General features: G+C 33.8%; 100 protein-coding genes and 1 tRNA gene (1 of these 101 running past the window's edge). 31 read left to right on the forward strand and 70 right to left on the reverse strand.

Going from position 1 to position 115343, the window contains the following annotated elements; all coding sequences use genetic code 11:
* Positions 1 to 283: 283 nt before the first annotated feature.
* The 4 genes from DFQ02_RS10295 to DFQ02_RS10310 all read right to left on the reverse strand — a co-directional run bounded on the left by DFQ02_RS10295 (position 284) and on the right by DFQ02_RS10310 (position 7517).
* Positions 284 to 2839, reverse strand: coding sequence for an adenosylcobalamin-dependent ribonucleoside-diphosphate reductase (locus DFQ02_RS10295; protein ID WP_116524357.1), 2556 nt, complete (start codon positions 2837 to 2839; stop codon positions 284 to 286).
* 195 nt (positions 2840 to 3034) lie between these two features.
* Positions 3035 to 3994 (reverse strand): DUF3078 domain-containing protein, encoded by a 960-nt coding sequence (locus DFQ02_RS10300; protein ID WP_116524358.1) that lies wholly within the window; start codon positions 3992 to 3994, stop codon positions 3035 to 3037.
* 75 nt (positions 3995 to 4069) lie between these two features.
* Positions 4070 to 5248 carry an AIR synthase related protein gene (locus tag DFQ02_RS10305; RefSeq protein ID WP_116524359.1) on the reverse strand — a complete coding sequence of 393 codons (1179 nt, stop codon included), beginning with the start codon at positions 5246 to 5248 and terminating at the stop codon, positions 4070 to 4072.
* An 82-nt stretch (positions 5249 to 5330) separates the two neighbouring features.
* Positions 5331 to 7517: a glutamine synthetase III family protein gene (locus DFQ02_RS10310; protein ID WP_116524360.1), complete on the reverse strand. Its 2187-nt coding sequence runs from the start codon at positions 7515 to 7517 to the stop codon at positions 5331 to 5333.
* 252 nt (positions 7518 to 7769) lie between these two features.
* Here DFQ02_RS10310 and DFQ02_RS10315 point away from each other — a divergent pair, with 252 nt between their 5' ends.
* Positions 7770 to 8792: a glutamine synthetase beta-grasp domain-containing protein gene (locus tag DFQ02_RS10315; RefSeq protein WP_116524361.1), complete on the forward strand. Its 1023-nt coding sequence runs from the start codon at positions 7770 to 7772 to the stop codon at positions 8790 to 8792.
* 77 nt (positions 8793 to 8869) lie between these two features.
* Here the strand turns inward: DFQ02_RS10315 and DFQ02_RS10320 are convergent, their stop codons facing one another.
* A complete protein-coding gene (locus tag DFQ02_RS10320) occupies positions 8870 to 9814 on the reverse strand; it encodes a calcium/sodium antiporter (protein WP_116524362.1) in 945 nt (314 codons plus the stop codon).
* A 150-nt stretch (positions 9815 to 9964) separates the two neighbouring features.
* On the opposite strand from DFQ02_RS10320, the gene DFQ02_RS10325 reads away from it, so the two are divergent.
* The 3 genes from DFQ02_RS10325 (at position 9965) to DFQ02_RS10335 (ending at position 13089) form a co-directional block, all read left to right on the forward strand.
* Positions 9965 to 10324, forward strand: a complete 360-nt coding sequence (locus DFQ02_RS10325; RefSeq protein WP_116524363.1) for a BlaI/MecI/CopY family transcriptional regulator — start codon at positions 9965 to 9967, stop codon at positions 10322 to 10324.
* Between the two features lie 2 nt (positions 10325 to 10326).
* Entirely contained in the window at positions 10327 to 12393 is a 2067-nt protein-coding gene (locus tag DFQ02_RS10330) for a M56 family metallopeptidase (protein ID WP_116524364.1), read from the forward strand.
* 543 nt (positions 12394 to 12936) lie between these two features.
* The gene (locus DFQ02_RS10335) at positions 12937 to 13089 is read left to right on the forward strand and encodes an SsrA-binding protein (RefSeq protein WP_116524365.1); all 153 of its coding nucleotides are present in this window, start codon (positions 12937 to 12939) and stop codon (positions 13087 to 13089) included.
* Here DFQ02_RS10335 and DFQ02_RS10340 read toward each other — a convergent pair whose 3' ends face one another.
* From DFQ02_RS10340 to sqr, 5 genes are all read right to left on the reverse strand, one after another.
* Positions 13090 to 13683, reverse strand: a complete 594-nt coding sequence (locus DFQ02_RS10340) for a nucleotidyltransferase family protein (protein ID WP_116524366.1) — start codon at positions 13681 to 13683, stop codon at positions 13090 to 13092.
* On the reverse strand, positions 13684 to 14706 hold the full coding sequence (locus DFQ02_RS10345) for an XdhC family protein (RefSeq protein ID WP_116524367.1): 1023 nt from the start codon (positions 14704 to 14706) through the stop codon (positions 13684 to 13686).
* Between the two features lie 190 nt (positions 14707 to 14896).
* Complete coding sequence (locus DFQ02_RS10350) at positions 14897 to 15370, reverse strand: DsrE/DsrF/DrsH-like family protein (RefSeq protein ID WP_116524368.1); 474 nt, start codon at positions 15368 to 15370, stop codon at positions 14897 to 14899.
* Positions 15371 to 15391: 21 nt separating this feature from the next.
* Positions 15392 to 15700, reverse strand: a complete 309-nt coding sequence (locus DFQ02_RS10355) for a TusE/DsrC/DsvC family sulfur relay protein (RefSeq protein WP_116524369.1) — start codon at positions 15698 to 15700, stop codon at positions 15392 to 15394.
* A gap of 12 nt (positions 15701 to 15712) precedes the next feature.
* Entirely contained in the window at positions 15713 to 16945 is a 1233-nt protein-coding gene (gene sqr / locus DFQ02_RS10360; RefSeq protein WP_116524370.1) for a type III sulfide quinone reductase, selenoprotein subtype, read from the reverse strand.
* Positions 16946 to 17235: 290 nt separating this feature from the next.
* On the opposite strand from sqr, the gene DFQ02_RS10365 reads away from it, so the two are divergent.
* A complete protein-coding gene (locus DFQ02_RS10365) occupies positions 17236 to 18579 on the forward strand; it encodes an OmpP1/FadL family transporter (protein WP_116524371.1) in 1344 nt (447 codons plus the stop codon).
* An 89-nt stretch (positions 18580 to 18668) separates the two neighbouring features.
* Here the strand turns inward: DFQ02_RS10365 and DFQ02_RS10370 are convergent, their stop codons facing one another.
* From DFQ02_RS10370 to DFQ02_RS10400, 8 genes are all read right to left on the reverse strand, one after another.
* Positions 18669 to 18857, reverse strand: coding sequence for a YgaP family membrane protein (locus tag DFQ02_RS10370; protein ID WP_181896402.1), 189 nt, complete (start codon positions 18855 to 18857; stop codon positions 18669 to 18671).
* 7 nt (positions 18858 to 18864) lie between these two features.
* Positions 18865 to 22056 carry an efflux RND transporter permease subunit gene (locus DFQ02_RS10375; RefSeq protein ID WP_116524372.1) on the reverse strand — a complete coding sequence of 1064 codons (3192 nt, stop codon included), beginning with the start codon at positions 22054 to 22056 and terminating at the stop codon, positions 18865 to 18867.
* Positions 22057 to 22063: 7 nt separating this feature from the next.
* Positions 22064 to 23140: an efflux RND transporter periplasmic adaptor subunit gene (locus DFQ02_RS10380; protein ID WP_116524373.1), complete on the reverse strand. Its 1077-nt coding sequence runs from the start codon at positions 23138 to 23140 to the stop codon at positions 22064 to 22066.
* 6 nt (positions 23141 to 23146) lie between these two features.
* A complete protein-coding gene (locus DFQ02_RS10385; RefSeq protein WP_116524374.1) occupies positions 23147 to 24454 on the reverse strand; it encodes a TolC family protein in 1308 nt (435 codons plus the stop codon).
* Positions 24455 to 24637: 183 nt separating this feature from the next.
* Complete coding sequence (locus DFQ02_RS10390; protein ID WP_262510829.1) at positions 24638 to 24994, reverse strand: DUF2202 domain-containing protein; 357 nt, start codon at positions 24992 to 24994, stop codon at positions 24638 to 24640.
* Positions 24995 to 25010: 16 nt separating this feature from the next.
* Positions 25011 to 25289, reverse strand: coding sequence for a DUF2202 domain-containing protein (locus DFQ02_RS15385; RefSeq protein WP_262510830.1), 279 nt, complete (start codon positions 25287 to 25289; stop codon positions 25011 to 25013).
* Positions 25290 to 25564: 275 nt separating this feature from the next.
* Positions 25565 to 26032, reverse strand: coding sequence for a hypothetical protein (locus tag DFQ02_RS10395; RefSeq protein ID WP_116524375.1), 468 nt, complete (start codon positions 26030 to 26032; stop codon positions 25565 to 25567).
* A 110-nt stretch (positions 26033 to 26142) separates the two neighbouring features.
* Positions 26143 to 26219: transfer RNA gene (locus DFQ02_RS10400), tRNA-Arg, on the reverse strand.
* 82 nt (positions 26220 to 26301) lie between these two features.
* Between DFQ02_RS10400 and DFQ02_RS10405 the strand changes: the two genes are divergently transcribed.
* The 6 genes from DFQ02_RS10405 to DFQ02_RS10430 all read left to right on the forward strand — a co-directional run bounded on the left by DFQ02_RS10405 (position 26302) and on the right by DFQ02_RS10430 (position 30517).
* Positions 26302 to 26937 (forward strand): Crp/Fnr family transcriptional regulator, encoded by a 636-nt coding sequence (locus tag DFQ02_RS10405; RefSeq protein WP_116524376.1) that lies wholly within the window; start codon positions 26302 to 26304, stop codon positions 26935 to 26937.
* Positions 26938 to 26996: 59 nt separating this feature from the next.
* Positions 26997 to 27560 carry a YeeE/YedE family protein gene (locus DFQ02_RS10410; RefSeq protein WP_116524377.1) on the forward strand — a complete coding sequence of 188 codons (564 nt, stop codon included), beginning with the start codon at positions 26997 to 26999 and terminating at the stop codon, positions 27558 to 27560.
* Positions 27557 to 27970, forward strand: coding sequence for a DUF6691 family protein (locus DFQ02_RS10415; RefSeq protein WP_116524378.1), 414 nt, complete (start codon positions 27557 to 27559; stop codon positions 27968 to 27970). Before DFQ02_RS10410 ends, DFQ02_RS10415 begins: the two co-directional genes overlap by 4 nt.
* Positions 27971 to 28765, forward strand: a complete 795-nt coding sequence (locus DFQ02_RS10420; protein ID WP_116524379.1) for a sulfite exporter TauE/SafE family protein — start codon at positions 27971 to 27973, stop codon at positions 28763 to 28765. It abuts the gene before it with no gap.
* Between the two features lie 71 nt (positions 28766 to 28836).
* Positions 28837 to 30246 (forward strand): MBL fold metallo-hydrolase, encoded by a 1410-nt coding sequence (locus DFQ02_RS10425; protein ID WP_116524380.1) that lies wholly within the window; start codon positions 28837 to 28839, stop codon positions 30244 to 30246.
* 1 nt (position 30247) lies between these two features.
* The gene (locus DFQ02_RS10430; protein ID WP_116524381.1) at positions 30248 to 30517 is read left to right on the forward strand and encodes a heavy-metal-associated domain-containing protein; all 270 of its coding nucleotides are present in this window, start codon (positions 30248 to 30250) and stop codon (positions 30515 to 30517) included.
* 1 nt (position 30518) lies between these two features.
* On the opposite strand, the gene DFQ02_RS10435 is transcribed toward DFQ02_RS10430, so the two are convergent.
* From DFQ02_RS10435 to DFQ02_RS10465, 7 genes are all read right to left on the reverse strand, one after another.
* A complete protein-coding gene (locus tag DFQ02_RS10435) occupies positions 30519 to 30794 on the reverse strand; it encodes an ATP-dependent Clp protease adaptor ClpS (protein ID WP_116524598.1) in 276 nt (91 codons plus the stop codon).
* 66 nt (positions 30795 to 30860) lie between these two features.
* A complete protein-coding gene (gene prmA / locus DFQ02_RS10440; protein WP_116524599.1) occupies positions 30861 to 31694 on the reverse strand; it encodes a 50S ribosomal protein L11 methyltransferase in 834 nt (277 codons plus the stop codon).
* A gap of 175 nt (positions 31695 to 31869) precedes the next feature.
* Complete coding sequence (gene tpiA / locus DFQ02_RS10445) at positions 31870 to 32619, reverse strand: triose-phosphate isomerase (protein WP_116524382.1); 750 nt, start codon at positions 32617 to 32619, stop codon at positions 31870 to 31872.
* Between the two features lie 50 nt (positions 32620 to 32669).
* The gene (locus DFQ02_RS10450; protein ID WP_116524600.1) at positions 32670 to 33152 is read right to left on the reverse strand and encodes a TlpA family protein disulfide reductase; all 483 of its coding nucleotides are present in this window, start codon (positions 33150 to 33152) and stop codon (positions 32670 to 32672) included.
* A 55-nt stretch (positions 33153 to 33207) separates the two neighbouring features.
* Positions 33208 to 34284, reverse strand: coding sequence for an ABC transporter permease (locus tag DFQ02_RS10455; RefSeq protein WP_116524383.1), 1077 nt, complete (start codon positions 34282 to 34284; stop codon positions 33208 to 33210).
* A 59-nt stretch (positions 34285 to 34343) separates the two neighbouring features.
* Complete coding sequence (locus DFQ02_RS10460; protein ID WP_116524384.1) at positions 34344 to 35441, reverse strand: BT_3928 family protein; 1098 nt, start codon at positions 35439 to 35441, stop codon at positions 34344 to 34346.
* Positions 35442 to 35443: 2 nt separating this feature from the next.
* On the reverse strand, positions 35444 to 35983 hold the full coding sequence (locus DFQ02_RS10465) for a DUF1599 domain-containing protein (protein WP_116524385.1): 540 nt from the start codon (positions 35981 to 35983) through the stop codon (positions 35444 to 35446).
* 129 nt (positions 35984 to 36112) lie between these two features.
* On the opposite strand from DFQ02_RS10465, the gene folP reads away from it, so the two are divergent.
* Genes folP through DFQ02_RS10490 form a run of 5 tightly spaced genes read left to right on the forward strand, consistent with a single transcriptional unit; the run spans position 36113 to position 39012 of the window.
* On the forward strand, positions 36113 to 36937 hold the full coding sequence (gene folP / locus DFQ02_RS10470) for a dihydropteroate synthase (protein WP_116524386.1): 825 nt from the start codon (positions 36113 to 36115) through the stop codon (positions 36935 to 36937).
* A 21-nt stretch (positions 36938 to 36958) separates the two neighbouring features.
* Entirely contained in the window at positions 36959 to 37639 is a 681-nt protein-coding gene (locus tag DFQ02_RS10475) for a hypothetical protein (RefSeq protein ID WP_147297759.1), read from the forward strand.
* A 35-nt stretch (positions 37640 to 37674) separates the two neighbouring features.
* The gene (locus DFQ02_RS10480; protein WP_116524388.1) at positions 37675 to 38460 is read left to right on the forward strand and encodes a diadenylate cyclase; all 786 of its coding nucleotides are present in this window, start codon (positions 37675 to 37677) and stop codon (positions 38458 to 38460) included.
* The gene (locus tag DFQ02_RS15445) at positions 38460 to 38699 is read left to right on the forward strand and encodes a DUF3667 domain-containing protein (RefSeq protein WP_116524389.1); all 240 of its coding nucleotides are present in this window, start codon (positions 38460 to 38462) and stop codon (positions 38697 to 38699) included. Before DFQ02_RS10480 ends, DFQ02_RS15445 begins: the two co-directional genes overlap by 1 nt.
* A gap of 1 nt (position 38700) precedes the next feature.
* Positions 38701 to 39012, forward strand: coding sequence for a hypothetical protein (locus tag DFQ02_RS10490; protein ID WP_116524390.1), 312 nt, complete (start codon positions 38701 to 38703; stop codon positions 39010 to 39012).
* A 231-nt stretch (positions 39013 to 39243) separates the two neighbouring features.
* Here DFQ02_RS10490 and DFQ02_RS10500 read toward each other — a convergent pair whose 3' ends face one another.
* The gene (locus tag DFQ02_RS10500; protein ID WP_116524392.1) at positions 39244 to 41010 is read right to left on the reverse strand and encodes an ABC transporter ATP-binding protein; all 1767 of its coding nucleotides are present in this window, start codon (positions 41008 to 41010) and stop codon (positions 39244 to 39246) included.
* Positions 41003 to 41752, reverse strand: coding sequence for a tRNA pseudouridine(38-40) synthase TruA (gene truA, locus DFQ02_RS10505; RefSeq protein WP_116524393.1), 750 nt, complete (start codon positions 41750 to 41752; stop codon positions 41003 to 41005). The genes DFQ02_RS10500 and truA overlap by 8 nt, the downstream gene beginning before the upstream one ends.
* Positions 41753 to 41845: 93 nt before the next feature.
* Between truA and DFQ02_RS10510 the strand changes: the two genes are divergently transcribed.
* Positions 41846 to 42340 carry a metallophosphoesterase family protein gene (locus DFQ02_RS10510; RefSeq protein WP_116524394.1) on the forward strand — a complete coding sequence of 165 codons (495 nt, stop codon included), beginning with the start codon at positions 41846 to 41848 and terminating at the stop codon, positions 42338 to 42340.
* A gap of 128 nt (positions 42341 to 42468) precedes the next feature.
* On the opposite strand, the gene DFQ02_RS10515 is transcribed toward DFQ02_RS10510, so the two are convergent.
* A complete protein-coding gene (locus DFQ02_RS10515) occupies positions 42469 to 42879 on the reverse strand; it encodes a DUF4293 domain-containing protein (RefSeq protein ID WP_116524395.1) in 411 nt (136 codons plus the stop codon).
* A gap of 198 nt (positions 42880 to 43077) precedes the next feature.
* Between DFQ02_RS10515 and rho the strand changes: the two genes are divergently transcribed.
* The gene (gene rho / locus DFQ02_RS10520; protein WP_116524396.1) at positions 43078 to 44622 is read left to right on the forward strand and encodes a transcription termination factor Rho; all 1545 of its coding nucleotides are present in this window, start codon (positions 43078 to 43080) and stop codon (positions 44620 to 44622) included.
* Between the two features lie 164 nt (positions 44623 to 44786).
* Here the strand turns inward: rho and DFQ02_RS10525 are convergent, their stop codons facing one another.
* From DFQ02_RS10525 to DFQ02_RS10550, 6 genes are all read right to left on the reverse strand, one after another.
* Positions 44787 to 45542 (reverse strand): LytR/AlgR family response regulator transcription factor, encoded by a 756-nt coding sequence (locus DFQ02_RS10525; protein ID WP_116524397.1) that lies wholly within the window; start codon positions 45540 to 45542, stop codon positions 44787 to 44789.
* Positions 45543 to 45573: 31 nt separating this feature from the next.
* Positions 45574 to 45912: a 2TM domain-containing protein gene (locus tag DFQ02_RS10530; protein ID WP_116524601.1), complete on the reverse strand. Its 339-nt coding sequence runs from the start codon at positions 45910 to 45912 to the stop codon at positions 45574 to 45576.
* A gap of 11 nt (positions 45913 to 45923) precedes the next feature.
* Complete coding sequence (locus DFQ02_RS10535) at positions 45924 to 47267, reverse strand: histidine kinase (RefSeq protein WP_116524398.1); 1344 nt, start codon at positions 47265 to 47267, stop codon at positions 45924 to 45926.
* A gap of 19 nt (positions 47268 to 47286) precedes the next feature.
* Positions 47287 to 47910 carry a hypothetical protein gene (locus tag DFQ02_RS10540; protein WP_116524399.1) on the reverse strand — a complete coding sequence of 208 codons (624 nt, stop codon included), beginning with the start codon at positions 47908 to 47910 and terminating at the stop codon, positions 47287 to 47289.
* Between the two features lie 229 nt (positions 47911 to 48139).
* Entirely contained in the window at positions 48140 to 48871 is a 732-nt protein-coding gene (locus tag DFQ02_RS10545) for an energy transducer TonB (protein WP_116524400.1), read from the reverse strand.
* Between the two features lie 128 nt (positions 48872 to 48999).
* A complete protein-coding gene (locus DFQ02_RS10550) occupies positions 49000 to 50004 on the reverse strand; it encodes a sugar kinase (RefSeq protein ID WP_116524401.1) in 1005 nt (334 codons plus the stop codon).
* Positions 50005 to 50569: 565 nt separating this feature from the next.
* Here DFQ02_RS10550 and DFQ02_RS10555 point away from each other — a divergent pair.
* Both DFQ02_RS10555 and DFQ02_RS10560 read left to right on the forward strand, forming a co-directional pair.
* On the forward strand, positions 50570 to 51064 hold the full coding sequence (locus DFQ02_RS10555; RefSeq protein ID WP_116524402.1) for an RNA polymerase sigma factor: 495 nt from the start codon (positions 50570 to 50572) through the stop codon (positions 51062 to 51064).
* Between the two features lie 3 nt (positions 51065 to 51067).
* Entirely contained in the window at positions 51068 to 51697 is a 630-nt protein-coding gene (locus DFQ02_RS10560; protein WP_116524403.1) for a hypothetical protein, read from the forward strand.
* 105 nt (positions 51698 to 51802) lie between these two features.
* On the opposite strand, the gene DFQ02_RS10565 is transcribed toward DFQ02_RS10560, so the two are convergent.
* The 5 genes from DFQ02_RS10565 to DFQ02_RS10585 all read right to left on the reverse strand — a co-directional run bounded on the left by DFQ02_RS10565 (position 51803) and on the right by DFQ02_RS10585 (position 56514).
* On the reverse strand, positions 51803 to 52390 hold the full coding sequence (locus tag DFQ02_RS10565; RefSeq protein WP_116524404.1) for a pseudouridine synthase: 588 nt from the start codon (positions 52388 to 52390) through the stop codon (positions 51803 to 51805).
* Complete coding sequence (locus DFQ02_RS10570) at positions 52377 to 54668, reverse strand: type IA DNA topoisomerase (protein WP_116524405.1); 2292 nt, start codon at positions 54666 to 54668, stop codon at positions 52377 to 52379. Before DFQ02_RS10570 ends, DFQ02_RS10565 begins: the two co-directional genes overlap by 14 nt.
* Positions 54669 to 54755: 87 nt before the next feature.
* Complete coding sequence (locus DFQ02_RS10575; protein WP_116524406.1) at positions 54756 to 54992, reverse strand: hypothetical protein; 237 nt, start codon at positions 54990 to 54992, stop codon at positions 54756 to 54758.
* A 29-nt stretch (positions 54993 to 55021) separates the two neighbouring features.
* Positions 55022 to 55819, reverse strand: a complete 798-nt coding sequence (locus tag DFQ02_RS10580) for a lysophospholipid acyltransferase family protein (protein ID WP_116524407.1) — start codon at positions 55817 to 55819, stop codon at positions 55022 to 55024.
* A 53-nt stretch (positions 55820 to 55872) separates the two neighbouring features.
* Positions 55873 to 56514 carry an NUDIX hydrolase gene (locus DFQ02_RS10585; RefSeq protein ID WP_116524408.1) on the reverse strand — a complete coding sequence of 214 codons (642 nt, stop codon included), beginning with the start codon at positions 56512 to 56514 and terminating at the stop codon, positions 55873 to 55875.
* 5 nt (positions 56515 to 56519) lie between these two features.
* On the opposite strand from DFQ02_RS10585, the gene DFQ02_RS10590 reads away from it, so the two are divergent.
* Positions 56520 to 57224: a peptidylprolyl isomerase gene (locus tag DFQ02_RS10590; protein ID WP_116524409.1), complete on the forward strand. Its 705-nt coding sequence runs from the start codon at positions 56520 to 56522 to the stop codon at positions 57222 to 57224.
* 53 nt (positions 57225 to 57277) lie between these two features.
* Here the strand turns inward: DFQ02_RS10590 and DFQ02_RS10595 are convergent, their stop codons facing one another.
* A complete protein-coding gene (locus DFQ02_RS10595; protein ID WP_116524410.1) occupies positions 57278 to 57997 on the reverse strand; it encodes an RDD family protein in 720 nt (239 codons plus the stop codon).
* A 24-nt stretch (positions 57998 to 58021) separates the two neighbouring features.
* Here DFQ02_RS10595 and DFQ02_RS10600 point away from each other — a divergent pair, with 24 nt between their 5' ends.
* The 6 genes from DFQ02_RS10600 (at position 58022) to DFQ02_RS10625 (ending at position 64502) form a co-directional block, all read left to right on the forward strand.
* The gene (locus DFQ02_RS10600; RefSeq protein WP_116524411.1) at positions 58022 to 59011 is read left to right on the forward strand and encodes a stage II sporulation protein M; all 990 of its coding nucleotides are present in this window, start codon (positions 58022 to 58024) and stop codon (positions 59009 to 59011) included.
* The gene (locus DFQ02_RS10605) at positions 59008 to 59733 is read left to right on the forward strand and encodes a hypothetical protein (RefSeq protein WP_116524412.1); all 726 of its coding nucleotides are present in this window, start codon (positions 59008 to 59010) and stop codon (positions 59731 to 59733) included. Before DFQ02_RS10600 ends, DFQ02_RS10605 begins: the two co-directional genes overlap by 4 nt.
* Positions 59733 to 60938 carry a DUF4350 domain-containing protein gene (locus DFQ02_RS10610; RefSeq protein ID WP_116524413.1) on the forward strand — a complete coding sequence of 402 codons (1206 nt, stop codon included), beginning with the start codon at positions 59733 to 59735 and terminating at the stop codon, positions 60936 to 60938. The genes DFQ02_RS10605 and DFQ02_RS10610 overlap by 1 nt, the downstream gene beginning before the upstream one ends.
* Positions 60939 to 60944: 6 nt before the next feature.
* Positions 60945 to 62012: an AAA family ATPase gene (locus DFQ02_RS10615; protein ID WP_116524414.1), complete on the forward strand. Its 1068-nt coding sequence runs from the start codon at positions 60945 to 60947 to the stop codon at positions 62010 to 62012.
* A gap of 46 nt (positions 62013 to 62058) precedes the next feature.
* A complete protein-coding gene (locus DFQ02_RS10620; RefSeq protein ID WP_116524415.1) occupies positions 62059 to 63390 on the forward strand; it encodes a DUF58 domain-containing protein in 1332 nt (443 codons plus the stop codon).
* A gap of 170 nt (positions 63391 to 63560) precedes the next feature.
* Positions 63561 to 64502, forward strand: coding sequence for a hydrogen peroxide-inducible genes activator (locus tag DFQ02_RS10625; RefSeq protein ID WP_116524416.1), 942 nt, complete (start codon positions 63561 to 63563; stop codon positions 64500 to 64502).
* 35 nt (positions 64503 to 64537) lie between these two features.
* Here the strand turns inward: DFQ02_RS10625 and DFQ02_RS10630 are convergent, their stop codons facing one another.
* The 3 genes from DFQ02_RS10630 to DFQ02_RS10640 all read right to left on the reverse strand — a co-directional run bounded on the left by DFQ02_RS10630 (position 64538) and on the right by DFQ02_RS10640 (position 66175).
* Positions 64538 to 64735 carry a hypothetical protein gene (locus DFQ02_RS10630; RefSeq protein WP_116524417.1) on the reverse strand — a complete coding sequence of 66 codons (198 nt, stop codon included), beginning with the start codon at positions 64733 to 64735 and terminating at the stop codon, positions 64538 to 64540.
* 125 nt (positions 64736 to 64860) lie between these two features.
* Positions 64861 to 65661: a TIGR00266 family protein gene (locus tag DFQ02_RS10635; protein ID WP_116524418.1), complete on the reverse strand. Its 801-nt coding sequence runs from the start codon at positions 65659 to 65661 to the stop codon at positions 64861 to 64863.
* Positions 65662 to 65719: 58 nt separating this feature from the next.
* Positions 65720 to 66175 carry a DUF4442 domain-containing protein gene (locus DFQ02_RS10640; RefSeq protein ID WP_116524419.1) on the reverse strand — a complete coding sequence of 152 codons (456 nt, stop codon included), beginning with the start codon at positions 66173 to 66175 and terminating at the stop codon, positions 65720 to 65722.
* Positions 66176 to 66334: 159 nt separating this feature from the next.
* Here DFQ02_RS10640 and DFQ02_RS10645 point away from each other — a divergent pair, with 159 nt between their 5' ends.
* From DFQ02_RS10645 to DFQ02_RS10660, 4 genes are all read left to right on the forward strand, one after another.
* Positions 66335 to 66781, forward strand: coding sequence for a DUF4870 domain-containing protein (locus DFQ02_RS10645; RefSeq protein ID WP_116524420.1), 447 nt, complete (start codon positions 66335 to 66337; stop codon positions 66779 to 66781).
* Positions 66782 to 66949: 168 nt separating this feature from the next.
* Positions 66950 to 67291, forward strand: a complete 342-nt coding sequence (locus DFQ02_RS10650; protein ID WP_116524421.1) for a PadR family transcriptional regulator — start codon at positions 66950 to 66952, stop codon at positions 67289 to 67291.
* Entirely contained in the window at positions 67288 to 69117 is a 1830-nt protein-coding gene (locus DFQ02_RS10655; RefSeq protein ID WP_116524422.1) for a PspC domain-containing protein, read from the forward strand. Before DFQ02_RS10650 ends, DFQ02_RS10655 begins: the two co-directional genes overlap by 4 nt.
* 109 nt (positions 69118 to 69226) lie before the next feature.
* Entirely contained in the window at positions 69227 to 69958 is a 732-nt protein-coding gene (locus tag DFQ02_RS10660; protein WP_116524423.1) for a head GIN domain-containing protein, read from the forward strand.
* A 352-nt stretch (positions 69959 to 70310) separates the two neighbouring features.
* On the opposite strand, the gene DFQ02_RS10665 is transcribed toward DFQ02_RS10660, so the two are convergent.
* The 27 genes from DFQ02_RS10665 to DFQ02_RS10795 all read right to left on the reverse strand — a co-directional run.
* A complete protein-coding gene (locus DFQ02_RS10665; protein WP_116524424.1) occupies positions 70311 to 71891 on the reverse strand; it encodes a M81 family metallopeptidase in 1581 nt (526 codons plus the stop codon).
* Between the two features lie 18 nt (positions 71892 to 71909).
* Positions 71910 to 72548 (reverse strand): copper homeostasis protein CutC, encoded by a 639-nt coding sequence (locus DFQ02_RS10670; RefSeq protein ID WP_116524425.1) that lies wholly within the window; start codon positions 72546 to 72548, stop codon positions 71910 to 71912.
* A 4-nt stretch (positions 72549 to 72552) separates the two neighbouring features.
* Positions 72553 to 74484: an endo-beta-N-acetylglucosaminidase gene (locus DFQ02_RS10675; protein WP_116524426.1), complete on the reverse strand. Its 1932-nt coding sequence runs from the start codon at positions 74482 to 74484 to the stop codon at positions 72553 to 72555.
* Positions 74485 to 74510: 26 nt separating this feature from the next.
* Positions 74511 to 75914: a glycoside hydrolase family 76 protein gene (locus DFQ02_RS10680; RefSeq protein ID WP_116524427.1), complete on the reverse strand. Its 1404-nt coding sequence runs from the start codon at positions 75912 to 75914 to the stop codon at positions 74511 to 74513.
* Positions 75915 to 76032: 118 nt separating this feature from the next.
* Complete coding sequence (locus DFQ02_RS10685; protein WP_116524428.1) at positions 76033 to 77118, reverse strand: mannonate dehydratase; 1086 nt, start codon at positions 77116 to 77118, stop codon at positions 76033 to 76035.
* Between the two features lie 12 nt (positions 77119 to 77130).
* Positions 77131 to 78318, reverse strand: a complete 1188-nt coding sequence (locus tag DFQ02_RS10690) for a CaiB/BaiF CoA transferase family protein (RefSeq protein WP_116524429.1) — start codon at positions 78316 to 78318, stop codon at positions 77131 to 77133.
* 2 nt (positions 78319 to 78320) lie between these two features.
* Positions 78321 to 79091, reverse strand: a complete 771-nt coding sequence (locus DFQ02_RS10695; protein WP_116524430.1) for an enoyl-CoA hydratase/isomerase family protein — start codon at positions 79089 to 79091, stop codon at positions 78321 to 78323.
* Positions 79088 to 80233: an ABC transporter substrate-binding protein gene (locus tag DFQ02_RS10700; RefSeq protein WP_116524431.1), complete on the reverse strand. Its 1146-nt coding sequence runs from the start codon at positions 80231 to 80233 to the stop codon at positions 79088 to 79090. The genes DFQ02_RS10695 and DFQ02_RS10700 overlap by 4 nt, the downstream gene beginning before the upstream one ends.
* Before the next feature lie 15 nt (positions 80234 to 80248).
* The gene (locus tag DFQ02_RS10705) at positions 80249 to 81301 is read right to left on the reverse strand and encodes a lactonase family protein (protein WP_116524432.1); all 1053 of its coding nucleotides are present in this window, start codon (positions 81299 to 81301) and stop codon (positions 80249 to 80251) included.
* A gap of 43 nt (positions 81302 to 81344) precedes the next feature.
* Entirely contained in the window at positions 81345 to 82142 is a 798-nt protein-coding gene (locus DFQ02_RS10710) for an SDR family NAD(P)-dependent oxidoreductase (RefSeq protein WP_116524433.1), read from the reverse strand.
* Positions 82143 to 82148: 6 nt separating this feature from the next.
* Positions 82149 to 82583 (reverse strand): cupin domain-containing protein, encoded by a 435-nt coding sequence (locus DFQ02_RS10715; protein ID WP_116524434.1) that lies wholly within the window; start codon positions 82581 to 82583, stop codon positions 82149 to 82151.
* 6 nt (positions 82584 to 82589) lie between these two features.
* Positions 82590 to 84041 carry a sugar porter family MFS transporter gene (locus DFQ02_RS10720; protein ID WP_116524435.1) on the reverse strand — a complete coding sequence of 484 codons (1452 nt, stop codon included), beginning with the start codon at positions 84039 to 84041 and terminating at the stop codon, positions 82590 to 82592.
* A 26-nt stretch (positions 84042 to 84067) separates the two neighbouring features.
* Positions 84068 to 84772 carry an RraA family protein gene (locus DFQ02_RS10725; RefSeq protein WP_116524436.1) on the reverse strand — a complete coding sequence of 235 codons (705 nt, stop codon included), beginning with the start codon at positions 84770 to 84772 and terminating at the stop codon, positions 84068 to 84070.
* Between the two features lie 28 nt (positions 84773 to 84800).
* Entirely contained in the window at positions 84801 to 87653 is a 2853-nt protein-coding gene (locus tag DFQ02_RS10730; RefSeq protein ID WP_116524437.1) for a glycoside hydrolase family 38 N-terminal domain-containing protein, read from the reverse strand.
* Between the two features lie 62 nt (positions 87654 to 87715).
* Complete coding sequence (locus DFQ02_RS10735; RefSeq protein ID WP_116524438.1) at positions 87716 to 88747, reverse strand: LacI family DNA-binding transcriptional regulator; 1032 nt, start codon at positions 88745 to 88747, stop codon at positions 87716 to 87718.
* 221 nt (positions 88748 to 88968) lie between these two features.
* On the reverse strand, positions 88969 to 92373 hold the full coding sequence (locus DFQ02_RS10740) for a glycoside hydrolase family 38 N-terminal domain-containing protein (protein WP_181896403.1): 3405 nt from the start codon (positions 92371 to 92373) through the stop codon (positions 88969 to 88971).
* Positions 92374 to 92491: 118 nt separating this feature from the next.
* Entirely contained in the window at positions 92492 to 93796 is a 1305-nt protein-coding gene (gene fucP, locus DFQ02_RS10745) for an L-fucose:H+ symporter permease (protein ID WP_116524440.1), read from the reverse strand.
* A gap of 141 nt (positions 93797 to 93937) precedes the next feature.
* Positions 93938 to 97945, reverse strand: a complete 4008-nt coding sequence (locus tag DFQ02_RS10750) for a hybrid sensor histidine kinase/response regulator transcription factor (RefSeq protein WP_116524441.1) — start codon at positions 97943 to 97945, stop codon at positions 93938 to 93940.
* A gap of 35 nt (positions 97946 to 97980) precedes the next feature.
* The gene (locus DFQ02_RS10755) at positions 97981 to 99765 is read right to left on the reverse strand and encodes a metallophosphoesterase family protein (RefSeq protein ID WP_116524442.1); all 1785 of its coding nucleotides are present in this window, start codon (positions 99763 to 99765) and stop codon (positions 97981 to 97983) included.
* A gap of 7 nt (positions 99766 to 99772) precedes the next feature.
* Complete coding sequence (locus DFQ02_RS10760) at positions 99773 to 102724, reverse strand: glycosyl hydrolase 115 family protein (RefSeq protein WP_116524443.1); 2952 nt, start codon at positions 102722 to 102724, stop codon at positions 99773 to 99775.
* Positions 102717 to 103781, reverse strand: a complete 1065-nt coding sequence (locus tag DFQ02_RS10765) for a phosphatidylinositol-specific phospholipase C1-like protein (RefSeq protein WP_116524444.1) — start codon at positions 103779 to 103781, stop codon at positions 102717 to 102719. Before DFQ02_RS10765 ends, DFQ02_RS10760 begins: the two co-directional genes overlap by 8 nt.
* A 2-nt stretch (positions 103782 to 103783) precedes the next feature.
* A complete protein-coding gene (locus tag DFQ02_RS10770) occupies positions 103784 to 105223 on the reverse strand; it encodes a glycoside hydrolase family 125 protein (RefSeq protein ID WP_116524445.1) in 1440 nt (479 codons plus the stop codon).
* Positions 105224 to 105266: 43 nt separating this feature from the next.
* Positions 105267 to 107564 carry a GH92 family glycosyl hydrolase gene (locus DFQ02_RS10775; RefSeq protein WP_116524446.1) on the reverse strand — a complete coding sequence of 766 codons (2298 nt, stop codon included), beginning with the start codon at positions 107562 to 107564 and terminating at the stop codon, positions 105267 to 105269.
* Positions 107565 to 107568: 4 nt separating this feature from the next.
* Positions 107569 to 109197, reverse strand: coding sequence for a glycoside hydrolase family 28 protein (locus DFQ02_RS10780; protein WP_245940252.1), 1629 nt, complete (start codon positions 109195 to 109197; stop codon positions 107569 to 107571).
* Positions 109198 to 109199: 2 nt separating this feature from the next.
* Positions 109200 to 111278 carry a GH92 family glycosyl hydrolase gene (locus tag DFQ02_RS10785; RefSeq protein WP_181896404.1) on the reverse strand — a complete coding sequence of 693 codons (2079 nt, stop codon included), beginning with the start codon at positions 111276 to 111278 and terminating at the stop codon, positions 109200 to 109202.
* Between the two features lie 113 nt (positions 111279 to 111391).
* Positions 111392 to 113050: a RagB/SusD family nutrient uptake outer membrane protein gene (locus DFQ02_RS10790; protein WP_116524448.1), complete on the reverse strand. Its 1659-nt coding sequence runs from the start codon at positions 113048 to 113050 to the stop codon at positions 111392 to 111394.
* Positions 113051 to 113068: 18 nt separating this feature from the next.
* Positions 113069 to 115343, reverse strand: partial view of a SusC/RagA family TonB-linked outer membrane protein gene (locus tag DFQ02_RS10795; protein ID WP_116524449.1) — the 3' portion only. Its footprint extends 779 nt past the window's final position; the window shows 2275 of its 3054 coding nt (coding positions 780-3054); the start codon falls outside the window, past its right edge — the gene reads right to left on this strand; the stop codon is at positions 113069 to 113071.

The raw sequence follows: 115343 nt of genomic DNA on the forward strand, positions 1-115343 counted from the left end.
ACGGAATCGCAAGTTCCTACGGCTATATTAATCTTACTCCTCTCTTTTGTTCTTTCTGATTTATAATCTAAAATTAAGAGATTGTAAACTTAAGACGGCTATAATTCATTGCTTCCGACTTTCCTCACGGAAATTCCTCGCAAATTTGCTATCTTCGGTTTTCGGCGGAAAATTCGCGAGAACTTCCCGTAACAAGCCATTCACAAAACCAGTGAACAAAATCCAAAAATTGAATAAAAAAAGGAAGTCGTTTGACTTCCTTTTTTCTTTAGGTCATTGATTGCTAACCACACTTGGAAGAACCACAGTCCTTACAAGTTAAACAACCTTCTTGGTAGATTAAATTATCTGAATTACAATTGGCACAGGTTTGTCCTTTGGCTTTTGTACCATCGGCAACATAACGTTTTAGTGCTCTACCTACACCATTTTTCCAGGTATTTATAGATTCTGTATCTAACTGTAAACTGTTTATTAAATCAACAATTTTATCAATAGGCATACCATGGCGCAGGGTACTGGAAATTAGTTTGGCATAGTTCCAATATTCTGGATTGAATTTATAGGATAATCCTTCAATGGTAATTTTATAGCCTCGTTTGTCTTTAAACTGAAAATCGTATCTAGAGGTACCATCTTCATTTCTATTTTTAATTATTAACCCATTATTCACCCATCTTGGGATTAAAATCCCATCTTCATCATCAATTAAACCAGTAAATATCTCATACGGTTTATCATCAATCAAACCTATAAAAGCAATCCACTTATCCTTGTTATTTTGAAATCGAACTACATCTGCTTCTAATATTTGAGGTCGCTTAATGGGGAATGGCGTTAAGGTGTTACTAGCTTCTTCTTCTTTTTTATCGTCGTTTGAAATGAGTACTCCAGAGCGAGATCCATCTCTGTAAACGGTGACACCTTTACAACCCACTTCCCAAGCTTTCAAGTATAATTCACCAACTAATGCTTCGGAGACATCATTTGGCAAATTAATAGTAACGCTAATAGAATGATCTACCCATTTTTGAATGGCTCCTTGCATACTTACTTTGCTTAACCAATCTACATCATTTGAAGTTGCCTTGTAGTAAGGTGATTTTTTGACCAATTCATCTAATTCTTCATGAGAGAAGTTTTGGGTGGTATCAATACCATTCACTTCCATCCATTGCTTGAATTTATGGTGAAAAACAACATATTCTTCCCAAGAATCACCTACTTCGTCAACAAAATCTACGCGCACATCCTTATCACCCGGATTTACTTTTCTTCTACGTTTGTATACTGGTAAAAACACAGGCTCAATACCAGATGTTGTTTGTGTCATTAAGCTCGTAGTACCGGTTGGTGCAATGGTAAGTAACGCAATATTACGACGCCCATACTCCAACATTTCATAATACAACTTACTGTCGGCTTCTTTTAAACGTTTTATAAACGGATTTTCCTTTTCTCTATCGGCATCAAAAATAGTAAACGCTCCACGTTCTTTTGCTAAATGTACAGATGCTCTGTAGGCCTCAATAGCAATAGTTTTGTGTACTTCCAATGAAAAGGCATTCCCCGCTTCACTTCCATATTGAATACCTAAGGCTGCCAGCATATCGCCTTCGGCAGTAATGCCTATTCCTGTTCTTCTTCCCTCCTCTGCTTTTCTTTTAATATTATTCCATAAGTTGCGCTCTACAGCCTTTACTTCATCTAATTCTGGATCGGCATCTATTTTCTGAAGAATGGCATCAATCTTTTCAAGTTCTAAATCAATGATGTTATCCATTATTCTCTGTGCATAAGCAACATGCTTTTTGAATAAATCAAAATTAAACGTTGCCTTTTCGGTAAATGGATTTTCAACATAAGAAAATAAATTAATGGCTAATAATCTACATGAATCATACGGACATAATGGAATCTCACCACAAGGGTTTGTAGAAACTGTTTTATAACCTAAATCGGCATAACAATCTGGCACAGATTCGTTAATAATGGTATCCCAAAATAAAATTCCGGGTTCTGCAGATTTCCAAGCATTATGAACAATTTTATTCCATAAATCTTTTGCTTGAATGGTTTTTGAAGTTTTTGGATTACTACTAAAAATAGGATATTTTTGAGTGTAATCGGTTTCATTTTTAACTGCTCTCATAAACGCATCATCAATACGTACAGATACATTGGCTCCAGTTACCTTTCCTTGCTCTAACTTGGCATTTATGAAATCTTCAGAATCTGGATGATTAATGGAAACGGACAGCATTAAAGCACCTCTTCTTCCATCTTGCGCCACCTCTCTGGTAGAGTTTGAATAACGCTCCATAAAAGGCACGATACCAGTTGATGTTAACGCTGAATTTTTAACTCCAGAACCTTTAGGCCTAATATGAGACAAATCATGACCAACACCACCACGTCTTTTCATAAGCTGTACCTGCTCCTGATCAATTTTCATAATACCCCCGTAAGAATCTGAATCTCCAGAGTTTCCTATTACAAAACAATTTGAAAGTGAGGCAATTTGATACGGATTTCCTATGCCTGCCATTGGACTCCCTTGAGGTACGATGTATTTAAAATTTTTGATTAAATCAAAGACCTCCTCTTCACTCATAGGATTCGCATATTTTTGCTCAACTCTGGCAATTTCTTTTGCTATTCTACGATGCATATCGTTAGGTGTAAGCTCATAAATATTACCTTCTGAATCTTTTAAGGCATATTTATTTAACCACACACGTGCCGCTAAATCATCATTTTTAAAGTACTCTAAAGAAGCATTAAAAGCTTGATCTTGGGTATAAGTTTTTGGTAAGGCTTTGGTTAAATTGTTTTTCATGAGGTTAGTTAAAGTTTAAATCAAAATGGATTATTAAAAATTTAACCGTGAAGATACTTAAACTTATCAACTTACAACATGACAAATATCATAAAGTTTACACAAAAAACAACATATTTATTTGATTATCAGATATATAAAAATTTATCAACATTAAAAAGTTAACAAATTTTAAAAAAATAAATTGAAGATATTTTAGAAATCTACTGCAAAACCAACACCTAAAAATTGTTTCCACTGTACTTTGGCTCCAGCTTCGTCAAACTCACCTTCAATGTTAGTTTCTTTCTGGGTTTTTACATCATCATCGTATCTAATATGAGAGCCAAATCTAGCGCGAACATAGTTGTTTACTTTAAAATCGAAATCGAGTCTCCAGTCAATATCTATGTTTCCAAAATTGTTTATATAATCTGTATACAGACTTATATTATTGACCATATTGATATTTTCTGCAACCTCCATTTCATAACTGTTTGTCACCAGAATACCTAATTCTCTTCTCACACGCTTGCCAGGAATTAAAATATTTCCCTCATCATCTAGTACAGCACCTTCAACCCCAAAAGCACCAGAATTAGCTAAATCTTCATCCAATACAAATGTGGCTTTTAATGTTACTGGTGAAAAATAAACAGACACTTTATCAATATGTCTTCCATATTCCATACCACCTCCAAAAAACAAATAACCAGGAGCCATTAACCTTGAAATTGGGTCATCTGTGTTTGGATATTGATATCCATTAGCAAATTGTGTTCTAAAATTTAACCGAGCAGAATAAAACCAATTAGACAAACTATCTGGTTTGTAGCCCATGATAGAATTTATCTCTATTAAATCGTCTGTTTTCCTTAACTCCTTAGATTGTTGCTTATTCAAACCATACCTCATAACCAAGTTATTCCGCCAAGTAAAATATTTATCTGAATAGTTTCTAGAGGATTCTAATCCAACAAGCCCAGAAATAGAGTTAACACCACCTGCATTCCAGTTAACAAATGCTACCTCACTAAGATCTATAGAAGCTTTGTTTTTTACTTTCCATTGAGGACCATCATATTTTTTTGGTTTTTCTTTTAAATAAAGAGAATCGGGTTGTGCGTTAGAAAAAAGAAACGAGAAGCAAACTAATACTAATAGTAGGTATCGCATGATAATATGTTAGGTTATTCTTAAATTCACCACTTATCAATAATCATTCCATTTTCAACAATCAATAATAAAATTCTAATAGCTAAACTCACCAAACTCACTTTTTATTGTAAGTTTCTTCTCTTTTGACGCTTCAACCCTACCAATAATTTGAGCATCAACATTAAAGGATTTTGAAATTTTAATAATATCGTTTGCAATGTCTGGACTTACATACAACTCCATTCTGTGTCCGCAATTAAATACCTGATACATTTCTTTCCAATCGGTTTTTGATTGTTCTTGAATTAATCTAAAAAGCGGTGGAATTGGAAATAAATTATCCTTTATAATGTGATGTTGGTCAATAAAATGCAGTATTTTGGTTTGCGCTCCTCCAGAGCAATGCACCATACCATGAACAGAATCACTATTGTAATTCGAAAGTATCTTTTTGATAATTGGCGCGTAGGTTCGGGTTGGCGACAATACCAATTTACCTGCATCAATTGGCGAATTTTCAACAGCATCAGTTAATTTTACATTTCCAGAATATACTAATTCTGAAGGAACAGCAGCATCAAAACTTTCTGGAAATTTTTCAGCTAAATAATTATTAAACACATCATGACGTGCTGAAGTTAATCCGTTACTTCCCATACCGCCATTATATTCCTTTTCATAAGTTGCTTGTCCAAACGATGCCAAACCCACAATAGCGTCACCTGGTTTAATATTAGCATTATCAATAACATTACTACGCTTCATTCTAGCAGTAACCGTTGAATCTACAATAATGGTTCTTACCAAATCACCAACATCGGCTGTTTCACCACCCGTGGAGTGAATGGTAACACCATGTGCTTTTAAATCTTTTAGAAGTTCTTCGGTTCCATTTATAATCGCTGAAATGACCTCACCTGGAATTAAATTTTTATTTCTACCAATAGTTGAAGATAACATGATATTATCGGTTGCCCCAACACATAACAAATCATCAATATTCATAATGAGTGCATCTTGAGCAATACCTTTCCATACCGATACATCACCAGTTTCCTTCCAATACATATAAGCCAGAGAAGACTTTGTGCCTGCCCCATCAGCATGCATAATCAAGCAATAATCCTCGTCATTTGTTAAATAATCAGGTACTATTTTACAAAAGGCTTTGGGAAATAACCCTTTGTCTATATTTTTTATAGCATTGTGAACATCTTCTTTTGAGGCCGATACCCCACGTTGTGCATATCGTTTAGAAACTTCTTGACTCATAATATTATAATGTGCTGCAAAGGTAGTTTTTTGAATTAAAAAATCCTGCCTTTTAAAGGCAGGATTTAATAGGTTATAAACATCAACGTGTAAACAACAATTCCCTGTATTTTGTTAGTGGCCAAATCTCATCATCAACCAATAATTCAAGTTTATCACAATGATAACGGATATCATTGAATAAAGGCCTAACATTATCACTGTAAGCTGTCGCACGTTTTTCTAAGTCATCTAGCTTATTGGCTTTTCTGCGCTCGTCGATTATTTTAGTAACATTAGCATTTATACTCTCAATATGTTTTGATATTTCTTCTATTAAACTAATTTGTTCTTTTGAAACCGATTTGAAACTTGCTCCAAAAATCTCTTTTAGTCCTTTCACATTTTCAACCAAAACATTTTGATATTTAACCGCTGTAGGCACAATATGATTTCGAGCTATATCTCCTAAAACCCTCCCTTCAATTTGAATATGTTTAATATAGGCCTCTACAGCAATTTCATAACGTGCACGTACTTCAACCTCACTCATTACTTCCATTTCTTCAAAAAGCTTTATACTCTGCTTTGAAACTCTTGCTTTTAATGCCTCTGGAGTGGTTTTATTATTACTCAAACCTCGTTTTGTCGCTTCTTTTTCCCAAGCTTCGTCATAGCCATTACCTTCAAATAAAATGGGTTTACAAGACTTAATATATTCTCGAAGTACGTTAAATACCGACTCATCTTTCTTCAATCCTTTCCCATCAATTAGCTTATCAACTTCTTGTTTAAATTCTATGAGTTGTTTCGCTACAATAGTATTTAAAACCGTCATTGGGTCTGCACAATTGGCAGTAGACCCCACAGCTCTAAACTCAAACTTATTACCCGTAAACGCAAATGGCGACGTTCTATTTCTATCGGTATTATCTAGAAGAACATCAGGTATTTTACCTACTACATTTAGTTTAAGTTCAGTTTTTTCTTGAGGAGATAACTTACCTTTAGTTACTCCTTCTAATTCTTCTAAAACCTTAGTTAGTTGCTCTCCTATAAAAATAGACATTATTGCTGGAGGTGCCTCATTAGCACCCAACCTATGCTCATTACTTGCCGAAGCTACCGAAGCTCTTAAAAGCGCTTCATGCTTGTAAACCGCTTTAATAGTATTTATAAAAAAGGTTAAAAACTGCAGGTTACTCATTGGGGTTTTTCCTGGAGATAATAAGTTAACACCCGTGTCTGTAGACAATGACCAATTATTATGCTTACCAGACCCATTCATACCTGCAAAAGGTTTTTCATGAAGAAGAACCTTAAAGTTATGGCGTGAGGCAACCCTCCCCATAATATCCATTAGTAAAGAATTGTGATCTACTGACAAATTAGCCTCCTCAAAAATAGGCGCTAATTCAAACTGATTTGGAGCTACTTCATTGTGTCTTGTTTTAGCAGGGATACCCAAAAGCATACACTCATTTTCCAAATCTCTCATAAAGTTATATGCTCTGGTAGGAATGGCTCCAAAATAATGGTCATCAAGTTGTTGCCCTTTTGCAGAAGAATGCCCCAATAAGGTTCTTCCTGTTAAGGTAATATCTGGTCTGCTGGCAGCAAGTGTTTTATCTATTAAAAAATACTCCTGTTCCCAACCTAAAGATGATGACACCTTTTTTACATTTTTATCAAAATATTTACACACATCGGTAGCAGCTGTATCAATAGCGTGAAGTGATCTTAAAAGTGGTGTTTTATAATCTAAAGCCTCACCCGTATAGGCCACAAAAATAGTTGGAATACATAAGGTAGAACCATAAATAAAGGCAGGTGATGACGGATCCCATGCCGTATAACCACGCGCTTCAAATGTGTTTCTAATGCCTCCACTAGGAAAACTAGAAGCATCTGGCTCCTGTTGTACTAATTGACCACCATCAAATTTTTCAATGGCAAATCCTTCACTAACAGTTTCAAAAAAAGCATCATGCTTTTCTGCTGTTGCCCCAGTTAGTGGTTGAAACCAATGTGTGTAATGCGTTACCCCTTTAGACAATGCCCAATCTTTCATAGACACAGCAACTTGGTCTGCTATTGCTCTTCCTATTTTATCCCCATGCTCTATTGCGCTCTTGACACTGATAAAGGCATCTTTAGTTAAATATTGACGCATGGTAACTTCATTAAAGACATTTTCTCCAAAAATCTCAGATCGCTTTTTGGTTTCCTCAAAAATTATTGGTTTATGTGCTAACGATTCTTTTACAGCGTGAAAACGTAATGTAGGCATTGACTTATTAATTTGATTTATTAGTGGTTGCAAAATTAATTATAGTGATTTAATCACAAAATAACCCGTTAACAATTTTTCAATATTTATATAAAAAACTATACTTTTTATAATAGATACCCTAAAAAAATAGGGTATAAACAAAAATAACATGACCAAATATTAAAAGACCCCTCAAAAATTTAAAGTATTTACATAAAAATATATATTTGTGCTGATTAGAAAATAAGATTTAAAATTAAAATATCCATTATGGCAAAAATTAAATTAGAGTACATTTGGTTAGATGGTTACAAACCTACTCAGAACATGAGAAGTAAAACCAAAGTAGAAGAGCACGAAAACTTTCAAGGAACTTTAGAAGAAATTGGTAACTGGTCTTTTGACGGGTCATCCACAAGACAAGCCGAAGGTGGATCCTCAGACTGTATTCTAAAACCTGTAGCTATTTATCCAGACCCAGATCGTCATAACGGATATTTAGTTATGAGTGAGGTTTTAAATGCAGATGGAACACCACACGAATCTAATGGTAGAGCTACAATTGATGATGATGATAATGATTTCTGGTTTGGTTTTGAGCAAGAGTACTTTATAATGGATACTGAAACTGGATTACCTTTAGGATTCCCTGTTGGAGGCTACCCTGCACCACAAGGAATGTATTACTGTTCTGTAGGTGGTAAAAATACGCATGGTAGAGATTTAGTTGAAGAGCATGCTGATTTATGTATTGCTGCTGGATTGAACTTTGAAGGTATTAACCAAGAGGTTGCTTGTGGACAGTGGGAATTTCAGTTATTTGCTAAAGGTGCAAAAAAAGCAGGAGATGAGATTTGGGTTGCTAGATACTTACTAGACAGATTAACTGAAAAGTACGGATATTACATTGAATACCACCCTAAACCATTAGGAAAGGATATGGACTGGAATGGTTCTGGTATGCACGCTAACTTCTCTAACACAACGTTAAGAACTTGTGGAGACAAAGCAGTATATGAAGCTATTTGTGAAGCCTTCCGCCCAGTAGTAGCTGAACATATTGCAGTTTACGGTGAGTTTAATGACCAACGTTTAACTGGTTTACACGAAACCGCTGCCATCACTGATTTCTCTTATGGAGTTTCTGACCGTGGAGCATCAATTCGTATTCCAGTAGCTACTGTTGAAAAAGGCTGGAAAGGTTGGTTAGAAGATAGAAGACCAGCTGCAAATGGTGACCCATATAAGATTGCAGGTAGAATTATTAAAACTGTTAAATCTGCTAAGATTTAATTTCACAATAGATTTTGTTCATAAAAGAAAACGCTTACCAATTGGTAAGCGTTTTCTTTTGTATAAATAGTTTTACTTTAGCCTCGTGTAAAAATAAAAAACATCAAAATGCCATAGGCTGCGACCAAAACCATACCTTTCATTCTACTAATTTGCATACGTGTTGGCAAAAGTATGAGCGGTATTAAAATAGCTGCAAAACCTAACATCCAAAAAATATCGTTATTTAAAATTGAGGCTTCGGTTACCGGAATAGGTTTTATGATTGCGGTAAGCCCTAAAACTGAAGCAATATTAAAGATGTTTGACCCAATTAAGTTCCCTAACGAAATAGCTTTTTCTTGTTTTGCTGCTGCAATTACAGAAGCTGCTAATTCTGGTACACTAGTACCTATAGCTATTAATGACAACCCAATCACACCTTTGCTTACTCCTAAGGCTAAAGCCACTTCTTCGGCTCCCTTAACCAACCATTCACTTCCAAAATAAAGAGCTGCTGCACCTATGAGTAACCAAAGTGTCATTTTAAAATTAGACACACTGGCTAGGGCATCATCAACTTCTTCAACTATTTTACTTTTTTTAGAACTCTTTACCAAAATATAAAGAAACAGTATTAATCCAATAAATAAAATAGCGCCTTCTAAAGTTGACAGTGTATTATCATTTTTTAAGAAGAAATAAAGTGCCATAGAGAAAATCATCATCACAGGCCAATTAAGCTTGTAAAACATCTTATCTACTGCTATGACACCAACCATAGCTGTTACCCCTAGCACCAACCCAATATTAGCAATATTAGAACCTACTACATTATTAATAGCGATAGCAGGTGACCCCGATAATGCAGCATTTAAGCTTACTAGTAGTTCTGGTGCAGATGTGGCAAAAGATACTACTGTCATACCTATAACCATCTTAGATATGCTAAACTTAAATGATAATGCTACTGAAGAACGTACTAAAAACTCACCACCTATAACTAGTAAAATAAAACCAAGGATGACCCAAAGTATACTCATATAACTTTTTTTTACGAAGATATGTTAAAGAGAAAAGTTATAGTACGAAAAGTAAAAAGATTTTTTAACTACATAATTCGTTATTTAACTATTAAAATAGTTGTATAACTATAAATATAGTTATATGTTTGTAGAGGTTAAAATATTATTATGGAAAAACTCACAAACAAAGAAGAAGAAATCATGCACATTCTGTGGAATCTTGAAAAAGCATTTGTAAAGGATGTTCTTAACGAAATTAAAGATGACAAACCACATTATAACACCCTTTCCACAATCATTAGAAACTTAGAAGATAAGGGTTATGTTGCACACAATGCCTATGGTAAAACCCACCAATACTTCCCTACTGTAAAAAAAGAAGATTACAGAAAAAGGTTTATGAATACTGCCATTAACAACTATTTTAATAATTCTTATAAAAATGTAGTATCATTTTTTGCTAAAGAAGAAAAGATAAGCGTTGAGGAACTTAAAGAAATTATTGAACTCATTGAAAAGAACAACTAATCATGGAGTATTTATTAAAAGCCAGTGCCATAATTGCCATTTTTTATGCTTGTTACAAATCGTTCTTACAACGTGATACTTTTTTTCAATCTAATAGAGGCTTTTTGATAATTGGCTTATCCTCTGCTTTTTTGGTTCCTTTAATTATAATTCCTGTTTATATTGAACATACTCCTGTTTTATTAGATAATTTTGTTTTTGATACCTCCATTCCAGTTACTCAACAAATTGTAGAGGAGTCCATAAACCTTATAGATATAATTACTTACTTATATTTTGCAGGCATTGCTTTCTTTCTGGGCAGGTTTTTGTTTCAATTATCATCTTTAATAGTTCTTTTACTGAAGTATAAAAGGACTAGGGAGGAAGAATTTATTCTTGTAAAAACAAATTCCACTACTACACCCTTTTCTTTTTTTAAATGGATTGTTTACAACCCAGAATTATTCACTCAAACTGAATTGCATCAAATTTTAATTCATGAAAAGGTTCATGTACGTCAATACCATTCAATAGATATTCTTTTGTCTCAGTTAGCTAGTATTGTGCTTTGGTTTAATCCTTTTATCTGGTTATATAGTAAAGACTTAAAACAAAATCTGGAGTTTATTGCTGATAATGAAGCTCAAAAAAAAGTAGACTGTAAAAAAAGCTATCAAAATATATTACTTAAAACATGTATGCCAACTCATCAATTGGCATTAACCAATAATTTTTATAATTCATTAATCAAAAAACGAATCGTTATGTTACACAAATCGAAATCAAAATCAATCAATTTACTAAAGTACCTTTTTATATTTCCTGCTTTAAGCTGGTTTTTGATGAGTTTTAACACTAAAGAAGTTTTTGTTAGTAAAGATGAAAACATTTTGTTTAAAGAAAATAAACAAGAATTAACAAACAACACAATAGAAATTAAAATACATAAAGACCTTTCAAAAAAAGCACTCAAGGAAATAGAAAGCATATTAATAATGGATGGTATCATATTTACCTATACTAGTTTAGAAAGGAATGATAAAAATGAAATAACCTACATTAAGACAAAATTTGAAGTGCAAAATGGTGGTCATTGTACATTTAACGCTATAAATAATAATGGACCAATACAACCTTTCTACTTTTACAAAACCAAGGAAAAGTTTGGTGTTCGAGCCCATTCAAGAGAAAATCAAGAAAGCAATAAATTTGTTATTTATAATAACTTCTCAGATTATCAACTAGAAAATTTTAAAAACAAGCTAAGTCTTAAAGGATTTAAATTTAATTTAAAAGAGATTAGTAGAGATGATGGGAATTTTATTACTTCCATATATTTTACGGTTACTAAGAATGGCATAGAAGATTCTTATAGAATGATTTCTCCTCACCCCTTAAAGACTATTCTAATACAGTATAACAAAGAGAAGAATCATTTTAATATTAACACAGCTGATTTCGTTGAATATCTCAAGACAATTGAAAACGAAGCTAATCTAATTAAAATATTCATTAACCCAAGGACAACCTTAGAAAGCTTAACAGAACAACAAAAACTGTTAAAAGAGAAATATGATATTGATTTTACTTTTAAAATATTTGAATCTGAACGCAGTGAAAGCAATTTAATGACTTTTAGTATTGGAAAAGGTAAAAACTCCAGAAAAATTACCACTTCATCTAATAATACCCAAGTAATTATATATGACCCAAAAACAAATGCTGCGGCTTCTTATTCCTTGGATGAAAATAGTACTCCAAAGTATGGTAGAATTTATCATCTATATGACTCTGGTGCTTATAGTTATATAGTTAATAAAGATATTTCTGACTCTGGATTAAACAGGTGGGTGAAAGAAATGCAAGAAAAAGGAATTACAGTTAAATTTGAAGATGTTGAAAGAAATGAAAAAGGAGAGATTACTAAGATTAAGATAACTATTGAAAATAAAATTAACAAAGTTAGTGAGACTTGGGAAACTGGAGGTCAGCCAATACCTCAAATAAGTGTTGGAAATGATAACAGCGGACAGGTTTTTGCTAGAACTTCAAATCTCTTATACCAAAAAAAAGCTTCAAAAGATTAAGTCAAAATCTAATTAATTTCGAAAAGTCCCAAAAAGTTAGTAGAAATAATGTTTGAAAAGACAAGCAAATACTGTGTTTCTTTTTTTTGTAAAAATATTTATCAAAAAGATAAAACCCATAAAATTCATCACTTTTTAAATGAAATCCCCCTTGGTTTTTAAAATTAGCTCTCAAAAGCCTCTAAAATTATTTTAAATTAAAACAAAAAACAATCTTAAAAGTTTAAAATAAAAATTTCTTAGAAGCAAAAAACTTTCATTCCGAAACACTAATCATTTTTTTTATTACAATTTAATATTCAATTTCATCGATTTTTATAAAAACGTTTGGAGGACATATTCTAAATTATATATCTTAAAAAAACATTGATATAAAAAACTGTTTACTAACCCTTTAAACCTAAAAACATGATGACACTTGCCAAAATTATAGTGGACGTAATTCTTATAATTTTATCACTGTTCTAAATGCTTAAAAAAAGTAAAACTTAGTTCTAGAATAAGTTTTACTATTTTTACACTTTAAAGTAAGTACTACAAGAGATGCGAAAGCAACTATTTAAAATTTTAGCAAAAATTAATAAAGTGGTTCTACCCAGTTATACTAAAAGAGGTTTAGACATTGCTAAAGCCTCAAAACTGCAACTAGCTATTATTGGGTGGCGGTGGTACGTTACTAAAAATGCTTTGGGTTAACTAACCTTGTAAAAGCTTATCATAATCTTCTGGTAAATCAATATCTACAAGTGTTTTTTCACTTTTAGAAAACACAGTCACAACATTTAGTTTCTTATTATTTAATAGAGATCTGGCTCCCTTATCTCCCTTTAATTCTAAAAGAGTCTGATAGAATTCCTTTGGAAAAATAGCAGGAATTCCTTTATTATACTTGTATTGAGACGCTACAATAGTATTGGTTTTTTCAAAAAAAGTTGCAATAATTAAATCTATGTATTTGGAGTCTACAAAAGGTTGATCTGCTAACATGACCAAAACAGCATCTGGAATACTTTCTAGTGATTGAACATAATTTATTCCTGAAATAATACTAGTGCTAAGACCTTGTTTCCAGTCTGGATTATAAATAAAATCTACTTTGCTTTTACCTACATGATTTATTATAACATTGGCATGAGCGCCTAAAACACAAAATACATTATCAGCCTTAGACGCCAAAGCATTGTGAATGGCATGCTCTAAAAGTGAGGTGTTCTTAAATGGTAACAACTGCTTAGCCTTTCCCATTCGGGATGCATTACCTGCCGCCAAAATAAGTACAGAAACTTTCACTTAACAGTGTAATTTACCGTTAACCACCTTTAAAGAAAAAGGCTCTTTATTTCTGGTCACCGCTAAAATTTCTGAAAGTATAGACAAAGCAATTTCTTCTGGAGTAATAGCTCCAATATTTAAACCAGCCGGACTATGAATGCTTTCTATAAAATTTTCATCTAGATCCTCTACATATTCAAATAATTCGTTTTGAAGTTGATGCCTTCTTTTTACTGAGCCCAATATACCAATATATGAGAGGCTATATTCTTTTAACTTTAATAAATATCTTAAATCCTGAGCATAATTGTGGGTCATTAGTACTACCGCACATTCATCATCAATATTTTTACCTGTAAAAGTTTCTGGTGTACAGGCAATGACTGATTTTGCACCAGGAAAATCCTTTAATCCCTTGGGGTCACTCATTGAGGTAATAACTTCTACTTCCCACCCTAACAAAGCAGCCATGTTGCAGAGTTTTACTGCATCATGCTCCCCTCCTATAATTAACAACTTAAAACAAGGAGGTAAAATTTGGGTAAAGATTTTAATGCCTACCTCCAATTTGTCTGGACAAAAGCTATCTGAAAATGTATATGATTCATTGTTCTTAAATGAAATTACTGAACCAAAATTACCAACGCAATCATCGTCTTTTTTAAAAAATGACTTAATTGTAAAAGTGTTTCGGTTTTTAATATTTTCAAATAAAGTTTCTTTTAAAATATCTGAGACAAAAATTGGTTCTATTAAAATATACAAGGACCCTTCGCAACCTAATCGGTAACGTCCATCATAAACCATCACCTTAGACGTTCCTGTTGTAAAAACAGATTGTGCTCTTTTAATAATTTCTTTTTCAACACAACCACCACTCACGGCTCCTACCATGGAACCATGATTAGTCAACAACATTCTAACCCCTGGTTTTCGATATGAAGATCCCTCTAAATCTACTACAGTTACCAGAACACACTTCATGCCTTTTTCTTGATATTGAATAACAGATTCAATTATATTAAGCAACTCATGAGTCATAAACCAAAGATTAGAAATTAAATATAAGGAATATTGAGCTCAATAAGCGTAAAACGTTTTTTTTAAAATAAGTTTAACTTATTTTAAACTATCAATTAAAGAGTAGAAAAAACTAAGGATATTGAGTGTGATAAATTAAAAAAGCAAGCTTGTTAAGCTTGCCTTTATCTTGATTTGTGTGGATACGCGATTAAATAAAAACTATCTGACAACCATCTTGATCTGCTCTATTATAAAAATCACCAACGGTTAAAATACCATCTAGCTCATCAACTAAATCTTCTTCTTTTAAATGGAACATTTCATAAGCCAGTTTACATGCCCAAAGCTTGCACCCTGAATCTGATAAAATCTCAATAAACTCACTTACAGGTGGCATATCAAGTTTTTCCATTTCTTTTTTCATCATTTTAGTAGCCAGTGCTTCCATGCCTGGTAACCCCCCAATCATGGTAGGCATATGCATTGCTGGATTACCAACTGTTGCCACATGTAAATGATCCATCTTCTTTTTTTGGATAGCTTCTAATCCAAAAAAAGTAAAAAATATTTCGGCTTCAATACCCTCCATTCTTGCGCCATTTGCCATTATAAAAGCAGCATATGCATTATCAATGTTAGCTTTAGACAAAATGAACATCATTTTTTTTACTTTAGTTCCCATGACTTATCTTTTTAATTTTAATTAAATACAACTTTTAGGCTTTGGTACACCAGCTATTTTAGTTGAAACTTTTAACGGACCACCAGGGAATAAAGCATAAAATTGCTTTATGTCTATAACGCCACTTTTCTTAATTCCTCTTATTGACAAAGCGACTCCTTCATTCACTTTTTCTTGAATCCAATCTATAACTTGCCAATGACTATCGGTCATTTCAATATTATGCTCCTTGGCTATTTCTGTACCAATTTCTTTAGTCCACTGAGAGAAGTCTGTTAAATACCCTTCCTCATTAACATCAATTTCCGTTTGTGCTATTACTTTTTTCATTTTTATATAATTTTAATCTATATTTTTTCCTTTAAGACTCATATTTCTTGAAACAAATGGTATGGGAATACCTTTAAGCAACATATTCCAATAAATCCATCTAAAAGCCAATTTTCCCCAATGATTAAAAACACTTTCCTTAAGCAGTCTTAGTGGCCCTATTCCAGCAAATGGAAATGTGCCTTCAACAGGTTCTTGTTCGTAGTTAAAATCTATTAAAAGAGCCTTATTATCTCCTGTTTCAATAAAACAATTGGCATGACCATCAAACTCTTCTTTTAATGGTTTCCCTTCTACATAAAGCAGTATATTATCTGTAAGTGTTTCTGCTTGGAAATGTGCTACAGATCCTGCTTTTGAAGCTGGTACATTAGTAGCATCACCTATTACAAATATATTTTCGTGTGCAAGAGACTGTAAAGTATTATGGTGGGTAGGCACAAAGTTTAAATCGTCTCCCAAACCAGAACGCTCAATAACCTCATCACCCATATTTGTTGGTACGGTAACCAATAAATCAAAATCGATTGCTTTATCTGCATAGTCAATAATTTTATTGTTATCATTATTAACATGTTCAATAGCAAAATCAATTTCTAAATTGATGTTTTTTTCTTTTAGTAAATATCCCAAAGACTTAGAACATTTCTCCTTTGTGAAAGCACCTGATAAAGGCGTTACATATGTTATTTCAACCTTATCTCTGATTCCCTTTTTCTTAAAATAAGAATCTGCTAAAAAAGCAAATTCTAGAGGTGCTACAGGACATTTAATGGGCATTTCTGTAATATGTATCACTAATTTACCTCCTTCCCATTCTCTCAATTTATTTCTTAATGCTAAAGCACCTTCGTAAGTATAAAAGTCGAAAATAGACTTATACCAATTATCTCCCAACATGCCTTCTACCTCATCTGGAGCAGTTTTAGACCCTGTTGCGATAATTAAAACATCATAGTCTAGAATATCATCCTCCAAATTGATTTTGTTCTCTTCTGGAAGAATTCTGTCAATCTTCTTTTGAATATAATTTACACCCCTAGGAATAAATTTCTTACCGTCTTTTTTTACTTGCTTTTCGGTATAAATATCAAATGGTAAAAACAAGAAACCAGGTTGATAATAATGAGTTTTATATTGATCAACTATCGTTATTGTCCATTCTTTTTTAGGAAGCTTTGAAACCAAATGATTGGCCATCATAGTTCCAGCTGTTCCCGCTCCTAAAATCACTAAATTTTTCATTTCTTTTTTTGATTTTGTTATGATTAAATTTGAAAAAAAATAACTTTTTAATCTTGGGTAAAATTACACCTAAACATTATTATAAAAAATGACAAAAGTCATGTAAACCCTTATGTAACAAAGGTTACACAAGGATTCTAGTTTTTATTTCAAGTCAAGAATATGACAAAAATCATAGAAAAAAACATGCTGTTTAGATTAACTTTGAAACTATATTTTTTACTTAAACAAACATGAACCTTAAGTGCTATTTTAATTTCATTTAGTTCGTGTCCTAAATACTTTCAATTATGAAAACTAATTTTTTAAATTATCTGTTATTAATGTTTACAACAGCCGTTTTCTCTCAGGCAGGTCATATCATGCAAGGTGTAGGGGCCGTAAACATGTCTATGGGAGGCGCTTCTACGGCACAACCGCTAGATATTTCTGGTGCCATACAATGGAACCCTGCGACTTTATCAACATTTGATGGTAAGATTATCAAACTAGATATAGGTTTATTCTTTTCATCACCAGAATTATCTTCTTCTTTACCACCAGGAATGTTAGGCGCTGGAGCACCTGCAGTAAGTGGAACAACGCAAGATGACAGAGGCATGTCTCCTATGCCTGCATTAGCCATGGTTTGGGGTAATGAGTCTAGTAAACACACGTTTGGTGTTTCTGCTTTTGGTATTAGTGGTTTTGGGGTTACTTTTCCAGAAGAAGTAAATAATCCGTTAAGTTCAAGCTTTAACCCAATGGTAAATTCAAATCCAATTAATTACCCTCAACAAGCAAGAGGATTTGGCCATATAGAATCTGATTATATTCTATTGCAGGTGGGCTTATCATATGCTTATGAGATTACAGATAAACTTTCTATTGGGATACAACCAAATATAGATTATGCTTCCTTAGAATTAATGCCTAATCCTACTGCAAACCCAAATAATTCTGGATACCCTTCTACAAATAAAGCATCAGCTATAGGTTTTGGAGCTCAATTTGGATTGTTTTACGATTCAGGGATAGGACTTAAACTAGGTGCTTCTTATAAAACAACACAAAAATTTAGCGATTTTGAATTTGAAAACACCTATATAGACAATTCTACAATTACTAGTGAGTTTGCTATGGATTATCCTGCCATTATTTCTTTAGGTGTAGGTTATTCTAAAGGAGATATTGATTTGGCTCTTGATTTTAGACGTGTAGATTATGAAAATACCGATGGTTTCTCTATAACAGGATGGACTCAAACGGGTTCAGTAGCTGGATTTGGATGGGAGAATATCTCCATTCTTTCAGCAGGTATTCAATATAAAGGTATCAGCAAGTTACCCATAAGATTAGGTTATACCTACAGTTCAAATCCAATACCAGAAGAAGTAACTTTTTTTAATGTACCAGCTACAGCTATCATAAAAGATGCTTTCCAGTTTGGTTTGGGATACAAACTGAGTGAAAACTGGAATCTTGACGCCGTATTTCATTATGGTGATAGTGGAGACGCAACATCAGGACAGATGCTAAACCCAATGTTAGCATCTCCTTCAAACCCATTTGGAGCCATTCCTGGGTCATCTGTTTCATATGATATGACAACCTCTATGATTCAGTTTGGTATTAGCTATACATTTAACAAATAAATCATTTTATATATCTAATAAAAAAGCAAGCTGAATTAGCTTGCTTTTTTGTGGTCAACTAAGACCTCTAAACTAATTATAAGGAATAACTAATCCTTTACTTTAAATACTTTTTTTAAAATGGTTTCCATAAGGCACCATTTAGTAATTCCTGATTGTAACAGGTTTACTCCCACAAAAGCAGTAAACCACAACCAATTGATGTTTACTTTTACAGCGAGAATCACACTTATTAAAACAAATGTTCCTGCAATAATTCTTATTAATCTATTTATCATAATGTTATTATTTATAATTTTTACGCTCAATTAAATAGTATACCAAAGGTACTACTAACAAGGTTAAAATAGTAGCTGTTATGGTACCTCCCATTAAAGAAATAGCCAGTCCTTGAAAAATTGGATCAAATAATATTACAAAGGCGCCAATTACAACGGTACCTGCGGTAAGTAATATAGGTGTTGTTCTAACTGCCCCTGCCTCGATAACTGCTTGTTTTAAAGGCGCACCTTCTGCCAACCTTAGATTTATGAAATCAATAAGTAAGACCGAATTCCGTACCATAATTCCCGCCAATGCAATCATTCCAATAAAGGAAGTAGCTGTAAAAAAAGCTCCCAACATCCAATGTCCTAATACAATACCTACCATTGATAAAGGAATAGCTACCATCATTACAACAGGTGCTTTAAAGTTTTGAAACCATCCTACAATGAGCATATAAATAATGATGATAACCCCTAAGAAAGCCACACCTAAGTCCCTAAATACCTCAAGCGTAATCTGCCATTCGCCATCCCATTTAACCGTATAATCATCTTCAAAATCAGGTTGTTTCATGTAAAGCTCATCTATTTTATAGCCTTCAGGAAGATTAATTGCTTTTAACTTATCTGCCATTCCTAAAATGGCATACGCTGGACTCTCAAGTTCACCAGCCATATCTGCCATAACATAGACTACCCGTTTTTGATTTTTACGGTAAATACTCTTAACTCTTACTTGTTCTTTAATACTTACTAAATCGCCAACACTCATCATATTACCGTATTTAGTTTTTATTTGAAGTTGTGATAAATCTGTTAAAGTTGATTTATCCTTTTCATCTAATGCCAATACAATTCCTACTTGTTCTGATGCTGTTTCTTTATATAATGTTGAAACTACATTATCACCCATAGCCAAGTTCATGGTGTATACTATTTGTTCTGGAGACACTCCATACAACACAGCCTTTTCTTTATCTACCACAAACTCATATTCTGTTTGATTATCCTCAACCATCCAGTCAATATCCACAACATCTTGGGTGTTTCTTAAAATATCTTGAACTTCATTAGCAACTTCAATTTGTTTATCATAATCCGGTCCATAAATCTCAGCCACTATGGTTGATAAAACTGGTGGTCCTGGCGGCACTTCAACAATTTTCACATTAGCATTAAACTTTGAGGCTATCTTTTGAATATCAGGACGCACTGATTTGGCTATATCATGGCTTTGTTCAGATCTATCATGCTTATCGATTAAATTCACTTGAATATCGGCCATGTTACTACCTCCTCGTAAATCATAATGACGAACCAAACCGTTAAATGTTATTGGAGCCGAAGTCCCAACATAGGTCTGATAATTCACAACCTCTGGTCTTGTAGATATATACTGGGCTATTTCTTGAGTAACAACTGCAGTGCGCTCTAAAGTAGTGCCTTCTGGCATATCAATTACCACCTGAAATTCATTCTTATTATCAAACGGTAGCATTTTTACAGCAACCGATTTAGTAAAAAACATAGATAACGACCCCAATAATAAGACAATGGTTATGCCTAAAAATACCCATCGCTTTGTTTTGCTTTCAATTAGCGGACGCTCAAATTTTTCATATATTTTATAAATGAAAGAGTCCTCCATCTTCTTTTCAATGGACTCTTTTCCTTTTTTTTCTTTTTCTCTCAAAAATAAGACTCCTAGATACGGTGTAATGGTTAAAGCTACAAATAATGATAATAACATAGCTATAGAAGCCCCTATTGGCATTGGGCTCATGTAAGGCCCCATTAACCCAGACACAAATGCCATTGGTAACACAGAGGCTATCACAGTAAATGTTGCCAAAATAGTTGGATTACCTACCTCATTAATAGCATACAATGCAGCCTCTTTAAAGGGTAGCTTTTTCATTTTAAAATGACGATGCATATTCTCTGCTATAATAATGGAATCATCAACCACTATACCTGTAACAAATACTAAAGCAAATAAGGTTATTCTATTTAATGTGTAATCTAACATGTAATAGCTTAACAAGGTCAAAGCAAATGTAATAGGTACAGATAAAAACACTACCAAACCACCTCGCCACCCCATGGCTAGCATTACCACAAAAGTCACCGCTATAATTGCCCCAATAAGGTGCATTAAGAGTTCAGATACTTTTTGTGAAGCTGTTTCACCATAATTTCGAGTAACCTCTACGTGAACATCGTCAGGAATTAACGTCTGTTTTAAATACGCTACTTTATCTAAAATAATATCGGATATTTTCATAGCATCGGCACCTTTTCGCTTTGCTATTGAAATAGTAACTGCAGGATATTCTGATTGATAAGCACCTGATTTTTCACTTGCTTGCCCAAACCCAAGAGACACATAACTTTTGGGTAATTCTGGACCATTAATTATGTTAGCTACCTGTTTGAGGTAAATAGGTTGGTTTTGCTGTATTCCAACCACTAAATTTTCTACATCTTCAATAGTTTCTAAAAACCTACCCGTAGTTACAAGAAATTCGGTATCTGCCCTATTAAATTTACCAGAACTTAGCTGTTGATTGTTAGTTTGAATCATTTTAGACACCGATAAAAAATCCAATCCGCTAGCCGCCAATTTATCTTTATCAATTACTACGCGTAATTGACGGTCTCTACCTCCTATTTTTTGAGTAATGGAAACATCATTGATTTTTTTTATTTCATTGTTTAGTTCATTAGCTATTTGTTTTAGCTGAAAATCATCATAATTCTCACTCCACAACGTTAAACCTAACATGGGTACATCATCAATGGCTCTAGATTTTATTAAAGGCATGGTAACACCTTTTGGCATGATATCCATGTGCCGATTAATTTCATTGTAAAGCTTTACAAATGAACGCTCAATATCTTCGCCAACATAAAATTGAACAATTACCATTCCTTGTTCTTTCATAGAGGTTGAGTAAACATACTCTACACCTTTTATGTTAGATAGTAACTTTTCTAGTGGCTTTATTACTCTACTCTCAACCTCGGTAGGACTCGCTCCTGGATATCCTACAAAAATGTCTGCCATGGGCACATTTATTTGAGGCTCCTCCTCTCTAGGGATTAAAAACGAACTATACACCCCAATGACCATAAAAACAATCATAAGAAGTACCGTAAGCTTTGAATTTATAAAGCCCTTGGCTATTTTTCCTGCTAATCCTTCTTTCATAATACAGTTATTGGATGGTTACTTTAGCGCCATTAAATAGTTTGGTTTCAGATGAAATAATGTAACTTTCCTCAGCGTTCAAACCAGATAAAACCTCTACTTTATCTCCATAAATTCTACCTAGCCTTAGCCAACGTAATAATGCAGTATTGCTTTGACTTACAGAATAAATACCAGACAACTCACCTTTTGTTACAAGGGCTGATATTGGAATTAAAATTGAATTAGAACTATCTGAGGCGTTGACAGGAAACTGAACTGTTGCAAACATTCCTGAAAGTAAATTAAGGTTTGTTTTTTCTAACATGACCTTGACTAAGTATTGTCCTCCAGTATTTTTAGCAGATGTACTTACTTCAACTACCTTTCCATTTATTAACGCATTTAAAGATTTTATTTGAACAACCACTTTAGTTTCATTCTTAATTTGAGAAATTTCGGTTTCAGGAACCATGGCAGCAACCTGAAATTCTCCCGGAGTTTCAATCTCTAACAACGGTATCCCTGGATTTGCAATATCACCTTCATTAATAAATTTATTGCTTACCACCCCGTTAAAAGGCGCTCTAATGTTAACGTAGCTAAACTGAGCCTCTATCTCCTTTTTCATTTGGTTTGCGGCCTCCAATCGTGCTTTAGCCATATTGTAGTGCGCTGTGATATCATCTAATTCTTTTTGAGAGGCGCTATTGTTTTTAAACAAGTTAACAAACCTATGATAGTCTTTCTCTGTATTAGTGTAAGCTGCCTTAGCTTCAATAATACTTGCCTTTGCCTGTGCTAATTTTGCAGATAGATCATTGTTATTAATACTTAATAGTAATTGATCTTTAGTAACTTTATCACCTATATTAATATGAATTTTACTTACATGTCCCATCATTCTAGTACTTAGGTTTGAACTCTTCAGGGCTTGTACTTTACCACTTACTGCTAGAAATTGATTATCAATATTATCAACAACCTGTGCTACTTTAACCTTTATAGCTCTATCGTTACTTTTATTTTCTTGTTTATCGCTCCCACAACTTGATAAAATTAAACCTGTTGCAATTAATGAAAGCCGAAATATATACTTCTTCATAGTGTTTTATTCTTTTGTTAAAAATTTCAAATAGGCTTGAGCATAGTTATACTCAAAAATAGTTTGGTAGTATTCTAATTGTTTCTGTGCATATTTAGTTTCTGCCATTAACAAATCGGATGTTTTCTCAAGCCCTTCTTTAAATCTGTTTGTGAAAATTCTTAAAGATTCTTTAGATTGTTTTAAGGCCAATGCTGTTAAATCTAATGTGTTTTGAGCATCAGTTAACATGCGGTTTGCTTTGTTTAACTCTAAATTACTTTGTGATACATATTGAGAATATTCCAGTCTAGACTTTTCAAATTCTGCTCTACTTTTTTGTGATTTAGCAATGCGTTTAGAACCCTGAAAAATGTCCCAGCTTAATTGAGCTCCAAACAAATAGCCATTAGCATCAGCTTGAAAAATTTGATCGTCATATAACTCATAACTCCCAAAAGCATTGAGCCTTGGTAGAAAAGCCATTTTATCTGCTTTGTAATTTGCTTGATAAGCTTCAGAAGCTAATCCCATAGCTTTAATATCAGATCGGTTTTCAGAAACGCGTTTATTTATTGTTGTCACACCAGACACTAACAAGCTATCAGTGGGTTTATAAATGGTATATGTATTGTCATTCATTAAAAACGAAAGGTAATTGGATGCATTTTCAACATTACTTTTAGCAGTCTGTAATTGGTTTTTAACTTCTGCTACCCTTACCTCAACATTTAAAACATCGGCTCTTTGTAAATAGCCTTGCTTAAAATTATCATCGGCTGTTTTTTTATTAGTCATAGCAGCTTCTAAAGCTTTTTCAAGTACTTCAACACCTTTATAAGCCAACTGTAATTGCATGTATGCTTTTTCTACTTCAAATTCTAAATATTGGGTAGTTCTTTCCTTTTTTAGAATCATAGCCTCCATTTTAGATTTAGCCGCTTTACGCTGATAAAACCCATCAACATTAATTAAAGGTTGTTTTATCTCTAATCGTGTTGCGAAATTTTCAATCTGTGATGGATCATTTAACAATGCTGGACTGAAATCGTTTTGTGTTAAAATTTCCTGATTTAATTTTGAACCAAAGGCCATTAAAGGATTTGTAGTGGCTATTCCCGTATGACTTGCCGTAATACTTGGAAGAAATACTGCGTTGGTTTGTCTAAAATCTGCTCTTGCTTGATTAAATTCTTCATTAGAAATTTTAATAGATAAATTACTATCTGAGACTTTAGATAAGACGTTTGCTTTAGTTATTAAAACTACTTCCTGAGCTTGTAGCAAGGGACTGCCAATAAATGACATCGTTAAAAAGATTATTATCTTTTTCATGTGTTTATTTCTTATTTTAAAATATTTGGATGTAACCCCTTATAAATAAAAGAAGCATAGTTTTATTGAGCTTCTTTTAATTATGTTGACTGTGTTAAACTCAAATTTATTGGTGCAAAAATAGAGTAGTCTTTTGGGTAAGTTTGTAACATAGGTTACAGCAATAAACACGTATTGAATGTTCTATTGACCACACTTTTCTTGACTACCGTTAATGATGCTGGAATATTCAGTAATACTTAAATATTGAGGAGTGTAAGTATCTCCGCTCGTTTCTATAGCTTTCACAAAACTTCTCAAATGGTTTCTGGATCCACATTGCAAATTTTTAAACACAGAGACTATGGATGAATTAGACATTTTATCTATAAAATTTTGAAGGTCAATAATGTCTAGATCTTCTATTGTCGCCCCAATCTGTAGCGCTTTTGATTTACTAGTGGTGCCATTAGTTTTAAATTCATCATATAAAGCTTGAAGTTCTTGATTATTAAATTCACCATAAGGTAAAATGGTGTACTCAATATCATTGTTTTCCAATAAACTTACAATGCATTCATATGCGTTTGCTCACTTTGTTTATATTATTAAATTGATTTATAGACCATAAATCACCTAAAAACGAGTAAGTATCTCTCGCTAATTTTTCTTCTTCAAGCATAAAGAGGAGAGCATCTTTATCTTCATTACTAAAAGTGTCATCTTGTTTAGTAATATCTTCTTGAATAATGTCATCTTGAAGAATATTCTGATCATCAGAACCGCTACTACAGCTTAGAATAGAAAGTGTTAGTATTATTATTAATAAGCTACTAGGTATAAATGAGTTTTTCATTCTATTAAGGTTTTAAATTATAAAGTAAAGGTATGCTATCACTCAACAATGGGTAGTAACCAATGTTACATAAACAAAGAGTTCGCAAAGAAAAAAGCACCTGTAAATAGGTGCTTTTAACTATCAACCAAAAACCAAACATCTTTACCTTATTGGCTAGCCTATAAGGCCTCCTTTAAATAATAAAATATGTAAAGATAACTTACAGGTTTGTAAACCCCTCAAGTAAAAATGCTATTAATTAGTTCAGGGGGGTTGCCTTAAGAATGAACTATCTAAATTTGTTTTCCGTTTCGCATTGGAAATCCTTTTCTTTTTTCTTCATTGTAATGTTCATCAAACCATACTGGTTTTTCTATATCATAATCGAAAATATAATCTGAAATTTGTTTTAAATCTTCTTTTGAAACCAATAGTTTAGGCATAACACCAAACCTTCTTACTGCCCCATACATTCTTGCATTATCTTCAGTTTGATTATCAAACCAATTCTGTATATCTTCCACAAACTCCGCTTTGTTAGTATGAGCTGCTACATAATGTTTTTTTACGGCAATCATGGGAGGTGCTAACCTTTGTTCATGACTAGCAGTAGGACTATGACAAACATTGCATTGACGTTCCATTAAAACTTTACCCGGGTGCTCCTCTTGATAAGTACTTTCAATGGCATAGGATGATTTTTTTGAATCTTGACAGCCAATAAGAAATGCTAATAAAATTAATGGAACTAAAGGCTTCATAAGTTAAATTTCAAAGGCAAATGTAACTTTATGAGATACTAAAACATGTAACAAATGTTACAATAACTAAACACAAAAAAACCCACAAACTTTTTAGTTTATGGGTTTTATGGTGACCACGGCAGGATTCAAACCTGCAACCTCTTGAGCCGTAATCAAGTGCGCTATTCAGTTGCGCCACGTGGCCTTTTTTGTGCGTGCAAATATACTATTTATTAAAACTATACCAAACTATTTATTTCAAATTTATAAATGCTTATTTTTGAAACATGACAAAAGAAATACTTTACCAAAAATTTGGCTACGTACTCGATGATAGCTTAATAAATGAAATTATAAATGTTGGAGTTTTTAAATCTTTTTCTAAAGATGATATCATAATTGATATTAATCAACCTATGCTCTATATTCCCCTATTGTTAAAAGGACATATCAAGATTTTAAGAGAAGACAATGAAGGTAATGAACTACTTATCTATTTTTTAGAAGCTGGTGAAACCTGTACCATGTCTCTTACCTGTTGCATGGGTAAATCAAAAAGTAAAATAAGAGCTGTAGCAGAACAAGATTCTGATTTAATAATGATTCCTGTTCAAAAAATGAAAGAATGGTTTCACGGGAATGAGAGTTGGCGGAACTTTATTATTGAAAGCTATCAAATACGTTTTGATGAAATGTTAGATGCAATAGATAGTATTGCTTTTTTAAAAATGGATGAACGGTTATACAAATATCTAGTTAACAAGTCAATGCTAAATGAATCTGCAACTCTGTTGATAAAACATCAAGAAATTGCCGAAGATCTACATACCTCTCGTGTAGTAATATCAAGGCTCTTAAAACAGCTTGAAAATGAGAAGAAAATAACACTTGGAAGAAACAAAATTGAAGTTATTTCTAATTAGGTAACATTTGTTACATAACAGATTTAACAGCGTTATACTTTTACAAAAATTAAGAAAAAATGGAATTTATTTTAAACCCATGGCCATGGTACATATCAGGGCCACTAATAGCATTTGTAATGGCTATTTTGCTTTACTTTGGCAAAACGTTTGGTATGTCATCTAGCTTAAAAACTATGTGTTCAGCTCTAGGCGCCAACAAAATCTCAGATTTTTTTAAGTTTAATTGGAAAGACCAAAGGTGGAATCTCACTATCGTTTTAGGTGCGATTATTGGTGGGTTCATTGCCTCTCAATACCTTTCAAATGATATCCCAACAGATTTAAATCCAACCACTATAACAGAATTACAACAAATGGGATTTGAAAATCCAGGAGCTACTTTAGTACCTAATGAAATATTTAGTTTAGAGAGTTTAACCTCAATAAAACCCATTATACTACTTATTATTGGCGGTTTATTAGTAGGCTTTGGAACGCGCTACGCAAGCGGCTGTACCTCTGGTCATGCCATTACTGGACTTAGTAGTTTACAAAAGCAGTCATTAATTGCTGTCATAGGATTTTTTATTGGCGGGTTGATTATGACTAACTTTATTTTACCATTAATCTTCAAAACATGAAATATTTAAAATTTTTATTGGTTGGCATTTTCTTCGGAATAGTTTTAGTAAAATCAGAAGCTGTTTCATGGTTTCGGATTTATGAAATGTTTAGATTTCAATCATTTCATATGTATGGTATCATAGGTACAGCCATAGCAACAGGGTTATTATTTTTACAAATTTCAAAAAGAAAACATCTAAAAAATATTATAGGTGAACAAATAGATGCCCCAAAAAAAGAAGAGGGATTTATAAGGTTTATAGTTGGGGGTTCTATTTTTGGCTTGGGTTGGGCCCTTATTGGAGCGTGTCCAGGACCTATGTATATCTTGTTAGGAACAGGTATTTACAGCATGATTATTGTTATTATTGCTGCTTTATTAGGTACATTCATCTATGGGATTTTAAAAAGTAAGTTACCCCATTAAATGGATAACACCCAAATATTAGGATATTTAGGAGCTTTAGTTGTTGGGCTGGTATTAGGTCTTATAGGTGGTGGTGGGTCTATACTAACGGTACCCTTATTAGTGTATCTTCTAGGATACAATCCCATAGTAGCGACGGCGTATTCTTTATTTGTAGTTGGCACGACATCATTAGTAGGAACCTTTCAAAAATATAGGGAAGGCCTTGTAGATATTAAGACTGGTTTAGCTTTTTCATTTCCTTCATTTGTCGCAGTTTATTTATCGCGAAGGTATTTAGTTCCCAGTATTCCCAACACCTTATTAAGCACCAGTGGCTTTACACTTACCAAAGAAATGGGCATCATGGTATTCTTTTCTATTATCATGCTTTTGGCAGCCGTTTCAATGATAAAAAACAAAAACGACAATAGTGTACCAACAAGTAAACAAGCTTATTATAAAACATTCATTCAAGGACTGACTATTGGAACTATAACTGGAATTATTGGTGCAGGTGGTGGGTTTCTTTATGTTCCTGCTTTAGTACTGTGGGCAAATATACCAATGAAAAAAGCTGTGGGTACCTCATTAATTATAGTAACTATTAATTCCCTCATTGGATTTACAGGAGATGTGCAAACTTTGGATATTGAGTGGACTTTTCTGATACTATTCTCATTGATATCAGTATTGGGTATTTTGATTGGAGTCTATCTTTCAAAATTTATAAGTGGTGAAAAATTAAAAAAAAGCTTTGGGGTTTTCACGCTCATAATGGCTATATACATTGTTTACCGAGAAATAAGTACGTAACTATGTGACAAATATCACATTACATATCTATAAGGTTTAGTAATTTTGCAAAAAATCAAAAAAAATTAGACATGAAAATAGAACAAATATATACAGGGTGTTTAGCACAAGGGGCTTATTATATTGAATCTAATGGTGAAGTAGCAATTATCGATCCGTTGCGCGAAACACAGCAGTATATTGATAAAGCAACTAATGAGAATGCTAAAATTAAGTACATCTTTGAAACACATTTTCACGCCGATTTTGTTTCTGGCCACCTAGATCTGGCAAAAAAAACAGGAGCTACTATTATATTTGGTCCGGGGGCTAAAACAGATTATGAGGCTTATATTGCCAAAGATAATGAAGTATTTAATTTAGGAAATATCACTATAAAAGTACTACACACGCCGGGACATACTTTAGAATCTTCTACATTTCTTTTGATTGATAAAAATGGAAAAGACCACGCTATTTTTTCGGGAGACACTTTATTTTTAGGAGATGTTGGCAGACCAGATTTAGCAATTAAGTCAGACTTAACAAAAGAAGATTTAGCAGGTATGCTTTATGATTCTTTACGAAACAAAATTATGCCACTAGCTGATGATGTTATTGTTTATCCTGCTCACGGAGCAGGTTCTGCTTGCGGAAAAAATTTAAGCAAAGAAACTGTGGGTGTTTTGGGCGAACAAAAAGCAACCAATTATGCTCTAAGAGCTGATATGACCAAAGAAGAATTCATAAAAGAAGTCCTTGATGGCATTTTACCGCCACCACAGTACTTTGCTAAAAATGCCATGATGAATAAATCTGGTTATACCAATTTTGATACCGTTCTTGAAAAGGGAGATGTAGCTTTAACCCCTGGAGAATTTGAAAGTATTGCTAATCATGAAGGCGCTCTAGTACTAGATGTAAGAACAGAACAGGAGTTTGTAAAAGCACATATTCCCAACTCTATTTTTATTGGTATTCATGGTGGGTTTGCTCCCTGGGTTGGTGCTTTAATAACAGATTTACAGCAACCCATTTTACTGGTGGTTCCCGAAGGAAGAGAACAAGAAACTGTCACTCGATTATCAAGAGTAGGCTATGATAATACTTTAGGCTATTTAAAAGGAGGTATTGAAGCCTGGAAAAACGCTGGTAAAGACATTGAATCTATTGAATCTATTTCTGCGGAAGAATTGGCTGATAGATTTAAAAAATTTAGCATCGAAATTCTGGACGTTAGAAAGGATGGCGAGTACAAATCAGAACATTTAGAAGGTGATAACGTACATCATTTTGCATTAGATTATATAAATGACAACATGAAAAATATAAACCCCAAAAAAACCTATCATCTATACTGTGCTGGTGGTTATAGGTCCGTTATTGCCGCCTCTATTCTGAAAGCTAGAGGTTTTGATGTGATTGATATTGCAGGTGGTTTTGCTGCTCTAAAAAAAACCAACTTACCCAAAACCAATTATGTTTGTCCTACAACGCTATAAAATGAAAACAACAATAGAAATACAAAACTTAAAGTGTGGTGGATGTGCTAATACCATTATCACTAAATTATCCGAATTAGAATTTGTTGATAACGTAGAAGTTGATAACAACGACAATACAGTTACATTCTCCTATGAAAAGGAAGTCACACTTAACACTGTAAAAAAATTACTTGCAAAATTGGGTTACCCCGAAGTTGGAGATAAAAACGCTTTATCCACAAAAGCAAAATCTTTTGTGAGTTGTGCTATTGGAAGGATGAACAAATAGCTTAAACTATCTCTGCACTTAAACCTGCGTTTAGCAACATGGTGCAACGCGGTTCTAAGTCATTATACTCACCTGTTTTAACAGTACATTTACCTTTATAATGCACAATGATTGAGCATTGTTCGGCTTGTTCAGGCGTATGATCACAGGCATTAATAAGTGTTTCTATAACATGGTCAAATGTATTCACATCATCGTTATACAAAACAATTTCGTTAAGATTAGCTTCTTGCTCTAAAACACTAAAGGCTTCTTGTATTTTTTCTTTTGTATTCATCATAGCATTACTTCAAAATTATAAAAAATTGTATTACAAAGTCTTAAGTAAATGCAAATATTTAATTTAAGCATACTTTAAAGCAACCCAATTGTTGCGTTCTAAATTGTCTTGAATTTTAAACCCATATTTAGAAACCTCTTCATCAATAGTAGGTATATCGTTATTATAAAATCCACTTAAAAACAACACACCACCTTTATTTAGACTTGTCGCATATGTTGCCATGTCCTGAAGTAAAATATTTCGGTTGATGTTAGCGATGATAACATCATACGATTTACCAATTAATAATGAGGCATCTCCTTCAAAAACATTAATATTTTGACAACTATTGCGCTCTATATTTTCTAAACTGTTTAGATAACACCAGTTGTCAATATCAATGGCATCAATGGTTTTAGCGCCTTTTAATTCAGCTAAAACAGCCAAAACTCCTGTACCACAACCCATGTCTAAAACCGACTTGCCTTTGAAATCATTTTTTAAAATATGCTGTATCATCATGTGTGTGGTTTCATGATGTCCAGTTCCAAAACTCATTTTAGGCTCTATAACAATATCATATTCTGTGTTAAAATTTTTGTGAAATGGCGCGCGTACTGCACAAATATTATCCACTACAATTGGGTTAAAATTCTTCTCCCATTCTGCATTCCAGTTAGTTTGTTCTATCTCTGAAAAAGTATAGCTTATTTCAAATTCATCCGAATTTAGCACATGAATGTCATCTAAAATTGCCCCATACCATTCTTCTTTTTGAATATATGCTGTAACACCAGTTTCGTTTTCAATAAAACTCTCGAAACCGGCATAACCTAATTCAGCTATTAGAATTTCAACCGCTGGCTGTATAGGTGTTACGTTAAACTCATAACCTATGTAAATAATATTGGACATTCTGTATTTGTTTAGATTCCCATCTTCATAGGATTGATCACTTAGATGATGACTCAACCATGATGAGGAGTTTTATTTAAAATTAAAAACCTCGCAAAGTTAACAATTTGCGAGGTTTTTTATGAGTTGTTTATGAGATACTGAGACAAGTTCAGTATGACTTTGGATTTATACTTTAAAATGCATTTACAATAGCAAAGAAATCTTCTGCTTTTAGAGAAGCGCCTCCAATTAAACCACCATCTACATCTGGCTTAGAGAAAATCTCTTGAGCATTAGCTGGTTTTACACTTCCTCCATAAAGAATAGACACAGAATCTGCAATGTCTGTACCATATTTATCTGCTAATGTTTTCCTTATAAAAGCGTGCATATCTTGAGCTTGCTCTGGGCTTGCTGTTTCGCCAGTACCAATGGCCCAAACAGGTTCGTATGCTAAAATGATGTTTTCAAATGCCGATGGTTCTAAATGAAATAAAGCATTTTTTATTTGACTTTCAACAACAGCTTCCTCGTTACCGGATTTTCTGTCTGCTAATTCTTCACCAAAACAAAAGATTACACGCATATCATTTGCTAAAGCAGCATCTACTTTTTTAGCTAGAAGTTCGTCTGTTTCATTAAAGTATTCTCTACGTTCACTATGCCCTAAGATTACAGTTTGTACACCTACACTTTTTAATATGCTTGCACTCACTTCACCTGTATAAGCTCCATTTTCAGCAAAGTGCATATTTTGAGCTATTACTTCTATTCCTGTATTTTTTAATACATTAAAAGCTTGATACAAATTAGGGAATGTTGGCGCCACCATGACCTCTGCATTAGAGGTTTTTGTTTGGTTTGTTAAAGCTGATAACAACGCTTCGGTTTGTGATAAGTCGTTATTCATCTTCCAGTTTCCTGCAACGATATTCTTTCTCATAAAATGATATATTTATGGTTTTTTGATTTTTGTAAACGCTGCTAAAGTACTTATTTTTTTAGAGCCTTAATAAGTTTTTTGTCATTAGCTTCAATAACTTTATATACAACGATTTCGCTAGCTTCATTTACCACCAAATATCTAGGAATCCAATCTAAATTCAGGAAATTACCAAAAGGGCCTTTCCAACCAGATTGCATAAAGTAGTGATCTCCCTGTACATTGTACTTTTCAATACCTCTTTTCCAAGATTCTCGCCCTCTATCTAGTGACAAAAACACATAAACCACATCCTTATATTTGGCCTGTAATTCTTTAACTTTAGGCATGCCTCGTAAGCAATCACCACACCATGATGCCCAAACATCAATAACGATTGTTTTGCCTTTATGTTTTTCCAAAATTAAATCAAAGGACACTTCATCTCCCCCTAAAGTGATGAATGTATCATTTAAAGCTTCTTCACTAAACCGTGTAGGCTTCTCTACATTACAGCTAAAAAAATTTATCAATAAAACTAGTAGATAATTCATTTTGTTCATTTATTATTTTAATTTATTGGGGTTTTCACCTATGTGAAAATAAAACTTAACTAAGTTTTACTTTTGGATCCAACCATACATATATTAGGTCGACAAAAATATTAATCATTACAAACATGGTGGCTATGACCAATACAGACCCCATAATTACAGGTAAATCTAAAGTATTCAGCGAATTAACTATTTCTTTTCCCAGACCGTTCCAACCAAAAATATATTCTACAAAAACGGCACCAGCCAACATAGAGGCAAACCAACCAGAAATTGCTGTAACCACTGGATTCATAGCATTTTTAATAGCATGATTTTTTATAATTTGAAACTCACTCAAACCTTTGGCTCTAGCTGTTCTAATGTAGTCTTGATTGAAAACTTCCAATAATGAATTTCGCATCAGTTGAATAACCACCGCCAAAGGGCGAATACCTAATACCACTGCTGGCAATATTAAATTCTTCCATTTAATATGCATAGCTTCTCCAAAATCGTCCAATTCATAAAGGCTTCCTGTCATTTCTAGATTGGTGTATTTATGAAGTACAAAACCAAATAACCAAGCAAATAAAATAGCACTAAAAAATGAAGGCACACTCATACCCAAAGTACTTACTACTTGAATGACCTTATCTAACCACATATCTTTATAAAGCGCCGATATAATTCCTAAAACAATCCCAAGCAAAATGGCTATTAATATGGCAGATACTGCTAACACAAAGGTATTTGGTAACGTTTCACCCAAAACTTCTGTAACGCGTTTTCCCTGTTTCGTAAAAGATTCTCGTAAATACGGAAACTTTAAAACGGTGGTTGTATTGCCAATGGAAAATAGTTTTGAAAAAGAATATTTTTGACTATCCAAAGATGTATAATCATTTTTTGTATTAGAATGAAACGAAATGGGTAACAAATCATTTAAATAATATAAATACTGAGTGGAAATAGGTTTATCAAAACCATATTTCTGTTTAACCAAAGCCAGTTGTTCGCTGTCCTCATTCTGACCAAGCATCATTTGAGCAGGGTCTCCTGGAAGTACATTAAATAAAAAGAATATTACTGTAACTACTCCGAATAACGTGAGAAAAGCATAAGTGATTTTATTTAACAGGTATCTAAGCAATAAGTTTTATTTGTTGATGGTTTGTTTATTTAAGTGAAATCTATTTCTCTACCAAGGGCTTACAAGAACTCCAAATCCTCAATATCATTCCAATGTACTTTTTGCATCACCGTACCTTTGTCTAACTCTAAAATACCTGGATTGGAACGCACCACTGTTTTTAGTGCTTTTTCATCACATAAGTACCAATCAAAATTTAATCCATAGGTTCTATTAACGTATTGTTTGGCTTCTTTGCCTGAGGCGGTTAAACCAACCACAGTATACCCCTTTTTAATAGCTATTTCTGACAGTACTTTTAGTTTTTTAGCACCTTCGTTTTCAATCTTTTCAAGACTGTAAGACACAATAACTATGACATTGTCTTTACTTAAAAAATATTCGGTTAAATCTTCTTCTTCACTTTCAATTGAAAAATCAACTACAGGTGGGGTATAACCTTCATCAAGAACTTTAGTTTCAACACTTATAAACTCACCATCTATAGTAGGGTAAGAACCATCTGTTACAATAATATTTTCTTCACCATTAACATTGAATTTCCAGCTATATTCTAAAACTGGTTTTGGTGCATTTTCAGGAATGGTCATTCCTTCTGCAATATTATTTCCAATTTTATAAGCTCTAAAATCAATAACAGGTAAATGCATAAGTACGTGGTAACCAAACCATAAACTAACTACAAAGCTCATTAAAGCCAAAATTGTAGTTGGTAACTTTCTAAAAATTGGTTTGATATGTTCAAGTCCATATAAAAGAATTAATATAAAGAACAGTAATACCACATCTTTGGTGAAACTTTCCCAAGGCGTAAGCTTTAAGGCATCTCCAAAACACCCACAGTCCTTAACTTTATCGAAATATGCCGAATAAAACGTTAAAAACGTAAAGAAAACAATCATTAACAACAAACTCCAAATAGTAAATTTAGGTTTGTACCCAATTAGCAAAAACACACCTAAAACAACTTCAAAAACCACCACAAAAATGGAGATTCCAAGTGCGTAAGGTTCTAAGAAAGGAACGTTTAAAACATCTACGCTAAAATACTCCTGTAATTTATAAGAAAACCCAAGCGGATCATTAAGTTTTATAAAACCCGAAATGATAAAAAGGACTCCAACAAATATTCTTGATAGACTTACAATTACTTTCATTATTATTCTTCTTTAAGATGAATCATAGCAAAAACGGCATAGTTTATCATATCCTGATAATTAGCATCAATACCTTCGCTTACCAAGGTTTTACCAGCATTATCTTCAATTTGTTTAACACGTAATAGTTTCTGTAAAATTAAATCGGTTAAACTACTTACTCTCATATCACGCCATGCTTCGCCATAATCATGATTTTTGTCTTCCATAAGTTTTTTAGTAATGGCTATATGTTTTTCGTATAAATCAACAGCCTCATCGGTAGATAAATCGGGTTGATCAACAACCCCTTTTTCAATTTGAATTAATGCCATTATACAATAGTTTATAATACCAATAAACTCACTCTCTTGTCCTTCATCAACCTTTTGGACATCATTTTCCTGAAGGCCTCTAATACGCTGCGCTTTAATAAAAATTTGATCAGTTAAAGACGGTAAACGTAATATTCTCCAAGCACTACCATAATCAGTCATTTTCTTTTTAAACAAACTTTTACAGGTATCAATAACAGCATTGTATTGTTTTGAAGTATCTTGCATGAATTAAATAGTATTTTGCGTAAATTTCGCTTAAATAGTTCAGAGTTCAAAGTTCTGAGTTCCGAATTATAAATATTTATAAATTTAATGAAACTTTAAACCTCAAGTTTTAAATTTTGAACCTTTAATATGACCATAAATTGCAAAGGAACACTCATTAATATAGCATCACCAAAAGTGATGGGGGTTTTAAATGTTACCCCAGATTCTTTTTATGATGGCGGGAAATACAATGACGAAAAAGACATATTACGGCAAGTAGATAAAATGCTGAGTGAAGGTGCTACTTTCATTGATTTAGGTGCTTACAGTTCACGCCCTGGCGCTGATTTTGTTAGCGAGGATGAAGAACTGAAACGTATCGTTCCTATTGTTCAATCTATTCTAAAACACTTTCCCGAAACTTTAATTTCTATTGATACTTTTAGAAGTAAAGTAGCTGAAGCATGTATTACATCGGGTGCTGCTTTAATAAACGATATTTCTGCTGGTAAACTAGACCATAGTATGTTACAAACGGTTGCTAATTTACGAGTACCATACATCATGATGCACATGCGGGGAAATCCTCAAAATATGCAACAGCAAACAGCATATGATGATTTGGTAAAAGACATTATTTTTTATTTTTCTGAACGTATAGCTGCTGCCCATGCCTTGGGAATTATTGATGTTATTATCGATCCGGGCTTTGGATTTTCTAAAACCTTAGAACAGAATTACGAACTCCTAAACAAATTAGAATTGTTTAAAATGATTGAAAAACCACTACTTGTGGGTGTTTCTAGAAAATCTATGATATACAAATTGTTAGAAACCACCCCTGAAAATGCTTTAAATGGCACAACAACTTTAAATACAGTAGCATTACAGAAAGGCACCAACATTTTACGGGTACATGATGTAAAAGAAGCCATGGAATGTGTTAAACTGGTTGAGATATTGAGTCGTTAAGCCGTTTAGTTGATGAAAATTATGAAAAAAACAACTCTATTAGTTTTACTTGTAGTTATTTGTGCTTGCAATAAGAAAGTTGTGGAGTTACCTGAAATAAGTCATTCTGATATCACTGAAATTCAAGATGTCTCTGCGGCCTACTTGTTTTATGACGAAACCCAACCCGATAGCGTTTTGTTAAATAGAAAAAACTTGATAAGTACAACCAATTGGCTGGTTAATATTGATAAACGACTCACTCTAAAACAAGTCATTCCTTATATTAAATTTCTACAAGAGAAAAAAGCTAATGCAGGCCATAAAAATGAACATGCTAAAAATTATTTTACGTGTCATGATACCGGTAGAAATAACTTGGGGTTTGTGGAGTTTACCGAGATTACCTATCATAGCAAAGAACCCATTAATTTTATTTCTAAAATCTCAGATATCCCAACTAAATATCAAATTATTTTAAACTTTAACTCGAAAGAAAATATTGAAATATTACACTTCGTCCATTTGGAAGAAATAAAAACTAATCTAGTAGGATTAAAAAACTATTTAAAAAACATATCAAATAGCTTAAATAAAGATATTGAGCTACTAGTTGGCTTTAAAGAAACCTCTTCATTTCAAGATTATATTTCCAATAAATCCAAACTTTTAAAATTAGATTTAGAAAATGTAACCATATCTAAAAACGAATTTATTTATTAACTCTATTTTCTTAAATTTACCAAAACCATTTGCCATTGAATATCTTTAACGACATCTTAAACCTACGCTTTATAGATTATCTTGATGTTGTTCTGGTGGCCTTCCTGCTTTATTATATATACAAACTGGTAAAAGGTACTGTTGCTATCAATATCTTTCTTGGAATTCTTATTATTTACGGCGCCTGGAGACTGACCGAATTTTTGGATATGAATCTTTTGAATGGACTTTTAAGAGGTTTTATTGAAGTTGGTATCATTGCACTGATAGTAGTATTTCAACCAGAAATTAGAAAGTTTTTACTCATGGTAGGATCTACCAATTTAGGAAGACGCGTAAAGTTTTTACAACGTTTTAAGTTTTTAAAAACCGATGCTACCAATACCACCAATGTGGATGCTATTGTAGCAGCTTGTAATAAAATGTCTATGTCTAAAACAGGTGCTTTAATAGTTTTTGAGCGTAACAACAATCTTGATTTCTTAACCTCCTCTGGTGATGAAATGAATATTAAAGTTACGCAACCCATTATTGAAAGTATATTTTTTAAGAACAGTCCGTTACACGATGGTGCCATCATAGTTAGTAATAATATAGTAAAAGCTACACGTGTAATTCTTCCTGTTAATAATGAGAAAACCATACCCAAACGTTTTGGGTTACGCCACAGAGCTGCCATTGGAGTTACAGAAAAGACTGATGCTTTAGCGTTGGCAGTAAGTGAAGAAACCGGACACATTTCTTATTTTAAAGACGGTGAGTTTGTTGTTTTTGAAGATGCTTCTCAGTTAATATCTATGATTAAAAAAGATTTAATGTGATGAATTGTAGAAATTGTGATACTACATTAAGAACAGACTATTGCTTTTGTCCAGATTGCGGAGCAAAAGTGGTAAGAAACAGAATTACTATTAAAAACTTATTATATGTTTTTTTTGAACGCTATTTTAATCTAGATAATACCTTTTTTAAAACTCTTAGGCATATGATAATAAAACCACAAGAAGTTTGTGGTGGCTATATTGCCGGTGTGAGAAAAAAAATATTTAAACCCTGTTAGCATGCTTGCCATTGCTTTAACATCTTCTGGTTTTATTCTGTTTTTAATGAAAAAGGTGGCTTGGGGTAGTATTGACTTTTTGAAAATAGGCTATGCCCAAACAAGTTCTGGTGCTAGTGGCTCTGAAAAAATCATGTCGGCTACCATGGAATACAGTTCTTTATTGTATTTCCTTTACATTCCAATGATAGCATTAGCAAGTTATTTAGTGTTTAACAAAAAAAACTACAACTATGCAGAACACTTTGTAATTTCTATATACTCACTCACAAACTTTAGTATTATTTCAACAATCTACGCTGCTATTTTTTAATAGTTGACCCTCAACTATACCTAAACACTGCTTTGTTATATCTTATATTCATGATTTTTTACTGTATTTATGTAGCGCACAAAAATTCCAAATATCAGAAGATTTCCTTGCTATGGAGAATACCCGTATTTTGGTTTATTTTCTTTATTGGATATATGGGCGTTTCAATAATGACTATTGTTGTGCTATTTGTTACAGGCGATATTACATTAGAGGATTTTATTCCAAAAATTAAATAACTGCTTCCTCTTGTAAAAACTGCACTTCGTAAAGGTTTTTGTAGTAACCGTCTTTCTTCTTGAGAAGTTCAACATGTGTGCCTTGTTCTACGATGTTTCCAGAGTCCATGACAATGATTTTATCAGCTTTCTTGACAGTAGCTAATCGGTGTGCTATCACAATGGATGTTCTTCCTTTCGTAATTTTATCGGTAGCATTTTGAATAAGTTGCTCAGAATAAGAATCTACTGAAGACGTTGCCTCATCTAAAACTAAAATACTAGGGTTGGTTACGTAGGCTCTTAAAAATGAAATTAATTGTCTTTGGCCCGATGATAACATAACACCGCGCTCCTTGACATTATAATGATAACCATTTGGTAAACTCATAATAAAATCATGAATACCAATTTCTTTAGCCGCCTGTTGCACCTGTTCTTCGGTAATTTCAGGGTGGTTTAATGTTATATTATTGAGAATTGTATCAGCAAACAAAAACACATCCTGAAGTACTACCGCTATTTGGGTTCTTAAAGAAGCAAGGGTTACCTCTCTAATATCAATACCATCGATCAAAATAGCACCTTCATTGATTTCATAAAATCTATTAAGTAGGTTGATAATAGTAGATTTCCCTGCTCCTGTTGCACCCACAATGGCTACGGTATCACCTGCATTTACGGTTAAGGAAATACCCTTTAAAACATTTTCATCCTCTACATAACTAAAATGTACGTTGTTAAATTTGATTTCGCCTTTAAAATGCTCAGCAACTAAGGTGCCTTTATCATCAATTTGTGAGGTAGTATCTAACACTCTAAAAACTCTTTTGGCTGCTACCATTCCCATCTGAAGAGTATTAAACTTATCTGCCATCTGTCTTAAAGGCCTGAATAACATAGGTATATACATTATAAACGCAATTAGAGTACCTTGTATATCGGTACCCTCAATTGTTTTTATGCCTCCGTACCAGGCTACCAAACCAATAACTATTGAAGATGCTAAATCTGGTATTGGAAAGAAAAATGAGTTGTACCAAATAGTTTTTAGCCAGCCTTTTTTGTGTCGCTCATTAATCTCTTTAAAATTTTCGTGTTCAATTTTTTCACGAGTAAAAAGCTGAAGGATCTTCATACCTGTAATACGCTCCTGAACAAATGAATTTAGGTTAGAGACCTCGGTTCTTACCTCTTCAAAAGCTATTTTCATATATTTTTGAAATAGTCTTGTTGCGTATACCAAAACGGGTAACATGACAAACACAATCATACTGAGTCTCCAATCTATATATATCATCACCATGAAAACAACCACCATAGCCAACATATCTCTAAAAATCATGAACAACCCTTGTCCAAAAATATCGGCAATACGTTCCATATCAGTTACCGATCTAGTGATTAATACACCAACTGATGAGTTATCATAATACTTCATTTTAAAACGAAGTAAATGATTAAATAATTTAATCCTAACATCTTTTACAAGACTTTGTCCCAACCATGATGCATAATAGATAAAAACAAGTTGAAATATTGTCTGCAAAATCAATGCAGCTAGCATGATAATTATGTAAAACAAGAAGGTCTCTGGCTTATTTAATTCAATTCCCTTATCCACTGCATCTTTGGTAAGATAAGGTGTTGCAGCACCAATACCTGCCAACAACAATACCAAAAAACACAAACTTGTAAATGTAAGTTTATAGGGTTTTATATATTGAAACAGACGTTTAAAGAGTACAAAATCGAATATATTTTCTTTCTTTTTAGTCATCTATTTTTATACTATTTGGATATTCTACCTGTGTTAAATACAGAGCATGTGCTGGTACAGAATACCCAGCTTCACTCCTATCCTTAGATTTTATGATGGTATGCAAATCATTAACCTCAATTTTTCCTAAACCAATGCTTACCATGGTACCTACAATAGCCCTTACCATATTACGCAAAAACCTATCTGCCTTTATAACAAAATGCAGCTCATCGCCATTTGAAAACCAATCGGCTTTCATGATGGTACAATGATACGTTTTTACATCGGTATTACTTTTTGAAAAGCATTGAAAATCTTTATACTCAAATAAAATTTTCGCTGCTTCTTTCATTTTATTTACATCTATGTCTTGCTTCATATATAGCGCATTATGATATGTAAATACATTCTTGTCGAGCGTAATTCTGTACAAATAAGTTCGGCTTAAAGCATCAAAACGAGCATGGGTGCTGGCTTTCACTTTAAAAATTCTGTGAATGGCAATATCTTTGGGTAAAAAGGAATTCAATTTATGAGTAAGCTGAGCTTCATCAAAACCAACTATGGTATCAAAATGAGCAAACATTTGTTGAGCATGAACTCCAGTATCGGTTCTTCCTGCGCCTACTATAGCAATTGTCTCTTTTAACAATGTAGACAGTGCTTTCTCGATGACTTCCTGTACTGAAATAGCATTGGGTTGATTTTGCCACCCATGATAACGACTACCATTATAAGAAAGTTCTATGAAATACCTCAAACTGTTTTAATACTTTTGCTACACCTGCAAAGATAAACACATTTATGTCCTGACACCTATTGGGATTAGATTTAAGGATTAATATTTTTAAGAATGACCAAAATACTCCTACTTTCAGACACCCACGGATATATTGATAACAACATTTTAAAGTATGTAAAACAAACCGATGAAGTTTGGCATGCAGGCGATATTGGAGATTTAGAAGTTATAGATGCTATAAAAGCACTAAAACCAGTAAAAGGTGTTTATGGCAATATTGATGATGCTAAAGTTAGAACAGAATTTCCAGAACATAATAGGTTTATGTGTGAAGAGGTTGATGTTTGGATGACCCATATTGGTGGATATCCGGGTGCTTATAATACCAGAGTTAGAGAAGCTATAAGAGAAAACCCACCGAGACTTTTTATTTGTGGTCATTCTCATATTTTAAAGGTTATGCCCGACAAAAAGTTGAATCTAATTCACATGAATCCTGGAGCAGTAGGAAAACATGGATTTCATAAAACCAGAACCATGCTGCGTTTTACTATTGATGGCAAAAAAATAGACAACTTGGAAGTAATTGAATTTAATAAGCGTTAATTAGCGTTAAGGATTTCAGCAAGTTACCTTGTAACGCGGAAAGCTAGACCCAAAGAATAACTCCCAAATAAAAAAGCCCAAGATCTTCACCTTGGGCTTACGCACTAATACTACTAAGATATTAGGTTTTATCGTAATCTATCTACAGATTTTACAAGGTCTTCATCCTTTTTAATGGCTTTATTGGCTAATGCCAAAAACACGATAGAAATAATAGGAATGAACAACCCAACACCTTTCTCAGAACCATAAAATTCTCCAGATGAAATTAGAGATTGATATACAAAAAATCCTAGTAAAATAAAGTTTAATATGATGTTAAGACGTCCCAACATAAATTGAGACTTCCTATTTTTGTATCTAAATATTGCTACCACAGAGAAAAATGCCGAGGTTAAAAATGCAGCAAATACATAGTTGACATCTTTAGCCCATACCTGTGTTCCGTCATCTAAGCCCCATAAATAGAAGGCATAAATTAACCCTCCAGAAGCTCCGGCAGCAAGCATAAGATATATGGTTTGTATTCTCTGTAACATATAATTTTTAAAACTGGTGAGCAAAAATAATAGTTTATTGTAGAAATAAGTACTAAAAATTAAAATAAAGTTGTATAATTGCAGTGATAATTCACAACAATCGCTATTACAGGCGGTTAATTCTCCAGATTAAAACCAATTTTTTCTCAGAATTACTCAAAATTTTTATTCAAAAAATTATATTCAATATAAACATCAATGTTTGAAATTTCGCAATTAAAAGAAAAGAAACTCTCTGATTTACAAGAGATTGCAAAAGAATTAAGTATTCCTAAGTACCGTTCTTTAAAAAAATTAGACCTAGTTTATCAAATACTAGATCATCAGGCAGCTAACCCTAAATCTGTTGCTGAAACAAAGTCTAACCAGACAGAAACAAAACCAAAAAGACAAAGACAACGCATTCAGAAACCTGCCCAAAATAACGAAGAGAAACCTTCTGTTACCTCAGAGGTTCCAAAAGCTAAAGCTATTGAGCCCAAAAAAGAAGAGCAACAGCAAGAAAAACCTAAACAAAAGCAACATCAGCATAAAAATCAACAAAAGCATCAACATAAAAATCAAAAAAATACTGTTGATAATGGTAACAAAGATAGTAGAAACCGTTACCGAGAACCAGATTATGAGTTTGATGCCATTATAGAGAGTGAAGGTGTTCTAGACATTATGCAGGATGGGTACGGATTTTTACGATCTTCCGATTATAACTACCTATCTTCTCCCGATGACATTTATGTATCACAATCTCAAATTCGATTATTTGGATTAAAAAAAGGTGACACTGTTTTAGGTAATGTAAGACCTCCCAAGGAAGGTGAAAAATATTTTCCTTTAATTAAGGTTAATAAAATTAATGGTCAAAAACCGGAGGTAGTAAGAGACCGTGTGTCTTTTGAACATTTAACACCTTTATTTCCAAAGGAAAAATTCAATATTGCAGAGAAACAGAGTACCATATCAACAAGAATTATGGACTTGTTTGCTCCCATTGGTAAGGGGCAACGTGGTATGATTGTTTCTCAACCAAAAACGGGTAAAACCATGTTACTTAAGGATGTTGCCAATGCTATTGCTGCTAACCATCCTGAAGTTTATTTAATGATTTTACTTATTGATGAGCGTCCTGAAGAGGTAACCGATATGCAACGTAGCGTTAGAGGTGAGGTAATTTCATCAACCTTCGACAAAGAAGCCCATGAGCACGTTAAAATTGCCGACATTGTTCTTGAAAAAGCAAAACGCCTAGTAGAATGTGGTCATGACGTCGTGATTCTTTTAGATTCTATCACGCGTTTGGCAAGAGCTTACAATACAGTACAACCAGCTTCTGGTAAAATATTAAGTGGTGGAGTTGATGCTAATGCATTACATAAGCCAAAGCGCTTCTTTGGTGCTGCCAGAAATATAGAAAATGGTGGTTCTTTAACTATTATAGCAACTGCACTTACAGAAACTGGGTCTAAAATGGATGAGGTAATATTTGAAGAATTTAAAGGAACTGGTAATATGGAACTTCAGTTAGATAGAAAAATATCTAACCGAAGAATTTTCCCTGCTATCGATCTTACATCATCAAGTACGCGTAGAGATGACTTATTACTTGATGAAAATACTATTCAACGTATGTGGGTACTACGTAAATACCTTGCGGATATGAATCCTGTTGAAGCTATGGAATTCACCAATGAACGCTTCAAACAAACTAGAAATAATGAAGAATTTTTAATATCCATGAATGGATAACCTCTACTAACTTAACTAAACAACTGGAGAGCCCTAACAGAAATGTCAGGGCTTTCTTATATGTCTAAAACCTAACTGTTATTGTATTTTTAAAATATTATTTGAATATATTAAATAAATTGTAACCCTTGTGAGCCACTAGCTTAAAGATTCTAAAATTATTCCTAATCTAACCAAATTCTAAAATCTTTGACACGCTCACGAGCAACAATTAAATCTTGTTCGCTGTAAGAACTTAATTTTATTTGTAACCGCGAGTTAGTATAGCTTACCATGTCTTTAATGGCATTAATATTTATATAAAACTTACGGTTTATACGAAAAAAGGTTTGAGGTTCTAATTCATCTTCAAGTTGTTCTAAAGTTGTATCAAGCAAATAATTCCTACCGTCTGAAGTGTGTAAATAGGTTCCTTTATTTTCAGAGTAAAAGCACTCTATTTCATCAACATTTATAAGCTTTAAATGCTGCCCAACTTTTACAGAAAAGCGTTTTTTATAATCTCTATCAATAGGATTTATCAACAACTTTTTTATATCTGAAAAATCTAATGTAACCGTCTGGTTTTGCGGTAAATGTTCTTTGTATTTTTCAACGGCCGTTTTTAATTCTTCAGAATCAATTGGTTTTAATAAATAATCTATACTATTAAGTTTAAAAGCTTGTAGCGCATAGACATCATAGGCTGTAGTGAAAATTATTGCCGACTTAATTTTAATGGCTTCAAAAATTTCTAACGATAAACCATCGCTTAATTGTATATCTAAAAAAATTAAATCGGGGTGTTGATTTTCCTGAAACCATTGTACAGATTCTTCAACCGAATGCAACATAGTTTCGGCTTCAATATTAAAACTAGCCAACATACGTTGTAAACGTCTCGCCGATGGTTTTTCGTCTTCTATGATAATTACTCGCATAGTTTTCTAGTAGTTTTTGACAATCTTTTTTTTATTGAAATTCACTTGAGTTTTCCTGTTCTTTTTCCATGAATTCGTTTATTTTCCGTTCTTCCCAGGATTTGCTGAAAAACAAATTTTTACCAAAAACCCCTAAGGCATGAAACCCAAGGCCTATACCCCAAAAAAGTGGTGTTGCCAACGTACCGAAATGCCAGATATTCCAATTACTTCCCCTACCAATCATTATTACAATAAAGATGTTTACTGCTAAATACCAGAAGGCATGCCAGTAGAATCCTTTAAGTTCTTTAAGCCGTTTTTGAGCTCTTAAATAGGCATCTTCTCTTCTAAAATGTTCTTGATTGTAATTTTGTTCTAGACGTCTCATAATCTTAATATTTAGTTCCAATGACTTTGCTTTTCTTCTTGCATAAACTGTTCTATTTTGCGTTTTTCCCAGCCTGCTCCAAATGCTTTATTACTGTAGAATACCCTAAATGCCTGTGTTACCAATCCTAATCCCCATCCAAACATTGGAAACCAAAACCATTGAAAATTCCATGAGGTTTTATAGTTTACAAAGGCTAAAAAGGGAATTACAAAAACGTATGAAATTAGGCTATAATAAAAACCTTTTAATTCTTCAACGTGATTTCTAGCTCGTAAATATCTGTCGTTTATATTATTTGATGTTTGTTGTCTCATTACTGATATTTGTTTTGTAAGCATTGGAAGGGCTACCAAAAACTTATTTGTTTCTTTAGTGATGTCTACTGTTCTTGTTGTTAATAAATTATATCGTTGCATAATATTATTTAATCCAACGCCACTACTTCTCCTTACTATTTGCTTTGGTTGCAAATTATTTTCAACTACTAGAAAACCATCATCTTCATAAATTCTAATATGCAATGGTTTGTTAGTGGTTACCATATTATGTTTTACGGCATTCTCTAAAAGCAGTTGTAACGATAAGGGCACTACTTTACTTTCTGGGTTTTGTGCTTTTTCTGGTATAGTAAATACAATACTGTCTTCAAACCTCATTTTAAGTAAAGACATATATGTTTTTGCAAAACTCAACTCTTCATCTACAGATACCAATTCCTTATTTTTTTGCTCTAAAACATACCTGTATACTTTAGAAAGCGAGGTTGTAAAGTCCTGTGCTTTATCTGGGTGTTCTTCTATTAAGCTAGTTAGCACATTTAGGCTATTAAAGAGAAAATGCGGATCTAACTGGTTTTTAAGCGCATCAAATTTAGCACTGGCAGTTCCTGCGATTACTTTTTGCTCTTTAATTCTGTTTTGTTGGTGTCTGTTATAAAAATAAATAACATGAAAAACAGTGACTATAACCAGAGTTATCCATAAGCCAAATTGATAGTTTTTAAATGATTGGTTTGAGATAAACTCCAAGAAAGACATCCCTTTTAAGGTTAGGGAAACTAACATATTTAATACAAACAAACATATTATTGTAATGATTGTAGTTCCTAAAATCCCTAAAACAATACGCTTGATAGTATCTTTTCTTTTCCATGAGCGTTTTTCCATATAATCGAAAAAGAACTCATTAGAAAAGCCTATAACAAAAGAGTACAATTGATACAAAATAAAACTTACTACAAGTTGCTCTGTATTCTTATACTGAAAACCATTAGATAACGAGCTTCCAATAACAAACACAATAACACCTATTACAAATGCTAAAAAAATATTCTTTTTAAGACTCCTCTTCATTATATGTCTTTATTAAGTTTTATTTGCCGCATGATTGTAATAGAATTTCAACCCGCTCTTTTCCCCAATGAGGGTGAAACGGTGATTCTGGTTTAAAATTAGCAAAAAGTTCTAAGGCTTTTTCTAAATCTTTACAAAATGGTGTTGTATCCTGTCCAAAAAATTTGGCACTGCCCATATTCCATTCTGCTTCACAATATATTACTCTCGGATTATTGGGTGCTATAGCCTTGGCTTTAGCATAAAGTTCAACTACTTGAGGAGACATCGTCATTCCATAAGTGGCACCATCGTGGGCTACCCAAGCGGTATATAACAGCGCTTGTAGTACCATAATTTCGGGATTGTTTTTAGAAATTGCTTTAGCGTCATTAATAAAATCTTGACCTTTTTTTAATTTGGCTGTTAATTTTTCTATATCTCGCTCTCCAAAGCTATTTACAATATTTACTTGAGCTGCATAATAAGCTGGCAACCAATTATCTGATTCTGCGTTGGCAATGCGTTCAAATAAATTAGAGGTTTCAATAATATTACCTGTTTCCCAAATTTCAAAGGCCTTTTGCATACCTTTTTCATAATTTGTTTGAGATTGTACAAATCCAGAAACTACTAGTGTTGCAATGATGATTAAATGTTTCATGAGTTAAATTTTTAGATTAATTACTGTTCGTTTTTTTAATTTTCTAACAACTAATTAGAATGGTTTTAATTTGATTATGAAACAAATATTAACCTAAAGCCTAGTCTTTTTAAAAAGTGAATGACCGAACCGTTATTTTTTGATGATGAATTGTATTGAATAAAAAAACCAAGAGATTACAAATAACCTCTTGGTTTCCCCACATTGATATAAAGAACTTTTTACAAACCTAACCTTCTAAATACTTGAAGAAAATAGGCACTGCATAAGATACTTTAACAGGTCTACCACGTTGTTTGCCAGGTTTCATTTTTGGCAACAAACTAATAATACGTTCTGCTTCTTTTTCCAAAATCTTATCTGGTCCTCTTGAACGAATTCCATTAACAACACCATTAGTGTCTACTACAAATAATACAGATACTCTACCTTGAATACCCAAATCTAGAGCAGCTTCTGGATACGTAAAATGCTTAATTACATGTTCTTGAATTTTTGTTTGGAAACAAGCTTTGGTTTTCTCTTTAGATAAACCTTCACATCCTGGAAAAACAGGTACATCTTCTATAACAGCAAAAGCTACTTCAACATCTTCTTCAACCTCAACAACTTCTACATCTTCTACATGAACAACTTCGGCAATGGCATCACTTTGGTCTGTTTCAGTACTTTCTATTATAGTTTCTTCCACATCCTCTACATCATCAACAATCTGTAAATTTTCCTGAATAACGGCTGGTGGCGGTGGCGGTGGTGGAGGTGTATTAATTTGATCCACTAAGGGAATTTCCTCTTCAAGTTCGCTTTGAATGTCTAACACATCAATTGACACTAACTCTTTTTCGTAGCTTTTAAACTCTAACATTTGCCACGAAAGAAGTAACATCAAGTTAAGACCAATAGCAAAATACAAGCTGCTATTGCGCCCTATTTCTAGGTTTGGATTCTTTTTTGGTTTCATGACTCTAGTATTTAATATTCTAAAGTTAGAATTTAAACACTAGAAAAACTATGACAAAAATCATGTAATTTACTGGTTTACAAACCACTGCACAAACAAAAAACAATAAATAATTGAGGTAATTTATACTACCTATTAAACCTACCTGATATATTACCTTCTAAAATATCCGTAACCTCTTTAACGGTTGCCAAATTAATATCCCCCTCATAGGTATGCTTTAAAGCACAGGCAGCACTTCCAAATTCCATAGCTTTATAATCATCATAATTTTTTAAACCGTAAATCAAACCGGCAGCAAAAGCATCTCCAGTACCTATTCTATCTACTACATGCGTTATATCTAAATCTGCAGTTTCTCTAAATTCTTTCCCGTTCCACATTCTAGCCCTTATTTTATGCCAAGAAGAATTTACTGAGGTTCTAATCTTATCAAATACTTTTTCAATAGAAGGAAAGGTTTCCATGAGCTCTTTTGAGGCAATCAAAAAATCCTCATTGCTATAGGAGTAATTGGTTCCTAAAACCTCATTAATTTCGTTGATACCTCCAATAAAAACAGTTGAAAGATTCAATAACTCAATGAGTGCTTCCTTGGGGTCTTTTCCATAATTCCATAGGTTTTGTCTGTAAGTAGGATCGGCAGAAACGGTCATACCTTTTGCTCTTGCCAGTGTTAATCCATTCTTTAAAATATCAAAAGCATTTTGCGATAACGCTGGTGTTATCCCTGTCCAATGTAACCAATCAGCATCAATAAGAGCTTCATTCCAATCCACCTTGTGCGGTTGTATTTCAGAAAATGCTGAATGCGACCTATTATATGAAATATTACTGGGACGCATCACAGCGCCCACTTCAAAAAAGTAAACTCCTAATGGACGTGTTGACCTGCCTATCGAAGAAGTATCAACATTAAACTTGTTTATGTAAGATATAGCAGCATCTCCAATAAAATCACTAGAAACAGCACTTATATGTTTTACGTTACCTCCAAAATTAGCTATAGAAATCCCTACGTTTAACTCAGTACCTCCAAAAAAGAACTCCACTACATTCGATTGAATAAACTTTTTCTTGCCTCTTGGTGAAATACGCATTAACACCTCTCCAAATGTTACAACTTGTCCCATGGTAAATTATAAACTTTAAATTTTATGGAAGATAATTAATTTATTGAATTTAAAGCTATAAATTATATAACTGGTTACTTTCTTATCCTCGCTAATATTCCAAAAAGAAACCAATGAAAAAAACTGGTCTGTAGCTACTTTTAAAACACTTTTTTTAAATTACACATTAGGACCAATGGTATTTATATGATGATAACTATTTGTAAATTTATGGCCTAAAACATTATTTACTAAATTAAAATTATTAAAAAAAGTGACTAATAATTTGTAGAAAAATTGAGATCAATATTTTTTTATATATTAGCTAATAACACTTAAAAATATAGCTAAATCTATATTATAGATTTTATTTATAGTTTTTATTTAAAATATTGATTTTCAGATATAATAATTTAACATATTAAACTTTTAATTTAATATAATAAATATTTTCAAAAAGCATATATTTCATTATAGAAAACTCCACTTCTTCCCATACTTTATTCAGAAAAAATGATATTATTTCTAACTATCATGTAACGTTTTAAATCAATATGCTACTTACCTATTAACTAAACCATCATTATTGAAAAACGAATTAGAACAAAGTTTTGTAGAACTGCTTGAAAAGCATCAGAATATTATACATAAGGTTTGTCGCCTATACACTAATAATTATCATGCGCACAATGATTTGTTTCAAGAAATCACCATTCAGCTTTGGAAAGCTTATCCTAAGTTTCGTGGCGATTCTAAATTTAGTACCTGGATGTATAGAGTTGGGTTAAATACAGCTATTACTTTATACCGAAAGTCTAAAAGAACCATCTCTACTCAAGATTTTGAAGGCGTAGCTTTTAAAATGACATCTGAAGTCTATGATGATACCGAAGAACAACAGTTAAAAATACTTTATAAGGCAGTGCACCAATTAAATGATATTGAAAAAGCACTTGTTTTCCTGTATTTAGAAGATAAGGATTATAGAGAAATAAGTGAAACAATGGGAATTAGCGAAGTGAATGCCCGCGTGAAAATGAACCGAATTAAGAACAAGCTAAGAACCATTTTAAATCCGTAAGCTATGGATGGATTAGATTTATTAAAGAAAAATTGGAATAAAGAGCAAGAAAGCGATAAGTTATCGGCAAAAGATATCTTACCCATGCTACATAAAAAATCGTCATCAATTGTAAAATTGTTATTTTATATAAGTGTGGGAGAATTGTTTTTCTGGATTATAGTAAATTCTATACCCTACTTTACATCCGATAGTTACAAAGAAAGACTAGACCAGATTTACTCTGATAACGCTATGATTATATTAAGTGTATTTAGCTATGCCGTTATAATACTTTTTATCTATTTGCTTTACAAATCATACAAGTCTATATCGGTTACCGATAATGCGCGTCGCTTAATGAAGAGCATTATAAACACGAGAAAAATTATTAAATATTATGTGCTTTACAACCTGATTATGGCAGGTATTTCAATGATTATAGCACTTTATTATTCTTTTCACAACGACCCTGATGCTGTTAAACTACTTGAAGAAATAGACGGAAAAGGTATGATGATTTTAATTGTTGCTAGTACATTTTTTACAGCTATTTTAATTGTTATAATATGGTTGTTCTACAAGCTTATCTATGGATTATTGTTGAAACGACTTAACCGAAATTACAAGGAACTAAAAAAATTGGAGATTTAGTATTTGGGCATTCCCCCGCTGGGTCGCAGAGGCTCTCAAAGCGAGGTCGGGCATTCGCTACTCGCTCCCTCCTCCGTCAGGGAGCTCAAACAGACCGCTCAATCCCTAACGCAAAAACCCGTCAACTTCGATAACATCACCAACCTGTATGTTATCGATTAAGATATTACCCACTCTTACACGTACCAATCTCAAGGTTGGAAACCCAACCGCTGACGTCATTTTTCGTACCTGACGAAACTTACCTTCTTTCAATGTTATCGAAATCCAACTTGTTGGTCCGTGGCGGTCATCACGTATCTTTTTTGAACGGATTGGTAACTCTGGAATGTCATTTAACTTAACAACCTCACAAGGCTTAGTTAAATACTTCTTTCCGCTAAAACCTATTTCAACACCCAATTTTAAGATATCAATAGCATCATTGGTAATATCTCCATCAACTTGAGCATAATATTCCTTTTCTACTTTTTTACTATTTATAAAATCGCTCATCTTACCATCGGTAGTTAACAATAACAAACCTTCTGATTTTTCATCTAACCTACCAATAGCCATAGTGCCATCTGGAAAATTGAACAACTCACCCAGAAATTTCTTTTTCTGTTGTTTAGAATCTTCACTTTTAAACTGACTTAAATATCCGTAAGGTTTGTAGATTACAAAATGTCTGTGTTCACTAGAAACTTTCATTTAAAATACTATAAACAAGTTCTTTGGTAACTAGTTGCACATTAATTTTTTCTCTAACAACTTCAAATAGTACTTTAAAATCGCAACCTGTTTTATAGGCACTACATCCATAAGCTGTACTTCCTTTAATTATATTACCTTTTTTACATTTTGGACATAATAAGGTCTCAGACTTAGACTTTTTCACTGTCCTTTTGGGTTCTAATTTTAATTGAAAGTTTTCATCAAGTCTTAACAATCCTTCAATAGTTCCAGAATTAGCTTTAAAACCTTTGAGATTTACTGTGGAGCCTTTTTTAAGTAAACGCACAAACTGTTTTTCGGACACTTTCTTGCCATAAATGTTAAAAGGCAACTTAAAATCACATCCCGCTTTATAGGCACTACAACCGTAAGCAGATTTTCCTTTTATTAAATTACCTTGTTCGCACTTTGGGCACGTTTCAGCTAAAATTCCAGCTTCTTTAATTGTCTTATCTTTGACTTTACTTGCCTTAACCTGAGTTACATGTGAGATATTAGCACGTTTAGTCTCACTTCTCACTTCATACACCAAAGCATCAACCATGCGTTTCATGTTTTTTATAAAAGCCCCAGCACTAAACTCACCCTTCTCAATATCCTTCAATTGCTTTTCCCATCGCCCCGTTAGTTCAGCCGATTTTAATAAATCATTCTGAATCGTATCTATTAATTGAATACCTGTTTCTGTTGGTAAAACTTGTTTTTTATTTCGTTTTATATATTTTCTTTTAAAAAGCGTTTCTATGATATTAGCACGTGTTGAAGGACGCCCAATACCATTTTCTTTCATTAAATCTCGCATTTCATCATCATCAACCTGTTTACCAGCAGTTTCCATAGCTCGTAAAAGAGAAGCTTCTGTAAACTGATTTGGCGGCTTTGTTTCCTTTTCTAAAAAGGATGGCTCATGAGGTCCTTTCTCACCTTTGATGAAATTAGGCAATACATTAGACTCTTTTTCTTTAGAATTTAGAATCTCAAACACTACACGCCAACCTTTATCCAAAATTTCCTTACCTGTGGTTTTAAAGAATACATTGGAAGCTTTACCCACAACGTTTGTATTAGACACCAAACAATCTTGATAAAATACTGCAATAAAACGCCTTACAATAATATCATACACCTGTTGTTGTGCTGGTTGCAAACGATTTTGTATCCCTGTTGGGATGATAGCATGATGATCGGTTACTTTTTTATCATTAAAAACCTTAGTTGATTTTTTAATCTTTTTACGCAATAGCGGTTGTACTAAATTAGAATAATTGGTTAGCTTTTTTAAAATACCTTCCACCTTCGGGTAAATATCACTTGGTAAAAAGGTTGTATCTACTCTAGGATACGTAACCACCTTCTGTTCATATAGATTTTGTACAATTTTAAGGGTTTCTTCAGCCGAAAATCCAAACTTCGTATTACAATATACCTGCAACCCTGTTAAATCAAATAATTTTGGAGCGTATTCTTTCCCTTTCTTTTTGGTAATTGAAACAATTTCAAATTCACTTTCTTTAACCTTATCAGCTAAAATTTGTCCGTCTTCCTTTTTGAAAAAACGCCCCTCTTCATAGCTAAAAAGCGCATCTCTGTATTTAGTTTGTAATTCCCAATATGGCGTTGGTGTGAAATTTTGAATTTCCCTGTATCTATTGACCACCATGGCTAATGTTGGAGTTTGCACCCTTCCAACAGATAATACTTGTTTATAACCCCCATGTTTTAAGGTGTACAACCTAGTAGCGTTAATGCCTAACAACCAATCACCAATAGCCCTTGAAAAGCCAGCATAAAACAAGTTATCGTAGTCCGATGCTGGCTTTAGGTTTTCAAAACCTTCTTTAATCGCCTCGGTTGTTAAAGACGAAATCCATAAACGTTTCACATTGCCTTTATAATTTGCCTTATTCATCACCCAACGCTGTATAAGTTCTCCTTCTTGTCCAGCATCTCCACAGTTTATAACCTCATCGGCTTTTTCAAACAAACTTTTTACAATTTTAAACTGTTTTTTAATACCAGAATTAGAGACCACTTTAACCTCAAATTTTTCAGGAAGCATGGGTAGGTTATTCAAATCCCAACTTTTCCAATAAGGTTTATAGTCTACTGGTTCTTTTAAAGTACATAAATGTCCAAAGGTGTATGTTACCGCATAACCATTACCTTCAAAATAGCCATCATGTTTAGTATTAGCACCTAAAATGGCAGCAATTTCCCTGGCAACACTTGGTTTTTCTGCGATACAGACTTTCACTTAATCTTAAATTTACAACGACGCAAAATATAAAAATTGAACCCTTTTTTAAAGTGGAGTTATCAGGAGTTATTAACTTTAGATTTCTTAAGGATTATAGACCTGTCCTCTATGAGGCTTTAAAACATCTCGAACCGAAGGCATTTCACTTTCTTTAACCACCATGAATGCCATAGTATGACTATCATTTACAACATCAACCCCTGTTACATTTAGGGATAATTTTTCTTTAACTATGTAATCCTTCAAGTGTTTTACATGATGCTCTGCTATCTTTTCAGAATCCGGTCCTCTAAAATCCCAAATTAGTTTTAGTTGCCTCATAAAAAACTACAATTAATTTTTTGTAGTGTTTACCACTCCCTTAGTTTGTTCAGTTCTTCTTGTTCTTTTATTTGCTGTGGTGTGAGTACTTTTAGGAACGATGGGTGTTGCTCTATGGCAAACTCAATTTTCTTTACAATCTCATCGGTAGTTTCACCATCATAATCAATTTCTAATGGCTGCTTAATTTCCATAGATTGCAGTATATTTTTCTTTTTAATTCTAATACCCTTTTTATCAAAAGACCTCCTAAAACCATCAATTACAATAGGCACTACAATAGGTTTGTAACGCTTAATGATATGCGCTGTTCCTTTTCTAATGGGCTTAAACGGTGTGGTAGTCCCTTGCGGAAAGGTAATGACCCAACCATCATCAAGAGCCTTTCCTATATTAGAAATATCACTCATACGTACCTGACGATTAACATCTTTACCTTCTGCTCTCCAAGTACGCTCAATACTCACCGAACCCGCATAAGCTAGCAACTTAGGCAAAAATCCGGCTTTCATAGTTTCTTTAGCTGCTACGTAGTAGATATTTAGTTTAGGATTCCAAAGGTATCCTACATTTTTGATAGAGTCTACGCGCCCACTTAAACTAGCATTGAACACATGGAACATAGCCACTACATCAGCAAAATACGTTTGATGGTTTGAAATAAAAAGGACATTTCTTTCGGGTAATTCTTTAATGATTTCGGAACCTTCAATTTGAAGTTCATTAAACCCTCTAAAACGCCTATGCGTCATAGCTCCCATAATTCTGATGAGCCATTTTTTTAAAAAGAGTATATGTCCGAAAGGATTTCTTTTAAACAATCCCATGCCTTCACATTAAGGTTTGGTTAGTATTGCAAAAGTAATAGAAACCTACATAACTACAAGAGTTGTTTTAAAATGTCTTTAATTTCACTAAGCATCATGGCTGTTGCTCCCCATACTACATAATTGTTTAATTTAAATGCAGGCACCTCTACCTCAACATTATACGATGTTTTCACCTTTTTTGAAGTGATGACATTCTCATCTAAAAAATGAGTAAGTTCTACCTGAATAATAGTTTCCACTTCGCTTTCTTCTTTTATAAATTTTGGTGTTTCTTTAGTAACAGCCATAAAAGGTTGCACATTAAAATTACTAGGTGGTATATAAACTTGGGTTAATTTTTTTACAATTTCAATATGATTTTTGGACACACCAATTTCTTCGTTTGTTTCTCTTATGGCAGCATCCAGTAATGAATTATCGTGATCTTCTAGCTTACCTCCAGGAAATCCCACTTGGGCAGAATGAACACCGTTATAGGTTTTTCTCAAAATAAGGGCTAATTTAGTTAGGTTTTCTTCGCTCGGATAAAACAAGGCCAACACACCTGCGCTTTTGGCATTTTTCATAGCTTCTTTTTGACGCTTGACCAGTTCTAAACGGTATGGAGGAACCATTTTAAACTGAGATGCTTCGGCGGGAAGAGGTATATTTTCTATTTTTGAAATTGATTTTAAAAATTCATCGAAAATCATAAAGTATGCGCTATACGTTGTTATTATTTCTTTTCGCTCTTTTTTTGAATTGTGAAGATAAACAAACTAAAAGGAAAAACACACTAGAGACCCCTCAAACAAAAACAGAGAAAAAACAAACTCAAAAAGATACTGATACCATAGGCAAAAGACCTTTTCCAAAGTTAAATTCGCGCAGTGCCATGGACTTCTTTTTAAAGTATAATGAGGAACACAAAGAAAATAAAGTACGCATATTTACAGATTTTGGAAATATTGACATTCTACTTTTTAATGAAACAAGATTCCATCGTTCTAACTTTATTTTCTTAACAAAACAGAAATATTACGATGGCACTCAATTTTACCGCGTTGTTCCTAATTTTATCATACAAGGTGGTAATGGTGATGATAAGATAACACCAAAAAAACGAGCCTATATTGGAAAATATTTGCTGCCTGCAGATACAAAAAGAGGTTTTAAACATGATCGAGGTGTTGTTTCCATGCCAAGTAGCGAAATTGACAACCCACATAAATTGGCATCTCCTTATGAGTTTTTTATTGTGCAACAAAAAGGTGGTGCCTATCATTTAGATGGCGATTACACTATTTTTGGTAAAGTAATTAACGGAATGGATGTTGTTGACAAAATTGCCGATGTAGATACTGATGATGGTGAATGGCCCATGCAAAATGTGTATATAAGAAAAGTAGAGATTATTGAATAGATATTAATTGATAAAACTACAATTTGTATTGCAAACCCTAACTTTTACCCAAACTACATATTCTGGGTGTAATAATTGTAATCTTTTAAAATTACATCAATAAATTCTATATCGGTTTTTTGTTTAATTTCCTTGATACCAACTACTTCAACTATTTTTTTTCTAAGTTTTATAAGGGTTTGATAATCTTTTGCCAGTTTTGCGGTGGTAAAGGTATCTTTAATAATACGTGCATCGTTATCCGATAGCTTAATAACATTAGGATACGTTGGCACATAATCGGCCTTTAAATTTTCCAAAATTGTATGTTTAATAGACACACTATCTCTTAAATTAATAACACCTGTCCCTGCTGCCATATCTCCAATTCTTTGTGACTTTTTACTAAATATAATCACAAAGAAGCCTAGAAAAAATAAATAAATATCAACTATCCTAAAAAACCACCGTACTACATAGTCTGAAAGTGATGCTTGAAATCCATCAATTTTAACGACCTTAATTTTTAAAGCTTTTTTACCAATGGTTTGTCCGTTTAATAATGATTCCAAAGTCACTGTATAAAACATCACTGGAAAGCTCAAAACCGTATTTATGGCTATTTGTGACCATTCGTCCATATTGTCGTAAGCCCCTACCGTCCAACTCAAAATCAGCATATAACCAATCTTAATTGCCCAATCAATAATGAAAGCCAAAATTCGTTCCCCTATTCCAGCCGTAATGAAATTTATTTTGACATTTTGAGTCGTGTTAATTTGTAACTCTGACATTTTATATTTTAATTTATCTCGTATATGAGAGAAGTTGCATTTATAAAGCAAAATAAAGAAAAATGGTTGAGTTTTGAGAAAGCTGTTTTCAATAATGACTTTAAAGATGCAGACGAACTTGCTTCAGAATACATTCAACTTATAAACGATTTGGCTTACGCTCAAACCTATTACCCTAAAAGCAAGGTTATTACCTATCTTAACCAGCTTGCTGCCAAGGCATTTCAAAAAATTTATAAAACTAAGAGGCATGACACCAAAAGAATTATAGGGTTTTGGAAAACAGAAGTCCCGTTAATTTGCTATCAGTATAGAAAATTTATTTATACAGCATTTATAATTTTTTTCGCATTCACTGCCATAGGTGTTGTTTCAGCTGCAAATAATGCTGAGTTTTTACGTTCGGTTGTGGGTGACCAGTACGTAGATAACGCCATTAGAAATATTGAAGCCGGAGATCCTGTTGCTGTCTATAAAAGTGGTAGTAACTGGGGTAGTTTTATTGGTATTACCATCAATAATTTAAAAGTAGGCATTATTGCCTTTGTTTTGGGTGTTTTTCTTGGAATTGGCACACTTTGGGTGCTACTAAAAAATTGTATTATGCTAGGTTCTTTTCAATATTTCTTTTATGAAAAAGAAGTGTTTTGGGAAAGTGTAAGAGGTATTTGGATTCATGGTTCTATGGAGATTTTCGCTATTGTCATTGAGGCAGCGGCTGGTTTAGTACTTGGTGCCAGTATTTTATTTCCAGGCACACACTCTAGATACACTTCTTTTAAAATTGGTGCCAAAACTGGTGTAAAAATTTTAATTAGCACATTTCCGTTTACCTTTTCGGCGGGATTCCTTGAGGGCTTCATTACCCGCTACTCTAATATCATGCCCAACTGGTTATCGGTTGGCATCATAGTATCCACCTTGGGTTTAATTAGTTTTTATTACTTGATTTATCCCTACAAAATTCAGAAAAAAATCACCCAAGTTCCTTCATTAAGACCTATCTATTCTTGAATTTTAAAAAAGCACATATTGTTTTCTACTTAATATTATTTTTTTGCTTTTTTAGCAACTCTTTTGGTTTAGAGCCGTTTCAAACACCACAGACTTTTAGACATTTTGATGTCAATTTTAAAGACAAATACAGGTCAGAACGTTACAATTATGAAGGCGTAAAGGTAATTAGGCAAACTCCTGGTGGCTCCGGCAATTATGAAGAATACGAAAATAAAGACACCAAAATAAAAGAAGAAAGTGATGAAGATTATTGGAGTGTTAATTTAGATGGTTTTGAATGGATATTCTACATCATACTTTGTCTTGCGGTTATATATTTAGTTTACACCCTATTAAATGAAGGTGGTACTGGATTGTTTTCTTCTGGCAGAAACCGAAGCATAAACACCTTTGAAGACATTACTGCTGAAAATATTGAAGATGCAGACATTCATACTTTAATAAAGCGTGCTGAAAAAGATAATAATTACAGACTAGCAATTAGATACTATTACCTTTTAGTATTAAAAACACTGAGTATAAAAAACCATATTAAGTATGAAGACGATAAAACCAATACTGAATATTTAAGCGAAATTAAAAACAAGCCATTTGAAAATATATTTGCTTACACCTCTTATTTATACAACTATATTTGGTATGGAGAATTTGCTTTAAATCCAAATCAGTATAACAAAGCAAAAACCAATTTTCTAATGCTATTAGAACAAGTAAAATAATGAGAAGAGAATTTCCAATCATATTAGTTGTTGTTATACTAATTATTTTTGGTGCTTTTGCATTAGGTATAAAGAGAACTAAAACTATAGATTGGGAAGAATCTTTTAATGAAAATAGCACAAAACCATATGGCTTAAGTGTTTTTTACAAAGAGCTTCCGTATTTATTTAAAGAACATGAAATAAGAACGGTATACCATCAGCCTCAAAGCTATTTAGCAGCTAATTCAGAGGATGGTTGGGGTGATCATGTAGCTAAAGGTAATTATATTAAAATTGGAAACTCTGATTATTTAACGCCCTTATCGGTTGATGAACTTTTGAATTTTGTAAGTAACGGGAATACGCTTTTTATCTCAGATTATTATTTTGCTGAAGAAATTCACGATACCCTTGGCATACACATTGGTTTTGAACACAACCCCAATAAGGATAGTATTTCTAAACTTTCATTCACTAATAAATCACTTAATTTTACGGAAATAGATAAAAATGACGGAGACTATTATTTTACCGATTATGACTCTATTTACACTACTGTTTTAGGTCATGTTAAAACTGACAAAAAACGTACAAACTTTATACATACTTCATTTGGTAAAGGTTCTATTTATCTTCACTTAGAACCTAAAGTATTTACAAACTACAACCTTTTAAAAGACAACAGACATCAATATGTTGAAAGCCTTTTATCTTACCTTCCAGATAATGACGTTTACTTAGATTCTTACAGTAAATATCAATCGGGCTATGACAGTGATGTAGAACAAGAATCTAATCTTAGCTGGTTTTTAGACCAATTAGCATTTAGGTGGGCTTGGTATACAGCCTTAATTTTTGGCATATTATTTATGATTTTTAATGCCAAAAGGAGACAACGTATTATTAAAATAGTAAGACCGCTTCAAAATACAACAGTAGCTTTTGTAAAAACTATTTCTAATTTATACTTTGAAACTAAAGATTACAAAAACTTAATTGATAAAAAAATAACTTACTTCTTTGAGAAAATAAGAACCGATTATAATTTAAATACCAATGAGCTTAACGACGTGTTTATTTCAAAACTTGCTGCAAAATCTGGTAAGAAAAAGAAAGATGTAAAAACATTGATAAATTACATTAAACTCATACAATCTAAGAGAGCGTATTTTGAAGGAAACCTAGTTACACTTAATAAACATATTGAAAATTTTTATTCCTAAATAATTATGAAGGACAACGAAGAAACACACGAACAAGACGATTTAACACCAAAACCTGATATTGTTGATTCTATAGATGATGGTGCTTTAAAAGAAGATGAAGTATTAGAATTTAAAAACCGTTTAAATTTATCTGAACTGCAAAACAGTGTTCAAAAGATAAAGCAAGAAATTGGTAAGGTTATTGTTGGTCAGAAAGACATGGTAGATATGCTAATTGTCTCACTTTTAGCACAAGGACATTCTTTAATTGAAGGAGTTCCAGGTGTTGCAAAAACGGTTACTGCCAAGCTACTTTCAAAATCGTTAAATGTTGGGTTTAGTAGAATTCAATTTACACCAGATTTAATGCCAAGTGATATTTTAGGTACGTCGGTTTTTAATTTAAAGGACTCAGAGTTTGAATTTAAAAAAGGCCCCATTTTCTCAAATATGATTCTTATCGATGAGATTAACAGGGCTCCAGCAAAAACTCAAGCCGCACTTTTTGAAGTAATGGAAGAACGGCAAATTACCATTGATGGTAATAAATTTAAATTAGAGGCGCCTTTTATGGTTTTGGCAACCCAAAATCCTATTGAACAAGAAGGAACTTACAGATTACCAGAAGCACAATTAGATAGGTTTTTATTTAAAATTGATGTAGACTACCCAAATCTTGATGAAGAGGTTGAAATATTAGAACGAGAGCATGCGTTAAAAGACGAACAAAAAACCGATAAAATCACCTCATTTTTAACAGCAAAACAAATTGCTGATTATCAAGTATTAGTTAACCAAGTTATCGTTGAAAAGCACCTATTAAAATATATCGCTGAATTAATTGTGGCTACAAGAAGTAACCGATTTTTGTATTTGGGAGCTTCTCCTAGAGCATCTATCTCCATTCTAAAAGCTAGTAAAGCCTTTGCTGCCATGACGGGCAGAGATTTTGTCACCCCTGAAGATATTAAACGTGCTGCAGTACCAGTACTTCACCACAGGGTAATTGTAACTCCTGAACGTGAAATGGAAGGTGTGACTAGTAAACAAATTATTAAACAAATTATTGAAACAGTTGAAATTCCTCGCTAGTTTTAAAACAAACAATGTCACTAATCACTAATCACTAATCACGTTATTGAACTTCTTTAAACCTTTTTACATACAACCAAGATTCTTTTATGCAGGCATAGGTATTGTAACTTTATTTAGTTTTAGCTACTTTATACCGGTACTATTTAACATGGCGCAATTGTCTATTCTGGTTTTAGTTTTCTTGTTTTTAATAGACTTCCTAATTATTTTTATTGGCAATAAAAGGATAAACGCAAAACGCATAGTACCAGAAAGGTTTTCTAATGGTGATAATAACAGTATTACTGTAGAAGTTACCAACTATCATCCTTTTACCGTATTTATTGACATTATTGATGAATTACCTGAACAGTTTCAAAACAGAAATTTTAAACTCAAAAACTTTCTAAATCCTAGAAAAACTAAAACAATTACATATAACGTAAGACCAACAGAACGTGGCGAATATCACTTTGGTTATTTAAATATTTATGTATGTTCTGTCTTAAAATTGGTGGCAAAACGTTACAAATTTGATAATGGCACCATGGTTCCAACCTATCCGAGTTTCAAACAACTAAAAAAATTTGAACTACTTAACATCAACAAAAACTCTACCGATTATGGTATAAAAAAAGTACGAAGATTGGGACACACCATGGAGTTTGAACAAATAAAGGAGTATGTTCAAGGCGATGATATTAGGACTATAAACTGGAAAGCCACTGCCAAGAAAAACCAATTAATGGTTAACCAATTCCAGGACGAAAAATCGCAACCGGTATATTCTGTAATAGATAGAGGCCGCAACATGAAAATGCCATTTAATGGCTTAAGCTTATTAGACTACGCCATTAATTCCACCTTGGTAATTAGTAATATGGTATTAAAAAAGCATGATAAAGCAGGTATGCTCTCATTCTCAAAAAAAATAAATAATGTAGTAGCTGCTGAAAGACGTAGCGCTCAAATGCAACTAATATTAGAAAGCTTGTATAATGTGAAGACCGATTTTTTTGAAAGTGATTTTGGTAGGCTTTACAACAATTTAAAAAAGCATGTTACTCATAGAAGCTTAATTTTACTTTATACTAATTTTGAAACATTAGATGCCTTAAACCGGCAACTGCCCTACCTAAAGGCCATTGCTAAAAATCATCTATTAGTAGTAATCTTTTTTCAGAATACTGAACTAGATAACTTAATAAATAATAAAGCGGAGACCATTCAAGAAGTATATGATAAAGTCATTGCTGAGAAATTCGATTTTGAAAAACGTCTCATTGTAAACCAATTAAAAAAGTACGGTATTTATTCCATTTTAACCACACCAGAGAATTTAACCATTGATACCATCAATAAGTACCTTGAAATAAAAGCTAGAGGTTTACTTTAAAACAAATTCTGTTCTTTTTAAAGAATATCAAATATTCTATTGATTTTATCCTTTTCAGTTAAAAATCAAACCATAATATTTAACTATTTAAAAAATATATTTTAATTAGCATTTCTTATGATGGTTTTCATTAATAGTTTACATACTTTTATGATATATAATTTACTAAAATGACTATAACACAATTATATTACGTACTGGCAGTAGCCGAACATCAAAATTTCACAAAAGCAGCAGAAAAATGCTTTGTTACCCAACCTACTTTAAGTATGCAGATTCAAAAGTTGGAAGATCAGTTAGATGTTCAAATTTTTGATAGAAGTAAAAAACCTATTGAGTTAACTGAAGTTGGTAAAAAAATAGTAACACAAGCAAGAAATATTGTTAATGAATCTTACAGAATACAGGATATTGTAGACCAGCAAAAAGGCTTTATTGGTGGTGAGTTTAAACTTGGAATCATTCCAACCATAATGCCTACACTATTACCTATGTTCCTTAAAACCTTCATAAAAAGGCATCCCAAAGTAAAACTTAAAATAGAAGAATTAACTACTGAAGAAATAATTTCTAGAATAAAAGATGGCCATTTAGATGCTGCCATAGCTGCCACCCCTCTAGAGGATGATAGTATAAAAGAGCGCGTACTTTATTTTGAACCATTTGTTTGTTACATACCAAAGAATCATAAATTATATGGAAAACAAAAAATTGATAGTGCAGATTTGGAAATAGATGATATGCTATTACTTGAAGATGGACATTGCTTTAGAGACGGAGTTATTAATTTATGTAAAGTTTTCAAAAACCATATTGATGATAAATTTCAGTTGGAAAGTGGTAGTATTGAAACCCTTATAAAACTCTCTAATGAAGGTCTAGGCATGACACTTTTACCCTATTTACACACCTTAGATATTAGAGAAAAGGAAAAAGATAATTTGCATTATTTTAACGAACCGCCACCTGCAAGAGAGGTGAGTATTATTTACCACAAAAGTGAATTAAAAATGCAAATTATTGAAGCTTTACAAGATGTAATTTCTGGAATTATTAGAGGCGCCATTGCTTTTCAGGATGTGAAAATTATAAGTCCTGTACCAAAAAAATAAAAGACACTAAAAAAGCGACCTTTCAGTCGCTTTTTTTATGGTTTTAAATAAATTAAACATCTATCTAATTCAGGGTTTTGCAGTACAAGAGAGTGAATATAAATTTTAAGCTCTTCAATCTCATAAGGTAGTAATCTGGTTACCGCTTTTTGTACTTCTCTGCAAAACAACGTAGCATCAAAACTAACTTTATTAAGTACAGTTTTGGTGTACTCTAACATTGCTCTCGCCATAGTTATCTTAAGGTTTTGGTTTAAATTAAAAGTAGATTTGTTTTATAAACTTGTTATTAATTATTAAACACCTAAAATTAGTAAAAATTTTCATTAAAAGTATTCTTTAGTCTAAAATTTAACATTTAAAATCGATTATCTCCATCTAGTAAATCACCTAGCCCTCCTAATATACTGCCCTCGCCTTTATCTTTACCTCCACCTCGAGGCGCTGATGCTAATACTCTTCCTGCCAACCTGCTAAATGGTAATGATTGAACATAAACTGTACCTGGTCCTTGTAGTGTTGCAAAGAAAAGTCCTTCACCACCAAATATGGTATTTTTTATACCTCCAACAAACTCAATGTCATAATCAACGGTATGGTCAAAACCCACTATACAACCCGTATCAACCTTTATGGTTTCTCCAGACATCAATTCCTTTTTAGCCATGGTACCTCCAGCATGAACAAATGCCATACCATCACCTTCTAATTTTTGCATAATAAAGCCCTCACCTCCAAATAGTCCACGACCTAATTTCTTAGAGAACTCAATGCCCACACTAACACCTTTGGCTGCACATAAAAAGGCATCCTTCTGGCAAATAAACTTACCACCGAATTCTGTTAAATCTATTGGGACTATCTTCCCAGGATATGGCGATGCAAAGGATACTTTTCGTTTACCAATGATTTCATTGTAAAAGGCCGTCATAAAAAGGCTCTCACCTGTTAAGATACGTTTACCAGCTCCTAAGATCTTTCCTAAGAATCCTGTATCTTTTTGAGAACCATCACCAAAAATAGTTTCCATTTTAATACCTTCATCCATCATCATAAAACTTCCTGCCTCTGCAATTACGGCTTCTTGAGGATCTAGTTCTATTTCTACATATTGCATTTCCTCTCCGTAGATAGTATAATCAATTTCGTGTGCTGTCATTTTTTTGTTTTTTGTTTGATTCGCTTATAAGTTGATTTGATTAATGTTTTGTTACAGATTAAGATTTAACTTTCACACTCCACTCAAATTTAAAGATCGACACGGCAACACCTTCTTCATTAACACCAACAGATTCAAGCCAAACAGTCTGCCCTTCACCAGTTTCCATAGCCTTATTAAGGGTTCTATCAATAAGATCTCCTTGACTACATGTAAAATTTATTCTTCCTGTTGCTTTCTTGGTGTACTTTGCCTCATTTGAAACCACTAGCATAGAGATTCTTTTGCCAGATTCTTGAATTTTACCAATCATAATAGCGGCCGTTGAAAGTTCCGCAGCCATACCCTGAACTGCCCAAAACATAGATTTAAATGGGTTCTGATTAATCCAACGGTGTTTTACTGAAACCATACATTTTAAGTTACTTAATTCTTTTACCCTAACTCCGCACAAATAGGCAGCAGGGAGCTTAAACATACTGAAAACATTTAGTTTTCTGGGAGTTAACTTCATACTTAAAGCTTTAATACTTCACTAATTTATAAAATTTAAAGATATTTATAAATGTTAAATATATGTTAATTTTCAGTACTATGTGTAACAAAGTACCTGTTTTTAAACATATATTTGCATAAGAAACTATTATATGTTTTTAATCAATCAAAAAAAATCATGTTAAGTAATCATCAAAAAAACATTGCAACTTTTATTCACTTATCGACCTTTAGTAGGTTTATAATACCGTTTGGAAACTTTATTGGCCCCATTATTCTATGGGTAACCAATAAAGATAAATCTGAGTTTATTGACGACCATGGTAAGCAAGCTATAAACTTTCAAATTAGTATATTGTTATATGCCATTATCATAGGAACCTTAACTATACCTTTTTTTATTTTCAAAATATTTCATGGCATTGACTTTATAGATTTTAACGGGTTCCATAATTTTCATATTAACATTAGTAAACCTTCACCCCTACTATATATTGGAGGTGTGCTAGGAGCCTTTGCCATTATTGCTTTTATATTAGAATTGATATTTATAGTTATTGCAAGCTTAAAGGCCAGAGATGGAGAATATTACAGATATCCGTTAACCATAAATTTTTTAAAGTAATGATAAACTAAATCCAACTTCTCGATACATCACGCTTACGCGAGACACTCGAAGTGATCAAAAACAATTTCATCAAAATAATCAATCATCAACCTACCCTGAGCATAGTCGAAGGGGCAAAATCAATCAAAAAATGAACAGTCTTAAAATATTAAACGAATTGAAACTATGAAGATAGAGAATACAAAAGCACAAATGCGTAAAGGGGTATTGGAGTTCTGCATACTTTCTGTTTTGAAAGATGACGATGCTTACGTTGCAGAAATTTTAGACACCTTGAAAGACGCAAAGTTGCTAGTAGTTGAAGGAACCATTTACCCACTACTAACGCGACTAAAAAACGCTGGACTCTTGAATTACAGATGGGAAGAATCAACCTCTGGACCACCAAGAAAATATTACGGTTTAACAGAAACCGGTAAGTTATTTTTAAAAGAATTAAATAATACTTGGAGCGAATTACAAAACGCCGTTAACATAGTAACAAGCCAAAAAACAACAAAAAAATGAATAAAACAGTCAACATAAATTTAGCAGGTATCTTTTTCCACATTGATGAGGATGCATACTTAAAATTACAACGCTATCTTGAGGCTATAAAACGTTCATTTACAGACTCTCAAGGACGTTCTGAAATTATCGCTGATATTGAAGCTCGAATAGCTGAACTTTTTAGCGAGCGTGTACAAAACCACAAAGAAGTTATACGTATTAAAGAGGTTGATGAGGTTATTGCCATTATGGGACAACCTGAAGATTACCTAGTAGACGACGAGATATTTGAAGATGAGCCTCAAGCTTCATATCAAAGAAGAACCAACGCACCCTCTAAAAAACTGTTTAGAGACACAGACAACTCTTATGTGGGTGGTGTCTCCTCTGGTTTAGGTCATTACTTTGGAATTGATGCTATTTGGGTACGCCTTGCTTGGATCATTCTATTTACTGCGGCAGGTACTGGCATATTACTCTATATTCTTTTATGGATATTAGTTCCAGAAGCTAAAACCACGGCAGAAAAAATAATGATGACAGGAGAACCTGTTAACATTAGTAACATAGAAAAAAAAATTAAAGATGGCTTAGATAGTGTTTCTGAAACCGTAACTGATGTTGCCAAAAACGTATCAGATACTGTTTCTGGAGCCGCCAAAAGTGCTAGTAATGCTGCAAAAAATGTAGATTTCAAAAAGCAAACAAATAAAGTAAAATCATCATCAAGTGCGTTTTTTGAAACAATAGGAGAAGTGTTTATGTTCTTCTTCAAAATATTTGCAAAACTTATTGGTATCTTACTCATATTTATAGGAGCCGTAACTATTATCTCTTTAATAATCTCACTGTTATCTGTTGGAGTGATAGATATTATTCATGTACCTTGGATGGAAAATGCTGAAATATTTAGCGCTAGCGATTCTCCACTTTGGTTAGTATCATTATTTACGCTGTTTGCAGTTGGCATTCCGTTTTTCTTCCTGTTTTATCTAGGCATAAAGATTTTAATAAACAATTCAAAATCCATTGGTAACATTGCTAAATTCACGTTGCTAGGTGTTTGGCTTATATCAGTAATTGGTTTAGTTGTAATTGGAGTGAGAGAAGCTAGTGAACATGCTTACGATGAATCATTTACTGAGAAGTACGAATTAAATATTACAGCTAATGATACGCTAAAAGTTAAAATGCTAACCAATGACGTAATGGATAGTTATAGACGCCGTCATAATTCATTCAAAGTAGCTAATAATGAAAAAGGAGAAAAAACTATTTATAATTCAGACATTTTAGTCGTAGTACGTTCTACGACTGATTCTTTAGCTTCTATACACATTAGAAAAAGTGCAGACGGCAGGACTTATGATAAGGCCATTGAACGTGCCAAAAATATAAATTACAATTATAGCTTTGACAATAATACCTTAATGCTTGACTCTTTCTTAACTACAGCAGTAGAAAATAAATCTAGTGATCAAGAGGTTGTTGTGGTTCTATATCTTCCCGAGGGGTCTATTGTTCATTTTAACAATAACACCAAGTCTTTTTTAAATTATTATAAGAACAGAAATAATATTGTTTCAAGTAAGCAAACTAATTTGTTGCTTCAAGTAATTGAAGACAATACAGAATGTTTGGATTGCCCCGAAGAAAAAACCTTTGAAGTTGATGTAGACATTCATAACGAAACATCTGGATTAAAAATAAATAAAGAGGGTCTGGAAGTTAAAGGCGAGAATGTAAATGTAAAAGTTGATGGTATTGGTTTGAAAGCAGAAAGTGAAGCCGTAAAATACAAAATCGATTCAGATGGTGTTGAATTCAAATCTAAGGACGATTAACGATTTATCAACGAAAATCAACAATTCAGAAACTTAAATTATAATAAAATAGTTAATTAAAAGACATTTGAAACATTAAAAACAAATCACAATCAAAAAACAAACAATCATGACAACATTATTAAAAATTATTGTAACTGCCATTTTAAGCTTATCACTTGTATCCTGCAATTTTGATATTAATTTTAGCACAGGAGTTAAAGGCAATGGTAATGTAATTACTGAAGATAGATTTTTATCAGAATCATTCTCAACCATAAAAGCCAATGAAGGATTAAATGTATATTTAACACAAGGCAACGAAGAAAAAATTGCTGTTGAAGCCGATGAAAATTTACACGATATTATTGTTACTGAAATAGAGGATGGAGTTTTAAAAATCCACACAAAACAAAACATTGGTAAAGCGTCAGCCAAAAAAGTTCATGTTAGCTTCAAGGATATTACTAGTATTATTTCCACTAGTGGTAGTGATGTATATTCAACCAATACACTTTCGGCAGACGAACTAACACTTAAAACAACCAGTGGAAGTGATATGGAACTAGATGTAAACACATTTTACCTAAATTGCAAATCTACAAGTGGCAGCGATTTAAAACTCTCAGGAAAGACCAAAACGCTAGACGCAGAAGCCAATAGTGGAAGTGATATAAAGGCAGGTAATTTAAAAGCAGAGTCTAGTATAGTAAAAGCATCTAGTGGAGCAGATATTACAATTAACACCTCAAAGGAATTAATAGCTAAAGTTTCAAGTGGTGGTGATATAAAATACTACGGAGATCCAGAAATTGTAAACAAAAGTGATAATGTATCAGGAAGTATTAAAAAACTTAATTGAAGTCAACCTCTAAATCCACCTTTACTTTTAATATATAAAACCTATCAGAACTGGTATTAATCAACCAAAAAAAGGTCTTCAAGTATGAAGACCTTTTTAAATTGGAATTGTTACCTTTACTCGAACATATAATTTAAAATTTATACGTTAAATGAAGTATGTAAAAACTGAACTATAAATTCTATTTTTAGAACTTAAATCAATCTAAACTTTAAATATTTATGCATTATGTCAATTAAATTTTTAAAATAAGTTGGTTAATCAACAAAGATAGCTTTGTGTTTAAAACTAAATACTTTAGCGACTAACAAAGAATAGTGTCTTCTTTGATATTAAATTATTCTTTATGCTTTTACAAATTATTGTTTTTTGAACCTGATTTCTCAATCCAACGAACACTCAAATCAGGGTTACCAATTTCTTTGTCCAAAGGAAACATAGGTCGTTTAATACGCTTGTAGGGTAAACGTTCTAAATCTTGGTCTACACCTCCAGGAGTTAATGCCATCACCCAATCGCCACGCATGTTATACAACTCTGGTACTAAATAACCTATTTTAACAACTACAACATCGGTATCTCTAGGGTTTAAATTTAAATCGGTAAAGTCTTTTTCGTAATGATAAGGCTTACGCTTTTTGGTTACAATAACCGATATATTTCCCGTTTTTACCACCACTTCAACTTCGGCATTTTTATCACCTTTTTTAATAGCTGTAACTTCTCCTTCTAATAATACCGGAGGTGCATATCTATAATCAACCTCAGCACCTACGTAGGCTTTTACTTTACCACCAACACCTACTTTTAATGCTTCTTTAATCAATTTTGGCCCAGGGATGGATGCATATATTAAGGATTTACCATCTTTATTTTTAAATTCTTCTATCGCTAAAAGTTCATTCAACGTCCAAGTTACGTCTCCAGCTCCACCTGCAGTAGGATTATCTCCCATATCACTCAACATAAATGGTTTTTTATCACTTTTCATGGCGGTTTTAATAGCTTCTTCAAATGGTAATGTGGGAGCTACAAATTCAAATTCATTACGCACATCCCAAAAACTTTGTGCTAACATTTCGGCAGATGCTTTTACTTCATCTTTATCATCTCCGGTTACCATAACTACAGCGTGATTTCTAGGTTCGTCTGCCCAGGCATAGCCTACCCAAATAGCTGCATCAATAACACCTAATTTTTTCGTTTGTGGTGCTACTTGAGCATACAGACTTTTACCAGGTTCTATTCGAGTGCTGGTTTTTTCCCCTGGTAATAAAATAGGCACTGGAATCCAAGCTTTGTATTTTGGTTTGTTTTTTCCTGATTTTAATCTATCTAATAAGTTAACTAATGCTCGTTCTTTTGACTCGAAGGCATCTTCATGAGGCGCAAGACGGTAACATGTAATCAAATCGGTTTCTTTTGCTAATTTCTCAGATACGTTTCCGTGTAGATCCATACAAGTAGAAATAACACAATCATATCCAACTACACTTCTTATTTGCTTAATCATGTCGCCTTCAGGGTCATCTAAACCCTCTACGCTCATAGCACCGTGAATATCAAAAAATAATCCATCGTATGGAATGTTTTCACGTAAACTATCAAGTGTTTTTTTCATCAAAGCGTCATAGGCTTCTTTGGTAACAATACCTCCAGGAATTGCATGTCCTTTAACTGCTGGAAAATAATGAGCTTGTTTTCTCAAACTGTCGTCTGGCTCATTTAAAAAAGGAAAATATTTAAACACATCCTCTCCGTAATAGGCGTGAAACGCATCTTCTGAAGTTGTAGCTGGAGAAAAGGTACTTGACTCTATTGCTAAACCAGTAATGGCTACTCGAGGTAATTGGTTAACACTTTTCTCATTCTTTTTACAACTTACAGATAGAATGATTGAACATAAAACTAAAATTAAATTTCTTAAATCCATAGTAATTTTTATTTATTTCTACAATTTACCCACTATCAATTTACCATGATATACCTCAGCTCTCAGGGTTTTATGGGCGTTGTTAATATTTAAATCTGTTATTTTTCCACAGGGCATAATAACAAGGTTTTCGTCAGCCTCTTTGATCATGTGTTTAATTAAATCCTGCCCTTGCTGCCAAGTCTCTCCTTTACCTGAGGTCAAAATCGTATCTATGCCTTCAATTTTAATCAATTCCTTAATTGTTTCAATAGGATTTGTGATGGCATCAATAGCTTTATGAATTGTAACTTTCATGGGATGAGCTAGTTCTACTAGTAATTGAGTTCTTTTTAAATCCATCATATTATTGGCGGTTGTAATCCCAAAAACAACACCTTCAACACCTATCGCTTTACAAGTTTCTATTGCCTGCTTCATACTCTGAAATTCTTTTTCGGAATAATTAAAATCACCTTCTCGTGGTCTTATAATGACTCTAATTGGAATATTAGACTGCCTTTTAACTTCTTTTATTGTATCAAAATCTGGTGTTAATCCATCCAAATCTAAACGTGCACAAAGTTCAATTCTATCGGCTCCTTGTTTTTCAGCATTTAGTGCTTGTTGCAACCCCTCTACACAGGCTTCTTTTATGTATTTATTATTCAAATCCATAACATCATTTTACACTCACTTTTTTCAGGGATGGTCTACTTTTAGAGTTATTTTTTGAAACGGAAACTACTTGTATTTCTATTGTTTTTTTATTTTTATTTATTTTGAAAGGTGCCACATAATAGTCTGTATTTCGTGTTTTGCCCAACCATATTTTTTTACCGTTTTTAACTTGATATATATTATGGAATTCAGCTCGTTTATCACCTTCAATATGTACATACAACTCCACGCTATCATCTTGTTTAAAAGGCGTAATAGTCACTTTAGGATTTTTAATGGCGGTACTGGATTTCTGTTTTATTGACAAGGCGCCAAGATATACCATGTCTCCTTTGCTTCCTGAGAATTCTATTTCAATCTTAATAACCTTTAAGCCTTTTAATTCTGATAAGTTAAAGGTATTTTCATTCCATACTTTATCTAATTTCACATGAAATGCATGTTTTGAACCATCATTTGTATAAAGTATGTATTGTAATTTCCCAACGCCCTTACAGACTATATTTAACACCTCCTTGCCGTTTAGCCTTAATGCTGTTTTGTATAGCGGGATTTTAGATAGTTTTACATGCTTTTTAGCCTCTATTTTTACTGATGAACCTCCCGTATAGCTTTCATTAAAATCAAAACCAACGTTAACCTCAGTAGTATCTACCTGCCATTGCCATGTGGGTAAAATATCTTGAATACTTAAATTATGCCATTCTGTATCGGACACTCTTTTTCCTTTTTCATTAAAAAATCGCCCTAAGCCATAATTGAAATGGGTTGAAAATGGAAGTCTCTGAATAACCGAACGCGCAGGAATATATTTAGAAAAACCTTTCCATTCTTTAGATTGCCACGCAGGAACTTCTTCCTTTAAAATGGTACCGTTCCAAAATTTTTGTTCTTCCTCATAAACCGATTCTGGTTGTTTATCCTTGGCTATATCAAAAGTAGAATTTGGCCAATATAAACCTATAGATGTTGTATAAGGTTTTTCATTTTTATATAAGCCTTTCCAGTTGGTTGGTGTTTTATAACTTCTAGATTGAACGTCAATACCAGAGTATAACTCCCACGGACTTCTACCCAAGGCTTTGGCACGTTTATGAGAATCTTCCAATTGGGTTTCACTCCAACCAAAATCAATAAACATAATATCTGAACGCTTTTCATCTTCATTTTGAAAATACATGCTGTTATGGTGATTCAACTCGTCTTGCCAAATGACGCGTCCGTCTTCAATCATGGCATCGTACCACATAATTTTTAGATATCCCTTCGCTTTTTGTTGGTAATATTTTAGAAATTCTTGCATTAAGTGCGCTTCTTTTTCGGCCATACCATGGGTTTCTTGATTGATAAACCAACCTTCAAATCCGTAAAGCCTAGCCACTTCAATTAGTTTATCGGCTACTGGAAAATTACCCATTTCATCTTTCTGTAAAAACTGGTGCACCCATTCCTCCTTACCTCCATACACATTGGGTGGAAAAAATACGGTTCCCAAAATTTCAACACCATTTAAGTGAGCAGACTCTATCCAAAAAGCGGTTGGTGTAACAATAATGCCTTCTCCAGCAGAACCTCCCCATTGCACCAAATAATCGATGTACTGCCAATACGGAAACGCATATTGTTGAACCGTTTGAAACCCCTGTGAAGGATGATTATTAGTAGTATATGGTGCAATTAAAGATACCACCGATGGGTTGGTACTTAATTCTGGATTTACCTGTGTGTTACTATCAACAAATCGTTCTTGTAATGACAGATAACTTTTATTGAATTTAACATTGTTATCTTCTCTGGGATTCCACTCTAAAAGCTCATCGATAAACCAATATGACGAAAAAGGTTGGTATTTTCCAAAGTCTTTCTGAGCAACAGCATATTGACAAACGAAAATTAATAGGATTATTAGAAAAAATCTTTTAAGCTTTTGCATATATATTATACTTTTTTGAGTATTAATTATTCTTCTTTTAAACTTCTAATGGTTGCCCCTAAAAAATCTAAACCTATAGATTGACATACACCGTTTTTGTTCTTTTCTTTCATTTTATCCAAATTCCATTGATATACATCATCTGCCAATCCCCAAAGTTGTGTAAATTGTTCAATATATAATTTATCATTCTCAATTGCCGTAAACTCAGGTTTAAATTGATTGGTTGCAATGTCTCTTGTATTCCAAATGGCTTCAAAAGTCTTTGAAATATTATCAGTTAAATCAATATCTAAGTGTTTTTTAATCTCATCTTGCGCTAAATACCGTACCATAATGCCTCTTCCTGCGAGATAGTCTCTGCCGTGTTCAGGTCCGAAACTGGAATAACAAGGAGCTTCTCTCATAATACCATCTACATTTGCAATTAATCCATTTTGAATCCCTTTAGCTAAATTCTCTATTAAATTATTGATTTTCGATTTGAAGGTACCGCTATCAAAATTTGGATTAATATTTGTCCTTTTTAAATAAGCATCCAAATCATCGGCTATTGCCAACATATCTGTTAAGGAAGCCACCAGCATGCCTTGGTCCCCCGACCATATCCAGCCCTCTGCCCATGGTGGATGAATTTTTTCAATATAAGTAGAACCCTCAATAAACGCCATGGGTCGCTCTTGAACCAAAACACCTTCTGCATCTAATTTCTTGAGATATTCAAAATCCTTTAAATTAAACCACTCATCAAACCAAACCCACTGCTTGTAAGCCATATCTAAGTACTTATCTCCATTGGCAATACCTTCTTCTGAAAGACAACGATAAATACGAGACGAAAGCAAAAAGAGTAACACATTGGTTACGGTATTCTTTACGCCTTTACTTTCTCCGTTGGCATCTCCATTTCTGCATCCATGCAAAACAGGGAAGCCTTCATCGGAATTATCGTAGGCTGTTTTTTTCTTGTATTCCCAACATAAATCTGTTGATAATTTTAAATAAGCATTCGCTAATTCTATATTACCAATTTTAAGCAAATGTTTTCTGGCATTTAAGGCCATAAGTCCCCACCATCCAAAATCATCAGCCCATAACTTGCCAGAGTCATAGCTATGGAAAAATTCTAAATTTTCCTTTAACATATCCTCCACCTCCTTTTGAATTTCAATAATTTCGCTATCGTCTGGCCACTGATTTTGAAGCGCATCAACAAAAACCAAACAAGCATCGAAAGTATTACCACGTTTCCAGAAATCCTTAAAATTCCATACCGACTTAAACCTATTAAAGGCTGATACCGCTTGATTTTTCAAGACCTTTTCTGATGAAGAACTAGACTTACAACTGGATAATGTCATTAATAAAGGTAAGCTAAATAAAGAAGCTCCAAACAAAGTTGTGTTTTTTATAAACATTCTTCTTTTCATAATATTGAAATGATATTAGTAACCTATTTGCATGTCATTCAGTTATATATTTACATCTGATTGAGTGATTGAATTTCTATTTTTTCTTACTTACCTCCTTGTGTTAGAATATTTTAAATTACACTTTGGAATGTATCGATTCAATTAACTTCAAAGAAGCTTTCATAAAGCCCATAGCATATGCCATACCGGCATACCAAGACCCATCACAACTCATTTGTGGGGTATGGTCTGGTATTAGTATCCCCTCAAAATTATTCTGCTTTAAAATTTCCAATATCTTAAACATATCTATGTCGCCTTCGTCCACAAATACTTCATGATAATTGGGCACTTTCCCAACAACATTCCTAAAATGAACGTAGGCAATTTTGTTTTGTTGACTGTATTGTCTGGTCGCTTCATAAACATCTCCTTCAGTCATTTCCGAAATGGTTCCTAAACAGAATTCAAGGTTATTACTTTCGCTTGGTTGCATATCGATAAGACGTTGGTACATATCGGGTTGATATACCAAACGTGGTGTGTTTCTAACATGAGGCATTGGTGGATCGTCTGGGTGGGCCGCCATCTTTACACCTGCCTCCTCGGCTACTGGTATCACGTGGTCTAGAAAGTATTGTAAGCGTTCCCAAAGTATAGCATGCGACACTCTTTCTACAGTCCCTGCTGGTGCATTGTCGTCATAGACCATATTCCACACCATACCGTTTGGAATAGGTGTTTCATCTACCGAACCTTCCATTCCTACAGAAACTGCACCACCACGGGCAAATGGTTTTTCTACCCTACTGGAAACCCCTGCCAAAGAGAAATTATAGCCAAAGACTGGAATGCCTGCTTTACCTACAATTCTTATTTGCTCTTTAACCAACTCTATTTGCTGTTCCTTTTTAGGGCCATCTAAAAGTATATCGTGCCATATAGAGGGGTCAAAATTCTCAATGGCATACCACTCTAGTCCATGACTATTAATCTCTGCTTTAATTTTTAGAAGTTCATCTAAAGTCCATAACTCTCCATTCCCTGCTTTTCCCCATCCTCTATCGCCTCCAATAGGCTGATTGGCATTCGACTTATCATTGTCTGCATTCCCAAAATAATCTACCATATGTACCACCAAATGTGTGGCACCACATTGCTTTGCAAACTTATAATGCTGTTCGTTCAGCATGTGACGGTATAATCCGAATCCTAATTTCATTTCACTAATTTTTTATGTTTTGTTTAAGAATGATTGGACCTCCTTATCGGAATATCCACAGTATTGTTTTAATATCTCTTCGGCATGTTGGTTGAGTAAGGGTGCCGGTTTTTCAATTTTTTGTGGTGTGTCGCTAAACTTTACGGGAAAGCCCGTGGTTTTTATAGTGCCCACTTTTGGGTGTTCGTACTCCAAAATCATGTCATTATGTTTTATCTGTGGGTCTTCCACCATTTCTTTAAAACTATTAACTTGCGAACACCAAATATCTTCTGCCAATAATAATTTTAACCATTCGCTGGTGGTTTTGGTTTTAAAAACAGCATTAAATTCGTTTCGAATATTATCACGATTATCAATAATATTATTCGACTTATACGCCTCCGAATCGTACTTGTCCAAACCAATAACTTGCGCTAGTCTTTGTACAGAATTCATCCCAATGGCAATGTAACCATCAGAAGTGTTGTATAAACCATAGGGTGCACCTAACCAAGGATTTGGAATACCGCTTGCACTGCGCTCTGGATTTTCCCCTTTTAACAAAAAAGCTGTTATCTCTTGAATATGAAATCCTAATGCAGAACTCAATAAATTAGCTTCAATTTTTTGTCCCTTACCAGTAACACTTCTTGAATATATCCCAGCTAAAACCGATTGCACAATAAACAAACTGGTTAGCAAATCGGCTTGGCCTACGGCCGTAACCACGGGCAACCCACCTTTCTGTCCGTTTAAATAGGGAGCCCCACTTATCGACTGCGCCAGTAAATCCTGCCCTGGTCTTTTTAAATATGGTCCTGAAGCCCCGTATCCAGAGCTAGAACAATATACTAATCCCGGATTTAGCGTTTTCATATCTTCATAACCCAAACCTAAGCGCTCCATTACACCAGGACGAAAATTTTCCAAAAGAATATCCGCCTTAGCAATTATATCTTTTGCTATTTTTTTGCCTTCGTCAGATTTTAAGTCGAGTGCTATACTTTTTTTATTCCTGTTGAAGCTTATAAAGGAAATGCTCTCTCCTTCGGGATATAAATTCCCATAAGAATAATGACGCATCCAATCGCCTTTTACAGGTTCTATTTTAATGATGTCTGCGCCCATATCGCCCAACATTTGGGTAGCCCATGGCCCTTGTGCCAATTGCGAAAAATCGGCTACTACCAATCCTTTTAATGGTCCGTGTTGCTCCATGACTATTGCTCAGACTTTTTTATAAATTTTTTAATGGCTAATTGCGCTTCTTCATCAAGGTATAATTGCTTAACTACAATGGCTTCTTCATTGATGCGTTCCTCAAAAGGTATTGTTGTTAAACTCATATTTGCCAAACGCTTTAATTGTGCTACAGATTTATGAGGTCTTCTTGAAAGTTTCCCTGCAAAATCCATCACTTCTGTTAAAAAATTCTCGTTGGAAACCACCTGATTAACCAAACCCCAATCTTTTAAGGTATTGGCTTCATATTGCCCCCCTAGAAACAACATTTCCTTAACTCTGTTTACACCTATTTTTTGTATTAATCGTTGAGTACCACCACCACCAGGAACTAAACTTAAAAACACTTCTGGTAGTCCCATTTTTGCGCTTTCAGATGCTAAAATCATATCGCAGGCTAAGGCTATCTCGCAACCACCACCAAGGGCAAAACCATTAACACCAGCAATCCAAGGTTTATCTGCATTTTCAATAGCATCATATAGTTCTTTACCTTTTTCTTGAAAGGCGTCAAATTCTTCAGGTGTTTGGCTTCCGTATTCCTTAATATCGGCTCCTGCCATAAATGCTCTACCCGTTCCAGTTATTACCGCAACATGATATTCAGATTGAGCGTTAATCCAATGAATACCTTCAATTATTTCATCCATCATCTCACGATTCATGGCGTTTAATTGAGCTGGCCTATTAAATTTTAATACAGCAATAGCGTTGGTGGTTTCAATGGTTATCGTTTTAAATGCTTTCATAACTTAACAGATTTGTAACAGTCGTTTAACCTATTCATTATTACCTCTGAATTTGTGTCTTTTAATATGCCTTCGTGAACAATATCGGCACCCTGCTCTTGAAATGCATTCCAACCTGGATGTTGCGGACGTATATAAGCATTTTCAATAGTCCATTTGGTATCCTTAAAAAAGTTATGACATAAGGTGTTGTTATCCTTACTTTCCCAAGCATTTTTACTTGCTGGTTGTCCGCCATTTTTGGTAAAAACCCCTTCTTGAACCTCTGCACTAGCAACATAGCTCACATAATTTGAAGCCATTTCAGGATGTTTTGTTAGAGCAGACACCGCTAAACCTACACCGCCCATAATGGTTGCTATGTTTTTTTGTTGCCCTGTTGGACTGTTAATAAAATACACTAAGATTTTGGTGTAATTTTGGCGCGAATAGTTTGTGTATCCAAATAAATAGGGCGAATATATAATACCATCCTCATTTCCCATCTTATCCAATATTTGGATGGGATTCCAGTTTAAAGATTGTGGATGACTTTGTTCAACATGAAACTTTATATCATCTAATACCGAAATACCTACTTTTGAATTTATTTCCTTATTTTGGATGAATGCCGGACCATAATTTTGAACACAAAGCGTTAAAAACGTACACCAAATATCTGTTGGGCAAAGTGCCCAAGCCACGGAAAACCCAGAAGGTAACTTTTTATAAAATGCTTTTAATTCCTCTTGATTTTTAGGTAAGCTCAGTTCCAAACTATCTATAATATCTTTTCTATATGAAGCCACCAAAGCAGCCGCATCAATTGGAGTGGCGTAAAGGTGGTTCTCATAATTATAGATATCGAAACATTTGCCTAAAGCCTGTTGTTTCAAGGCGTTTAATTCCTCGGTTTTTATATAATCTTCTAACTTAAGCAATAAACCATTTTTATGGGCTTGTCCCATATAGGGATGGTCTATGGTTATTAAATCAAAATTTTCAATTAAATCTTCAATAGGCGTGTCTCCAAATTCCTTTAGAGAACGAACTTTCCAAGTAATATTGACATTTGGATTGTTTTTTTGAAACGCCTTTGATGTCGCTATTAGGGGTTCATAACCCCTTGGATGGTCCCACGCTATGCCTTTTAATTCAATCATTATAACTTAATTAAATTATAACCAGCAAATATTTACTGGTGTATTTACTTTAAAAGTTGATTTTTTTTGAAGTGTGCCATCGTTAGTGTTTATCTCAAACACTACTAAGCTATTACTATCCTGATTGGCGGCTATAAGCCATTTGCCTTCGGGATGGATATTAAAATCTCGTGGGTTTTTACCATAGGTAGTTTGATGCCCTACAAGGGATAATTGTTTTGATTGGGCATCAATTTTAAAAATAGTAATGGTTTCAGAACCGCGATTGGATGCATATAAAAAATTACCGTTCGGGTGTATTCTCAGGGCCGCACCACCTATGGCTCCATTATAATTATCAGGAATAAAACTTATCTTTTGAACTATAGCATGTTCACCCACGGTTAAATCTGCAACAAAAAGCTCCCCAGTTAATTCTCCGAGTATATAGGCAAATTCTTGGTTGCTATCCATAACCATGTGTCGCGCACCACTACCCGCTTCAATTTTAACATCCAAAGCTGGCGTGCCCTCCCATTTTTGTTCTTTTTCTTTCCATTGGTAGGCCTTTGCGGTATCTAAAGTTAAATCTACCGCGTACATATGATTATGTGCAAAAGGATATATCATGTGGGCATGCGCCGCTTCCTGCCTTTCTTTGTTAGGTCCAATACCTTCGTGTTTAATATCTTGTGAATAGGGTTTGATACTACCGTCTTGATTTATAGGATAAGACAATATGTTTCCTGACACATAACTGGCTACTACCAAGTTGTTTTCTATAATTGCCAAATGACAGGCATAATCGCCATGTATAGGCTGTGAATTTATCATACTTAATGCACCATCTTCCTCAATCTTATAGGCATAAAGTCTTGGTTGTAGGTTTTGGTACATTTCCTCTAGTGCATACAAGAATTTTTTATCATTTGAAATTGCTAGGTAACTAGGGCTTCGCTGTTTAGTATAGCTTTTTTCAATTATCTCACCTGTTTCTAAATTAATTTCAAAACAACCTACACCTTCGCCTTGTGGACTTTCAGCTGGAGCACCCTGCTCTGTATAACTTCCTGTATAAAAAAAACCCATACTTTGTAATATTATAGTTATTAAAATAGCTTTCAATGATTTGTTATTTTTCGCGTAAGGGACGTGGATCGTATTGAATGGTGTGATTCATGTAAGCCCCGTCTATATACAAATCGGCCCCATTAATGTAATCTGCCATATCACTTGCTAAAAAGGCTACCGTATTACCAACTTCCTCTACATTACCAATTCTTCCAGATGGTATCCAATTATGAAACTTCTCTCTACCAAATTTATTAATTTCCTCTCGATTCATATTCGTTTCTATGGCCCCTGGTGCTACAGATACGACTCTTATATTATCCTCTGCCAATTCCAAAGACAGACATTTTGAAAACATTTTTAAGCCCGCTTTTGCAGAACAATAGTGAATCAATCCTTTTCTAGGCACTGCATCATGAATTGAGGAAATATTTATAACAACACCACCTCCATTGTTCTCCATACGTTTGCCTGCCTCTTTAGCACATAAAAATGGACCTTTTAAATTGATACCCATTACCCTATCCCATTCGTCTTCTTCTAAATCTAAAACATGCTCTATACTTTCACTACCAGCATTATTGACAAGAATATCAATAGTGCCAATTTCAGCATCCATCTTACTGAACATATCCTGAACTTCCTGAGCTTTTGCTACATTAGCCTTTCCCATACAGACATTAACGTTGTATTTAGATTTGATCTCATCTACTACCTCTTGTGCCTTTTCTTTATTACTGTAATAATTGATAAACACATCTGCTCCACAAGCCGCCAACGCCTTACAAATTCCTGCGCCAATACCTTGGCTTCCTCCTGTTACTAGGGCTTTTTTGCCTTTTAAGTTAATTTGTGTCATTGGATTTTAATTTTTTTTTTTGTTATCGAAACAAGCTGATACCATCTGTTTTAGTTCAGCTATTTGTTCACCATTTAATTGAAAAAATTCAAAGTCTGAGATGTGTGTATTTGATTTTTCAACAATAATTATTTCGCTTCCCTCCCTCATGGCTATATTATGCCAAGCATTAGCAGGAATATTATAGGTAATGTTCGGTTTTAAAAGTTCGGTTTCGAATGTCACATTATTATTTTCAATTTTTGCACCTATTAAAACGGCTTCTCCTTTTAAAAGGATAAATACCTCATCGGTTAAAAAATGAACATCCAATTTCTTTATGTTATCTATGTGTTGTTCTGGCATGTAATTTAGTTGTGCCACTTGCCAACCTTCACGAATTAAAAACGGATGGTAACCATTACCCTCTACTTTGTATTGTTCTATAACGTTTTTACTCATACCGTTTTAATCTTTTGTATTGCCTTTTTTCCAAGACATTTCTATTTCTTCTAATGTTTTGCCTTTTGTTTCTGGAACAAACTTCCATATAAACCAAATAGCTGGTAGTGTTAATGCGCCGTATAAAAAGAAAGTCCCCGACGGTTTTATAGTTTCTATAAAAACTGGATTAGTTAATGTGATAAAAAAACCTGTAACCATTAAAGATAAACTACCAATACTTACTGCCAGACCTCTAATTTTAGTAGGGAATATTTCGCTAATAATAACCCAAACAATAGGACCATAAGAGAAAGCAAAGCAGGCTACATACATTAATAGAGGAATGATTACTAGACTAGACCCAACAGCAAATAATGTTCCAACACCAAATAAAGATATGGCCGCACCTATGACACCAATTAAAAGCAATTTTCTTCGTCCGTATCGTTCAATATTCATGATGGCTACAAAGGTGAAAATTGAATTAACCAATCCTACCAAAACAGCACCCAAAAAAGAACTCTCTACACTTTTAATGGACTCATTTAAAATATTGGGAGCAAAATACATGATAGCTGCAATACCACTTAGGTGAGAAAACATAGGTAGCAAAATACCTATTAAAAAAGGCCGTCTTAAATAAGGCTTTAGTAAATCTTTAAAACCTTGAGATTCTGATTTTGCAACAGCTTTAATTTCTGCTATTTGAGACTGTGCCATAGATTCTCCCATGGTCTTTACCATGATATCATGTGCTTTGTCTACTTTACCATTGACAGCTAACCATCTAGGACTTTTAGGAACAAAAAACAAGAGTACCAAGAATAACAATGCAATTGGGATTTCTGTACCAAACATGCCGCGCCAAATTTCTTGAACAAATAGCCAATTCCAAAAACCACCACTTTCTTGGGTTATAACACCAGCTGATTCCCCTGCGTTATTTAACACCATCCAATCTACTAAAAAAGCCAACAAAATTCCAAGTGTTATTGAAAGCTGATACAGTGATACCATTTTCCCTCGTTTTTCAGGTAAGGTTAATTCTGAAATATAAATAGGCGCTACAACAGACGTAATACCCACACCTATACCGCCTATGATTCTCACTACAACTAAAAATATGAAAGAATCGTTAGATGATGATGACAACCAATAGGTATTGTTTAAATCGCCTAAAAACTGGGGTGGCAGCATAGAACCAAACGCAGAAATCAATAAGCATATAGCTGCAACTATCAGAGCATTTTTTCTACCAAATTTATCAGTTATACTTCCTGATATGATACATCCTAAAATGGTACCCAATAAAGCCGATGACACCACCCAACCAAGCATGCTGGGAGAAAGGTTGTATTGTGCTTCTAAAAATGTATTACATCCAGAGATAATGGCAGTATCATAACCAAAAAGGAACCCTCCAATAGTAGACACAAAACTGATTCCGTAAACGTAAAATGATGTGTTGGTTTTCATAATTTATATTTAGTGTTGTTGTTTGCTTACATAATTCCAAATTTGTTATAGGCATCCACGGTACTCATCCCTTCTTCTAAAGCCTTTTTTACGAGTTGCTCTCCTCTAGCCTTTTCGATGGCTCCTGTAAACGCTTTTGCCTCAACTTCTTTTGGTACTACAACTACACCATCCCTGTCTCCGTAAATAATGTCGCCTGGATTAATACGTGTACCCTCAATTTCTATAGGAACTCTATAGTCTATAACCTTACCCCTTGGTCCTTGGTCTTGTGCATAACCTCCATAAGAAAAGGTTGGAAAATTAAGGTTTAGAACTTCGTTAGTATCTCGTGAGTAGCCATGAAGTACCGCTCCTGCGGCCTTGAGTTTCATAGCACGTGTACTCATTAATCCACCCCAAAGCGCATATCTTGGCGAAGAGCCAGAGCAAATGTAAACTTCATCTTCTTTTAAATCGTCCAAAGCTTCAAACATAATTCCAAATGGTTTCTTCATCATAGGGTTTTTAGTGTCTTTGACAGACTCTTCAAAAACATCGGCCTCTAGAACTGGCATCGCTCTACCTATAACCACAAAATCTGTGCTTAATGGCTTTATATTAGGTGGTAAGAATTGATGTTGGTAACCCAACGTATCCAAAATATCGCCTACCAAGGCAACAAATAATTCTGATTTGGCTATTGCGAATAGCTCTTTATCATCTTTCCAAATTTTATTAGTACTGCTCATATATTTTGATTACAAAATGTTAATTCTGTTATTCTAAGATTATTTTATAGGTTTCAATGGCATTATTCCCTATATCAATTGTTATGTTGTCACCACTTAAGTTGAATACTTCGATTTCTTCTTCAATTAAATTAGTTTTTATCACTTTTGATGCTGATTTTGGTAGAAATATTGTTGGTTTACTGACTTTACCATCAATTTCTACAAGCCTTAATACAAGTGCGTCTTCGTCTTCAGCTTTTTTAACTGTACTCACACGCACCATTGGGTTTGAGATATCAAAAAAGCTTTTGCTTTCTGGTAAGCTACCTGAGTTATTTTTTGATTTTTGCTCACTAACCTGAAGTGGATGGTTTGTTCCGTTTCCAAATTGATAAGATACACCATCATTAGCTTCATGTGACGTTATTGAAAACTCAAAATGATGATCTCCGGTTTGGTGGTACCAGTTACCTTCGCCATGACAACTTTTATGTGTTGCCATTAAAATTCCCTGCAGCACAGTATACTCAACAGATTCTCTTGTTGCATCTATCCAATCTGCTAAAGCGACATCGGTAGCTAGAGTTACTTGGAAACCATCTTTTTCAGAAGATATAAAATTCATTACCTCTCTTGGATGAATCTCAACAGGTTTTTGGTCGTAAGTACCACCCCATGCCCATCCACGAGGTGCTTGCTTCATTTCAGATTTTCCAACTTCTGCAATAGCAAGAGGTACTTCATACTTGATGGTAGAGTTCTCCATATCCAATGGAAGTGCAAGTCTAAACTCTCGGTTATGGGTTCCATCCCAATTTAAAATATCTACTGAAATATCTATTTTTTTAATTTGATGATATACTTTTATGTATTGTACAATATTGGCATGCTTAAACTTAACCTCGTTTTTAAACTTGGTAAAAACAGAACCGTCATCAACAATTTTCCAGTTAGCTGTATGCAAACTTGTTTTGTTGAATCCATACATTTTAGGTTCAGTCATTTGAGTAAACTCTCCTGCACCATTACCATCGTATTTCATGGTAATAATATCGCCTCCTGCAAACCTTGTAGTTTTAATAACTTCTTTACCTAACTTATTATCAAACAAATATGTTAGTCCACCATCTCCTAATCTTATTGTATAAAATTCGTTACGTAAGGCATTGGGAGTTATAGATTTATTGACATTAAAAGACTTTTTGCCCTTCTTTAAATAAAACGTCGAATAACCTAGCGACGGAATATTGGATGCCACAAATTCTAATTCTTTTATCCCTTTATGGCTGCTTATTTGAGAAGGTACTATCTTACCTTTATGATCCACTACGTAATAGTTAGAATTATCACTTATATTAACTTTTGCTGTTGCTGTTCTATTCCACGACAAATCGTTATATACTGCTACCGCATTGTTTCTCTTGGTTTTTATATTACTTGTAATTGAGGTAAGTGATTTTTCAATTAGGCGATCTGCTTCAGACGCGGCAAATTCTAATTTATCACGGAAAATACTATCGGTAATATGTCCATTCTTACCTCCCCAACCATGGTCAGGATATATAGATTCCTCAAAAGCTTCAGAAAGTGCTTCTACAGGATAGTCTTCAAAAGAGCCTTTTAAAGTGGCATCAATGGATGCAAAAATTTCGGCACTAGGCAATAGACGTCCTGCTTTTCTTGAGGCTGTTATAGCCTTAGCATGACCAGGACCATGAATGTAAGACCAAATATTGGGTCTTTCACCTGAAATTGTTTCAAAAACAGCACCAGGTTTTTTAATTTCATTCATTAATGTAGTAACTGTTGAATGTCTTAGCTTTGGCATTTTTACCCCGGTTTTTTCAATAATGTCATTCCACTCTGAAACAATGGTACCATAGTTAGCTGGCCCTGAAGCATCATTACTTATTACGATGGCAAAATGCGGTGGTAAGTTGTGAGCTTTATAATAATCACCCCACATTTTTACTCTAGATTGCAATTTATGCATAGCTTCAATAGCATCTTGTTCAAAAAGCTTGTAGAACATAACAGCCCAACCATAATTACCTGGACTGTAGGTTGGGATTGACGAACCATCTGGTGAATACCAGTTATAGAACCCCTCTTTCAATCTAGATACAAACAAATTTTCTACTCCAGATTTTGCCAATATTTGAGGGAACTGCAAGGTTCTACCAGGTACATCTGTATTAAATGCCGTTATAACATCATTACCTTGAAAATTCTTTTTTAGCCAACGTCTTCCAAAATACATCTCACGAATTAACTGTTCATCTGTTTGCATGCCTTCATACGGTTGGTTGTATGTTGCACCCCAAGTAAACCTCCCCTCATCCGAGCGCAACATCACTTCTTGTTTGCGCTCTGGAAATTCTTCAATAAACTCTTTTAGATTTAGTGTTTGTTCCATTCCAAAATGAAAGGCATTATCTGTATCCATCATATCCAAAGCAGGCGCAATTATGTCGTGAATACGCTCATGTCTGCAATATTGAGGGGTATCCATCCAAGCGATATCTTGGTGTGAAGAAGATATTATATGAAAAGTTCCTTCCTTAAAATATCCCCAGTCTGTAGTCACTAAAGGCGTAAACAATTGTTGTGTTGAACTTTTTCTTGATTTACCTACAAATGTTATCCTTTCAGGTGTTCCAAAAACAGGCAACCATACCCAGACCTTAGTGTTTTCCTGATTAATTTCTATGGTCTTACCATTTTCAAATGCTATATGTTTGTATTGATTTGTATGCTCAATATCTAAACTAGCTTTAGCCAAAAGATTTCCTGTAACCTCTTTATATTCATAAGGTTCAACGTAGGTAATATTGATGGTATTTTGCCCAAACGCAAAACCAAACACCACCATTAATACTAAAAATATAGACTTTTTCATATCCCTTAAATTTTAATTATGTTTTAACTTACTAAATCGGTTTAGTTTATTTTGAAAAAAACTCACGTAGACAAAAAACTTCCACATGAGCTCCTTATTTCAAGTTTTGTTTTCAGTACTCTGGTTTGAAACTCTGTCTTAACTGTACTACCAATTTTATTTAGCAGTATTTCTATAACCGAGTAGCCAATTTCATTTACTGGTTGAACGACTGATGTAACTGGTGGTTCAACAATATCAAACGCACTCAATTCATCAAAACTAACAATAGCAACATCATCTGGTACTTTTAAATTTAATTTTTTAAGCACCCTTAATCCTTGTGAAGCCAGATAATGTGTCGAAAATACTATAGCATCAACAGCCTGCTCTCTTGCAGTCAAATCTATTATAGCCTTTTCTACTTCACTGAAATACTCTTCACGCCCAATTTCTTTTACATAAGTTTCTTTTGAAGTAAGATTATGAGCTTTAAGAGCTTCTTTGTACCCCATAAGACGTTGTGCTATTGGTTCTAATCCAGGTTTTAATGTTATAAATCCAACCTTCTTTCTCCCAAGATTAAGAAGATGCTCGGTTACCTTCTTGGTGCCATAGAAATTATCAACAATAACATAATCTGTCTCATTTTCGGGATAATACCTATCGAACAACACAAAGGGAAACTTTTCTTTTTTCAAGAATTCTATTTCTTTTTTATTTTGTTGGGTTGACGCTATTATTAATCCATCTACTTGCCTATTAAGCATGGATAGAATGAGCTCTCCCTCTGTCTTTGGGTCTTCATAAGAACTACTAAATAATACCGTATAACCTTTTTCTTTTGCCTTTCTTTCAATAACACCAGCTACTTTAGAGTAAAATGTATCTGAAATATTTGGTATAATTAATCCAATCGTTTCACTTTTACCCCTACTCAAACCACGTGCCAATTGGTTTGGAATATAATTATGTTTTTTTGCGAAATTTATAATTTTCTGCTGAGTATCATAACTGATCTTATTCTCATCCCCTTTACCATTCAACACAAGAGAAACCGCCGTTTTAGAAACATTTAACTCTCTAGCAACATCTTTCAAATACAATTTCTTCATACAAACGAACTAAATCGGTTTAGTTAGGTGATTACAAAGAAAAGTAAATAGATTTTAAATTCCAAATTTGTATACAAAATTTCATTTGTAACCTTATTTGTTCATTTTTTAAAACTTACCAATATATTTTATTAAATAATAATCTATGTTACGATATAAGTTGACACCTTTCTCTATTTTATTGGATTTATTTTTAGTTCTAATTCACTATATATGAAGCTTTAATACTTCCAGCACAATTTAAAAAACTTACTCTCTAATGCCTGTATTTGTAATTTTGAAGTTGCTTTTATGATTTCGCCAACAACATTCACTTCATAAAAATCCATGGGTTTATCCAAAAAGTTTTTTGGCTCAAAAATACTTTCTTTGCCTTCTACTTCTCGTAAATGAAGAAGTATGGCATTCTCTTCTTCAAGAGGTGTTGCATTTACAATAAGTACATTATCTGGGATATGTGAAAGTATTGATAACTCATTAGTACCTTTTTTTTCTATAGGACTGGCAGGTATCACTCTTGATAAAAACGGTACTCTAGTGCCCCAACCAAATTTGGTCGCTTCTTTAACGCTACTTTCATTCATACTTGTTAGGTTATAAGTCCAAGTATACATACCACGCTGATCTGCATTAAAGTTTGTAGTCCAGTAATTATTCATTGGCCAACTAAACAGGTTATTACTTTCGGGAACAGCACCATATTCAAAACGCCCAGTATTAATAGCACCAAACTGCATGATTGGCGCCTCTGATGAAACCAAAACTATTTGTTCTTTATCATTCCTAATTTGCACAAAATTCTGTACTGTATTCCAATCGTTAGCTGATCCAGGAATTTGTTCTACACCTGCCTCCATTGGTCCTCCTGATATTTCAAAGTGTATTTTTCCTTTATCTAATTTAAATGGAAATGAGATATAAAAACTTTCAGGATCTGTAATAGGTTTTTTCTTTAATTCAAAAGCAAAATCTATTCTTTTTGAAGTATTAAAAAGCCTAATTTCAAATAAAAATGCATCAGTAGTATCGTAGGCTGTTTCCGTTTTACCCCTGAATTTAATAGAATTCCAAATTTCACCTTCCCGTATTTCTGATAACCAAACGCTATCCAGTGATTGTCTGGTATAGTCTGTTAACGGACCGTTGCTCTCTCCATTTATTGTTCTATTTATAAACAATTGTTCTCTCCCTTTTAACTTTTCTAAAATAAATTCTCCTGTACTATATTCTGATTGGTCATCAACTAAGTTTTTTGATAAATCTTTATCGTATATCTGAGCTATAGCTCCTTTCTTTTTATCTACTTTTATGGAGTACCAAGGGTTATCTAATTGGATGTAATTCTCTTTTTCTTTGAAATCAAAATTTTTATTATGACTGTGTGCTTCTCCGTTAGTATGTGAGTGTGAGTGATGGTCATCAATAACTTCTATATCAAACTTTTTATACCCAAAAGCAGGAATGCTTTTTACCCAGGCAGTCCAATAAGTTCCCCCATGCCAGGGCTTTAAAATTTGAGCTGGATAAACTGTACCTGCATTATCAACCAAACGAATTTTTTTTCCATAGGGTACCTGTTGATGATCAATAAATATTTTAATCAAACCTTCTCGTTCCCAATTAAATGTATTGAAAACAGCAATGGATGGTTTTTTACTTTTCCCAATATATTCGCTTAACAAGCCTTTAGCTTCTTCAGCTAACATGAACGATCTTCTAGAAGCTTCCCAAGCATAAGACTCTTTAATTTCTCGCTGCTCCATCGTTGCTTTACTATATGGTTGAGAAACACTTTCTGAGGCTCCAAAAGTGTGTTCTCCATAAAACAGTAATGCTTTATTGGTTTCCATAATTCTTGAATCTACACCCTTTGGCATTTTAGCCCCTAACAATTTAGCCATTGCTAAACCACCTTGTCCGGCAATTAAATTTACGTGAGCATTTCTTGTTGCAGCAACTTCTCTGGCTCCAGATGCAAATCCATCAGTCCACCAATCTGGCCAATGTGCTTTAACCTCAATCAATTCTTCTCCGTGCTCTTTTTCAAACTCTTCGAAAAAATCCTTAGCTATTGCTGTTTTAATTTTTGGCCATTCGTACTTTTCGTTCCATTGTTTTATTAAATGACTTGCTTTTGTTGAAGGAGGCGAATTATCCGTCATAAAACCAGAATGTTGAATTGCAGTTTTATCATAAGGATAACCTCTCTCTTCTAACTTAACAAGATATTCCAACAGGTTCTTTTCAAAGTTTTCAAAATCATCGGTATGGACTCCAAAGGCATTACCTGCCATATAATGTTCTGCCCTAAAGGTCAACATTTTTTTTCCTGAAGGAGATACCCACCAAAATACTAAAGGTGTATCAAAAGATATGAGAGCTTTATGGCCGTGAGTACCCATAGTCAGGTATTTGACATTTAAAGTATTGAAATAATCATTCATACACCAAGCAATACCATTTACATCATTTTGCATAGCCGAAACAACTTCTATACCTCTATCTGTAATATTTTTAATCGGAGCTAATGATGCAGCTAAGGATTGTTCATCTGGTAGTTCATTAAAGTTAAAATACATTCCCGTTACTTCAATCCTACCTTCTTTAATCCTCTTTTTTAATCGATCTATTTGAGTTTGCGATCTACTATTTAAAAATTCATCTACCGCCCATGATGCCTCGCAAGTCCATTTAAATTTTGATGCTTCTGGGTAGTCATCAGTGGCATCACAATAATCTAATGCATAATCAATATACCTTGGATGTTCTGCTAAAATTTCGGTTTGCGATCTTGTATAACCTATATCAGTATGGGAATGTTGTACGAAATTAACTTTCCAATGTTTTATAGGTTTCAAGCTAATTTCTTTTGTTATAAGGTAGTTACCTAAATCTAAATTTAAAGTTATTGTTTTGTTCTTTTTTACTTGGGGTAGTGTAATTTCGATAGTTTGTATACCGGGTTTTAAATCAATCTCTCTTTCAAATTTTCCATCGATGCTTAAAACGCCTTTTACAGGCTTTCTTATAAAAACTATTTCTGCAAATAACGTTTGGAATGTTTCAACATCTGTTTTAATTAGCGCAGGTAAAGCCGTAACGTTTATGCTCTCTGTGAGATTTTTTTTAAATATCTTAAAATAGGTTTGCGATTTTTGGTTTTCGGCGTCAACACTTAAAACAAGTTGAGTTCCATTTTCAATACTTTTTGCCGGAACAGTATAATATAGAAAACCAAAACAACCTTTATTATCATCTAAATAATGCTTAGAGAAACTCAATGTTCCTTTGTTCTTGAGCTCTATACTCCAACTATCCTTGTTATTATCAGGTATAACTATTTCTCCCTGTTTATTTCCTTCAACATAAAAATAAAATTTAGTTCCTGGACGTTTTGTATCATAACCTGCGTAATGTACAAATGTTACATAATCATCTTTTTTAGTCTTCAAAACTGGAGCTGTTTTCCATTCTATTTTTTGATTACCGTCATTAGCTCTGGAAACTATTGTTCTATTTAATCCGACTACTTCTTTTGCTCTATGCTCAATTTCATTACCCGATATTTTTTCCATATATCCAGCCACAAAAATTTCATCTGGTTTTTGATCTCTTTGCGCTATCATATTTAAACTACTTAAAAAAAATACTATTAATATATTTTTTTTAATAATTTGATTAAATTTCATATTGTTTTTGTATTTATTAATTTCAAAATAATTATGAGTTTTTTGTTCAAAAAAACTATTTTTCTTGATTATTTGCTTTAAGTCCGTACCAAGCGATATAGATAAAACATAATAAAGGCAATACGAAAGAAAAGTTAACCTCTGAAACACCTAAAACTAGTGTATCAGTCACACCATTCCCTCCTATATCTATAATCACCCCTTGTAGCTTAGGCATTAAAGCGCCTCCTACTATAGCCATAACTAATCCAGCCGATCCAACTTTTGATTGTTCTTCGGTTAAATCTTTGAGAGCAATTCCATATATGGTCGGGAACATTAAAGACATACAAAAAGATACACCCACTAAAGAATATAATCCTAGGATTCCATTAATAAAAATAGTTCCTAAAACAAATCCTACAGCAAAAAAGGCAAAAAGTGTAAGTAATTTTCCTGAACTTATAAATCTCAATAAAAAGGTACCTATTGCCCTTCCTACCGTAAATAAAATAAACGCCACCATTTGATAATATCCAGCGGTTACACTATCCATTCCTATGCCTTCTGCATATTGATAAATATAGGTCCAACACATAATTTGTGCCCCCACATATAGTATCTGAGCCAATACCCCCAAAGTATATTTCTTGTTCTTAAATAATACTGAAAATGTATTCCCTATACTTGGCATGTCTCCATCTTCTTTTGCTTGTGGCATTTTACTAACCATAAATAAAACAAAAACTCCAATAAGCACAAGACCAAGGATAACGTAAGGATTCCTAATAAGCAGTAAATCGGAAGTTTTGACTAAAATTTTTGAAGCTTCATCTAAAGCACTAAAATTTTCTATGTCATCAGATTTTAGATTTTTAAGCACAAATTGTTGTGCCACAAATAATCCCAATATGAGTCCTACTGGATTAAATGCTTGTGCCAAATTTAAACGTTGAGTAGCAGTTTCTTTTGGTCCCATTGCCAAAGCATAAGGATTTGCTGCTGTTTCTAGAAATGCCAAACCAAAAGTTAAAATATATAGACCTAAGCAAAAAAACCAAAATAGTTCTGTAGTTGCAGCCGGATAGAATAACAAAGCCCCAGATGCATATAGGCCTAGCCCAATTAAAACACCTGTTTTATAGGAATATTTTCGCATAAACATGGCTGCAGGTAGCGCCATACAGAAATAACCTCCATAAAAAGCCATCTGTACCCATGCTGCCTGAGAATTTGAAAGCTCTAAAACTTTTTTAAAAGCTTGCACCATAGGGTCAGTTACCGCATTAGCAAACCCCCATAACGCAAATAGAGAGGTTACTAATATAAATGGTACTATCATTTGTTTAGGAACTACAGGATGTTTTAATCGCTTAGTCATATTATAAGTTTAGTTATTAATAGTTTCAAAAATGAAACAAATCTGTTATTTGAGTAACGACAATTCAATCAAATTCATGGATTTATTCAAATAGTCTTTGAAAGGCTTGAATAAGGTTTTTAAATAAACAAAAGTTCCTGTTTACTTGAAAACTTTACTAGGGGAATAGCCAAATTGTTTCTTAAACACTCTACTGAAGTACAATGGGTCATTGAAACCTACTAAATCTGACACTTCAGAAACATTATAATTTTTGGTTTTTAATAATTGTGCAGATTTCTTTAACCGAATAGTTCTTATAAATTCATTTGGCGATAAGTCTGTTAGCTGCTTTATTCTTCTGTATAACTTAGAAGAACTCATGGCCATTTCTTTAGAAATAAAAGCGGGTGACAAATTAGGGGAACTCAGGTTGTTTTCAATAATCTCCTTAATTTGGGATATAAGGTCAATATCAATTTGTGAATGTGCTAGTGTCATGACATCACTTTCGGCATCTCCAGAAAACCTTTGTTTTAAATCAAAATGGATTTTAATTACATTTTCAATTCTTGTTTTGAGTAACGCTGGGTCAAAAGGTTTTACCAAATAACCATCTACGCCTATTTTATAAGCCTTTATTCTATTTTCATTTTCGGCAAGTGCTGTGAGCATGATAATAGCCGTATGACTCATATTATCATCATTTTTAACAGCTTCAACAAAATCAAATCCATCCATAACAGGCATCATAGCATCAACAACACATAAAACAGGTTTTACCCTTTTGCAGATTTCAAATCCTTCTTGACCATTCTCTGCTTCATATACTTTATAAGACTCGGATAAATTTTCAACAATGTAGTTTCTTAATTCAGGATTATCTTCAACTACCAGAATTTCATGCTTTAAATCTGTGTTTAAACTCTTTTTAACATCTTTTGTATTTGGAATTAAAACGGATTCCATACTTATAAGTTCAGCATGATTTTTCTGCAAATCATCAGGTTTTTGTTCTAGGATTTCATCCGGTGTATAAGCCTCCTTATTTGCTGGTAATTCCACAGTAAATACACTGCCTGTATCAGTTTCACTATCTACAGCTATCGTTCCTTTATGTATTTCCACCAAGGCCTTTACCAGTGACAATCCAATGCCTGTTCCCGTTGTATTTTCCTTACTGTTTTTGGCTTGATAGAATCTTGTAAAAATCATTTCTTTACTTTCCTGCGGAATGCCAATACCATCGTCACTCACTTCTATCACTAGTTTTTTATCTTTAACTCCCTTTATACCTACAAATAGATCAACGTTGCCATAATTGTTGGTAAACTTCATAGCATTGGATAACAAATTGAATAGAATTTTATTGAGCTTATCAAAATCTACCCAACAAACCATACTTTCATCCTCTGTATTAAAATTGAAATTGATATGCTTAGTATTGGCTAACTCTATAAATGAATTAAAAATGAGTTTAGTACTTTGCAACACATCTACTTCAGTGACTTTTAGTTTTAATTCACCTGTCTCTGCCCTTCTAAAATCAAGTATTTGGTTTACCAGTCGCAAAAGTCTGTTTGCATTATGGTATATCAATTCCAGCTTATTTTTGTCTGTCTCAATTTTATTTTCTTTATGGAGTAATTGCTTTGCAGGTCCCAAAATGAGGGTTAAAGGTGTACGCAACTCGTGCGAAATATTGGTAAAAAACCTTAGTTTTTCGTTATTCAGTTTTTCATCTCTTTCACGCTTTACTTTCTCAAGCAACAATTCTTGTTTTAGTTGGAGTCTATATTTAATTTGCTTTCTTAAAAAATAAATAATGGCCATAACAACTAACATTACCGCAATAAAGAAGGGGTAGGTTAACCAAAAAGGTGATTGAATAGTAATTTTTAGGTTGGTTACCTCACTCCAATACCCATTATTGTTCTCGGCCTTAATTTTAAGCACGTAATCATCTGGGTATAAATTAGTATACTGAATAGTACGAGAATTAGTGTTTGTAGAATTCCATTTTTCATCAAAACCCTCTAGTTTGTATTGATAAGAATTTAATCTTTCATTAGCATAAGATGGCATTGAAAACTCAATAGAGAAATTTCTATTCCTGTAACCTAGTGCGATGTTTTCTGTATAATTCAGGTCTTTTTCCATGACAATTTGACCATCAACTTCGACCTGAGGCAACACCTCTTCATTATTAATCTTAAAAGTTGTTATTATTGGTTTTGGTGAGTATTTATTCTCTTCTATTCCTAATGGAGAAAAATGTATGATATCTTTGTCTCCTCCAATGAAAATTGTATTGTTATCATATTGAAGAAAACCCCGTTTATTAATTATATTTGACCTTACTCCATTATTGACATGAAAAGCCCTAAATTCACTTTTATCAGGCAAATATTTTCCAATTTTATTTGAATTCATATTTAGCCAAAGGCAACCATTTACATCAATTGCAATATCTGTAATCCAACTATTTTTTAACTCTTGAGGATTTTCTTGGGGTAAGAAAATATCTTTAATAGGGTCATAAAAATTAAGTCCATTTCTAGTTCCTACCCAAATTTTTCCATTAGCATCAATAACGATATCTTTTACTTTGTTATTAGATAAACTAACTCTATCCTGCAAAGACTTGTAGTGTCTTGTTTCTTTTGTCAAAAAGTTATATTTAAAAATTCCTTCTTCTGTAGCTAACCAGACTTTATCAGTTTGATAAGGAATAATCTTATTCACATCTAAAAGTGCATCCAATTCTTCATTAATTCTAGTACTTTTTTCATTTACTAAATCAAACTCTACGAGCCCCTCCCCAACAGAACCTATTAAAAGTGTTCTATTGTTTATTTGATAAAAAGACATGACTGGTGAATTGGAAAAACCTACGTCCAAACTACGGGTGGCACCAGAAACCATATCATATTTTAAAACTTTTCCATTCCATAACCCTATATAAAATAACTTATTATTTGTTGTATAGATACTACTTATTCTTTTGTAAGCTTCTAGAACTCTACGAAACCTGTCGGATTCCATTAAATATAACCCATCTGAATGTGTTCCTAAAAGTATTTTGTTCGTATAGGTTTTGGAGAGACTACTAATTATTGGGGTTTTTCCGTTTGATGTAAAATTTGCCTTAATGGTTTTAAATTGGTTTTCAAAAGGGTCTAATTTATCCAACCCATTCTCGGTACCCACCCAAAGTATTCCAGAAGCATCAAAGAAAAGTGATAATATATAATTGTTAACCAAAGAATTTGTATTAGTTAAATCTGAAATATGACGTTTGTATTTTCCATTCTTTAATGCCTCTATGCTTCTACAAGTAATTATACCATTTGAAGTTCCAAACCAAAGTTCTCCATCATCAGAGACAGTATAGCATCTAAAATAATCTCCTTGACCTTCAAAATTTATTAAACTAAAATTATTTTCTAAATTTTTGTATTCATATAAACCATCTTTGGTTCCTACATACAAATTAAAGTGTCTATCCTCAAAGAGAAAGTAGGCGTCTGATTGCATATTGGCACTACTTTTTGAAGGGCTTAAGTCAAAATTATTGGATTTTAATATTCGACCTGCGTTGTCAAACTCCAAACTATAAACTCCATTATTAAAGGTTGTAAACCATAATTTGTTGTCATGGGTTTGATAAATACCTCTAATATTTTCAACACTTTGAATATCTACTCTATGAAATTTTTCCTCTTCTTCGTCAAAATAACAAATACCACTGCTCATGGTACCCACCCATAATCGATCTGTATTGTCAATAAAAACAGATCTTACCTTATTATCGGGCAGAGAATACTTATTATTTTCATTAGAATGGTACGTTTTAAATGTATGGGTTGGAATATGGTATTTAGTCAATCCGAAATCAGTAGCAATCCATAGGTTATTTTTCTTATCTTTTACTATTTGCAATATATCATTACTATGCAAATAATCCTCCCTATTTATGTTACTTTGAAACGGCCGAAAATTATAACCATCAAATCTATTAACTCCACCAAAAGTTCCTAGCCACAAAAAGCCTTCATCATCTTGAATGATGGATCTTATAGAGTTTTGAGAGAGTCCACTAATTTCATTATAATGCTCAAAAACAAGCTCTTGTCCTTGTACATAATAACAAGAAAACCATAAAGCCATTAATAGAAGTTTGAACTCTTTCAAAGTAATATTGTCTATTTAGAAATCAGTTGATTGGTGTTTAAATTTATTATAAAATTATCAGATGGTGCTCCGTTTAAAAACTTTTTAAAAATTAAACAGAATTGTAAGAAGTCGTTTTCGATTTCTGATGGTGCACTAATCGATTTAAAATGAATTAAGTAGGCTTCAATAATTTTCTTATAGATTTCTACCCTTTTTTCTCCTATATCTTGAAATGCCAATGTATCTGCAGAGCGCAAACGATACAAATCGAATAACATCTCAAAACCTGTCCAGTCCTCAAATCCTTCCATAGTGTTTTCGTTAATTGAAACAAATTCTGCTACACTATTCTTGGTTAAACTCAGTAAAAACGTGGTAAACGGAATGTCCCAATCCTTTTCCAAAAACCTATTATTAATTAGACCTTTCAAATGACTTTGCGTTAAATCTTTGTAGGTTTTCGCATTTAAAATTGTTGAATCCCATAACACATTCTCCATTTTACTTTTCATAAAGGCATACTCTTGTTTGTATAGCGGAAAGAATTCTTTAAATCTGTGCACATTGTCTATAACGACGGTCTCAATCTCAACCTCATCTGCGGAGACCGTTGCAATTTTATAGGCAGGAATATACGCCGCCAATGATGGTATTTGCACATTTACTAAACTACCTGATTCAAAAGTTGTAACACCTGTATCATTAATATGCATGTGTCCACCAAAATGTACTTTCACTCCCGCTTCAATAAATGCTTTGGCTACGGCATCTTCTGGTACACGATGCAATTGCATTTTATCATCTCCCAGTAACATCCTTATGTTTTCAGAAGCACCATCGTTAAATTCTACGGTTGGAAAATGGCTAAACACTATTAATTTTTTATTCAGCTTTTTTGCACGCTGTGTCACACTTTTTATCCATGCCATTAGATGTGCCTTATGTGATAATATATTATTATAGCCAACACTTGCACTGCTGTAACTATTGGCGTCTTTGGGCACATACACATTAGCATCAATGGCTAAAAACCATAGCCCTTCTGTTGGTTCCACTAAATAACTTACATCAGGAATTTGGCTTCCAAAAGGTGGGATTTTATAATTTCTATTAGATAATTCAGCTTGTTTAAGAGCTTTATCAAATTGATAATTCTCGTAATTATAATCTATAAACGGTGTCTCCCAATACACATCATTTTGCTTTGGATAGAAACCGAAATCTTTTAATTCATTTAAGATGTCTTCGTAGCCTAATTTTGCAATATCTTTTGTGAAAACAGGTTCTAATGCGTTGGAATCTTTTGCTCTGTATATCTCTTTCGAACTAAATATAGGTTGTTGTTTTCCGCCCTCGCCTATAAAATCATACTTCCCCGCTTCTTGGTAAAATGGGCGCACGGGGTCGTGATTACCAGTAGTTAAAATAAACTTGATATTATGTTTTTCTGAATACTTTTTTAGTATATGTTTTAAGCCTTTAATATTAAACATTTGCCCATCATCACTAAAATCTCCCGGCAATACCACGTATTTAATATTTTTGGATACTATATCGTCTAAAGCCGACAAAAAAGCGAAGTAGTTTTCATTAAACAACCGTGTAGATTGTAACTGAGACTGCATCGTTCGGGCTAGTGTATAGGTATTCGTTTCAGGGTTTAAAACACCCTTGTAATCACTATCAGAAAAACTACCATAGATATCTTGAAAATGCACATCGGCCATAAAGGCTATTTTATAGCTTGTATCATCCCTTTCTTTTTTACAAGAAAGACATACCAATAGTATTAATATGACGATACTTCTGTACAATATTTTGCTATTTTAGTTTAGTTTCTGATGGAAAGGCATACGATGTTTTCCAACCGCCTAAATTAATTAAAATTTGGTCCAACATCACTCCAGGGTCTACCATCCAAATCTTCAGTTTATGCTTTCCAGCTTTGTTTACAATTTGCTTAACGGATTGTACCGATGCATTTTTTAATACATTTTCCTTCCAAGTTTCACTTCGTCCAAAGGTTTGAAAATCAACTATTACAGGTTCTGCATCATCTATAGCTACTGCACAACGTACACCCGTGTTATTATTAAAAGCATGTGTTGGTACAGCCTGTAAAAACAAATCTACCTCCCCAAAATTAAAGGTATAAAAATCATATTCTAAAATAGGACTATTTTGCTTTAGGCCTTCAATAGTGGTTTCAGAAGTTGCGCTTCGCGGAAGTGCCACACTTACATTTCCTGTATAGCCTAAACCTGTAAAGGTTGTCCATTTGGCTTCCTTTCCGTCTGTTTTTCTAGTATAATTTTCAGCATTTATTGAGACAAAACCTTTGTCTTCAACAAAACCTTTATAATTTTCTAAATCTTTAAACTTTGGATTGAAGACCGAAACACCTAGCGTTGTAGTTTTGTTTTTGGTTGCTACATCTATAGCCGAATTCACTTTGTAACTTGGCGGTATTAGCTGGTAATCGTGTCCTAACGGAGCTTCCTTTTTATTTTCCCCCTGCGGTACTTTATCCCAATCTATGGTAACCCAAATACGCTCTTCTAATTGGTCTTTATCTAATTTTCCCGAGGTTTTAGAAAGTATAATCCAATCGGCTTTTGGTTGTAATTCCCACTCCAATTCGCCCTGTCCTTTTAAGAACACATCCATGTAATATGTATTCTCAGTGTAAGCATTAAACACAGGAAAAACATCGGCATAAGAATTTATAATCTCATCATTTACCTCCATTTGATAGCTCTCGATGGCTATCCCCAAGGTATTTGATTTTTCGGTTAAGGGGATGGACGCTGTTGGTTCTGAAAACACGGGCAAATGCCTAGGCGACATGCTCATGATATGTTTCCATTTTCCATTTTGAAGGGTGTTATTAAAATAATCGGTGTCTTTTTGAATGGTTTTGTATGCCTCTAAAGATTTCGTTGCAAAATCCTTAGCGCTCTCTCGCCCTTGTGATGCCACAAAAGCATTTTTATAAGTGTACAACCATTTAAAATTTAGGTTTGAGGCACCCGAAATTGGATAATAAACGAGTTGATAAAAGGCATCTGCCCTATGGCTGGGGATATTTTTTTGAATAGCCTTCACACGAGTAATTAAATCTTGATGCGCTTTGATTCGCTTACTAACCTCATCGCCATAATGATATTGCGTCAACTCGGTGTTAGCCGCTTTGGTTACAGGCTCCACACTACTCCAGGCCATAAATTCTGGTCGTCTTTGAAACGCCAATAGATTGTATTGGTACATCAAATTGGTAATGGCAGTTGCATTATTTTTTCCAAATTCTCTGGTACTCCAGTATATATGATGTGCTCTTACGTCATCATCATTTTTAAAGCCATCAATATCCCAAGCCATGTCCAAAAACAGCTCGATATTATATTCGTGCGGTTTGATGTCTCCACAATTTAAAATCCAAATATTTTGCGACCCAAACTCGTATGCTTTAGTCATTTCTTCCCACATTAAAACTGGGTTTGTAGAATTCAACCATAAATAATCGTGTGGCCTACCCCAGTAGGAGGTGTGATAATAGACACCCGCTCCACCGCTTCTTTTTTGCTCTTCAGCATTACTTAATTGGCGAATATATCCGTAGTTGTCGTCGGTCCAAACCAAACTTACATCTTCAGGTAAATCCAATCCACTTTGGTAGTAATGCAAGACCTCTTTATAGGGCACAAAAGCCTGTGGTTTTGTAACACCTTTTTTAGAATTAGCTTTTAAAATCTCGCGTTGGTCGGTTATAACCCGTTCTAAAAGTTTTACTTGCGAATCGGTATCATCTTCTCCAACAATCATGGGAGAATCATGTTCTCCACGCATACCAACTGTGTAAATACCTTCAAAATTTGCAGTTTCTTTAGCTCTTTTTTTGAATAAAGATTTTATCGATTCTGAATTGGTATCGTATCGATAATCACCCATAGTATCATGATTCCATTCTGCATTAATGTTACACAACATAGGTTCTGCATGCGATGTCCCTATAACAATAGCGTAATTATCGGCTACTATTTTATTTTGTGGATAGTGGTAAAATGCCTTGGTACATTTGTGCATTGCCGGCCAAATAGTATTAGCTCGTAGGCGCAACAATAGTTCAAATACTTTGGCATAGGTTTTTGGCCCAATATCTCCCGTTTCTGGTTCGTAATTGAGTGCCGACCACCGTTGCAAGCCCCAATCTTCGTCATTTAAAAATAGACCTCGATATTTTACTGATGGCGTTCCATAGGTTTTATTTTCAATATGAAGCACAATACTTTCTTGCTTTTCTGGAGTAACATCTGCCCACCATTCCCATGGGGAAACGCCAATCCTTCTGGAAATTTCTAAAAGTCCGTAAGCCGTTCCTCGTCGGTCTGAACCAATAATGACTAATGCTTTTTTTATGCCTTTTGAAGGATTTTCAATAACCTGAATCGTGTAGGTTTCCCATTTCCCTTCAATTTGAGAGCCATCAATAGCGTGTTTTCTAATGAGCTGATTAATAACTTTACTGTTCCCTAATGTTCCAGCTATAATTTGATAAGGGGCTTGCTTTTGATGTTTCACAACCGTTTTCCCCGAAACTTTTTTGATATCGCTCGCCAAAATATTTGAAGCAATACTCACGACTTTGTCATCCCTTTTATCTATGATGATAGAGGCTACTTCTCCATTTTGAACTATTGGAAATTGAATACCATTTTGCCCCCAAATTGAAAAACAAATAGTTAAGAATATGAATTTTATAAAGCGTTTATTCATTTTTGATGTTTTTAATACGTTCGTAAGTACCGTCTTCAAATTTTACTTCAAAAGTAGATTTGAATAACCTTGAAGGCTGATAATAATCTGTTGAAATCACTTGCGCCCCCGAAGCCTTTGCTTTTTCAAATTTGGTATAATCGTTCGTTCGGGCTTCTTTTGTTCCAGCATCGGCGCGAGTGCGTACCATATAACCTTGTGCTACCAAGTGCTTGATATATTCAAAATCAGTAATGGGGTTGTTCACTATTCTAAATGCGGATTCTGGGTTTCCTTCTTTACTATTCACAAAAAACACGCGGTTTTTCAGCGTATTATCGCCATTCATATACAGGCTGTTTTTATGAGCTTTTTCATCTAAAACAAACAGGAATTTCCCTTTACAATCTTCTAATTTTGGCCAACCTTGTTTTAAAACGGCTTCTTCTAAAGTGCCATGGTTTCCCCTTACATCATCGGGTCGTATTAAATCCTCTTTTGCAAATACTGAAAATATTTCAGCATCTAATTCTTGATACGCTTTCTCTGAAAAGGGAATTGGCTTGGTTAAGTCTGGTATTACCTTGTCTTTCGTATTCATTAAAATTATGATGGGCAGGTGTGCAGGATTGTTATCCGACCATTTTTTCATCGCTTTTAATGCCTCTTTAAATAATAAATGATGACTTCTAAAATCGATATCTTGGATATGAAATAGTTTAAACCCTGGTTGTTTTAATTGCTCTGCTTCGTCATAAGGCATTGGTGTTTCTCCCGATTGTTTGACAATATCTAAGCCTTTTGGATTTGAAAAATGACCGCCTTTGGGGTCGTAAAACACATCTAGCTCTAAATTTCGCAAGCCAAGATTTAACTGTGCTACTATAGAAATATGTTCATATTCCAATGACTTCGCTTTACTGGAATCTTTTAAAGCGATGTAGTTTAAAAGTGGTTGTTCAATTGCAATTTTATAGGAATTGTGACTCCCAATTACCTGAATATCATTTAGCTTTATGGGTTGCTCTTTTGAACATCCAAGACTTAGAAGCACAACAAGTAGAACAAGTTGCTTCATATTTAAATGGATTTTAAAAGTTCTGGCTTTTCATTGTATAATTTTAAAATTAACTCGCCAAAAAGGGTGTTTACCCATGCAAACCACGAACGCGAAAATTTGGATGCATCATCTTTATGAAAGGTTTCATGCATAAACCCCTTCCCATCATGTGTGTTCATGAGTTGTTTTACACACCACACAATTTCAGAATCGCTATCGCTAGTCATGGCCCGTAAAATAATCCCCATAGGCCAAATGGTGTCTAAACCAGCGTGCGGACCTCCTTGTCCTTCACCTGCTTTTCCTTTAAAATAATAAGGGTTGTCGTCACTTAACAGATAAGTTCTTGTATTTTTATACGCCTCTAAATCGTAATACTGCTCGCTCATTAAATACTTCATGGCGATTAAAGATGGAATGTTTGGATCGTCTATAAATGCCTGGTTACCAAAACCATCTACCTCATAGGCATAGACCTTACCATAATTTAGGTGTTCGGAAATGGCATATTTGTTTACAGCGCTTAACACTTCATCTGAAAAGGATTGACAGGCTTCTGAAAATGCTTTGTCTCCAAAAACATCATTATAAATCTCGCTCAACTGGGCTAAAGACTCCACCGCAAATAAATTGGAGGGAATTAAAAACGGGTACATCGTGCCATCATCTGAAGGTCTAAACGCAGAACAAATAAGTCCGACAGGTTTTATCGGCCTGCCCTTTCCGCTAAAAGGCGTAATGATATTTTTATTTCGTCGTACACGCTCAAAATAATAGGGTGTTTCTCCATTTTTGCGTTGCTCAGTTCTTAGCGTCTTTACCGCGAGTCGCATGGCTTTATCCCAATCGGCATCTAAAACAGAGGCGTCTCCAGTTTCCTTATAGTATCCATAAGATAAACGAATGGCGTAGCATAACGAATCTATTTCCCATTTACGCTCATGCACTCCCGGTATTGGGGTTGGGCGGTCGTCCTTCCATTTGGTTTCTCTGGTCAGGTCTTTATAAAACGCATTGGCATAAGGGTCTAACAAAATGCATTTGGTTTGCCTGTTGATTAAACCTTTAAAAAGGTTTTTTAGTGCTTCATCATGATTTACCAAAGGTAAATACGGCCATACTTGAGCAGTAGAATCCCTGAGCCACATGGCATCAATATCACCAGTAATAACAAAAGTATCTGGTTTGTTATTTATGACTTCAAAATCTACCGTGGTATCTAAAGTGTTTGGAAAACAGTTTTCAAAAAGCCACGACAATTCTGGGTTTTTTATGACCCTTTTTACCGTTTTAATGGTATTTTCAACGGCTTGACTTATAAAGGTTCTATCTGTTAATGGTGGTCTGTTAGATGTATAGGATGGTGTACTTGAGGCCATCGTAAATGCAGAACAACTTAGGGTCGCAACTCCCGTTGTACCTATAATCGTTTGCTTTATAAATTTTCGTCGTGTGGTCATAACAATGATATTTACCTAAACCTTTCTCAATCTGCATGACAGACTACCTTGTTCCAGTCATTTCAAGTTTTAGCACCCCGCCGTTGGTTAAGGATTTATGAGACACATTAAATTTAGGCAAATCCTCGTTATTAAAAAAGGCCTCTTTTATGAAAACATTAGTACTGCTGTTGTTTGCTGATTGAATCTCCAAAGTCTTTCCTGAATAATACTCTGGGTGTAGTTGAATAGTTACTTTATCAAAAATTGGACTTCCTATTTGATACTCCGGATTTTCCTCTGTACCTCCATTGACTTGAAACAACCCTATTTTCATTAATACGGCTAAACTTCCCATGAGGCCTTGGTCTTCATCGCCATTATATCCTGTAGATGGCGCTAGACCACCAAAAACCTTGGAAGCCACTCGTCTTGACCAATAGTGGGCTAAATCTGGTCTACCTAGTTTATTGAAAATAAAGGCAGTTTGGATAGAGGGTTGATTACCATAATTTATGGGGATTTTACGATACTCTGGGTGTAATTCTGAAGCATGCGATGTGCCAGAAGTAAAGTTTAATTGTTCTGATTGTTCAAATTGCGTATTCAATTTTTCAACAGCTTTTTCTTTACCTCCCATGAGTTCAGCAAGTCCATCGTAATCATGAGGTACAAACCAAGTAGATTGTGCGCCATTGGATTCTATAAAACCTTCTTCATAAGTATACGGGCTATAATTGGCTTGCCATTTCCCATCAACATTTTTGGCTTGCATCCATCCTTCTTCATTTAAAAGCGTTGCATAATTTTTTGAACGTTCTATGAAGTAATCATAATCTTCCATCTTATTCAGCTTCAATGCCAATTGAGCTAGTACCCAGTCTTGATAGGCATACTCTAAGGTTAAACCAGCACCATCTTGATGCCCGCCAAACTTCCCTTTAGGATTAGGATGTGGCACAAAGCCTTTTTCCATATAGAAATCCAGTCCGCCACCAATATTGGTTTTATGCTCATAACCCGCTTTTTCCATGATACCACCTTCTACATGGTTTTTCTTCAAAGCATCATAAATGTCGTCTAGATTTTCCTTTAAAATACCTTTTTGAATCGCGCTTACAAAAAACGGTGTGGCTGGGGCGCCTGTCATCACATAGGTGTAATTTCCACCTGATGGCCCTCTGGGAACCAAGCCTCCATCTTTATAATATTGAAGAAAAGACATGGCAAATTCTTCATAAATATCTGGATATGCTAAGCCCCAGAGTGTATTTAATGTCCATTGGGCTCCCCAAAGCGCATCAGAATTGTAATGATTAAATTTTGGTTTTCCTGAAGCATCCAACGGTAATTGCCCAATCTTAAATTCATCTCTAGTGTTATCAGGATAGGCTCCATTGACATCACTAATAATACGTCTGCCTTGAAGCGCATGCCATAAATCTGTATAAAAACGTTTTTGTTGTTTTTCCGTATTACCTTCAACCTTTATTCTACTTAATAATGAATTCCAATGGTCTTTGGAATCTTGAACTACTGCTTCAAAATCCCAATGAGGTAACTCTGTTTTAAGATTCAAGTTAGCATTTTCATTTGAAGTATATGAGATAGCCACCTTCATAAGTAAGGGCTTTTCCAAATCAGAAAAATTCATCAGATAATTGCCTGTTGCTTCATCTTTTTGTAATTCAGTTACTGGAGTATCGAGACTTACCCTAAAGAATACCTTAAATTCTTGAGGCCTTCTGTGGGTTGGTGTTGCCACTACTGAACCCGAAAATTCCGTATCACTAATTTGGCGTAATTCGCCTTGGGCATTATCTGATGGTCCAAGTATGGTATTCAAATTAAACAAAACCGCATTTTTGGTGTTTTCTGGAAAGGTATATTTGTGAAAACCCACTCTTGTGGTACTGGTAAGCTCTGTTTTAATGCCATAACGTTTTAGTGCTAAGCTATGATGTCCGGGTGTTACTGTTTCATCATTATGACTAAATTTTGAATAAAAATCTTTGAAAACTGTTTTAGTATTCTCTTCAGAAAGCGTTACCGGCATAACCGACACGCCTGATATTTGCCAACCATGTATATGACTAAAACCCTTGATAGTATCGATTTTATAACGATAACCACTGCCCCAAGCACCGTCAATTTCATTATCTGGACTTAGATTTACCATCCCAAAAGGGCGACATGCTGATGAAAAGAAAAACCATCTGGAATTCTCCGTATCCAATTGCGGATAAACCAAACTTGCGTAATCTATTGCTTTATTGGTTGTATCAAAATTTGTTTTATCTTCATTTTTACATGAAAGCAGAATGCTCAGTACGATTATTGCTATGGTAAAATAATGTTTCATGTATTTATTGAATAACTAGAATATCTTTTTTAATAGTATCGCTATGTGTAAAATTCTCATTTCCCTTAAATACGAATTGCTTATGAGTTGTTTCTGGAACTGTGACGTTTTCTAAATGTACATTATCAACATCATAGAACACAAAAGCTGGTCTAAAATCGTGATGTTCTAGCTTTAAATTTACGTTTTTATAGGTAATGTTGTTTGCATATTTTACATAAAAGCCCCAAGCTGGCAACTCGCCAAACATTGAAAATTCTGGATAATCTGTTATTTTCTCGGGCACTTGTTCTAATCTGTTTAATGGCACATAAGCCATCCCTTTTGATGCTCTTCCTGGATATGTAATTTCTACATTTTCGATGGTTACGTTTTTAATATTATATCCGGGTATACCAACCACGGAAGATGGAAAAGGGTTATGAAAGAAGTCTACTTCAGGCCCTCGTAAATCGTAGTCTATGTCGGGTCTGCCAAAAGGCACCTCTACTTTGATATCTTTAATATGAATATTTTTTACTACTCCCGGAGCATCTCCGCCTCTATGGCCTAATCTTATAAAAATGGCGTTGCCTGTATTTTTTGCTTTGATATTGGAAACGTTGATGTTTTCAATAACACCGCCATCTACACTTTCTATAGCTATGGCTGAACGGAATGTATCGTATATTTCTATACTATCAATGGTTACATTTTTAAATCCGCCGTAAGAAGCTGTTCCAAATTTTAAGGCACTGGCGCTACTCCTTATTTTACAATTTGCTATGTAAATGCTATCGTTGTAATACGCTGGGAAATATGATTTAAGGCAGATACCGTCATCTGCTGAATTTACATCACAATTTGTGATTTGTACATTTTTACAATCGGTAATGTCCATACCGTCGTTATTCCAATAAGCTCTATTGATAATTTTTAAATTATCCAGTTTTAATTTTTCACATAATTCGAAAGACAATCCCCAGCATGCTCCATTTTGAAGATTTAGGTCTAAAACATCTACATTTTTACACATTGAAAATCTGAACAACTTAGGTCTTGCCGTCTCGTTAGGGCGCATGCGCCTGTAGTTATATTTTGGGTCTTTGCGCTCTCCTGAATGGTGTAAGCTGTCAATATTTAAAGCCAATGCTCTTCCTTGACCGTCTATTTTTCCTTGACCATATATCTTAAAATTTTTTGCCTTATAAGCTACCAAAAATGCCATATTGGAATAGTCATCACGCTTGGGAGATTCCGGACGTTCAGGCATTGGCACATCTGAATAATGATAGGGATTTGTACTTCCCAACAATACAGCATCTTCTTTTAAATAAAGACTTACGTTAGATTTTATTACCAAGCCTCCTGAAAGATACTGCCCTTTAGGAAATACTAAGGTACCCCCATTTTCTTCATGCACCTTATCTATTAATTGTTGTAATGCTTTAGTATTTAATGTTGTGCTATTACCAACTACACCGTAATCTGTAACTAGATATTCTGTATCATTGGTCTTTTTTATATAGCCCTTATTTATTTCAATTTGAGAGACATTTATATCTGTTTTTGGTGTTTTGTTGCATGACGCAAAAATTAAGGTCAGCATCAACGCGTATAAAACAGAACTGTTATATGTTGTCTTGTATGTCATTTTCAATTTTGTTTTCCCAAAAAAGTGTTGGGCATGTCTGTTAATTCAAATTGTAAAACGCCTCCTTTAGAAATCAAATTAAAGTCTATAATACTCGAATTAATCTCCTCTCCATTCCACGTTACTCTTTGAATGTAAATATTGTTTGCTGTTCTACCGTTGGTAATAATTTCTAACGGTTTGTTTATTGTTTTTATGGTTATTTTATCAAATTGTGGCGTTGTTAAAGCTAACTGTGTGCTTCCTGGAAAAATTGGATACAAGCCCATTGTAGACCAAACATACCATGAAGACATAGTACCAGCATCATCATCCATTTCCTTGATATAACCATTTGGCGATGCCGTGAATATTTTTTTTACAATTGGTGTTTCAAACTTCTCATGCGTGCCGTACCAGTTGTTAGTTACTTTGTTGAGTAATTTATCTACTAATTGTTGTGTTTTCCAGGGTGAATTGGTGTAATTATACAAATAAGGCACCTGAATATCTGGTTGATTACCAATGTTAAACAGCTCATTACTGAAGAAATAATCTAATTGGTTTTCAAATTCTTGTTTTCCTCCCATCATGGTTTGAATACCTTGTATATCAAACGGCACAAACCATCGGTATTGCCACAGGGTACCTTCGTACAGCCCATCACCGTGCATAATATCAGATTTGTCATCCATCACTAAAAATTTATCTTTCCAGAGGGTTTTGTATTCAAAAGCGCGTGCTCTGTAAAATTCTGCATCTACTTCTTTTCCTAATATTTCAGAAATTTCAGAGAGCGCCCATAAATCGTAACTAGATTCCAAAATATTGTCCGGCGATTTAAAAGGCAGGTGTTTTGCTTCTTCCTTTAATTCGTTATAAACTTCATTTAAATCAAATGGTAGCATACCTTTTCTGTAGGCATCAAGTAACATCACCATACTATGCTCTGTTCTAATGGTTAAAAACGGTTCTGTTTCTGTTGCCCAATCTGGTTTATCTTGTTTGTATAGGCTTTTTAAAGACAATAGCATGTCTTGATATTTTTCCGGATACAACAAAGACAATAAAGGTAATTTTGTTCTAAAGGTGTCCCAAATAGACCAACCATGAAAATATGGTGTACTTGATTTATAAAGTTTACCATCACTACCTCTATACTCACCATTATCATCATTTATTATAAAAGGAGACTGGGTGGCATGGTAAAGATGAGTGTAAAACATGGTTTTAAGTGAATCGTTGTTGGTTTCAACATCTACAACACTTAGTAAATCGTTCCATGCTTTTGAAGCTTGAGATTTTACTTCTGAAAAACTTAAGTTTTCTGATGCTTTTAAGTTTTGAATAGCACTGCTTTTATCAACAACCGATAGTGCACACCTTAATAATACATCTTGTTTTTCAATGGTAGAAAAATTGATAATCAACTTTGATGCCTCGTTTTTTATTTCCATTGGCTGTTGATTAAAAGAGATGGCATAGTAAAATGTGTACTTCCCTTTATTACAAACATTTACACTAGTAATTTTTCCACTTATAATTCCATTTTCTATCTGATGTTCATCAGAAATATGCTTAACATAAGCGCTGGCTAAATCGATAGTAAACCCAGCGTTTTCAGATTTCGGGAATGTATACTGATGAAAACCTACTTGACGCGTTGCTGTAAGTTGCGTTTGTACTTCATTATTTAGTTGAACAGAATAATATCCTGCTTGAGCCTTTTCACTTTCTTTTGAAAAACTAACACTATTTGGAATTGAATCGCCTTCTGAAATAAAAAAAGGTAAAATTCTTAGATTACCTCCTACACCTCTACAGCCTACTCCCGAAAATCTGGTATTTGAAAAACCAATAATTTCTTTAGCTGTATAATCGTACCCAGAATGTGCTATAGGATTGGTATCTGGGCCAGGTTTTACCATACCAAATGGTACCGAAGCCGATACATCTGTTTGTCCGTGGTCATCTGCGGTACAGATGAAAGGGTTGATGTAGTCTACGTTTTGTTTTGATTCTACAGTAGAAACATCAGCATGCTTTTGGCATCCTAAAACAACACAAAAAATTATGATAATATGACTGGTATACCTCAACATAAAGCAGTGAAAAATAAAGGCAGACATGGAAATATCTGCCTTTAAAAAACTAAACTAACTCAAATAGAAAAAAATACTTTCCTACTTTTCTTTCTATCCTCTTACTATACGCTTTAGTAATTAGGATTTTGAATTAAAGAACCTTCAGACAAAGCCACTTCGGAATCAGGTATAGGTCTTACCAAATGTGTCCCTGAGCTAAAAGCGCCATGATCAACATTATGTGGGTTGTACATATTTAAACGTTCCTCTAATTTTCCTGTTCGTTTTAGCACAGCCCATCTATCTTCTTCTCCAGCAAGTTCTATAGCTCTTTCATCTAAAATAGTATCAATATTTACCGAGGTATAATGATTCACTACACCCGTTGCACGTTCTCTTACTCTGTTTAAATGACTTAGAGCCGAACTTGTATTCCCAGCTCCCAAATGAGCTTCTGCAGCGATAAGATGTGTTTCTGCTACTCTAAACACAAACGTATCTCTAGAGCCTCCATTTTCGGCATCAATTCCAACATCATCGAACTTTTTAAATATTGGGAAATTTGTTCTAAGTACATTAGAGGAATATTGATATATAACTCCTGGAACATTATCTGGTAACCCAAATAAATACTGATCTGGTTGATACACCCAATACCTATTCAATTTATCTGCTAACTCCGCTGCATCTATAGGTTCTTTAGGATAGTACGCAATGGTATCACCTACAACAACATTATCAGAACCTTCTGGAGATGTGAATGTAGCTTCCTCATCAGCAAATAACACTCTATGCAAAGTTACTTCATCCCTAGAATCGTTATTAGCTAATAGCTCATAAAAACGAGGTGTTGGCATTAAACCGGTGTTGTTCGCCCCATAAGGATTGGATCTTCCAATTCCAACATAATCATTTACTGGATTCATGAAAATTCCATGCTTTGAATTATTTCTATCATCAAAATTACCACCAGGACCATATTGTACAGCAAAAAGAACCTCAGGATTTACTTGATTTCCGTAATCGAATACTTGGCTGTATGTTTGACTTCTAATATCGTAAGTACCTATTGCTTGTTCAGCTAAACTAGCTGCTGTTGCAAAATCTGAAGCACTACCAAATGATTTATAAGCTCTAGTTAAATAAACATCTGCCAATAAGTGTTGTGCAGCACGTTTAGATATTCTTCCTGTTTGTGGATTGTCTCCTAGATTAGGTATAGCAGCTTCTAAATCAGCTATAATTTGAGTAAACGCCTCTTCTTCAGATGATCTCACATAATCTGTTCGAATAGAATTTGTTTCATTTAATTCTAAAACAATACCTCCAAAATGTCTTACTAAATTGTAAAATCCAAGCGCCCTCAGTGCTTTGGCTTGAGCAATGCCATTATCTCTGATAGGTAAATTAGCATCACTCCAGCTAATTTGGTTCTCGTAACGATTAATAACCGTATTAGCATCTGAAGTTAAACCATAATTTGCACCCCAAAAATTTCCTGAATTACCATCACTGGCCGTTAGACCAAAATAATCGTTTATAGGTGTATTACTCCTAACATCATCCTGTGAAGTAAACATATCTGTACCAGAGAACATAATGCCGTAATTCTTGTATACAGCACGTAAATTAATATACATTCCTGCTACTAACTGGTCTGCATTATCTTCATCTATGAAGTTCTCGGCTACTAAACCTCCGTAAAACTCCTCTTCTATATAGCCATCACAGGCAGAAAATAATAAGCCTAGCAATAAAACTATGTTTTGTATTTTAAAAATTGATTTCATTTTCTTAACAATTAATAATTATAATGATACGTTTAATCCAAATAACACTGTCTTAGTCAAATATGCAGAGCTATATGAGTTTTGCAGTCCAGTTTCTGGATCTGGCCCTTCGTAATCTGTGAAAATAAATGGATTTTGAATATCTAAAGATAATCTCATGCCACTTAACTTTAACTTATCTAACGCATCAGATGGTAATGTATAAGTAAACCCAATATTCCCAACCTTAACAAAATCAAATTCCTCATAATAATATTCTCCAGGATGTGCATAAGATAATGCTGGTCTTGAAGCATTTGGATTATTAGGCGTCCAATAGTCTAAATTGATTTTATTAAACTTTGCTTGGTCATTTTGATAAGGCGCAAAGTTTTGATAAAACTCTGAGTGTCCTAAAGACCCTTGACGGGTGTTAATTTGAACTCTGGCTTCAAAGTTCTTGTAAGTAAAAGTATTTGTCATACCTCCAAACCAATCTGGTGTTGGGCTTCCAATAACCACTTTATCTTCATTATTAATAACACCATCACCATTTTGATCAACAAACTTATATTGTCCAGGCCTTGCTCCAAATGAAGCGGCTTCTGCGTATTCATCTAACTGCCAAATACCCTCATTTTCAAATGAAAAAATAGCAGCTGGATCTTCTCCCACTTTTGTTACACCATGACGTCCAAAAGGTACTTCTTCAACATCACCCTCAATCTTTAAGATTTCAGCTTCATTTTTCGAAAAGTTAAAACTTGTACGCCATCTAAAGTTTTCGGTTTGAATGTTGGTTGTGTTCAGTACGATTTCAACACCTCTATTTCTAACCTCTCCAAAATTTCCAATTGCGGAACCAAAACCAGAGATAGCTAATAAACTTCTTGGAAACAAGCTACCATCTGTATCTTTATTATAGTAGTCAAAAGTTAAGTTCACCCTATTATTGAACAGTCCTAAATCAATACCTATATTTGTTTCTGTAGATACGGCCCATGTTAATTCACTGTTTGGCAAACCTCCAATAACCTGTGCTGTAACCAAATCGTCTCCAAATAAATAAGTTCCTCCACTTAAAGATGAAAAAGATTGGTATGGCCCTACAGTATCAATATTTCCTGTTTGCCCATAACTTAATCTTAACTTCATGTTATTAAGCCAAGACACATTTTGCATAAATTCTTCTTGAGATAGTTTCCATGCAAATGCTGCAGATGGGAAAAAATCCCACTTATTACCTTCTGCTAAACGAGAAGCTCCGTCGTAACGTCCTGTAAGAGTTAAAAGGTATTTATCCTTATGAGAATAGTTTAACCTACCTGCAAAAGACGCTATATTCTCTTTTATAAAACCACTATGGAATCTACGAACATCCGTTCCTTGACCAGTATTAAAGAATAAAAACTCATCTGCTAGATTACGGGTTTGTATATCTCCTCTTTCGAACTCTTTATGGAATAACGAGGATATTATAGTTGCTTTTAAATTGTTGTTTTCATCTATATCGAAATTCATGTTGGCAATATTATCCCAAGTGTATGTTACTATAGATGCAGACTCATAAATTGCTCTGGTTCTACGTGGATCATTTCTAGCTGCTTTAGTCAATAAAGCCCTATGTTCTCCAAATCTATTATATACCAAACTTGGAGAGAATTGCGTTTTAAGACTTAACCAATCTAATGGCTTATATTCCAAAAATGCATTCGCTATAATATCAAACCTTTTGGTATTAACCCTCCAAGCACCATTCTTTTCATAAATAGGATTAATGAAACGTTGATCTTGTTCGTCAGGTATAAAATCAATAGTACCATCATCTTCATAAGGATTAACTGTAGGCGCCAATCTAAATGAACTCCTAAACAACTCACGGCTACCTTCTTCTCTTTCAGAAAAAGCGATATAAGACTTAACTCCAAATGTTAATTGATCATTTACTTTTTTAGATATCGACCCCGCAAGGTTATATCTTTCAAAATCCTCTATACCAACTACACCTTCATCTTTTAAATAACCCAAAGATGCATTGTAGACCAAACCATCGTTTCCACCAGAGGCGGATAATGTATGACTAGTTTGGATTCCTGTTTCTTGAAACATTCCAATCCAGTCCGTATAATTGCCATTTAATGCATTTGCTTGCTCTTCTGCTCCAATGAATTCTACTGTGGTATCTGGAACAATGCTATTGTAATCTGAAGCAGTTGCTGGGCCAGCATTAAGCAAATTACCAAACTCCCTAGCTCTAACCACATCATTAACAAAGGCTACATATTCATCGCCATTATAAAAGTTCGGCGAATTT

Origin of the sequence: Seonamhaeicola aphaedonensis (assembly GCF_003386195.1) — a bacterium.
Classification (GTDB): Bacteria; Bacteroidota; Bacteroidia; order Flavobacteriales; family Flavobacteriaceae; genus Seonamhaeicola; species Seonamhaeicola aphaedonensis.

Coding starts and splice junctions, on each gene's coding strand:
- DFQ02_RS10320 (WP_116524362.1), bottom strand. CDS start 9,814: ATGAGTATACTTTGGGTCATCCTTGGTTTTATTTTACTAGTTATAGGT.
- DFQ02_RS10460 (WP_116524384.1), bottom strand. CDS start 35,441: ATGAAAGTAATTGTAAGTCTATCAAGAATATTTGTTGGAGTCCTTTTT.
- sqr (WP_116524370.1), bottom strand. CDS start 16,945: ATGAAAAATTTAGTGATTTTAGGAGCGGGAACAGCTGGAACTATGATG.
- DFQ02_RS10490 (WP_116524390.1), top strand. CDS start 38,701: ATGCTTGCCATTGCTTTAACATCTTCTGGTTTTATTCTGTTTTTAATG.
- DFQ02_RS15445 (WP_116524389.1), top strand. CDS start 38,460: ATGAATTGTAGAAATTGTGATACTACATTAAGAACAGACTATTGCTTT.
- DFQ02_RS10660 (WP_116524423.1), top strand. CDS start 69,227: ATGACAACATTATTAAAAATTATTGTAACTGCCATTTTAAGCTTATCA.
- DFQ02_RS10665 (WP_116524424.1), bottom strand. CDS start 71,891: ATGGATTTAAGAAATTTAATTTTAGTTTTATGTTCAATCATTCTATCT.
- DFQ02_RS10765 (WP_116524444.1), bottom strand. CDS start 103,781: ATGAAGCAACTTGTTCTACTTGTTGTGCTTCTAAGTCTTGGATGTTCA.
- DFQ02_RS10785 (WP_181896404.1), bottom strand. CDS start 111,278: ATGTTGAGGTATACCAGTCATATTATCATAATTTTTTGTGTTGTTTTA.
- DFQ02_RS10590 (WP_116524409.1), top strand. CDS start 56,520: ATGCGCTATACGTTGTTATTATTTCTTTTCGCTCTTTTTTTGAATTGT.
- DFQ02_RS10295 (WP_116524357.1), bottom strand. CDS start 2,839: ATGAAAAACAATTTAACCAAAGCCTTACCAAAAACTTATACCCAAGAT.
- DFQ02_RS10410 (WP_116524377.1), top strand. CDS start 26,997: ATGGAATTTATTTTAAACCCATGGCCATGGTACATATCAGGGCCACTA.
- DFQ02_RS10465 (WP_116524385.1), bottom strand. CDS start 35,983: ATGCAAGATACTTCAAAACAATACAATGCTGTTATTGATACCTGTAAA.
- DFQ02_RS10780 (WP_245940252.1), bottom strand. CDS start 109,197: ATGACATACAAGACAACATATAACAGTTCTGTTTTATACGCGTTGATG.
- DFQ02_RS10635 (WP_116524418.1), bottom strand. CDS start 65,661: ATGACAGCACACGAAATTGATTATACTATCTACGGAGAGGAAATGCAA.
- DFQ02_RS10335 (WP_116524365.1), top strand. CDS start 12,937: ATGCGAAAGCAACTATTTAAAATTTTAGCAAAAATTAATAAAGTGGTT.
- DFQ02_RS10760 (WP_116524443.1), bottom strand. CDS start 102,724: ATGAATAAACGCTTTATAAAATTCATATTCTTAACTATTTGTTTTTCA.
- DFQ02_RS10350 (WP_116524368.1), bottom strand. CDS start 15,370: ATGGGAACTAAAGTAAAAAAAATGATGTTCATTTTGTCTAAAGCTAAC.
- DFQ02_RS10375 (WP_116524372.1), bottom strand. CDS start 22,056: ATGAAAGAAGGATTAGCAGGAAAAATAGCCAAGGGCTTTATAAATTCA.
- DFQ02_RS10310 (WP_116524360.1), bottom strand. CDS start 7,517: ATGCCTACATTACGTTTTCACGCTGTAAAAGAATCGTTAGCACATAAA.
- DFQ02_RS10650 (WP_116524421.1), top strand. CDS start 66,950: ATGAAGATAGAGAATACAAAAGCACAAATGCGTAAAGGGGTATTGGAG.
- DFQ02_RS10735 (WP_116524438.1), bottom strand. CDS start 88,747: ATGAAGAAATTGTATTTGAAAGATGTTGCTAGAGAGTTAAATGTTTCT.
- DFQ02_RS10675 (WP_116524426.1), bottom strand. CDS start 74,484: ATGCAAAAGCTTAAAAGATTTTTTCTAATAATCCTATTAATTTTCGTT.
- DFQ02_RS10680 (WP_116524427.1), bottom strand. CDS start 75,914: ATGAAAAGAAGAATGTTTATAAAAAACACAACTTTGTTTGGAGCTTCT.
- DFQ02_RS10370 (WP_181896402.1), bottom strand. CDS start 18,857: ATGATAAATAGATTAATAAGAATTATTGCAGGAACATTTGTTTTAATA.
- DFQ02_RS10405 (WP_116524376.1), top strand. CDS start 26,302: ATGACAAAAGAAATACTTTACCAAAAATTTGGCTACGTACTCGATGAT.
- DFQ02_RS10545 (WP_116524400.1), bottom strand. CDS start 48,871: ATGAAACCAAAAAAGAATCCAAACCTAGAAATAGGGCGCAATAGCAGC.
- DFQ02_RS10315 (WP_116524361.1), top strand. CDS start 7,770: ATGGCAAAAATTAAATTAGAGTACATTTGGTTAGATGGTTACAAACCT.
- DFQ02_RS10615 (WP_116524414.1), top strand. CDS start 60,945: ATGAAGGACAACGAAGAAACACACGAACAAGACGATTTAACACCAAAA.
- DFQ02_RS10345 (WP_116524367.1), bottom strand. CDS start 14,706: ATGACTCATGAGTTGCTTAATATAATTGAATCTGTTATTCAATATCAA.
- DFQ02_RS10550 (WP_116524401.1), bottom strand. CDS start 50,004: ATGGGACAAGTTGTAACATTTGGAGAGGTGTTAATGCGTATTTCACCA.
- DFQ02_RS10525 (WP_116524397.1), bottom strand. CDS start 45,542: ATGCGAGTAATTATCATAGAAGACGAAAAACCATCGGCGAGACGTTTA.
- DFQ02_RS10600 (WP_116524411.1), top strand. CDS start 58,022: ATGAGAGAAGTTGCATTTATAAAGCAAAATAAAGAAAAATGGTTGAGT.
- DFQ02_RS10770 (WP_116524445.1), bottom strand. CDS start 105,223: ATGACCACACGACGAAAATTTATAAAGCAAACGATTATAGGTACAACG.
- DFQ02_RS10750 (WP_116524441.1), bottom strand. CDS start 97,945: ATGGCTTTATGGTTTTCTTGTTATTATGTACAAGGACAAGAGCTTGTT.
- folP (WP_116524386.1), top strand. CDS start 36,113: ATGACCATAAATTGCAAAGGAACACTCATTAATATAGCATCACCAAAA.
- DFQ02_RS10775 (WP_116524446.1), bottom strand. CDS start 107,564: ATGAAACATTATTTTACCATAGCAATAATCGTACTGAGCATTCTGCTT.
- fucP (WP_116524440.1), bottom strand. CDS start 93,796: ATGACTAAGCGATTAAAACATCCTGTAGTTCCTAAACAAATGATAGTA.
- DFQ02_RS10790 (WP_116524448.1), bottom strand. CDS start 113,050: ATGAAATCAATTTTTAAAATACAAAACATAGTTTTATTGCTAGGCTTA.
- DFQ02_RS10450 (WP_116524600.1), bottom strand. CDS start 33,152: ATGAATTATCTACTAGTTTTATTGATAAATTTTTTTAGCTGTAATGTA.
- DFQ02_RS10720 (WP_116524435.1), bottom strand. CDS start 84,041: ATGAAAACCAACACATCATTTTACGTTTACGGAATCAGTTTTGTGTCT.
- DFQ02_RS10395 (WP_116524375.1), bottom strand. CDS start 26,032: ATGAAGCCTTTAGTTCCATTAATTTTATTAGCATTTCTTATTGGCTGT.
- DFQ02_RS10670 (WP_116524425.1), bottom strand. CDS start 72,548: ATGGATTTGAATAATAAATACATAAAAGAAGCCTGTGTAGAGGGGTTG.
- DFQ02_RS10420 (WP_116524379.1), top strand. CDS start 27,971: ATGGATAACACCCAAATATTAGGATATTTAGGAGCTTTAGTTGTTGGG.
- DFQ02_RS10690 (WP_116524429.1), bottom strand. CDS start 78,318: ATGGAGCAACACGGACCATTAAAAGGATTGGTAGTAGCCGATTTTTCG.
- DFQ02_RS10740 (WP_181896403.1), bottom strand. CDS start 92,373: ATGATAGCGCAAAGAGATCAAAAACCAGATGAAATTTTTGTGGCTGGA.
- DFQ02_RS10515 (WP_116524395.1), bottom strand. CDS start 42,879: ATGTTACAGAGAATACAAACCATATATCTTATGCTTGCTGCCGGAGCT.
- DFQ02_RS10725 (WP_116524436.1), bottom strand. CDS start 84,772: ATGAGCAGTACTAATAAAATTTGGAAAGATGATAAAGAGCTATTCGCA.
- DFQ02_RS10595 (WP_116524410.1), bottom strand. CDS start 57,997: ATGTCAGAGTTACAAATTAACACGACTCAAAATGTCAAAATAAATTTC.
- DFQ02_RS10630 (WP_116524417.1), bottom strand. CDS start 64,735: ATGGCGAGAGCAATGTTAGAGTACACCAAAACTGTACTTAATAAAGTT.
- DFQ02_RS10475 (WP_147297759.1), top strand. CDS start 36,959: ATGAAAAAAACAACTCTATTAGTTTTACTTGTAGTTATTTGTGCTTGC.
- DFQ02_RS10710 (WP_116524433.1), bottom strand. CDS start 82,142: ATGACACAAATTAACTTAAAAGGCAAAAAAGCCCTAGTAACAGGAGGA.
- DFQ02_RS10640 (WP_116524419.1), bottom strand. CDS start 66,175: ATGAAGTTAACTCCCAGAAAACTAAATGTTTTCAGTATGTTTAAGCTC.
- DFQ02_RS10585 (WP_116524408.1), bottom strand. CDS start 56,514: ATGATTTTCGATGAATTTTTAAAATCAATTTCAAAAATAGAAAATATA.
- DFQ02_RS10435 (WP_116524598.1), bottom strand. CDS start 30,794: ATGAATACAAAAGAAAAAATACAAGAAGCCTTTAGTGTTTTAGAGCAA.
- DFQ02_RS10575 (WP_116524406.1), bottom strand. CDS start 54,992: ATGAGGCAACTAAAACTAATTTGGGATTTTAGAGGACCGGATTCTGAA.
- DFQ02_RS10580 (WP_116524407.1), bottom strand. CDS start 55,819: ATGGGATTGTTTAAAAGAAATCCTTTCGGACATATACTCTTTTTAAAA.
- DFQ02_RS10385 (WP_116524374.1), bottom strand. CDS start 24,454: ATGAAAAAGATAATAATCTTTTTAACGATGTCATTTATTGGCAGTCCC.
- DFQ02_RS10695 (WP_116524430.1), bottom strand. CDS start 79,091: ATGAAAGCATTTAAAACGATAACCATTGAAACCACCAACGCTATTGCT.
- DFQ02_RS10565 (WP_116524404.1), bottom strand. CDS start 52,390: ATGAAAGTTTCTAGTGAACACAGACATTTTGTAATCTACAAACCTTAC.
- DFQ02_RS10535 (WP_116524398.1), bottom strand. CDS start 47,267: ATGAAGAGGAGTCTTAAAAAGAATATTTTTTTAGCATTTGTAATAGGT.
- DFQ02_RS10560 (WP_116524403.1), top strand. CDS start 51,068: ATGGATGGATTAGATTTATTAAAGAAAAATTGGAATAAAGAGCAAGAA.
- DFQ02_RS10530 (WP_116524601.1), bottom strand. CDS start 45,912: ATGAGACGTCTAGAACAAAATTACAATCAAGAACATTTTAGAAGAGAA.
- DFQ02_RS15385 (WP_262510830.1), bottom strand. CDS start 25,289: ATGAAAAACTCATTTATACCTAGTAGCTTATTAATAATAATACTAACA.
- rho (WP_116524396.1), top strand. CDS start 43,078: ATGTTTGAAATTTCGCAATTAAAAGAAAAGAAACTCTCTGATTTACAA.
- DFQ02_RS10645 (WP_116524420.1), top strand. CDS start 66,335: ATGTTAAGTAATCATCAAAAAAACATTGCAACTTTTATTCACTTATCG.
- tpiA (WP_116524382.1), bottom strand. CDS start 32,619: ATGAGAAAGAATATCGTTGCAGGAAACTGGAAGATGAATAACGACTTA.
- DFQ02_RS10540 (WP_116524399.1), bottom strand. CDS start 47,910: ATGAAACATTTAATCATCATTGCAACACTAGTAGTTTCTGGATTTGTA.
- DFQ02_RS10330 (WP_116524364.1), top strand. CDS start 10,327: ATGGAGTATTTATTAAAAGCCAGTGCCATAATTGCCATTTTTTATGCT.
- prmA (WP_116524599.1), bottom strand. CDS start 31,694: ATGTCCAATATTATTTACATAGGTTATGAGTTTAACGTAACACCTATA.
- DFQ02_RS10625 (WP_116524416.1), top strand. CDS start 63,561: ATGACTATAACACAATTATATTACGTACTGGCAGTAGCCGAACATCAA.
- DFQ02_RS10305 (WP_116524359.1), bottom strand. CDS start 5,248: ATGAGTCAAGAAGTTTCTAAACGATATGCACAACGTGGGGTATCGGCC.
- DFQ02_RS10380 (WP_116524373.1), bottom strand. CDS start 23,140: ATGAAGAAGTATATATTTCGGCTTTCATTAATTGCAACAGGTTTAATT.
- DFQ02_RS10655 (WP_116524422.1), top strand. CDS start 67,288: ATGAATAAAACAGTCAACATAAATTTAGCAGGTATCTTTTTCCACATT.
- DFQ02_RS10500 (WP_116524392.1), bottom strand. CDS start 41,010: ATGACTAAAAAGAAAGAAAATATATTCGATTTTGTACTCTTTAAACGT.
- DFQ02_RS10610 (WP_116524413.1), top strand. CDS start 59,733: ATGAGAAGAGAATTTCCAATCATATTAGTTGTTGTTATACTAATTATT.
- DFQ02_RS10715 (WP_116524434.1), bottom strand. CDS start 82,583: ATGAGTAAAAACGTTATAGAACAATACAAAGTAGAGGGTAATGGTTAC.
- DFQ02_RS10700 (WP_116524431.1), bottom strand. CDS start 80,233: ATGATTGAATTAAAAGGCATAGCGTGGGACCATCCAAGGGGTTATGAA.
- DFQ02_RS10355 (WP_116524369.1), bottom strand. CDS start 15,700: ATGAAAAAAGTAATAGCACAAACGGAAATTGATGTTAATGAGGAAGGG.
- DFQ02_RS10325 (WP_116524363.1), top strand. CDS start 9,965: ATGGAAAAACTCACAAACAAAGAAGAAGAAATCATGCACATTCTGTGG.
- DFQ02_RS10705 (WP_116524432.1), bottom strand. CDS start 81,301: ATGGGTTTTTTTTATACAGGAAGTTATACAGAGCAGGGTGCTCCAGCT.
- DFQ02_RS10415 (WP_116524378.1), top strand. CDS start 27,557: ATGAAATATTTAAAATTTTTATTGGTTGGCATTTTCTTCGGAATAGTT.
- DFQ02_RS10685 (WP_116524428.1), bottom strand. CDS start 77,118: ATGAAATTAGGATTCGGATTATACCGTCACATGCTGAACGAACAGCAT.
- DFQ02_RS10510 (WP_116524394.1), top strand. CDS start 41,846: ATGACCAAAATACTCCTACTTTCAGACACCCACGGATATATTGATAAC.
- DFQ02_RS10430 (WP_116524381.1), top strand. CDS start 30,248: ATGAAAACAACAATAGAAATACAAAACTTAAAGTGTGGTGGATGTGCT.
- DFQ02_RS10300 (WP_116524358.1), bottom strand. CDS start 3,994: ATGCGATACCTACTATTAGTATTAGTTTGCTTCTCGTTTCTTTTTTCT.
- DFQ02_RS10425 (WP_116524380.1), top strand. CDS start 28,837: ATGAAAATAGAACAAATATATACAGGGTGTTTAGCACAAGGGGCTTAT.
- DFQ02_RS10730 (WP_116524437.1), bottom strand. CDS start 87,653: ATGAAAAAGTCTATATTTTTAGTATTAATGGTGGTGTTTGGTTTTGCG.
- DFQ02_RS10365 (WP_116524371.1), top strand. CDS start 17,236: ATGAAAACTAATTTTTTAAATTATCTGTTATTAATGTTTACAACAGCC.